This is a genomic window from Bacillus sp. YC2 (genome assembly GCF_019891195.1).
Taxonomy (GTDB): Bacteria; Bacillota; Bacilli; order Bacillales; family Bacillaceae; genus Bacillus.
In genome coordinates this window covers 1-114,815 of sequence record NZ_JAHXDO010000005.1, presented here as the reverse complement: position 1 = coordinate 114,815, position 114,815 = coordinate 1, and the positions used below count along the sequence as shown (strand labels likewise).

The 114,815-nt window shown below is 45.2% G+C and carries 121 protein-coding genes, 6 tRNA genes, 3 pseudogenes, 1 riboswitch and 2 other annotated features (1 of these 133 running past the window's edge); of the genes and pseudogenes, 44 read left to right on the top strand and 86 right to left on the bottom strand.

The features are described 5' to 3' along the window. Positions 1–704, bottom strand: the 5' end (the start) of a protein-coding gene (gene ezrA / locus KY305_RS10410; protein WP_223062453.1) for a septation ring formation regulator EzrA. It extends 988 nt beyond the left edge of the window; 704 of the gene's 1,692 nt are visible here — the first part of the coding sequence; its start codon is at positions 702–704; its stop codon lies beyond the left edge, outside the window. A gap of 196 nt (positions 705–900) precedes the next feature. On the opposite strand from ezrA, the gene hisJ reads away from it, so the two are divergent. Then, complete coding sequence (hisJ, locus tag KY305_RS10405; protein WP_223062452.1) at positions 901–1,713, top strand: histidinol-phosphatase HisJ; 813 nt, start codon at positions 901–903, stop codon at positions 1,711–1,713. On the opposite strand, the gene refZ is transcribed toward hisJ, so the two are convergent. Continuing rightward, on the bottom strand, positions 1,703–2,326 hold the full coding sequence (refZ, locus tag KY305_RS10400; RefSeq protein ID WP_223062451.1) for a forespore capture DNA-binding protein RefZ: 624 nt from the start codon (positions 2,324–2,326) through the stop codon (positions 1,703–1,705). The genes hisJ and refZ overlap by 11 nt on opposite strands. A 126-nt stretch (positions 2,327–2,452) precedes the next feature. On the opposite strand from refZ, the gene KY305_RS10395 reads away from it, so the two are divergent. After that, positions 2,453–2,935, top strand: a complete 483-nt coding sequence (locus KY305_RS10395) for a GAF domain-containing protein (protein ID WP_223062450.1) — start codon at positions 2,453–2,455, stop codon at positions 2,933–2,935. Positions 2,936–2,973: 38 nt separating this feature from the next. Here the strand turns inward: KY305_RS10395 and KY305_RS10390 are convergent, their stop codons facing one another. Continuing rightward, positions 2,974–4,716: a sensor domain-containing diguanylate cyclase gene (locus tag KY305_RS10390; protein ID WP_223062449.1), complete on the bottom strand. Its 1,743-nt coding sequence runs from the start codon at positions 4,714–4,716 to the stop codon at positions 2,974–2,976. Between the two features lie 291 nt (positions 4,717–5,007). Between KY305_RS10390 and rpsD the strand changes: the two genes are divergently transcribed. Beyond that, entirely contained in the window at positions 5,008–5,610 is a 603-nt protein-coding gene (rpsD, locus tag KY305_RS10385; RefSeq protein WP_214803979.1) for a 30S ribosomal protein S4, read from the top strand. A gap of 375 nt (positions 5,611–5,985) precedes the next feature. On the opposite strand, the gene KY305_RS10380 is transcribed toward rpsD, so the two are convergent. Then, complete coding sequence (locus KY305_RS10380; RefSeq protein ID WP_223062448.1) at positions 5,986–6,708, bottom strand: NPP1 family protein; 723 nt, start codon at positions 6,706–6,708, stop codon at positions 5,986–5,988. A 206-nt stretch (positions 6,709–6,914) separates the two neighbouring features. Between KY305_RS10380 and KY305_RS20475 the strand changes: the two genes are divergently transcribed. The 3 genes and pseudogenes from KY305_RS20475 to KY305_RS20465 all read left to right on the top strand — a co-directional run. Continuing rightward, positions 6,915–7,193: a hypothetical protein gene (locus KY305_RS20475; protein ID WP_262417693.1), complete on the top strand. Its 279-nt coding sequence runs from the start codon at positions 6,915–6,917 to the stop codon at positions 7,191–7,193. Beyond that, positions 7,138–7,257, top strand: a complete 120-nt coding sequence (locus KY305_RS20470) for a hypothetical protein (RefSeq protein WP_483862204.1) — start codon at positions 7,138–7,140, stop codon at positions 7,255–7,257. Before KY305_RS20475 ends, KY305_RS20470 begins: the two co-directional genes overlap by 56 nt. 1 nt (position 7,258) lies before the next feature. Continuing rightward, positions 7,259–7,443, top strand: a pseudogene (locus tag KY305_RS20465) (IS3 family transposase); the annotation flags it as partial. 89 nt (positions 7,444–7,532) lie between these two features. On the opposite strand, the gene hmpA reads toward KY305_RS20465, so the two are convergent. The 3 genes from hmpA to KY305_RS10360 all read right to left on the bottom strand — a co-directional run bounded on the left by hmpA (position 7,533) and on the right by KY305_RS10360 (position 10,030). Beyond that, the gene (hmpA, locus tag KY305_RS10370) at positions 7,533–8,723 is read right to left on the bottom strand and encodes an NO-inducible flavohemoprotein (protein ID WP_223062446.1); all 1,191 of its coding nucleotides are present in this window, start codon (positions 8,721–8,723) and stop codon (positions 7,533–7,535) included. A 612-nt stretch (positions 8,724–9,335) separates the two neighbouring features. Then, a complete protein-coding gene (locus KY305_RS10365; RefSeq protein WP_223062610.1) occupies positions 9,336–9,707 on the bottom strand; it encodes a YrdB family protein in 372 nt (123 codons plus the stop codon). Between the two features lie 44 nt (positions 9,708–9,751). Further along, positions 9,752–10,030 (bottom strand): putative quinol monooxygenase, encoded by a 279-nt coding sequence (locus KY305_RS10360; RefSeq protein ID WP_223062445.1) that lies wholly within the window; start codon positions 10,028–10,030, stop codon positions 9,752–9,754. A gap of 411 nt (positions 10,031–10,441) precedes the next feature. Between KY305_RS10360 and KY305_RS10355 the strand changes: the two genes are divergently transcribed. Further along, positions 10,442–10,717, top strand: coding sequence for a hypothetical protein (locus KY305_RS10355; RefSeq protein ID WP_223062444.1), 276 nt, complete (start codon positions 10,442–10,444; stop codon positions 10,715–10,717). 420 nt (positions 10,718–11,137) lie between these two features. Continuing rightward, positions 11,138–11,266, top strand: coding sequence for a hypothetical protein (locus KY305_RS19985; protein ID WP_262417720.1), 129 nt, complete (start codon positions 11,138–11,140; stop codon positions 11,264–11,266). A 61-nt stretch (positions 11,267–11,327) separates the two neighbouring features. Here the strand turns inward: KY305_RS19985 and KY305_RS10350 are convergent, their stop codons facing one another. Beyond that, positions 11,328–12,131 (bottom strand): SGNH/GDSL hydrolase family protein, encoded by an 804-nt coding sequence (locus KY305_RS10350; RefSeq protein ID WP_223062443.1) that lies wholly within the window; start codon positions 12,129–12,131, stop codon positions 11,328–11,330. A gap of 253 nt (positions 12,132–12,384) precedes the next feature. On the opposite strand from KY305_RS10350, the gene KY305_RS10345 reads away from it, so the two are divergent. Further along, positions 12,385–12,573 (top strand): hypothetical protein, encoded by a 189-nt coding sequence (locus KY305_RS10345; RefSeq protein ID WP_223062442.1) that lies wholly within the window; start codon positions 12,385–12,387, stop codon positions 12,571–12,573. A gap of 36 nt (positions 12,574–12,609) precedes the next feature. On the opposite strand, the pseudogene KY305_RS20345 reads toward KY305_RS10345, so the two are convergent. The 4 genes and pseudogenes from KY305_RS20345 to KY305_RS10330 all read right to left on the bottom strand — a co-directional run. Next, positions 12,610–12,684: pseudogene (locus KY305_RS20345) on the bottom strand (hypothetical protein); the annotation flags it as partial. 276 nt (positions 12,685–12,960) lie between these two features. Then, complete coding sequence (locus tag KY305_RS10340) at positions 12,961–13,509, bottom strand: GNAT family N-acetyltransferase (protein ID WP_316252443.1); 549 nt, start codon at positions 13,507–13,509, stop codon at positions 12,961–12,963. Positions 13,510–13,773: 264 nt separating this feature from the next. Then, positions 13,774–14,100: a hypothetical protein gene (locus KY305_RS10335; RefSeq protein WP_214803974.1), complete on the bottom strand. Its 327-nt coding sequence runs from the start codon at positions 14,098–14,100 to the stop codon at positions 13,774–13,776. Between the two features lie 111 nt (positions 14,101–14,211). Then, positions 14,212–15,084: a cation diffusion facilitator family transporter gene (locus KY305_RS10330; protein WP_223062441.1), complete on the bottom strand. Its 873-nt coding sequence runs from the start codon at positions 15,082–15,084 to the stop codon at positions 14,212–14,214. A gap of 228 nt (positions 15,085–15,312) precedes the next feature. Between KY305_RS10330 and KY305_RS10325 the strand changes: the two genes are divergently transcribed. From KY305_RS10325 to KY305_RS10315, 3 genes are all read left to right on the top strand, one after another. Further along, a complete protein-coding gene (locus KY305_RS10325; RefSeq protein ID WP_223062440.1) occupies positions 15,313–16,119 on the top strand; it encodes a TrmB family transcriptional regulator in 807 nt (268 codons plus the stop codon). 72 nt (positions 16,120–16,191) lie between these two features. Continuing rightward, complete coding sequence (locus tag KY305_RS10320) at positions 16,192–16,923, top strand: AzlC family ABC transporter permease (RefSeq protein WP_223062439.1); 732 nt, start codon at positions 16,192–16,194, stop codon at positions 16,921–16,923. After that, on the top strand, positions 16,920–17,243 hold the full coding sequence (locus KY305_RS10315) for an AzlD domain-containing protein (RefSeq protein ID WP_223062438.1): 324 nt from the start codon (positions 16,920–16,922) through the stop codon (positions 17,241–17,243). Before KY305_RS10320 ends, KY305_RS10315 begins: the two co-directional genes overlap by 4 nt. A 67-nt stretch (positions 17,244–17,310) precedes the next feature. On the opposite strand, the gene sr7p is transcribed toward KY305_RS10315, so the two are convergent. From sr7p to acsA, 3 genes are all read right to left on the bottom strand, one after another. Beyond that, entirely contained in the window at positions 17,311–17,436 is a 126-nt protein-coding gene (gene sr7p / locus KY305_RS19980) for a small protein SR7P (protein WP_262417719.1), read from the bottom strand. A 124-nt stretch (positions 17,437–17,560) separates the two neighbouring features. Next, the gene (tyrS, locus tag KY305_RS10310; protein ID WP_223062437.1) at positions 17,561–18,826 is read right to left on the bottom strand and encodes a tyrosine--tRNA ligase; all 1,266 of its coding nucleotides are present in this window, start codon (positions 18,824–18,826) and stop codon (positions 17,561–17,563) included. A gap of 47 nt (positions 18,827–18,873) precedes the next feature. Then, positions 18,874–19,106, bottom strand: a binding site (T-box leader). A 51-nt stretch (positions 19,107–19,157) separates the two neighbouring features. Beyond that, positions 19,158–20,876: an acetate--CoA ligase gene (gene acsA / locus KY305_RS10305; RefSeq protein WP_223062436.1), complete on the bottom strand. Its 1,719-nt coding sequence runs from the start codon at positions 20,874–20,876 to the stop codon at positions 19,158–19,160. 159 nt (positions 20,877–21,035) lie between these two features. On the opposite strand from acsA, the gene KY305_RS10300 reads away from it, so the two are divergent. The 3 genes from KY305_RS10300 to KY305_RS10290 are packed head-to-tail and all read left to right on the top strand — an operon-like array spanning position 21,036 to position 23,502. Beyond that, positions 21,036–21,668, top strand: coding sequence for a GNAT family N-acetyltransferase (locus tag KY305_RS10300; protein ID WP_214803967.1), 633 nt, complete (start codon positions 21,036–21,038; stop codon positions 21,666–21,668). Positions 21,669–21,694: 26 nt separating this feature from the next. Next, positions 21,695–22,339: an acetoin utilization AcuB family protein gene (locus KY305_RS10295; protein WP_223062435.1), complete on the top strand. Its 645-nt coding sequence runs from the start codon at positions 21,695–21,697 to the stop codon at positions 22,337–22,339. Beyond that, a complete protein-coding gene (locus KY305_RS10290; RefSeq protein ID WP_223062608.1) occupies positions 22,336–23,502 on the top strand; it encodes an acetoin utilization protein AcuC in 1,167 nt (388 codons plus the stop codon). The genes KY305_RS10295 and KY305_RS10290 overlap by 4 nt, the downstream gene beginning before the upstream one ends. A gap of 12 nt (positions 23,503–23,514) precedes the next feature. On the opposite strand, the gene motS is transcribed toward KY305_RS10290, so the two are convergent. From motS to KY305_RS10230, 12 genes are all read right to left on the bottom strand, one after another. Next, the gene (motS, locus tag KY305_RS10285) at positions 23,515–24,207 is read right to left on the bottom strand and encodes a flagellar motor protein MotS (protein ID WP_223062434.1); all 693 of its coding nucleotides are present in this window, start codon (positions 24,205–24,207) and stop codon (positions 23,515–23,517) included. Continuing rightward, entirely contained in the window at positions 24,197–25,012 is an 816-nt protein-coding gene (gene motP, locus KY305_RS10280; protein WP_223062433.1) for a flagellar motor protein MotP, read from the bottom strand. Before motP ends, motS begins: the two co-directional genes overlap by 11 nt. Before the next feature lie 70 nt (positions 25,013–25,082). Beyond that, positions 25,083–26,087 carry a catabolite control protein A gene (ccpA, locus tag KY305_RS10275; protein ID WP_223062432.1) on the bottom strand — a complete coding sequence of 335 codons (1,005 nt, stop codon included), beginning with the start codon at positions 26,085–26,087 and terminating at the stop codon, positions 25,083–25,085. A gap of 277 nt (positions 26,088–26,364) precedes the next feature. After that, positions 26,365–27,441, bottom strand: a complete 1,077-nt coding sequence (locus KY305_RS10270) for a bifunctional 3-deoxy-7-phosphoheptulonate synthase/chorismate mutase (RefSeq protein ID WP_061523130.1) — start codon at positions 27,439–27,441, stop codon at positions 26,365–26,367. A 235-nt stretch (positions 27,442–27,676) separates the two neighbouring features. Next, positions 27,677–28,003, bottom strand: a complete 327-nt coding sequence (gene ytxJ, locus KY305_RS10265) for a bacillithiol system redox-active protein YtxJ (RefSeq protein ID WP_223062431.1) — start codon at positions 28,001–28,003, stop codon at positions 27,677–27,679. 24 nt (positions 28,004–28,027) lie between these two features. Further along, entirely contained in the window at positions 28,028–28,441 is a 414-nt protein-coding gene (locus KY305_RS10260) for a YtxH domain-containing protein (RefSeq protein ID WP_223062430.1), read from the bottom strand. A 32-nt stretch (positions 28,442–28,473) separates the two neighbouring features. After that, a complete protein-coding gene (locus KY305_RS10255; protein WP_061523133.1) occupies positions 28,474–28,896 on the bottom strand; it encodes a DUF948 domain-containing protein in 423 nt (140 codons plus the stop codon). A 155-nt stretch (positions 28,897–29,051) separates the two neighbouring features. Further along, positions 29,052–30,350, bottom strand: a complete 1,299-nt coding sequence (gene murC / locus KY305_RS10250) for a UDP-N-acetylmuramate--L-alanine ligase (RefSeq protein WP_223062429.1) — start codon at positions 30,348–30,350, stop codon at positions 29,052–29,054. Positions 30,351–30,592: 242 nt separating this feature from the next. Next, positions 30,593–33,202, bottom strand: coding sequence for a DNA translocase FtsK (locus KY305_RS10245; protein WP_223062428.1), 2,610 nt, complete (start codon positions 33,200–33,202; stop codon positions 30,593–30,595). Between the two features lie 168 nt (positions 33,203–33,370). Further along, the gene (ytpR, locus tag KY305_RS10240; RefSeq protein WP_223062427.1) at positions 33,371–33,976 is read right to left on the bottom strand and encodes a YtpR family tRNA-binding protein; all 606 of its coding nucleotides are present in this window, start codon (positions 33,974–33,976) and stop codon (positions 33,371–33,373) included. A 14-nt stretch (positions 33,977–33,990) separates the two neighbouring features. Next, positions 33,991–34,800: a DUF1444 domain-containing protein gene (locus KY305_RS10235; RefSeq protein WP_223062426.1), complete on the bottom strand. Its 810-nt coding sequence runs from the start codon at positions 34,798–34,800 to the stop codon at positions 33,991–33,993. Between the two features lie 15 nt (positions 34,801–34,815). Then, complete coding sequence (locus KY305_RS10230; RefSeq protein ID WP_061523137.1) at positions 34,816–35,139, bottom strand: thioredoxin family protein; 324 nt, start codon at positions 35,137–35,139, stop codon at positions 34,816–34,818. A 201-nt stretch (positions 35,140–35,340) separates the two neighbouring features. On the opposite strand from KY305_RS10230, the gene KY305_RS10225 reads away from it, so the two are divergent. After that, positions 35,341–35,787 carry a YtoQ family protein gene (locus KY305_RS10225; protein WP_223062425.1) on the top strand — a complete coding sequence of 149 codons (447 nt, stop codon included), beginning with the start codon at positions 35,341–35,343 and terminating at the stop codon, positions 35,785–35,787. 35 nt (positions 35,788–35,822) lie between these two features. On the opposite strand, the gene KY305_RS10220 is transcribed toward KY305_RS10225, so the two are convergent. Then, complete coding sequence (locus KY305_RS10220) at positions 35,823–36,896, bottom strand: M42 family metallopeptidase (protein WP_223062424.1); 1,074 nt, start codon at positions 36,894–36,896, stop codon at positions 35,823–35,825. A gap of 158 nt (positions 36,897–37,054) precedes the next feature. Here KY305_RS10220 and KY305_RS10215 point away from each other — a divergent pair, with 158 nt between their 5' ends. Continuing rightward, positions 37,055–37,372 carry a PepSY domain-containing protein gene (locus KY305_RS10215; protein ID WP_214804036.1) on the top strand — a complete coding sequence of 106 codons (318 nt, stop codon included), beginning with the start codon at positions 37,055–37,057 and terminating at the stop codon, positions 37,370–37,372. A 54-nt stretch (positions 37,373–37,426) separates the two neighbouring features. On the opposite strand, the gene KY305_RS10210 is transcribed toward KY305_RS10215, so the two are convergent. From KY305_RS10210 to trmB, 3 genes are all read right to left on the bottom strand, one after another. Then, complete coding sequence (locus KY305_RS10210; RefSeq protein ID WP_223062423.1) at positions 37,427–39,124, bottom strand: NAD-dependent malic enzyme; 1,698 nt, start codon at positions 39,122–39,124, stop codon at positions 37,427–37,429. Positions 39,125–39,202: 78 nt separating this feature from the next. Next, on the bottom strand, positions 39,203–40,048 hold the full coding sequence (locus tag KY305_RS10205) for a YtnP family quorum-quenching lactonase (protein WP_223062607.1): 846 nt from the start codon (positions 40,046–40,048) through the stop codon (positions 39,203–39,205). Between the two features lie 58 nt (positions 40,049–40,106). After that, complete coding sequence (trmB, locus tag KY305_RS10200) at positions 40,107–40,760, bottom strand: tRNA (guanosine(46)-N7)-methyltransferase TrmB (RefSeq protein WP_214803950.1); 654 nt, start codon at positions 40,758–40,760, stop codon at positions 40,107–40,109. A 183-nt stretch (positions 40,761–40,943) separates the two neighbouring features. On the opposite strand from trmB, the gene KY305_RS10195 reads away from it, so the two are divergent. After that, positions 40,944–41,222, top strand: a complete 279-nt coding sequence (locus tag KY305_RS10195; protein WP_223062422.1) for a YtzH-like family protein — start codon at positions 40,944–40,946, stop codon at positions 41,220–41,222. On the opposite strand, the gene KY305_RS10190 is transcribed toward KY305_RS10195, so the two are convergent. From KY305_RS10190 to thpR, 4 genes are all read right to left on the bottom strand, one after another. Next, positions 41,223–42,020 (bottom strand): phosphotransferase family protein, encoded by a 798-nt coding sequence (locus KY305_RS10190; protein ID WP_223062421.1) that lies wholly within the window; start codon positions 42,018–42,020, stop codon positions 41,223–41,225. Between the two features lie 242 nt (positions 42,021–42,262). Continuing rightward, a complete protein-coding gene (locus tag KY305_RS10185) occupies positions 42,263–43,192 on the bottom strand; it encodes a YegS/Rv2252/BmrU family lipid kinase (RefSeq protein ID WP_223062420.1) in 930 nt (309 codons plus the stop codon). Between the two features lie 52 nt (positions 43,193–43,244). Next, positions 43,245–44,177: a hypothetical protein gene (locus KY305_RS10180; RefSeq protein ID WP_223062419.1), complete on the bottom strand. Its 933-nt coding sequence runs from the start codon at positions 44,175–44,177 to the stop codon at positions 43,245–43,247. A 26-nt stretch (positions 44,178–44,203) separates the two neighbouring features. Then, positions 44,204–44,755 (bottom strand): RNA 2',3'-cyclic phosphodiesterase, encoded by a 552-nt coding sequence (gene thpR / locus KY305_RS10175; protein WP_223062418.1) that lies wholly within the window; start codon positions 44,753–44,755, stop codon positions 44,204–44,206. 96 nt (positions 44,756–44,851) lie between these two features. Here thpR and cysK point away from each other — a divergent pair, with 96 nt between their 5' ends. Then, positions 44,852–45,817: a cysteine synthase A gene (gene cysK, locus KY305_RS10170; RefSeq protein ID WP_223062417.1), complete on the top strand. Its 966-nt coding sequence runs from the start codon at positions 44,852–44,854 to the stop codon at positions 45,815–45,817. A gap of 37 nt (positions 45,818–45,854) precedes the next feature. Here cysK and pepV read toward each other — a convergent pair whose 3' ends face one another. Then, complete coding sequence (gene pepV / locus KY305_RS10165; protein ID WP_223062416.1) at positions 45,855–47,246, bottom strand: dipeptidase PepV; 1,392 nt, start codon at positions 47,244–47,246, stop codon at positions 45,855–45,857. A 95-nt stretch (positions 47,247–47,341) separates the two neighbouring features. On the opposite strand from pepV, the gene KY305_RS10160 reads away from it, so the two are divergent. Further along, a complete protein-coding gene (locus KY305_RS10160) occupies positions 47,342–48,646 on the top strand; it encodes an NCS2 family permease (RefSeq protein WP_223062415.1) in 1,305 nt (434 codons plus the stop codon). A gap of 34 nt (positions 48,647–48,680) precedes the next feature. Here the strand turns inward: KY305_RS10160 and KY305_RS10155 are convergent, their stop codons facing one another. Then, positions 48,681–49,838: an ABC transporter permease gene (locus tag KY305_RS10155; protein ID WP_223062414.1), complete on the bottom strand. Its 1,158-nt coding sequence runs from the start codon at positions 49,836–49,838 to the stop codon at positions 48,681–48,683. Beyond that, positions 49,835–50,539 carry an ABC transporter ATP-binding protein gene (locus tag KY305_RS10150; RefSeq protein WP_223062413.1) on the bottom strand — a complete coding sequence of 235 codons (705 nt, stop codon included), beginning with the start codon at positions 50,537–50,539 and terminating at the stop codon, positions 49,835–49,837. The genes KY305_RS10155 and KY305_RS10150 overlap by 4 nt, the downstream gene beginning before the upstream one ends. A 280-nt stretch (positions 50,540–50,819) precedes the next feature. On the opposite strand from KY305_RS10150, the gene KY305_RS10145 reads away from it, so the two are divergent. Beyond that, on the top strand, positions 50,820–51,041 hold the full coding sequence (locus KY305_RS10145; RefSeq protein WP_003152337.1) for a DeoR family transcriptional regulator: 222 nt from the start codon (positions 50,820–50,822) through the stop codon (positions 51,039–51,041). Between the two features lie 132 nt (positions 51,042–51,173). Here KY305_RS10145 and KY305_RS10140 read toward each other — a convergent pair whose 3' ends face one another. Continuing rightward, positions 51,174–51,893, bottom strand: a complete 720-nt coding sequence (locus KY305_RS10140) for a pseudouridine synthase (RefSeq protein WP_223062412.1) — start codon at positions 51,891–51,893, stop codon at positions 51,174–51,176. Positions 51,894–51,950: 57 nt separating this feature from the next. Next, positions 51,951–53,588: a putative polysaccharide biosynthesis protein gene (locus KY305_RS10135; RefSeq protein WP_214804233.1), complete on the bottom strand. Its 1,638-nt coding sequence runs from the start codon at positions 53,586–53,588 to the stop codon at positions 51,951–51,953. 204 nt (positions 53,589–53,792) lie between these two features. On the opposite strand from KY305_RS10135, the gene KY305_RS10130 reads away from it, so the two are divergent. Next, the gene (locus KY305_RS10130) at positions 53,793–55,058 is read left to right on the top strand and encodes a BaiN/RdsA family NAD(P)/FAD-dependent oxidoreductase (RefSeq protein ID WP_223062606.1); all 1,266 of its coding nucleotides are present in this window, start codon (positions 53,793–53,795) and stop codon (positions 55,056–55,058) included. Positions 55,059–55,235: 177 nt separating this feature from the next. Continuing rightward, a complete protein-coding gene (gene opuD / locus KY305_RS10125; protein ID WP_223062411.1) occupies positions 55,236–56,774 on the top strand; it encodes a glycine betaine transporter OpuD in 1,539 nt (512 codons plus the stop codon). A 33-nt stretch (positions 56,775–56,807) separates the two neighbouring features. Here opuD and KY305_RS10120 read toward each other — a convergent pair whose 3' ends face one another. Beyond that, entirely contained in the window at positions 56,808–56,990 is a 183-nt protein-coding gene (locus tag KY305_RS10120) for a sporulation protein Cse60 (RefSeq protein WP_214804231.1), read from the bottom strand. A gap of 245 nt (positions 56,991–57,235) precedes the next feature. Between KY305_RS10120 and KY305_RS10115 the strand changes: the two genes are divergently transcribed. The 5 genes from KY305_RS10115 to melA are packed head-to-tail and all read left to right on the top strand — an operon-like array spanning position 57,236 to position 62,645. Next, positions 57,236–58,264 carry a LacI family DNA-binding transcriptional regulator gene (locus tag KY305_RS10115; protein WP_223062410.1) on the top strand — a complete coding sequence of 343 codons (1,029 nt, stop codon included), beginning with the start codon at positions 57,236–57,238 and terminating at the stop codon, positions 58,262–58,264. Between the two features lie 41 nt (positions 58,265–58,305). Then, positions 58,306–59,583, top strand: a complete 1,278-nt coding sequence (locus KY305_RS10110; protein ID WP_223062409.1) for an ABC transporter substrate-binding protein — start codon at positions 58,306–58,308, stop codon at positions 59,581–59,583. Next, positions 59,580–60,488 (top strand): carbohydrate ABC transporter permease, encoded by a 909-nt coding sequence (locus tag KY305_RS10105; protein WP_223062408.1) that lies wholly within the window; start codon positions 59,580–59,582, stop codon positions 60,486–60,488. Before KY305_RS10110 ends, KY305_RS10105 begins: the two co-directional genes overlap by 4 nt. Beyond that, complete coding sequence (locus tag KY305_RS10100; protein WP_223062407.1) at positions 60,485–61,324, top strand: carbohydrate ABC transporter permease; 840 nt, start codon at positions 60,485–60,487, stop codon at positions 61,322–61,324. The genes KY305_RS10105 and KY305_RS10100 overlap by 4 nt, the downstream gene beginning before the upstream one ends. A 22-nt stretch (positions 61,325–61,346) precedes the next feature. After that, complete coding sequence (melA, locus tag KY305_RS10095; RefSeq protein WP_223062406.1) at positions 61,347–62,645, top strand: alpha-galactosidase MelA; 1,299 nt, start codon at positions 61,347–61,349, stop codon at positions 62,643–62,645. A gap of 40 nt (positions 62,646–62,685) precedes the next feature. Here melA and KY305_RS10090 read toward each other — a convergent pair whose 3' ends face one another. The 4 genes from KY305_RS10090 to KY305_RS10075 all read right to left on the bottom strand — a co-directional run bounded on the left by KY305_RS10090 (position 62,686) and on the right by KY305_RS10075 (position 66,886). Beyond that, positions 62,686–63,174 (bottom strand): GNAT family N-acetyltransferase, encoded by a 489-nt coding sequence (locus KY305_RS10090; RefSeq protein ID WP_223062405.1) that lies wholly within the window; start codon positions 63,172–63,174, stop codon positions 62,686–62,688. Between the two features lie 109 nt (positions 63,175–63,283). Next, positions 63,284–63,595, bottom strand: coding sequence for a rhodanese-like domain-containing protein (locus KY305_RS10085; RefSeq protein WP_223062404.1), 312 nt, complete (start codon positions 63,593–63,595; stop codon positions 63,284–63,286). 112 nt (positions 63,596–63,707) lie between these two features. Beyond that, entirely contained in the window at positions 63,708–66,122 is a 2,415-nt protein-coding gene (leuS, locus tag KY305_RS10080) for a leucine--tRNA ligase (protein ID WP_223062403.1), read from the bottom strand. Positions 66,123–66,231: 109 nt separating this feature from the next. Beyond that, positions 66,232–66,447, bottom strand: a binding site (T-box leader). Between the two features lie 103 nt (positions 66,448–66,550). After that, on the bottom strand, positions 66,551–66,886 hold the full coding sequence (locus KY305_RS10075; protein ID WP_223062605.1) for a DUF4257 domain-containing protein: 336 nt from the start codon (positions 66,884–66,886) through the stop codon (positions 66,551–66,553). 383 nt (positions 66,887–67,269) lie between these two features. Here KY305_RS10075 and ytvA point away from each other — a divergent pair, with 383 nt between their 5' ends. Then, on the top strand, positions 67,270–68,055 hold the full coding sequence (gene ytvA, locus KY305_RS10070; RefSeq protein WP_223062402.1) for a YtvA family blue-light photoreceptor: 786 nt from the start codon (positions 67,270–67,272) through the stop codon (positions 68,053–68,055). Positions 68,056–68,098: 43 nt separating this feature from the next. Here the strand turns inward: ytvA and KY305_RS10065 are convergent, their stop codons facing one another. The 15 genes from KY305_RS10065 to KY305_RS10000 all read right to left on the bottom strand — a co-directional run bounded on the left by KY305_RS10065 (position 68,099) and on the right by KY305_RS10000 (position 81,766). Continuing rightward, positions 68,099–69,283: an MDR family MFS transporter gene (locus KY305_RS10065; RefSeq protein ID WP_223062401.1), complete on the bottom strand. Its 1,185-nt coding sequence runs from the start codon at positions 69,281–69,283 to the stop codon at positions 68,099–68,101. A 195-nt stretch (positions 69,284–69,478) separates the two neighbouring features. Continuing rightward, entirely contained in the window at positions 69,479–70,192 is a 714-nt protein-coding gene (locus KY305_RS10060; RefSeq protein ID WP_223062400.1) for a YwaF family protein, read from the bottom strand. 118 nt (positions 70,193–70,310) lie between these two features. Continuing rightward, positions 70,311–72,251 carry an ABC transporter permease gene (locus KY305_RS10055; protein WP_223062399.1) on the bottom strand — a complete coding sequence of 647 codons (1,941 nt, stop codon included), beginning with the start codon at positions 72,249–72,251 and terminating at the stop codon, positions 70,311–70,313. Then, complete coding sequence (locus KY305_RS10050; protein WP_223062398.1) at positions 72,241–73,002, bottom strand: ABC transporter ATP-binding protein; 762 nt, start codon at positions 73,000–73,002, stop codon at positions 72,241–72,243. The genes KY305_RS10055 and KY305_RS10050 overlap by 11 nt, the downstream gene beginning before the upstream one ends. Positions 73,003–73,103: 101 nt before the next feature. Further along, positions 73,104–74,108, bottom strand: coding sequence for a sensor histidine kinase (locus KY305_RS10045; RefSeq protein ID WP_223062397.1), 1,005 nt, complete (start codon positions 74,106–74,108; stop codon positions 73,104–73,106). Further along, the gene (locus KY305_RS10040) at positions 74,101–74,796 is read right to left on the bottom strand and encodes a response regulator transcription factor (RefSeq protein ID WP_223062396.1); all 696 of its coding nucleotides are present in this window, start codon (positions 74,794–74,796) and stop codon (positions 74,101–74,103) included. The genes KY305_RS10045 and KY305_RS10040 overlap by 8 nt, the downstream gene beginning before the upstream one ends. Before the next feature lie 64 nt (positions 74,797–74,860). Next, positions 74,861–76,174, bottom strand: a complete 1,314-nt coding sequence (locus tag KY305_RS10035) for an ABC transporter permease (RefSeq protein ID WP_223062395.1) — start codon at positions 76,172–76,174, stop codon at positions 74,861–74,863. Continuing rightward, positions 76,164–76,859 (bottom strand): ABC transporter ATP-binding protein, encoded by a 696-nt coding sequence (locus KY305_RS10030; protein ID WP_223062394.1) that lies wholly within the window; start codon positions 76,857–76,859, stop codon positions 76,164–76,166. Before KY305_RS10030 ends, KY305_RS10035 begins: the two co-directional genes overlap by 11 nt. Before the next feature lie 14 nt (positions 76,860–76,873). Next, positions 76,874–77,857: an ABC transporter permease gene (locus KY305_RS10025; RefSeq protein ID WP_223062393.1), complete on the bottom strand. Its 984-nt coding sequence runs from the start codon at positions 77,855–77,857 to the stop codon at positions 76,874–76,876. Between the two features lie 55 nt (positions 77,858–77,912). Beyond that, complete coding sequence (locus KY305_RS10020; RefSeq protein ID WP_223062392.1) at positions 77,913–78,881, bottom strand: ABC transporter permease; 969 nt, start codon at positions 78,879–78,881, stop codon at positions 77,913–77,915. A 21-nt stretch (positions 78,882–78,902) separates the two neighbouring features. Beyond that, positions 78,903–79,889: an ABC transporter permease gene (locus KY305_RS10015; RefSeq protein ID WP_223062391.1), complete on the bottom strand. Its 987-nt coding sequence runs from the start codon at positions 79,887–79,889 to the stop codon at positions 78,903–78,905. Next, positions 79,883–80,761, bottom strand: a complete 879-nt coding sequence (locus KY305_RS10010) for an ABC transporter ATP-binding protein (RefSeq protein ID WP_223062390.1) — start codon at positions 80,759–80,761, stop codon at positions 79,883–79,885. The genes KY305_RS10015 and KY305_RS10010 overlap by 7 nt, the downstream gene beginning before the upstream one ends. After that, entirely contained in the window at positions 80,754–81,146 is a 393-nt protein-coding gene (ytrA, locus tag KY305_RS10005; RefSeq protein WP_223062389.1) for a GntR family transcriptional regulator YtrA, read from the bottom strand. Before ytrA ends, KY305_RS10010 begins: the two co-directional genes overlap by 8 nt. Before the next feature lie 39 nt (positions 81,147–81,185). After that, the gene (locus KY305_RS19975; RefSeq protein ID WP_251034689.1) at positions 81,186–81,302 is read right to left on the bottom strand and encodes a hypothetical protein; all 117 of its coding nucleotides are present in this window, start codon (positions 81,300–81,302) and stop codon (positions 81,186–81,188) included. Positions 81,303–81,493: 191 nt separating this feature from the next. Beyond that, on the bottom strand, positions 81,494–81,766 hold the full coding sequence (locus KY305_RS10000; protein ID WP_061520077.1) for a YtzC family protein: 273 nt from the start codon (positions 81,764–81,766) through the stop codon (positions 81,494–81,496). Positions 81,767–82,034: 268 nt separating this feature from the next. Here KY305_RS10000 and mnmL point away from each other — a divergent pair, with 268 nt between their 5' ends. The 3 genes from mnmL to KY305_RS09985 all read left to right on the top strand — a co-directional run bounded on the left by mnmL (position 82,035) and on the right by KY305_RS09985 (position 84,154). Then, positions 82,035–83,003: a tRNA modification radical SAM protein MnmL/YtqA gene (gene mnmL / locus KY305_RS09995; RefSeq protein WP_214803757.1), complete on the top strand. Its 969-nt coding sequence runs from the start codon at positions 82,035–82,037 to the stop codon at positions 83,001–83,003. Continuing rightward, complete coding sequence (mnmM, locus tag KY305_RS09990) at positions 83,000–83,581, top strand: tRNA 5-(aminomethyl)-2-thiouridylate-methyltransferase MnmM (protein WP_223062388.1); 582 nt, start codon at positions 83,000–83,002, stop codon at positions 83,579–83,581. Before mnmL ends, mnmM begins: the two co-directional genes overlap by 4 nt. Before the next feature lie 378 nt (positions 83,582–83,959). Beyond that, positions 83,960–84,154: a hypothetical protein gene (locus KY305_RS09985; protein ID WP_223062387.1), complete on the top strand. Its 195-nt coding sequence runs from the start codon at positions 83,960–83,962 to the stop codon at positions 84,152–84,154. Positions 84,155–84,281: 127 nt separating this feature from the next. Here the strand turns inward: KY305_RS09985 and KY305_RS09980 are convergent, their stop codons facing one another. Both KY305_RS09980 and KY305_RS09975 read right to left on the bottom strand, forming a co-directional pair. Continuing rightward, complete coding sequence (locus KY305_RS09980) at positions 84,282–85,361, bottom strand: tetraprenyl-beta-curcumene synthase family protein (RefSeq protein ID WP_223062386.1); 1,080 nt, start codon at positions 85,359–85,361, stop codon at positions 84,282–84,284. Positions 85,362–85,381: 20 nt separating this feature from the next. Then, the gene (locus KY305_RS09975; RefSeq protein WP_223062385.1) at positions 85,382–86,161 is read right to left on the bottom strand and encodes an alpha/beta hydrolase; all 780 of its coding nucleotides are present in this window, start codon (positions 86,159–86,161) and stop codon (positions 85,382–85,384) included. A gap of 47 nt (positions 86,162–86,208) precedes the next feature. Between KY305_RS09975 and KY305_RS09970 the strand changes: the two genes are divergently transcribed. Further along, positions 86,209–86,724, top strand: a complete 516-nt coding sequence (locus KY305_RS09970) for a gamma carbonic anhydrase (protein ID WP_214803821.1) — start codon at positions 86,209–86,211, stop codon at positions 86,722–86,724. Positions 86,725–86,899: 175 nt separating this feature from the next. On the opposite strand, the gene alaP is transcribed toward KY305_RS09970, so the two are convergent. The 3 genes from alaP to metK form a co-directional block, all read right to left on the bottom strand. Next, positions 86,900–88,303 (bottom strand): alanine permease AlaP, encoded by a 1,404-nt coding sequence (gene alaP, locus KY305_RS09965; protein ID WP_223062384.1) that lies wholly within the window; start codon positions 88,301–88,303, stop codon positions 86,900–86,902. Between the two features lie 201 nt (positions 88,304–88,504). Further along, positions 88,505–90,403, bottom strand: coding sequence for an asparagine synthase (glutamine-hydrolyzing) (gene asnB, locus KY305_RS09960; RefSeq protein ID WP_061520069.1), 1,899 nt, complete (start codon positions 90,401–90,403; stop codon positions 88,505–88,507). Positions 90,404–90,547: 144 nt separating this feature from the next. Further along, entirely contained in the window at positions 90,548–91,750 is a 1,203-nt protein-coding gene (metK, locus tag KY305_RS09955) for a methionine adenosyltransferase (RefSeq protein WP_061520068.1), read from the bottom strand. 169 nt (positions 91,751–91,919) lie between these two features. After that, a riboswitch (SAM riboswitch) is annotated at positions 91,920–92,059 on the bottom strand. Positions 92,060–92,256: 197 nt separating this feature from the next. On the opposite strand from metK, the gene pckA reads away from it, so the two are divergent. Beyond that, a complete protein-coding gene (gene pckA / locus KY305_RS09950; protein WP_223062383.1) occupies positions 92,257–93,840 on the top strand; it encodes a phosphoenolpyruvate carboxykinase (ATP) in 1,584 nt (527 codons plus the stop codon). Between the two features lie 41 nt (positions 93,841–93,881). Here the strand turns inward: pckA and KY305_RS09945 are convergent, their stop codons facing one another. Further along, on the bottom strand, positions 93,882–94,124 hold the full coding sequence (locus KY305_RS09945) for a DUF2584 domain-containing protein (RefSeq protein ID WP_061520066.1): 243 nt from the start codon (positions 94,122–94,124) through the stop codon (positions 93,882–93,884). A 54-nt stretch (positions 94,125–94,178) separates the two neighbouring features. Next, positions 94,179–94,952 (bottom strand): alpha/beta hydrolase family protein, encoded by a 774-nt coding sequence (locus KY305_RS09940; protein ID WP_223062382.1) that lies wholly within the window; start codon positions 94,950–94,952, stop codon positions 94,179–94,181. A gap of 141 nt (positions 94,953–95,093) precedes the next feature. Here KY305_RS09940 and KY305_RS09935 point away from each other — a divergent pair, with 141 nt between their 5' ends. The 3 genes from KY305_RS09935 to KY305_RS09925 are packed head-to-tail and all read left to right on the top strand — an operon-like array spanning position 95,094 to position 97,678. Then, a complete protein-coding gene (locus tag KY305_RS09935) occupies positions 95,094–96,098 on the top strand; it encodes an ABC transporter substrate-binding protein (RefSeq protein ID WP_223062381.1) in 1,005 nt (334 codons plus the stop codon). A 10-nt stretch (positions 96,099–96,108) separates the two neighbouring features. Continuing rightward, positions 96,109–96,891: an ABC transporter ATP-binding protein gene (locus KY305_RS09930; protein ID WP_223062380.1), complete on the top strand. Its 783-nt coding sequence runs from the start codon at positions 96,109–96,111 to the stop codon at positions 96,889–96,891. Then, positions 96,866–97,678 carry an ABC transporter permease gene (locus KY305_RS09925; RefSeq protein ID WP_223062379.1) on the top strand — a complete coding sequence of 271 codons (813 nt, stop codon included), beginning with the start codon at positions 96,866–96,868 and terminating at the stop codon, positions 97,676–97,678. The genes KY305_RS09930 and KY305_RS09925 overlap by 26 nt, the downstream gene beginning before the upstream one ends. Positions 97,679–97,716: 38 nt before the next feature. Here the strand turns inward: KY305_RS09925 and ytkD are convergent, their stop codons facing one another. The 3 genes from ytkD to KY305_RS09910 all read right to left on the bottom strand — a co-directional run bounded on the left by ytkD (position 97,717) and on the right by KY305_RS09910 (position 99,317). Then, positions 97,717–98,193, bottom strand: a complete 477-nt coding sequence (gene ytkD, locus KY305_RS09920) for an RNA deprotection pyrophosphohydrolase (protein ID WP_214803780.1) — start codon at positions 98,191–98,193, stop codon at positions 97,717–97,719. 130 nt (positions 98,194–98,323) lie between these two features. Continuing rightward, positions 98,324–98,728 (bottom strand): phage holin family protein, encoded by a 405-nt coding sequence (locus KY305_RS09915; RefSeq protein ID WP_223062378.1) that lies wholly within the window; start codon positions 98,726–98,728, stop codon positions 98,324–98,326. A 151-nt stretch (positions 98,729–98,879) separates the two neighbouring features. Then, positions 98,880–99,317 (bottom strand): Dps family protein, encoded by a 438-nt coding sequence (locus KY305_RS09910; protein WP_223062377.1) that lies wholly within the window; start codon positions 99,315–99,317, stop codon positions 98,880–98,882. A gap of 126 nt (positions 99,318–99,443) precedes the next feature. On the opposite strand from KY305_RS09910, the gene ytzI reads away from it, so the two are divergent. Continuing rightward, positions 99,444–99,593: a YtzI protein gene (gene ytzI / locus KY305_RS09905; protein ID WP_214803786.1), complete on the top strand. Its 150-nt coding sequence runs from the start codon at positions 99,444–99,446 to the stop codon at positions 99,591–99,593. Here ytzI and KY305_RS09900 read toward each other — a convergent pair. Both KY305_RS09900 and KY305_RS09895 read right to left on the bottom strand, forming a co-directional pair. Further along, positions 99,590–100,033 carry a FixH family protein gene (locus KY305_RS09900; RefSeq protein ID WP_223062376.1) on the bottom strand — a complete coding sequence of 148 codons (444 nt, stop codon included), beginning with the start codon at positions 100,031–100,033 and terminating at the stop codon, positions 99,590–99,592. The two genes, ytzI and KY305_RS09900, sit on opposite strands and share 4 nt — an antisense overlap. Positions 100,034–100,147: 114 nt before the next feature. Beyond that, positions 100,148–100,621 carry an S-ribosylhomocysteine lyase gene (locus tag KY305_RS09895; protein WP_223062375.1) on the bottom strand — a complete coding sequence of 158 codons (474 nt, stop codon included), beginning with the start codon at positions 100,619–100,621 and terminating at the stop codon, positions 100,148–100,150. Between the two features lie 122 nt (positions 100,622–100,743). Here KY305_RS09895 and yidD point away from each other — a divergent pair, with 122 nt between their 5' ends. Next, positions 100,744–100,971, top strand: coding sequence for a membrane protein insertion efficiency factor YidD (gene yidD / locus KY305_RS09890; RefSeq protein ID WP_214803792.1), 228 nt, complete (start codon positions 100,744–100,746; stop codon positions 100,969–100,971). Here yidD and KY305_RS09885 read toward each other — a convergent pair. Both KY305_RS09885 and KY305_RS09880 read right to left on the bottom strand, forming a co-directional pair. After that, on the bottom strand, positions 100,968–101,537 hold the full coding sequence (locus tag KY305_RS09885; protein ID WP_223062374.1) for a beta-class carbonic anhydrase: 570 nt from the start codon (positions 101,535–101,537) through the stop codon (positions 100,968–100,970). The genes yidD and KY305_RS09885 overlap by 4 nt on opposite strands. A 125-nt stretch (positions 101,538–101,662) precedes the next feature. Next, the gene (locus KY305_RS09880) at positions 101,663–101,911 is read right to left on the bottom strand and encodes a type B 50S ribosomal protein L31 (protein ID WP_061520053.1); all 249 of its coding nucleotides are present in this window, start codon (positions 101,909–101,911) and stop codon (positions 101,663–101,665) included. Between the two features lie 199 nt (positions 101,912–102,110). On the opposite strand from KY305_RS09880, the gene KY305_RS09875 reads away from it, so the two are divergent. The 3 genes from KY305_RS09875 to KY305_RS09865 are packed head-to-tail and all read left to right on the top strand — an operon-like array spanning position 102,111 to position 104,723. After that, positions 102,111–103,442, top strand: a complete 1,332-nt coding sequence (locus tag KY305_RS09875) for a cytochrome ubiquinol oxidase subunit I (protein WP_223062373.1) — start codon at positions 102,111–102,113, stop codon at positions 103,440–103,442. A gap of 22 nt (positions 103,443–103,464) precedes the next feature. Further along, positions 103,465–104,505 (top strand): cytochrome d ubiquinol oxidase subunit II, encoded by a 1,041-nt coding sequence (locus KY305_RS09870; RefSeq protein ID WP_223062372.1) that lies wholly within the window; start codon positions 103,465–103,467, stop codon positions 104,503–104,505. A 59-nt stretch (positions 104,506–104,564) separates the two neighbouring features. Beyond that, positions 104,565–104,723: a DUF1540 domain-containing protein gene (locus KY305_RS09865; RefSeq protein WP_214803802.1), complete on the top strand. Its 159-nt coding sequence runs from the start codon at positions 104,565–104,567 to the stop codon at positions 104,721–104,723. 270 nt (positions 104,724–104,993) lie between these two features. Here KY305_RS09865 and menC read toward each other — a convergent pair whose 3' ends face one another. The 6 genes from menC to KY305_RS09835 all read right to left on the bottom strand — a co-directional run bounded on the left by menC (position 104,994) and on the right by KY305_RS09835 (position 112,493). Further along, positions 104,994–106,109: an o-succinylbenzoate synthase gene (menC, locus tag KY305_RS09860; protein ID WP_223062371.1), complete on the bottom strand. Its 1,116-nt coding sequence runs from the start codon at positions 106,107–106,109 to the stop codon at positions 104,994–104,996. Continuing rightward, complete coding sequence (locus KY305_RS09855; RefSeq protein ID WP_223062370.1) at positions 106,106–107,569, bottom strand: o-succinylbenzoate--CoA ligase; 1,464 nt, start codon at positions 107,567–107,569, stop codon at positions 106,106–106,108. Before KY305_RS09855 ends, menC begins: the two co-directional genes overlap by 4 nt. A gap of 87 nt (positions 107,570–107,656) precedes the next feature. After that, on the bottom strand, positions 107,657–108,475 hold the full coding sequence (gene menB / locus KY305_RS09850) for a 1,4-dihydroxy-2-naphthoyl-CoA synthase (RefSeq protein ID WP_214803808.1): 819 nt from the start codon (positions 108,473–108,475) through the stop codon (positions 107,657–107,659). 51 nt (positions 108,476–108,526) lie between these two features. Further along, a complete protein-coding gene (menH, locus tag KY305_RS09845) occupies positions 108,527–109,357 on the bottom strand; it encodes a 2-succinyl-6-hydroxy-2,4-cyclohexadiene-1-carboxylate synthase (protein WP_223062369.1) in 831 nt (276 codons plus the stop codon). After that, on the bottom strand, positions 109,345–111,081 hold the full coding sequence (menD, locus tag KY305_RS09840; RefSeq protein ID WP_223062368.1) for a 2-succinyl-5-enolpyruvyl-6-hydroxy-3-cyclohexene-1-carboxylic-acid synthase: 1,737 nt from the start codon (positions 111,079–111,081) through the stop codon (positions 109,345–109,347). Before menD ends, menH begins: the two co-directional genes overlap by 13 nt. Further along, a complete protein-coding gene (locus KY305_RS09835; protein WP_223062367.1) occupies positions 111,078–112,493 on the bottom strand; it encodes an isochorismate synthase in 1,416 nt (471 codons plus the stop codon). Before KY305_RS09835 ends, menD begins: the two co-directional genes overlap by 4 nt. Before the next feature lie 282 nt (positions 112,494–112,775). On the opposite strand from KY305_RS09835, the gene KY305_RS09830 reads away from it, so the two are divergent. Both KY305_RS09830 and KY305_RS20340 read left to right on the top strand, forming a co-directional pair. Further along, positions 112,776–113,495, top strand: a complete 720-nt coding sequence (locus KY305_RS09830; RefSeq protein ID WP_223062366.1) for a TraR/DksA C4-type zinc finger protein — start codon at positions 112,776–112,778, stop codon at positions 113,493–113,495. 296 nt (positions 113,496–113,791) lie between these two features. Beyond that, positions 113,792–114,170 (top strand): annotated as a pseudogene (locus KY305_RS20340) (TspO/MBR family protein). 62 nt (positions 114,171–114,232) lie between these two features. Here the strand turns inward: KY305_RS20340 and KY305_RS09820 are convergent. The 6 genes from KY305_RS09820 to KY305_RS09795 form a co-directional block, all read right to left on the bottom strand. Then, positions 114,233–114,304, bottom strand: a tRNA-Glu gene (locus KY305_RS09820). 3 nt (positions 114,305–114,307) lie between these two features. Continuing rightward, positions 114,308–114,398, bottom strand: a tRNA-Ser gene (locus KY305_RS09815). A gap of 3 nt (positions 114,399–114,401) precedes the next feature. Further along, positions 114,402–114,476, bottom strand: a tRNA-Asn gene (locus tag KY305_RS09810). Between the two features lie 10 nt (positions 114,477–114,486). Then, positions 114,487–114,563, bottom strand: a tRNA-Ile gene (locus tag KY305_RS09805). A 15-nt stretch (positions 114,564–114,578) separates the two neighbouring features. Then, positions 114,579–114,652, bottom strand: a tRNA-Gly gene (locus KY305_RS09800). 9 nt (positions 114,653–114,661) lie between these two features. Beyond that, a tRNA-His gene (locus KY305_RS09795) sits at positions 114,662–114,737 on the bottom strand. Positions 114,738–114,815: the final 78 nt, after the last annotated feature.

The following is a 114,815-nucleotide window of genomic DNA, read 5'->3' as shown; positions in this document are numbered from 1 at the left end:
TCTTTCAGCTTGGCAATTTGGTTCGGCACGGTCTGCTTACAGTCCGCGAGCAATTTCGGAACGTCATTTATGTATGTTTGAAGCTGATCGAGCCTGCGGTCCTGTTCAAGCAGCACTTTTCTCGCCGCAATATAATTTCCGCCTTCCGTCTCTTCTTCGAACTGTTTTATTCCGCTCCAAATCTCGTCCAAATCTGTCTCAAGGCTGTTATAAAGCTCTCCGTAGAGATGGCTGTATGCCAAAAGGTTTTTCCGCGCTTTTGAATACTGCTCGCGCACCTGTTCGATCTCTCCGCGGCTTTTTTCCTCGCTTGTCACAAGGTCGCTGATCTCGCGAAGAATGCCTTCTATATTCGTTTCGGCCGCGGTCAGGAGATCATCAATATGGACAAGGACCTGGTTCGCTTTTTTAAAACGGTATTTGTCCGCGTTCTCCTCGGCATCGTAAAGGAGCTCTTCAACTTTCGGCAAATGGGCTGTGACAATTTCATCCCACTCATCGCGCCATCTTTCAAAGAACTCTTCCGTCTGCCCGGTCATTTTTAGATGTTTAATCTTGGACATTTCTTCCACAATCGAACGGTTTAAAATTTCAATTTTCCATGACTCCAGCCGGTCAATTTCCGTATAGATTTTTTTCCTGAAAAAGTAGCCCGCCGCAAACAGAACGAGCAGTATAATCAATAACCCAATGACTAACTCCATAATGAGCCCCCTTGTTGTTCAACCTAATCTGTCAGGGTGTTTTATGTATTCAGAAAGATTTCAATATATGTATTGAGAAAATCTGTCGTTTTCATTGTTATTATGATACCATGTAACCAACATTTTTTGACCAGAAATCAAAAACTTTTTGCATAATTTCGGCAGGATTCTGCAATTTTTAAACGGAGTGACATAAATGGAAAAACGAGACGCGCATATTCACACGCCATTTTGCCCTCACGGCTCGAAGGACGAGCTGGCACAATATGTTGAAAAAGCGATCGAAAAGGGCTTTGACTCCATCACATTTACAGAGCACGCCCCGCTCCCTCCGTCTTTTCAAGATCCTGTGCCGCTTCAGGACAGCGCGATGGATTCAAGGCAGCTTGAAGCCTATTTAGATCGGCTTTCGCAATTAAAAAAGGAGTATAAAGGGCAAATCAGCATTCTTACCGGGCTTGAAACAGACTACATCACGGGTTATGAAGAGGAAACCGCGGCATTTCTTGACACATACGGCCCCTCTCTTGATGACAGCATTTTATCCGTCCATTTCCTGAAGGCGGGCCCGGCCTATTTATGCCTCGATTATGATAAGCATACATTTAAAGAACTGATTACGCGCTTTGGAAGCACAGAAGCCGTGTATGAACAATACTATCAAGCCGTTTATTCCTCAATTGTAACACCGCTTGGCCCCTATAAGCCAAAACGGGTCGGCCATATTACGCTTGTTAAAAAATTTGTGCGCCTTTTCCCTTACCGCATGACACCGCATATAAAGAATCTCGTGTCCCGCTGCCTTGACGCTGTGAAAGAACACGGAATGGAGCTTGATTTTAATACATCAGGTCTCAGAAAAAAATTTGCCGGGGAAGCGTACATGGAAGATTGGATGGCGGATCAGGCGAAGCAAAAAAAAATCCCGCTCATATTCGGGTCGGACGCCCATCAAGCGGAAGATGTCGGCTATTCATATGAGACTTACAGAAGCACGGTTAATTCATAAGCGCCGCATCGTTTTGATGGAACACGCTTTTGATCCAAATTGTCACTTCTTCAAAATACCTTTTATAAAAATACGGCTCGTGCGGCTGCATATAGAGCACCTCCGTAATATATTGCGGCTGAAGATACGGCATCATCAGAAGAGATTTTAACTGCAGGATGAAATGCGGCACGGGCAGCGTCAGCCGTTCATGGCGTTTTTGCCCTTCCTCGATCATCAGCTGCAAAATATATTTTTCTTTCATTAGATAAGTAGACATAATTTCCCTGATGAGCGTGGAATCAATCGTCACTTCCCGGTAAACAAACCGCGTTAATTGACGGTTGTCGTGCTGATAGGATAAAATATCGAAAATCACCCGCAGGATGCGCTCCTGTGTGTTTTCGCCGATCATACTGTCTGCGGCTTTTTCAAGCGTCTTGCTGTAGCCTTCGTAAAACTCGGAAACTAAATATTCCATTAAGCCGCCTTTCCCTTTAAAATAGTAGGAGATGTGCGCTACATTTACATCAGCTGACTTTGCGATTTCACGGACGGACGTGCCAGAAAAGCCTTTTTGGTTAAAAAGCAGGACAGCAGCATTAATAATTTTGTCTTTGGTGCTTACTTTCATACGGCTCACCCCTTTATTACTTAACAATTCAAGCAGAAGGGCCCCGTTCCTGTAAGAACTTCTCGACAAATGCCGGCAGAACGGCCGGAACTTTGTTTTATATTATAGAAAAAGTGAGGGTTTTCCATGTTTCATGTCGAAAAACAATCCGGAGATAAAGAAAAAAGTTATCAGCTTCTGCTTAAACAGCTCGAAGCCATGACAGAAGACGAAACTGATGCGATCGCAAATTATGCAAACGCATCTGCGCTTATATACCATTCGTTATCAGAAGTTAATTGGGCTGGATTTTATTTCGCCAAAGAAGGCGAGCTTGTGTTAGGACCGTTTCAGGGCCTTCCCGCTTGCGTGCGTATCCCGTTCGGAAAAGGCGTATGCGGGACTGCCTTCTCAGAAGGCGCCGTACAGCGGATTGCCGATGTGCACGCATTCCCGGGCCATATCGCCTGTGATGCTGCATCCCAGTCTGAAATCGTGCTCCCGATCCGCGTAGACGGTGAAGTTATCGGCGTACTGGACATTGACAGCCCCGTCAAAAACCGCTTTGATGAGACGGATGAAGCCTATTTAGCACAGTTTGTCGAAACGCTTGAAAAAAGATTAGGATAAAAAAAGGAGTTCGGCCATCAGGCCGACTCCTTTTTTTGTCAGGGTGCTGTTTTATGGACGATCAGGCGGTTTTTGCCGGTCCGCTTGGCGGTGTAGAGCGCTTCATCCGCATGCTTGACCAGCATTTTTAACGGCATCGGCTCGGTCTTTGTCCAGCAGGAAACGCCGCATGAAATCGTCACCCGGGGCTCCGTATTTTCCCGCACGGCGCGGACGAGCCGCTTAGCGATGCGTTCTCCGGATGCCACATTGACATTCGGCAAATAGATGGCCAGCTCCTCGCCTCCCCAGCGCGCGGCGACATCATGTTCCCTGATATGGTATTTCATGACGGAGGCTACTTGAATTAATATAGAATCCCCCGTCTGATGCCCGTATGTATCATTAATGCTTTTGAAATTATCAATATCAACGAGAATCAAAACACCCCGTTTATTAATTTTCATGCTGTATTGGATTTTCTCATCCAAGTATATTCTTGAATACAGCTCCGTCAGCTGGTCCGTCTGCACAAGATGCTCAAGCCGGTCACGCAGCATTGAATTCGTCACAGCCAATGTGGCGTGATGCATAAGCGCTTGAAACAGCTTGTACATTTCAAACGTAAAAGCATACAATTCCTTTTTCAGCAAAATGGCGAATCCGAACACGGCATCGTTTTCTATCATCGGCACTGCCATCAGCGATCCATAGCCGTCTTCGCCGAACAAAGCTCTGCCATTGCCGATAAACACACCTTTTTCTCCTTCAAAGAGCTTGTCTTTTACTGCATTGATGTACTTGTCTGCACAATCCGTCTCAAAAAAAGCCGTATGTCCCGGCAGGCGGTTTTGCGCTTCAAAATGATCAATATGAAAAAAAGCCACTTCTTCTGCGTGAAACGTTTGAGTCATAATGGCGGCGAGCTCCCGCATCGTATCCGTCAGCCTGAGCCGCTGATTAAGCTGGCGCGATGTTTCATTAATCAGTTCCAGGTTCGCAATGCTTTTTTTCGACTGCTCGTAAAGCTGCGCATTCTCAAATGCTTTTCCCGCGGCGCTTGCAAGCAGCAGCATTTCACTCAGGTGGCTGCATGATAGCACGGCCTCCTGCATTCCTTCAGCCTTCAGAACCCCGTATGTCCCCTGCTGGCCTTTGATCGGCAAATATGCGGATGTTTTCCCCTTCCTCTGCATTCTGCCGGACAAATAAACCTTCAGGGCATACGGATCCGCATCCTTTCCTTCCATATGCAGTTCTTTTGCGAGAAGCTGTCTGTCCGTATCCTGATCCTGTGAGATGAACAGTAAAAAACGGAAGGACTGAAAAGCCGCGCTCAAGCTCGCCTGCAGTTTTTCAAGCACTTCATTTTGATCCAGCAGAGAATGGAACATTTCTGTCATCCTGTGAATTTTCCGCTGATGCTTTGTCTTCTCAAACAGGCTGCTCTGCCTCACAGATTGATTGATAAACTGGGTAATAAGCTCAGGCATGCACTCAGGAATCGCCAGTCCGCTTTCCGAACAAAGAAAAAAACATCTGCCGGACGTTTGATTTTTTATGATAAATGATGTGTCACTCTCTTTTAGCGGAGCATAATTCGGTTCATCTTCTGATTTTATGGTGAAATGGGATGATTCAGCCGGTGAAAGGGTCAATGAAAGAGATGCAAAGCAGGATTCAAGAGCTGAGGCCAGCCATAACAGCGAGTCGGACAGTGAGACGGATTCAGATTTCGTTAAGAAGAACGTCAGCATCTTCTGTTGAAAGGCCGTCACTTGATCGGTTGTTTGTTTTTTCATTTTTTATCACCTAAACATGTACTGCTCATTTTTGTTCATTATATCATAAACCTTTACTCTTCATGGAGAAATGGTTGACGGCAGGAAAGAAAAATCATATAATGTTCTTTGTGTGAAATATTGCAGCCTTTTTGTTCAGCTTCTGTGTTTTCATTTTGTTCCTTAGCGGTAAGGTGTATCGTGTAACTCTCTGCTGCTGGAGCGAGGATACATGAAAACAAAATGAGCACGGTCGAATAGAGCAGACGGTTTTTATTTTCCACAAAAATAAAACCAAAGGAGGAGTCAATTATGGCTCGCTATACAGGTCCATCTTGGAAACTGTCACGCCGTTTAGGAATCTCTCTAAGCGGAACAGGTAAAGAATTAGAAAAACGCCCTTACGCACCAGGTCCACACGGTCCGGGACAACGTAAAAAACTATCAGAATACGGTTTGCAATTGCAAGAAAAGCAAAAACTTCGTCACATGTACGGTGTAAACGAACGTCAATTCCGCACATTGTTTGACAAAGCTGCAAAAATGACTGGTAAACACGGCGAAAACTTCATGATTCTTTTAGATTCACGCCTTGATAACGTTGTGTACAAGCTAGGTCTTGCGCGCACTCGCCGTCAAGCACGCCAATTGGTAAACCACGGTCACATTCTTGTTGACGGAAGCCGCGTTGACATCCCGTCTTACCAAGTAAAACCTGGTCAAACAATCGGTGTTCGCGAAAAATCAAGTAACCTTTCTATCATTAAAGAATCTGTAGAAGTAAACAACTTCGTTCCTGAGTACCTTACTTTCGACGCTGAAAAGCTTGAAGGTACATTCACTCGTCTTCCAGAGCGTTCTGAACTTGCTCCGGAAATTAACGAAGCGCTTATCGTTGAGTTCTACTCTCGTTAATTAAAATGCTCTTTAAAGAGCATTGAATTAAACCCTCGAAACGTTGTTATATCAACATTTCGAGGGTTTTTCTTTTGTGTTCTGATATGTATTTTCCCCTATATAATTGGGGGAGATTTAAAAATGATGGACAGACGCTCCCTCCCTTTGCAATAATATCTCTTATTGACTCACCAACAAAAAGGTGACGTATATCTCTTTTTATAGAAACACGTATAGAAAAAAGACTAGAAATTGAATTGAGTCCTCTATTAAGAGGTCTTTAGTTTCGCCTTAGCATGAGGCCGTAAATGCAGTCTAGAGTTAAGCAGAAAAAAGAGCCCTTTTTTGAGTAAGGACTCTTCTCTCAATACCCAGATAAAAAAAGTTGATTTTTTATTTAAACCAAGCTTTCTTTAAATTGTTGGTAAAGTTACTATCATTAAACGGAACATTTGCTTTGCCGAAATCTGTTGTATTTAATGCATTCCTTGCGGCAGGAGTTAAATCATCCCAGCCGATTAACGGTTGAGTTCCACCTACAACACGATCGCTCATCATCAATTCGTGGTTAAGCGGCCACGTGCTGTCATAGGCAATCAAAGGATGAGCGCCATCTTTCATGTTGCTTCCGCTTGGTGCTACATTTGTGAATTTTCCGTGTCCAGAATATGCAATTGATAAAACTTTTGGATTTTGATTTGCCGGATTATCAACCCATACAACGATTCCTTCCCAGTCATGTCTGTGACCTAAACTTGGAGAGGCTTCATCTTTAGGAAAATACCAAGAATACATAATTGCCCAAACCCCATTGTACCATGCAGACCGCGAATATACTTGTCCAGTATTTTTACTGCAATGTCCTTCAGACGCTCCAGTAGGGTGTAAACCTCCGCTCGTATTGCCTTGAGCATCTACTGCGGGAAAAGGCACACAGCCGCTATAAACCTTTAAATATGGTTGAAAACGTTTCGCCGCTTTTTGAGAAACAGTGGCAGGTGCCACCTCTTTAAAACCGACAACCTTGTCATGATCGATTACTGCTGCATTTGCTGTTGAAACAATGCTGATAGAAGTGAATACAGATAAAAACAGAGCCAAGAAAAATTTATTCATTACTTCAACCCTTTCAAAATTTAGATAATTATTAATTACCACAAATTTTAAATATCATCAATATAAAAATTACATATTTAACATATTTTGTTACAAAAGTATTATTTCATTTTTTCTCATGTCTCAATTTTAGTAAATAATACTCACTTCAAAAACGTTTATAAACACAAAAAAAGCCCTATCCATTAAGGGACTGACCCCATTAAATGAAATGGTATAAAGCAAGCGAAATCCACCGTTTTGAACAGCCGGCGGGCAAGTATTATTCCTTCGGAGAAGGGCCTGAATGTAAAAGTGAAACAGAGAAACTGAAGGCGGAAAACAGGTATTTGAAACAGCAGATTGAAGAAGTACGAAGAATGGAGAGGAATGATCTCGGAAAAAGCCGTAAAACTCATCCGTCAGGACGACATATGCCGGCATCTTGGTATTTCGAGATCCGTCTATTATCGCTGGAGGAGGAAGAGCCGGGAAGAAACAGCTAAGCAGGAAATCGGAACGTTGTGCCAAGATCATAAGTTCCGATACTGCCGGAAGGGTGCATCCTGACAGTGACCAGGGGTCTGTTTACACATCTTAAGCGTGTCAGCAGGCGTCAAAGAAAAAGGCATTATCATGAGCATGTCCCGTAAAGGAACACCCGCTGATAATGCCTCCATCGAATCGTTTCATTCCTCGCAAAAATCTGAAACGTTCTATCTCGACGAGTTGGAGAGCACTGCGACGGCCATCGCAGTGCCACTGTCGAAACCTATATTCACTACCGGTCATATATGCTTAAAGGGGTTTTGACCGCCCGGAAATCGAGTGCTGAATGTAAACAATCATGCCATGCTCAACTGAGGTTCAAATAATTCGTAATGAATTGAGTCAGGTACGGCATTTAATTCAGAAATCAGTTTCTGCATTTGTTTAATAAAAGACGGTGACCCGCACAGATAATAATCAGCATCTTGATTTGCGATCACTTCTTTTAAAAACTGTTTGTTAATCTGCCCTTCACGGAAACGAACATTACTTGAACGGTCTTTCTCGGATGGCTCACTATAAATAAAGACAGATTCAATTGATGAATGTTCTGCAGCTTCCTCTACTTCATGCCGCAAAGCATGATATTCACTATTCTTAGCAGCATGGATAAAAAGAATGTTTCGTTGCGGCTGTTTCTTAACAGCTGTTTTTAATAAGCTTATCATTGGCGTAATACCGACCCCGGCACTAATAAGAACTAAATCTTTTTCAGAAGACGAATCCAAAATAAAATCTCCGGCTGGCGCACTAATTTCTATTGAATCTTTCTCATTTAATTGATCATGCAAATATGAGGAAACGATCCCCTCTTTTTTAACTGAAATACGGTAATATTCCTTACCGGAAATATCTGATAAGCTATACTGACGAATATGGGTATAACCTGATTCCGGGATAAAAATTTTCACGCTGATATATTGCCCTGCTTCAAACTCGGGCAGAGGTTGTCCATCTTTCGGCTTTAAATAAAAAGATGTAATTTCTTTACTTTCCTGAACCTTTTTCTCAATGTTGAACGCCTTATATCCTTTCCATCCTCCTTTTTGTTTTTCTGCTTGTTCATACATTTCCTTTTCAATTCCGATAAAAGCATTTGCGATGACGCCGTATGCCTCTTCCCATGCCTGCATAATGTCAGGAGTTGCAGCATCCTTTAAAACATCCTTAATGGCAATTAATAAATATTTCCCCACAATTGGATAATGTTCAGGTTTAATTCCAATACTTCTGTGTTTATGACTAATTTGTTTCACAACAGGAATAATATTTTCCAGACGGTCAATATTAGCAGCGGCTGCAATCACAGCATTTGCTAAAGCAGTACGCTGCGTTTTTTTCTTTTGATTTGTTTGATTAAATATGTTCAAAAGCTCAGGGTGATTTTGAAACAACAGGTCATAAAAACGTCCTGTAATTTCTTCCCCGTGTTTTTCTAATACCGGTACGGTGCTTTTAATAATTTCAATTGTTTTTTCTTTCAGCATCCTGTTTACCCCCTAAAGATGTATCTTATATACATCTTTAAATTAACTCTTTTTCCGAACAAAAGATATATTTAAAATGAATCTTTAAAAGAATTGACACAACTTTGTTAATTAAATGGTATTTTCAACTCTTTTTTATAAAATCCCCTCGATAACAAGAGGCTAATCGACCCAATTTAAGCCTTCAAAAAGAGAAATTTACAGATGATATCAGGATAAAAGCAACAAATAAACAAATAATAAAATTCGTTTAGTGATCCCTTTAGACCGCCCGATTTCACAGTTGTGACACTCTAAACAGATCATTTCACGCTTATCTTGATCAAATGCTCCCACAACGTAATGGTGAACCGTGTCCCTCGGCTCCGGCATTCACAACGCAAATAGCCGTCCCTGAACAGAACGGCTTTTCTTACTCGCTTCCAGCGTGCAGTATTATAGATTTTGTTTCATTCGTCTCGTTGTCTTGCCTATCTTATTCCTGATTCTGTTTAACCGAATAGACCGCACATGATATAAAGCGTAATAAACCATGACGCTGCCGCCGTACCGGATGCAGTTTGAAAGCACATAAAAAAGCACCCTGATAAAGAGTGCTGAATTTGTAATGCTTTATTGGTGTAAAAGCCATTTTATCCGCTCATGTGAAGCAATGTAGTGCAGCATGATAAGACAAAAAAAGATGAAGCTGGCTGTTTTTAAATGACTAAAATACAGCGCAGCAACAGCCGCTGCGAAAATCAATAACTCAATAATCAATCTAGTCATCCCGTTTACAGCTATTACAGTTTGACCGCTTCGGCTTGGATCATCGGGAACTGCAAACACGGACCAGATAACCATTACCGCAATTGGCAGAACTAAAGTTAAAACAAATCTAATATAACCATTGAAGTGAGTCCAAGCAAATAACCCTAAAACGATCAGTGCCGCGACTTCAAGTGAGAATCTTAAAAGCAAATTAATTTGATTCAATGTTTTCAGCTCCTGCTGTATAAAAAGAAACCCGCAGCATGATTTAGTTTTTTTTAATTCACATTACTTTTAACTAACCATTCTACTTCCGTTAATTTTTGTTTTTGAACATTTTTTGTGTGAGGTTTGGTGAAATGGGCTTTAACAGCTTCTTCGTTCTCCCAAATCTCCCAAAGCATTATTTTTCTTTCTGATGGTTCAAGAGGATAAGCATGGAATGTAATACATCCTTCTTCTTTGTTAGTTGCTTCTTCAAGCTTTTTGAATTCCCCCATTATTTCATTAAGGCCCTTATCACTAATAATTTTCAAGCATGCAGTTATGTAATGCATCGAATCCCCCCTCTTTCAAATCAGTTCTATCTTTTCATTATAACGTTTCTTTGAACCACTTCAGTCATTTGCAGAATTTGTCGAACGAAAGCAGTCCTTCATAAGGGTGACGGACTTCATACAAAAAACCCCCCTTTGGTGACCTGTGTTACTTAACCCGCTCTCTAATATTATCGGTTACAAAACTTTATAAAGCTTGTAAACCTTTTGACTTTCTTTGAGAGATTATCCCCAGTTTTTCTCCGTTATCAATCCACGGCTGTAAAAATCGATATATTACAAGTTTTCCTTTAATCTCAATTGACTGCCTTCTTTTCGTGTTCACAAAACATCAACATAAATTTACATGGACAAATTTAACAACATATGTAATAATACAACTGTATTAAAAAAGAAAAAGGAGTGTTTAAAATGAACTTCAAAAAAGTGTTAACTGGTTCCGCCCTGTCTCTGGCATTACTTGTTTCTGCTGCTCCTGCTTTTGCTGCCGGTCCTGCTAATTCATCCATCACATCAACACAAGGAGAAGCTTCTGCACAATTGATTAAAGATTCTTTCACTCAAGATTTTGTTTACAGATCAAATATCCCAAACGTAACGATTAAAAACGGATATAAGTATTATCTTAAATCTGTAGAAGTTGTAGAAGGGTTTTATCGAGCGACTTATGAAGGTTGGATCGACTAAAGAAGGGGCTTCCCCCTTCTTTATTTGCAGACAAGACATCAGTATCCGCTTGCTGAGCATTGAATTAACCCCAGATCCCTTATGAGAGCAGGAGAGCTGGGGTTTCTTTTTTATCGGCTATGTTTCTTGCTGAAGCAGATTTATAATAAAAAAAGACTCATAGAGCAGGCTCTTATTCACTTCAGCGAAATATAAACTCCTGTTTGATTACGATCAAATGAACTTGGCATGAATCTTGATCTGAAGTGACCTCCACCTATGCGGCTGCTATAAGAATGATTTATCCGGCCAGTCACTTCCCCCCGGATAAAAAGTAAACAAAACACGATCGCTTAGACCTATTCTCCCCTTCATACAACATAAGTAAAATATATAAAGAGCTTGCGCTTTGGCTTTCCATTACATGAAGGGGGTCTGCTTGTGTGGATCATTATTTTGCTGCTAATTATTTTAATCGGTTTTACCGGAAATATTGTATCGCTTTTGAGAGCGCAAAGACATACCAATCAAAGAATCATTGAGCTTTTAGAAGAGAAGAAAAATAAGTGACCTCCGGCAATGGGGGCTTTTTTTATTCCGGTTTTTGTCAATAAATTATTCATTCATCCTCTCACCCGTAATAGTAAAAATAGTTTCTGCAGATTTCCTGAAAAATGATTTGGTGCCCTATTTCGTTCGGGTGAAGGCCTTCTGACATGCACATTTTGCGGAATGCCGGATTATAAGGGTCAATTAAATCTGTATAAAACAGGTCAGCATACGGCACGGAAAGCAGCGTACAGGCTTCTTTTTGGGCATCCACATAGTCGGCCAGCGTCAGCCCTAATTTATTTTTATCGGTATCGCGCCGGACAATCTTTCCCTCTGAGATTTTCGCCTGCCTCGTAGCGGTCACGACAATGATGCTGCACCCTTTGTTTCTGCTGCGCAGCTGCTGAATGACTTGGCAGAACCCTCCGTAAAATGTGGTAATATCCTTTTCGTCTTTACCAATGCCGATATGGTTGCACCAATCGTCATCCGTTCCCTGCACAATAATGACTTCATTGCCGGACGTCTTAAGCGCCTGCTGATAGATGTTATTTTTTCCGTTGTTGCTCATATTGACGCCGCTGACAGAAAGATTCGTAATCTCGGCCTTTGTCCGGTCTTTCAGAATATCAGCGAAGCCGTATTGTGCGCGCAGGCCCCGGGCGACGCTATCACCCAGAATAGCGATTTTCTTAGCGTTTCGGAGCCCGCTTTTTTGGATAAAGTCAATGCTTATATGCCCGCTGTCTGTAATATGTAAAAGCTGGCTGCTGATATTTTGTGCATGGGCTGTTTCTGCGGAGAAGTGATTAATGGCTTCCTCTGTTTTTTCAAAGTTCGTGTTGAGCGGTTCTTCTGGTACATTTTTATTCAGATGAAACATAACATCATCCTTTCGTTTCTATGATCCGGCATAACCGGTCATTTATTTGGCCCTGAAATCAAAAACGGACACCAAACAAACAGCGCAATGTTGTAAGTTCAGTGTCCGCAGGCTTTCCTGCTTGGAGTTTCTTGGAAGTTCTTTCTTTATTCAATTATAGCAGATACCGTTCCTTATTCGCATCCGTTAAACATAGGAGATTCCATGTTTAGCATTTAAAACAGCGTTTGCGTGAAGAACGTTTTGTACGTTTATGGCTGCGAGAGCGGCGTGTGCGTCTCGTACGTCTGAAACTGCGAGAGCGGCGTGTGCGTCTCGAGCGTCTGAAGCTGCGGGAGCGGCGTGTGCGCCTCGTACGTCTGAAGCTGCGAGAACGGCGTGTGCGTCTCGTACGTCTGAAGCTGCGAGAACGGCAAGAACGATGGTGCTTGCGCTTTTTTGAACGGCCCGAACTTTTTCGGGAAACCGGTTCTTGGTGTAAATAATCTCCTAAACCTTCTCTATGAGCAACAGCAACTCCCTGTTGAATATCGTTATGAGAAATACAGTTCATTACTTTCACCTCCTAGAGAAAAAGGAATTGTTTCCCTTTTCTCCTAACATAACGTATGAATCCACCCCCTCAGATGTATAAGCTACTTGCTGATTTCAAAAAAAATAAGTCATCTATATTAAGAGTCACAAGGATATCCACCCTAAGTTTTACTATATTTCAAAGAAATGTTGGTTCAAACCCGTTTGAAGATGTTGACTTGTGTTACCATAAGGAGCGTTAAATTTCGCCGCAAAAAAAGAGACCCTCTTTGATGGGCCTCTTTTTAGGAATGTATTAAAATATCAAATACCAATACAGCGCAGCTTCATTTGCATGTTTTTTTATCCCTTTATACAGGCAAAAGTCAAAACCGCCAATCTTAAAACCGCAGCTCTCATAAAATTGACAAGCCTTTACGTTTACATTTTGTGTTTCCAGCATGATGCCCGGCATCTTATGTTCCTTTGCCCATTGTATGACCTGTTCTACTAATGTCCTGCCGATTCCTTGGCGCCTGTGCTTGATATCGACTTTCATATCTTCAATATACGCATATTCATTCCAGTTGCGTTTTACCGTAACATACCCCGCAAGCTGATCGTCTATATACGCTGCATAAACCGCCTGATCCGGGTGATCAATATATGCCGAGAAGTCGGACGATTCTTCAAGCTGTTCGTCGTCCTTATAGCTTTTTATATAGCCGGGTATATTTTCAACCGTATAGTGAATTTTATTTTTATCCATAGAGAGGACGAGAATCGAATCTGCTGTAAACCTGTCATCAATTTCAATCAGCTGATCCTGATCCTCCTTTGTCATCTTCCTTATGGTCAGCTCCACGTATACTCTCCTCCTTGGAATATGGCTTGATTTTCAATTTGTGCTTGAAAATTTTTATGATTGAAAACTCCTTCTAACTTATGTTCCTCCGCATGCCTGAAACTCCTCGATATGAATAGTCCGGATTTTCTTAAGAGAGGCCGAACGTAATTTCATAACGGGGTTGATAACTTCTGTTTTCCTCTTATCTATCGTTCACCTCAAATAAAGTCAGCCTGACATCATGTCAACCGCGAATAAAAAACACCTCTGAGGGTGCTTTTATCAGTAAATCTTAATGATTTCTTTCAATTTATTTATTAAATAGTTGTTGTACTGGCTTTTTTTATAATAATTATGCAGCTCTTGATTGTATTTCTTTTCAAGCTCGTTTGCTTCTTCGGCCAAATCATCGTAATAAAAATGGGCCTTAAAGCCGTCTCTTTCCTCTGCTGCATACTCATTTGCTATCAGTTCCAGCATTTCTTTACGTGAATTTTTTTGTAAAAATTCCTTTTGAACCGCCTCGAATTTTTTTCGCAATCGTTCATTGCTTTCTTCAATTTCAGCAATCCATTTTTTAAACGTTTCGATTGATTCTGCAGCTTTCACTGCCTTTCACCCCCTGCCTTTATTATGAGTGAAAGGAAGTTGGCCAGGGAACGGTTTGCACATTTTGTCGAACGATTAAACACCGGAAACGGCGGTCCGGCGACACCGCTTTTATTTTTTCCTTTCGCTTTCTGGCTCAGGATGAATCAGCACTTGAGCATTTTTAAATTCATTTGTGATTTCCTTTTCGATACGGTCGCATAAGCCGTGCACCTCTTCTATAGTAAAATGAGATGATACGACTAAGTGGAAATCGATATACTCCTGCGGCCCTGAGCGCCTTGTACGAAAATCGTGTATTTCAATATATTCGCGCTTGAAGGAGGTAATAATCTTTAAAATTGTCTCCTCCTCCTCGCCGGATAAACGAGTGTCCATCAGCGGAGGGAATGCTTCTTTCATTAATTTAAAGGCTTCAAGCATGATGTAAGCCGCAAGCACCAGGCCTATGACCGGGTCAAGTATGTACCACTCCGTTAAAGCAACAAACAGAAGGCTTACTGCAACGCCTAACGATGTGTACACGTCCGTCAGTAAATGCAGGGCATTTGATTTCATGGCCACGGAGTTGACCTTTCGGGCTTCTTTTCCCACCATTTTCGATACGACAAAATTAATGACCGCCCCTGCAAGCATCACAATGATCCCCAATACAGGCAGGTGAACAGGCTCCGGGTTCACCAATTTCTGCACGCATTCATAAATCATCCAAATACCCGCCGCAAAAATTAAAATCGTCTCAATGGTCCCGGATATATTTTCCACTTTTCCATGCCCGTACGGATGCCCGGAATCAGCAGGCTTTTTAGAAATCCTCACAGAAATAAAGGCGATAAAGGCAGCTATTAAATCTAAAAAAGAATGGATGGCCTCAGAAAGAATCGCCACCGAACCGGTTAATATTCCGACGGCTATTTTAAGCAATACGACCAAAGAATTGCTTACCACTGATAAAAAGGCAATTTTAGAGGTGTTTTCCACCATGATCCTCCTCTTCTGTTTCCATGAACATATCGTATCAAACCTTATTTGTGTGGGTCTACAGCAACGTTTTTCACAACAGCCATACATGTAACTCGCCCTAAAATATGTTGGAAAGCAACAAAAAATAGGCTTCCATCCATTCTGAAAGACCCTATAACACGGTCCCATTGACAAAAATAACCGCTTACATTATAGTGGTTTAATGAATAACCACTACGGAGGTTTTTTATGGAGGATGTACTGAAAGAATTACAGAAATTCGGTTTTTCTCAATATGAATGCAAGGCATATATCGGTTTATTAAAACATTCACCTATTACAGGTTATGAGATAAGTAAACGGTCCGGCGTCCCTCGCTCAATGATTTATGAGGTATTAGGAAAGCTGGTTGATAAAGGCGCTGTCCATATCGTGCCTTCTGATCCGGTTACATACGCTCCGTTAGCGGGAAGGGAATTAATTGACCGGCTGCGGCACGATTTCGAGAGCTCCTTCGGCTATCTTGAGGAAAAACTATTGGCGCTTGAAAGCGAACAGGAAATGAACGTCATCCGCCGCATCAGCACCAATGACCATGTAATCAATGAAATGAAAGATATGATTGAAAAGGCAGAAGAAGAGCTGTGGCTGTCCGTTTGGGAGCAGCAGGTTCCTTTTATTCAAGAAGCCATTAACAAACGCGTCGCAGAAGAATTGCCCGTCTTTTCGATTGTATTCGGCCCTCCGGAGATGAAGATCGGGCTTACGACACATCATAATATGTCTCCTGAAGTGGCTGAAAAACGCATGGGCGGGCGGTTAACAATTGCCGCCCGCGATAATAAAGAAGTATTGATCGCTAATTTTTCTCCTCAGACAAATGCGTGGGCCATCAAATCAGAAGATCCCGCCCTCGTTCTCGTCGCCATGGAATACATGAGGCACGATCTCATGTTTGCGGAGCTTGTGAAAGAGGTTGGCGCTGAAAAGGTAGAAGGGCTGATGAAACAAAATCATTCCTTATTTCATGTAGTAACTGGAAATCGGTTCATTTAATGTGAACCGTATTTTCTTTGATTTTTTCATTAGTAGTTATCATTATAATCTCTAAAAAAAGGAGCTTACACAATGATTAACACGGAAGTTCAAAAAACGGTTTCACAGGAAATCAATGATGATACTTTTTTACAAGGGGTGAAGGATTGTGTTCCTACATTGCTCGGCTATATGAGCATCGGCTTTGCTTTCGGCATTGTAGGAGTTTCCTCTCACCTTAGTATTTTGGAAATCTCTTTATTATCCTTGTGTGTATATGCCGGGGCTGCTCAATTTATTATTTGCTCGCTCCTTGTGTCCGGGAGCCCGATTTCAGCCATTATTTTAACGACGTTTATCGTCAATTTGCGTCATCTTTTACTGAGTCTGACCCTCGCGCCGTATTTTACGAAGTACTCTTTAACGAAAAACATCGGGTTCGGCATTTTACTCACAGACGAATCATTCGGGGTGGCGATTAACAGGCTGGCTAAAAACGGCAAGCTTTATGACAAGTGGATGAACGGCCTTAATCTTACAGCTTATCTGTGCTGGGTGATCTCTTGCGTGCTGGGGGGGCTGCTCGGGCAGTGGATCTCCAATCCTGAAGCGCTCGGTTTAGACTTCGCATTGCCTGCCATGTTTGCGGCGCTGTTGGTGCTGCAAATACAGACGGCCGCATCAGAAAAGCTGAAGCACAATCTTTCTTTGATTGTCTGCATGGTGATTTTTATGATCTTATTATCCTATGTTGTTCCGTCACATGTCGCTGTTATCGTCTCAACCGTGATCGTCGCAACTATCGGGGTGGTGACGGATAAATGAGCATCAGTATGCAAATGATCTGGATTATACTTGGCTGCATGATTGTTACGATCGTGCCTCGCATTCTGCCGTTTATATTTGTGCGGAACATCCAAATGCCGGAGCTGGCATTAAAATGGCTTTCTTTTATTCCGCTTTGCATCCTTACCGCCTTGGTAACCGAAGGCATGATCGTGAAAACAAATCACGCTTTGGCCTTTGATTGGAAATCAATCATTGTTCTTATCCCGACATTGCTATGTGCGATGTGGACGAAAAGCTTATCGGTCACTGTGATAACAGGGGTTGTGCTTATGGCCGCCGTCAGACTGATATGGTGATGGAATATATTCAATAAGCCCCCATTTCGTTAAATGGGGGCTTATTCTTTAAACGCTTACATACAGGTTATGACGTCGTCTCTTCCTCTTTTTGCTCCGATTCATCTGCAGGGGTGTCGGCCGTATTGTTTTGCTGCTTTTCCCAATAATCCCTTTGCAATCTTTCTTTAGCGATGGTGCACATGAAATTCACGGCGCAGCGCTCCTTCCCGATATTTGTTTATGTTTATACCGTGTAATGTACTCATTTCCCGAAACGGTATTCACAAAACATAAAAAACAGCCTGCCGCGGAAAACGGCAAGGCTGCTGTTCGTTTTAGTAAGTGATCAGGAAGTATTTTTTCTTTCCGCGGCGCAGAACGGTAAATTGATCTTCGATGCGGTCCTCTGCAGAAAGAATATGGCCGATATCTGTTTGGCGCTCGCCATTAATGTAAACGGCTCCGTTTTGAATGTCTTCGCGGGCTTGCCGTTTAGAAGGCGACAATTTCGATTCTACGAGCACGTCTACTAAAGCAGATTCTTCATTGCGGTCTTTTTCAAGCGAAGGCACGTCTTTGAAACCTACCTTGACGTCTTGAGCGGACAGCTCTTTAATATTGCCGCTGAACAGCGCTTGAGAGATATGAACGGCCTGCTCCAATGCTTCACGTCCGTGAACAAGAGCCGTTACTTCTTCCGCAAGGCGTTTTTGCGCTTCCCTTTTCTCAGGAGCCGTCTCGGTTTTTTCAGCGTATTCTTCAATTTCCTCTTTTGATAAGAACGTGAAGTATTTTAAGTATTTAACGACATCGCGGTCATCTGTATTGATCCAGAATTGGTAGAACTCGTACGGCGACGTTTTTTCTTTATCAAGCCAGATCGCGCCGCCTTCCGTTTTACCGAATTTTGTACCGTCTGCTTTAGTGACGAGCGGAATGGTGAGGCCGAATGCTTTCGCCCCTTCTTCTTCCGATTTTCTGATCAGCTCGAGGCCGGCCGTGATGTTGCCCCACTGGTCACTGCCTCCGATCTGCAGCTTGCAGTTCTTTTCTCTGTACAGATTTAAGAAATCGTAAGACTGCAAAATCATGTAGCTGAATTCCGTGTAAGAAATACCGGATTCAATTCTTGAGCTGACGGTATCTTTCGCAAGCATGTAGTTGATTCCGAAGTTCTTTCCGACATCGCGAAGGAAATCAATGATGCTCATTTTTCCGATCCAATCAAAGTTGTTTGCCATTACGGCGGGGTTTTCCCCTGAATCAAAATCTAAAAATCGTGAAAGCTGATTTTTAATTTTTTGCGACCATTCTACAACGATATCCTGAGTATTTAACGTGCGTTCCGCTTTTTTTCCGCTCGGATCGCCGATCAGTCCTGTCGCGCCCCCAACAAGCGCAATCGGATGATGGCCTGCGAGCTGGAAGCGGCGCAGCGTCAAAATCGGCAAAAGATGGCCGATATGGAGGCTGTCAGCCGTCGGATCAAACCCTGAGTATAAACGCATTTTTTCTTCGTTCAGCTGTTTGTTCAGCCCTTCCTCATCTGTCATTTGCTGTATTAAGCCGCGGAAAGATAAATCTTCTAATAAGTTAGTCATTTTGTCTGCTCCTTTTTTATGAAATAAAAAACGCCCCTTCGTTTACACGAAGGGACGATATAATCGCGGTACCACCCTACTAATAAAAGCCTTTAGAGGCTCCTATCACTCTTCTTGATAACGGACGGCGTCCGTTCTTTCACTACTGAAAGCCTTTAGGCGGCTTTGTTTGCAAAAGCGGTTCATGAGTGTATTCGGCATATCTTATGTGCTGATTTTCACCGGCCATCAGCTCTCTGGAACATTCGGATACCCTACTTGTCTCAATCTCAACCTTTTCCTATTTAGCTTACTCATTTTTAACATAAATAAAATATGATGTCAACTGCCTTTAATCTTCCATCGTGGACAAGTCGCCTGCGGGTAAATTCAGCTCCCACGCCTTCAGCACCCGCCGCATGATTTTCCCGCTCCGTGTTTTCGGCAGCTTATCTTTAAATTCAATTTCCCGCGGCGCGGCATGGGCAGCGAGCCCCTGCTTCACAAAGAGCCGGATTTCTTCCTTAAGCTTATCGGACGGCTCGTGCCCTTCTCTGAGCGCGATGAAGGCTTTAATGATTTCTCCGCGGACAGGATCGGGCTTACCGATGACACCCGCTTCGGCGATTGCCGGATGTTCCACAAGTTTGCTTTCGACTTCAAACGGACCGACCCGCTCACCCGATGTCATGATGACATCATCAACTCTGCCTTGGAACCAAAAATAGCCGTCTTCATCCATGTACGCTGAATCTCCGGAAACGTACCAGCCGCCGGGCATGAAATAAGAATCATATTTTTCCTTATTATTCCAAATGGAAGCCATCATGGACGGCCAGCCCTTTTTAATGGCGAGATTCCCCATGCGGTACGGCGGGAGCTCGTTTCCTTGGTTGTCGACGATTGCCGCTTCAACACCCGGGATCGGTTTTCCCATTGAGCCCGGTTTTATTTCCATACAAGGATAATTACAGATCAGCTGTCCGCCTGTTTCCGTCATCCACCACGTATCATGGATGCGCTTGCCGAATACTTTATGCCCCCACTTAATAACCTCCGGATTCAGCGGCTCACCGACACTCAGTACGTGACGAAGGGAAGTAAGGTCGTATTTGGCCGCCATTTCATCCCCCGCTCCCATGAGCATCCTGAAGGCCGTCGGGGCGCTGTACCATACGTTGACACCAAGCTTTTCAATCGTGCCGTACCAGTTTTCCGGGCTGAATCTTCCGCCGACGATCACATTCGCCGCTCCGTTCAGCCACGGAGCAAAAATACCGTACACAGTTCCGGTCACCCAGCCGGGATCTGCGGTGCACCAATAGATGTCGTCTTCTTTAAGATCAAGCACCCATTTGCCTGTCTGATATTGCTGGATTATGGCTTCATGAACGTGAAGCACTCCCTTAGGCGTTCCGGTAGATCCGGACGTATAGTGGAGCAAATAGCCGTCCCTTCTGTCCATCCACTCAATTTCTAGCTTTGTGCTTTCCTTTTTTGCCGCTTCGTCATAATGAATGACCTTATCGCCGGCTGTCCCGGAACCGCCTACGATGAAGATATGCTGCAAGTCAGGCAGGCTGTCGGCCGGAATCCGTTCCGCCAGCTCAGGCGTTGTCACGACCACTTTTGCCTGGCTGTTTAACAGGCGGTCTTTTACGGCCCCCTCCATAAACGCTTCAAATAAAGGGCCGGCAATGGCGCCGATTTTAATCGCGCCGAGCATGATAAAATAGAGCTCCGGCGAGCGCGGCATGAAAATAAAAACGCGATCCCCTTTTTCCACGTTTCCATACCGTTTCAGTACATTTCCGGCTCTGTTGGATTCCTCCATCATTTCTTTAAAAGTGTATTTTTCTTCCCGCTTTGGATCCTGGTAATAAAGCGCCACTTTGTTTTTGCGAAATGATTCGGCATGGCGGTCAATCGCTTCGTAAGCGGCATTCAGCTTCCCTGTTTTATGCCAGGAAAAGTCCGCTTCGACTTCTTTCCAATTGAATTGACGGTATGTTTCTTCATAATTTTTTAAGTGATAATTCCCCTTCTCCGCTGGCAACGCTTTCAAATTCATGCAACATCCCCCTTTGCGTAACTATAGACCTTATTATAGTAGAAGTTCACAGTTTTCTCAATTTTTAAAATATAAATTGTTCCGCTATTGAAAACGCTTTATATTTTGTTATGCTTAAGGGAGACATGTTTTTATTAAGAATCGACAGGCGGTGAATCAGTGAAACATCATAAAACATACCATTCTTCAGACATTCAGACAGCAGCCGGCTCTCTTTTGATAGAAGGGCCTGTTCCTCCAGAGGACTTAGCAAAATATGAGTTTCATGAAGGTCTGACAGCCTTTCGCCTTCCTCACGAGCAGCACAAAGCGTTAATTGAGATAGCCGGGCTTCCCGAAGGACGGATTATTATCGCCAGAGACGGGCAGACCATAATCGGCTATGTGACATATTTATACCCTGATCCGCTTGAAAGATGGTCTGAAGGGAATATGGAAGACCTGCTTGAGCTCGGCGCAATCGAGGTCGCACCGGGATTCAGGGGCTGTTCCGTCGGAAAAAACCTGCTGACAGTCAGCATGATGGATGAACAGATGGAACGGTATATCATCATGACCACGGAATATTACTGGCACTGGGACTTAAAAGGGATGAATAAAGATGTATGGGCCTACCGAAAAATGATGGAAAAGATGATGAATGCCGGGGGCCTCGTCTGGTTTGCAACGGATGAACCTGAAATCAGTTCCCACCCGGCGAATTGTCTGATGGCCCGCATCGGAAAGCACGTCAGCCAGGATTCAATTGAACAGTTCGACAGGCTTCGTTTTTATCAGCGTTTTATGTATTAACTGACATAGACAAAGGGGATAAAAAGATGATTGCAGAACAAATCATGAAACGGGACGTCATCACCGTCACAAAAGCGGATTCCATTGAAACGGCCATTCACAAAATGAAAACGCATCATATCCGCCATCTCCCGGTCACAGACGAAGAACGGCATGTAATCGGTATAGTGACCGACAGGGATATCAAACGGGCAAGCCCGGGCATCTTTGAACAGAAGCATCGGAGCACTTTTCTCACAAACAGGGTAGAAACCATTATGGAAGAGGATGTCATCTGCGCTCATCCGCTTGACTTCGTTGAAGAAATATCGGCATCTTTTTATGAGCACGGAATCGGCTGTCTGCCAATCGTTATGAATCAGAAGCTTTCAGGCATTCTGACCAAAACGGATGTACTGCGCACGTTTGTCCGGCTGACAGGCGCGGGACAGCCGGGGTCACAAGTTGAAATCAAGGTGACTGATATCACAAAGAGCCTTGCTGACATCAGCTGTATGTGCCGTGATCTTCAGCTTCATATCCTGAGCGTGCTCGTCTATCCTCATGATGCTCCAGCATCAAATATACTCGTCTTTCGCATTAAGACAATGAACCCGCTTCCTTTTGTCCGCGCCGTTCATGAAGCGGGATATCACGTCTTGTGGCCGAAGAACTTGAGGGATCAGCTATGAGAGACAGTGTCTTTATTTACTCGCCTTCTTATCAAACTTATCAGTTTCATCAGGAGCACCCGTTTAATCAGCAGCGAGTGCTTTTGACATATGACCTGCTTCAATCGCTGCATGCATTTGAAAACGGAGATATCGTTCCTCCCCGTATGGCATCAAAAGAAGAGCTTTCTCTCGTTCATACGGAAGATTACATACAGGCCGTGGAACTGGCCGGGGCAGGACAGCTCCCGGTTGCAGAAGGAGAAAGCTACGGGCTGGGCACAGAGGATACACCCGTTTTTGCCGGTATGCATGAAGCGGCATCACTTCTGGTCGGCGGAACCTTAACCGCGGCTGATTATGTCATGACGGGACAAGCCAGACATGCCTGCAATTTAGGAGGCGGCCTTCATCACGGCTTCCGCGGAAAAGCGTCGGGCTTTTGCATCTATAATGACAGTGCCGTGGCTATTCAATACATCCAAAAAAACTATGGAGCAAAAGTGCTTTATATTGATACGGACGCCCACCACGGTGACGGTGTTCAATTTACGTTTTACGACAGCTCCGATGTCTGCACCGTTTCTTTTCACGAAACCGGACGTTATTTATTTCCCGGAACAGGGCAGGTGCAGGAAAAGGGAAGCGGCCAAGGCTACGGCTATTCCTTTAACATTCCGCTGGACGCTTTTACTGAGGATGATTCTTTTCTTCACGCTTACCGAACAGCCGCCTCCGAAATTGCGGCCTTCTTTAAGCCGGATGTCATCCTCACCCAAAACGGAGCGGATGCTCACTACTATGATCCGTTAACGCACCTGTCCAATACCATCTCCATTTATCGTGAAATCCCCCGGCTTGCCCATTCGTTAGCCCACCATTACTGCAGCGGAAGATGGATAGCAGTCGGCGGAGGGGGCTACGATATGTGGAGAGTCGTCCCGAGGGCGTGGAGCCGCATCTGGCTTGAGATGAAAGGAATTGACCCGGGAGACTGCATACCGCAGGAGTGGATCAATAAATGGCAGAAACATTCTCCCGTCACTCTGCCCGCTTTTTGGAATGATCCGGACCATTTATACCCGCCGATCCCCCGCAAAGAAGAAATCACCGAGAAAAACGCACGAACCGTAGAAAAGGCGCTCTTTGCCATTCGGTCTGAGCGCCGGCATAAAACAAATTAAAAAACGACCTCTTCATAAGGTCGTTTTTTTAATGACAATTTCCACGCGGCGGTTTTCCATCATATGCCCGGCTGTTTTGTTATCTTTCACCGGCTTTGTATCCGCATATCCGACGGAAATAAACCGTTTAGCGGGAAAATCCTCTTTTACGGTAAAGTACTGAATGACGCTCGCGGCTCTCGCAGATGAGAGCTCCCAGTTCGACGGGTACTTAAAGGTGGAAATACGCCGGCTGTCCGTATGGCCTTCTACCTGTATCGCATTCGGAATCGTTTTGAGCAGCACTGTAATCTGGTGCAAAAGAGGCTCCGCATTTTTCAGCACCTCTGCTTCGCCTGATTGAAACAGGACGGCTTCCTGTAACACGAGAACCACCCCGCGCTCATCACGTTTGGCCGTCATTTTCGAGTGCAGATGATGAGTTTTTATGTATGTTTTTACGTTTTGCAACAGCTTATCTTGTTCGTCTTTGCCGGTTGCAGCGTGTGATGATGCCGATTCAGCATCCTGTCTGCTCCCGCTGCTGTGAATGGACTTAACGGCTGAATTGAATTTTTTTGAGTCAATTTGCGACATGGAAAAAAGTAATATAAAGAACACCAGAATCAGCGTGATTAAATCAGCAAACGTCACCATCCATTTTGGTGATGCATTGCTTTTTTCCGTTTTGCTTCTTCGTTCAAACCGTTCTTTTCTAAGCTTCATGGACAGCGCCCTTTTTCTTGTTCACAGGCTGTCCTTTGCGCCAATCTTCCCTGGAACTGAAAACGACGAGCTGGCTTTCAAGGTTGCGGGGATTTTTTCCGGATTGTATACCGACAATTCCCTCAATCATCACCTGTTTGATGAAAATCTCGCTTTCCGTCTTTTCTTCAAGCTTTGCTGCAATCGGAATAAAAACCATATTGGCAAGCAGCGCACCGTACAGCGTCGTCAATAGCGCAACCGCCATATTCGGTCCAAGCGTGCCCGGATCATTTAAGTTTCTAAGCATCAGCACAAGCCCGACGAGCGTTCCGATCATTCCCCATGCAGGCGCAAAATCCCCGGCTTTTTCGAAGACACGCCTTCCTTTTCGATGCCTTTCTTCCATTGCAGCGATTTCAGAATCCATCACAAGGCGGATCGTTTCCTCATCCCAGCCGTCTATCGCAAGCAAAAGCCCCTTTTTTAAGAAAGGGTCCTGTATGTCACGCGCCTCTTCATCAAGAGATAATAACCCCTGTCTGCGCGCTTTTTCAGAAAGCCCGACGAAGACTTTGACAAGTTCTTTGACATTGTCGTCCTGGCGGGAAAACACCTGTTTTAATACCGAAGGCGTTTTCTTTAAATCGCGCGGGGGAAAACTGATAAAGACAGCCGCACAAAGCCCGCCTGTTACGATTAAAAAAGAAGTCAGATCCAGGAAAGAGCGAATGCCCGTGATTCCCGAGCCTAAAAGAATGCCGATTGCGACAATGACGCTTCCTAATACAAATCCAACGGGTGTCAGGTAATCAAAACGTTTCATATCTTCTCCTCACTCAAGTAAAAAAGCAAGGATTCACCCCTTAGAGTGAAGCTTGCTTTTTCCGTTTTTCTTATGACTTGGTTGATTGTCTTAATTCAATGCGGTGAGGCAATTCGACAATATGCTCCTCAACAGGCTCTTTGTTCATCAGCTTTGTCAAAAGTCTCATGGCCACGGCACCGATATCGTACGTAGGCTGCACGACTGTTGAAAGCTGAGGGCGGACCATCAGGCTTAATCTCGTATTATCAAAACCGATAATATCAAGGTCGTCAGGTATTGACAGGCCTTGGTCTTGAGCCGCATGAATAATGCCAAGCGCCATTTCGTCCGTCGCAGAAAGAATCGCCGTCGGTTTTTTATCAAGGCTCATTAAGCTTTGAAGTGCTTCCATACCGGAATCATAGGTGTAATCGCCTTCGGCTGTGAATTGTTCGTTAAACGGAATACCCGCTTCTTCAAGCGCCCGTTTATAGCCCTGAAGTTTTTTCGAGCGGTTAATCGGCTCTGCCATCGGCCCGGAAACAAACGCGATGTCACGATGCCCTTTTTCAATGAAAAGCTTTACCGCATCATAAATCGCCTGCTCATAATCAATGGCAACAGAAGGCGTTTTTCCCTGCTCTTCCACTGAAGCCGCAAGCACGATCGGCACAGGAGAACGTTTAAATTCCTCTACATGCTCGTCCGTAATATTGCCGCCCATAAACACGATGCCGTCCACTTGCTTGCCGAGCATCGTATTTAACAGGTGCAGCTCCTTCTCAAGGTTTTGGTCTGAGTTGCTTAAAATAATGTTGTATTTGTACATCGTTGCAATGTCTTCAATCCCGCGCGCAAGTTCTGAATAGAAAATACTTGAGATATCCGGGATGATAACGCCGACCGTAGTCGTTTTTTTGCTTGCCAAACCTCTCGCCACTGCATTCGGCCGGTAGCCGAGACGGTCAATGGCTTCCAATACTTTTTTTCTGGTTGTCGGTTTTACATTCGGGTTGCCGTTTACGACGCGGGAAACAGTCGCCATACTGACATTTGCTTCTCTGGCCACATCGTATATCGTAATGTTGCTCATACTGAAACCACTCCTTTTACTGGATACACTTATCCTTATCTATAGCATAAACACTTTATGTAAAGAAATGTCGTACGATTTCGCATTCTGTCGTTTATGATTGTAAGCGTAAGTCAGTAGTGTACATTATTTTTCATTATTCATCAAATTTAAATACTTCTCATGAAATTATACACGTTTTTGCCAGCAATGAAAACGTTCACTTCATTTTATAATTAAATAAAATGAAGAAATAAAAAAGGCCGCACAAGGCGGCCATTAAAGAACGAACACTGTATTATGCTTTTACTTTCACCATCGGCTTTAATTCATTCAGCCATTTTTCGAATTCAGGAATATCCATTTGCTGCGCAGAGTCGGAAAGCGCAACGGAAGGATCAGGGTGAACCTCAGCCATAACGCCGTCAGCGCCGATTGCAAGCGCAGCTTTCGCTGTCGGCAGCAAGAGGTCGCGGCGGCCCGTTGAATGCGTAACGTCAACGAAGACCGGTAAGTGAGTTTCCTGTTTCAAAATCGGCACTGCAGAAATGTCTAATGTGTTTCTCGTTGCTGTTTCGTACGTTCTGATTCCGCGTTCACAAAGGATAATCTGGTCGTTTCCTTGTGACATGATGTATTCAGCCGCATTGATGAATTCTTGAATCGTTGCAGCAAGGCCCCGTTTTAACAGAACCGGCTTTTTGACGGAACCTGCAGCTTTCAGCAATTCAAAGTTTTGCATGTTCCGTGCACCGATCTGAATGACGTCAATGTAGTCAATGGCTTGCTCTATATGAGCCGGCGTAACGATTTCACTGATAACAGCGAGATCATATTCATCAGCGACGCGTTTTAGAATTTGAAGACCTTCAACGCCGAGGCCTTGGAAATCGTAAGGGCTGGTACGCGGTTTGAACGCGCCTCCGCGTAAAATTTTAATGCCTTGTTTTTTCGCGGCCGCGGCTACCTCCGCCACCTGCTCATAGCTTTCTACGGCACAAGGTCCGACGATAAATCTTTGATCGCCGTCACCGACTTTTTCGCCTTTAATGTCCACAATGGTATCTTCTGCTTTTTTCTTCCGGGAGACGAGCAACGCTTTGCTGTGATCCTCTTCTTGAAGCTCCAGTCCGGCTTTGAAAATTTCTTTGAAAATGTGCTGAATTGTTGAGTTTTCAAACGGGCCGTCGTTATTTTCGATAATGTTATTAAGCATTGTGCGCTCTCTGACAGGATCAAATCGGTTGACACCCTGCGCTTCTTTCGCTTTACCGATTTCTTTTACAACGGCTCCGCGTTCATTGATTAATTTCAGAATTTGTAGATTTAGTGAGTCTGCCTGCTGTCTTAGGGTCTCTAACTCCGTGTTGCTCATCTTTTTCATCCCTTCTGTGCAATTGTTTTATTTTAATGGTTAACATGCATCTTACTACAGTTATGCGAAAATAGGAATATGAAATAATAAATTTTTTCACATTTTACTTTACTGCAAAAACGCTTTTAAGCTTTTATGCGTTGAAGTAATGTATAATGCTATCCTACATGATATGCCTGAAATGTTCAATAGTTTTTCAAAAAAAAAACCGCCAGTTTTATCCGGCGGCTTACAATTAAGAAAGATGCTGCTCAATTGCGTTTTTTGTAATTTGTGAATGGGAGGCGTGCCATTTCACTTCTCCGTTTTGTATGACGAATACTTGCGGGCTTTCGTGTTTCACGCCGTATGTTTCAGCGATGTAGTCAGAAAGCGGCCGGCTTTCCTGTACCTGAAGGTAGCAGGAAGGGACCTCTGTATGCTCCGACGCAAAGGCGTCAAATTCGTGAAACGCGGCTTGACTGATCGGGCATGTTACGCTGTGTTTAAAAAACACAAGGGTGTTTTCTTTTTCAGCAGCGTTTTTGAATTCTTCCTCTGATGATATCAGCTGTTTTGTCATGTTAGTAACACTCCTTATTGAAGATCAGCGATTGATTTGGCCGGCCTTTTCTTGAGCGTCTTCCGCTTCGTCTTTTATGCCGTCTGCCGCACTCTGCATTTCGCTTCTCGTCTCTTCGGTTTTCTCATTTAGTGTGCTCTTTGAACGGTCTTTTAAGTCCTTCACTTTATTCATAATCTGGCCGGACTGGTCTGCAACAATCTGCGTGATATTTGATGTCTTATCTTTTGCGATGCTGACGTACTGAGAGCCTCTTTCTTTCGCATCGGCTGTCATTCTGTCCGTTTTATCTTTTAACGCTGAGGCCTGGCTGCCGAGATCGTCGCGCAGCTCCTTCCCTGATTTAGGCGCCAAAAACAGAGCTGTTGTCGCGCCGACAATTCCCCCGATCAGAGTCCCGATTAAAAAATCCTTACTATTGATTCCATCTTTACTCATTATGATTCCTCCTTAGTGGATTTTTCTTATGGTTAAAGCGATGTTTTTTTCTTCTGCTTCCACTTATCCCAAATCTCCATGGCGGCTTGGCTCCAAGTGACAACCTGATTAATCTTATCCTGATTCTCTCTTACCGAAGCCGAAACGGAACCGGCTGCCTGTTTTATGGATGTATTGAACTGCTGAACGGAAGTTCCCACTCCCTGTACAGCATGGACAACCGTATTTAATTTCTCTGATTTTTCCTGAATGTCCTCCGCAAGGCGATTTGTTTTATGTAACAGCTCTGCGGTTTCTGCGGTGATCCCTTTCATCTGCCCCTCAAGGCCGTCCAAAGTAGATGCTACGTTGGTTAAGGTCACCTGCAAGGACTTTAATGTTTTCGACAGATAAATGACAAGAATAAGAAATGCCACTGCGATGAGTGCGACGCTTAAGTAAAGAATGATGATCATCTAATACCTCCTTATTGCAGGATATAATGGTATATACCCAATTGTTAAAATCATAAACATATATAAAGGGCTTGTACATATAATTATTCTCCGTTTGTCACTGAATCCCTTTGCAAACAGCACAAAAAAGCAGTGAGAGACCCACTGCTTTTTCGTTACGCTATGACGTTTTCATAGGCCCTCATATATTTTTGAATGTCTCCGGCGCCCATAAAGATCAGTACAGCGTCCTTATGTGCTTTTAAAACGGTTGTATCATTTTCTTCAATCAGCTTTGCGTTATCTATTTTTTCCTGCAGATCCGTGATGGTCAGCTTGCCGACATTTTCACGGGCAGAACCGAAAATATCGCACAGATACACACGATCTGCGGCGCTTAAGCTTTCTGCAAACTCATCAAGGAAAGACTGCGTCCGTGTAAAAGTGTGCGGCTGGAATACGGCGATAATTTCACGCTCGGGATATTTTTGCCGCGCCGCCTCAATGGTGACTTTAATTTCTGTCGGATGGTGGGCGTAATCGTCTATCAGCACCTGGCTGCCGATCAATTTTTCATTGAATCTGCGTTTGACGCCGCCGAATGATTCAAGGCCGAGCTTAATCATGTTCACGTCAATCTCTTCATAATGGCAAAGCGCAATGACCGCTAAAGAATTGAGGACATTGTGGTGGCCGTATGCCGGTATATAAAAAGTGTCGTAAAACGTATTGCGGACAAAGACGTCAAATGTCGTCCCTTCCGTATTTTTCACGATGTTTCTCGCCTGAAAATCGTTTTCTTCGCCCGTTCCGTAATACACGACAGGCACATTCGCATGAATTTTCGGCAAATACTCATCGTCACCGCAAGCAATGATGCCTTTGTTGACTTGAAGAGCCATGTTTTGGAAAGCATCAAACACATCGTCAATGTTGGCGAAATAATCAGGGTGGTCAAAATCAATATTGGTCATGATCGCATAGTCAGGCTGATAGCTTAAGAAATGGCGGCGGTATTCGCACGCTTCAAACACAAAGTACTCGCTGTTTTCATTTCCTTTGCCCGAGCCGTCGCCGATTAAAAATGAAGTCGGCTTCGCATTTTGCATCACATGAGCCAAAAGACCCGTCGTTGACGTTTTTCCGTGCGCGCCCGTTACAGCGACACTTGTATATTTTTTCATATAATCGCCTAAAAATTTATGATATCTGATTACAGGAATTCCTTCAGAAAGCGCCTTTGCAATTTCCGGATGAGAATCCGGGAACGCGTTTCCGGCAATTACCGTCAAGCCGGGCTTGATGTTGTCGGCGCTGAACGGATAGATTGGGATATTTCTTTTTTCAAGGGCAGCTTGAGTAAAAATCTGCTTTTCTATATCAGACCCCTGCACCTGATATCCTGTATCGTGAAGGATTTGAGCGAGCGGGCTCATACCTGTCCCTTTTATTCCAACAAAATGATAAACAGTCATAATCGTACCTCCAACAAACGTCTATCTGTTCCCCAGTATATGACGTTCATTTCAATTTGCGACCGCTGCGGGGCAAAAAGCCCGCCCAGCGGTATCTTCCATTTATTTTTACATTATCGTCAGTATCTGTAACTTTCTTTTTGATTAAACCTGCTGCATGATATTTCACCGCATAACAGCGCTGCAGTTTGAATGATCCATCCATTATCATACCATGTTTGTGAGAAAAATGAACGATATTATTATTCCTGCGAAATGTCAGCGGCCGTAATCAGCACTTCACGAGGCTTGCTGCCTTTCGCTTCTGATATCATGCCTTCCGCTTCCATCATGTCAATCAGCCTTGCAGCGCGGTTATATCCGATTCTGAACCTTCTCTGCAGGCTTGAAGTGCTCGCGCTGTTTTGTTCCACGACGAATTCGCAGGCTTCCGGAAACAGCTCGTCTTCTTCCTTTAAGGCAGTCCCTTGTCTGATCAGCTCTTCCTGTTCGAATAAATAAGAAGGCGGCAGCTGCTGTCTGACATGGGAAACGACGCGGTCGATTTCTCTGTCGGACACAAAGTTGCCCTGCAGGCGGACCGGTTTTCCCGTGCCGTTTTCCCAAAAGAGCATGTCCCCTTTTCCGAGCAGCTTTTCCGCACCGGCCATGTCGATAATAGTTCTGGAATCAACCTGGCTTGATACGGAGAACGCGATCCGCGTCGGTATATTCGCCTTAATCATACCTGTAATGACGTCCACCGACGGGCGCTGTGTGGCGACCAAAAGATGAATTCCGCAGGCTCGCGCTTTTTGCGCGATTCTGGCGATGCTTTCTTCTACATCGTTTGGCGCCACCATCATTAAATCTGCAAGCTCGTCAATGACGACTACGAGATAAGGCAGCTTTTCACCTGTCTTATGGTCGGCTGATAACTCGTTAAAGCGGCCGATATCCCTTACACCTGAATGTGCAAACAGTTCATAACGCCGCTCCATTTCTTCCACAACCCATTTTAAAGCGGCTGTAGCGGCTTTTGCGTCAGTGATGACCGGACTGATCAAATGCGGAATTTGATTGTAAGGCGCAAGCTCCACCATTTTCGGATCGATGAGAAGCACTTTAACATCGCTCGGATCCGCCTTATAAAGCAGGCTCACCAAAATGGTGTTGATGCAGACGCTTTTTCCCGACCCCGTCGCACCTGCTATCAGTCCGTGCGGCATTTTTTTCAAATCGATGACGACCGGATTGCCGGAAATATCAACGCCGAGCGCGGCTGTAAGAGGCGATGGATTCGTCCTGAAAGCGGCGCTTCTGATCATCTGCCGTAAATCAACCACCTTGCTCACCCGATTCGGGACTTCGATCCCGATGGTATTTTTCCCTGGAATCGGCGCTTCGATCCGAATATCCTTGGCAGAAAGACTCAGTTTTATATCATCTGCTAAATTTGTAATTTTGTTTACTTTTACGCCGGGCTCCGGATGCACTTCAAACCTTGTGACGGAAGGCCCTTGTGTGACATGGACGACATGGGCGCGCACATTAAAATTTTTCAGCGTTACATTTAAAAGCTCGCGCTGCTCTTCAATCCACGATTGGTCGTCCTGTTTTTGCGCGGGCGGCACGTCAAGCAGTGAAACGTTCGGAAATATATAGCTTGTGCCGCCTTCAGGAAGCTTGCTCTGTTTATGCTTATCGCTTTTCAGCATCATGACGTTAAACGGAACGCTCCGCTCTTTCGGCCGTTCTTGTTTTTCCGGCGTTTTCGGCAGTGCTCTTTTCATTTGCATGTGCGGTGATTCAGACGGCTCTGTATTTCCCGCATTATCATCAGGCTGAGCCGTCGGGAGTTCTTCACTTTCTTCCGCAAGCTGAGCTGTTTCGCTGTATGCGGGCTGCGCTTCTGAGTCTTTTCTGTTTTCAACAGCGAGTATTTCTTCATTTTCGTGCCGGTCTGTTTGCGGCTGTTTTCGCTCATATGGCTGAGCTTCCTTAGTGTATGCAGGCTGCGGTTCTGGCTCCTCATGCAGTGAATCTTCCGCGATTCCGGCAGGGAAGGCTGCTTCAGGCTCTTGCTGAATATATTCTTCCTGCTGTTCCCCTTCCGCAGGCTCAGCTTCGCAACTGTATGACTCCTCACGCACTGGTTTTTCTGCATTTTCAGCAGGCAGGCTTGTTTCGGGCCCGTGCTGAATATATTCTTCCTGCTGTTCTTCAAGCTGAGCTTCTTTACTGTATGCCGGCTGCGGTTCTGACTCCTCATAGACCTGCTCTTTTTGAACAGCCGGGATCTGTTCAGCCTCTTGTTTCATGGATCGTTCAGCATGTTCTGTTATGCCGGGCTGAGCAAAGACCGGCTCTTTTTCCGGTTCAGGCCGGGCCTTTGGCGGAACAGCCTGTTCTTTTTTGATTTCCTCTGACAGCAATGTTAGGCTTTCATCATTTTGTATCGCGGGCTTGGCGGCCTTTTTTATGCTGTGCTGCGACTGGAAGCCGTAGACCGGTGAAGGGATGGAAGTCGGTTTAAAAGGCTTTTTCACCGTCTCAGGCTCTTTGTATGTATGCTCTTTCCGTTCTGTTTGCTCCTTCTGTGCGGTATAACCGCCGGACGGAGCACGGCGGCGTTCCTGCCTCTCCGTCTGTCTTTGTTCCGTGCGTTTGTATCCGTCAGGAACGACAGGAAAGCGAAAATTCCCTTTCGGATATTCATAATATATTTTAGGATCTTCCATGCGCGTTAATGCGCCTTCAGGCTGATCCGGTGTCTGCTGTTTCTGGACTTGAACATGCGCGTTTGCTTCACGTTCATGTTCTTCTTCTTTTTCACCTAAAAATAAGTCAAAAAATTTATTCAGCCAACTCATGTTTAATCACTCTCTAACTCCCTTTATATTATTCTGGGACGATATTTAGTATACCATTGCTCGGCGGCTCAGAAAAGATTAAGCTCGCAACAGAAGAAAGCCGTTAAGCAAGTGGGCTTAACGGCTTTCTTTCACATCATTCGATGCTTTGCGCTTATTTATGGGAGTCTAGAATTGAAATGCTTCTCCGGCCTCGCGGCTGTCTTCCAGCACAAGGATGCCTTTTTCCTGAGGTGCATCCGGCAAAGCGAGTTCTTTAGCGGAGCAGATCATGCCGCTTGACGGAACGCCTCGCAATTCAGCATCTTTTATGACAAGGCCGCTCGGCATAACCGCACCGACTTTAGCGACGACGACCTTTTGTCCTTTATCCACATTCGGCGCACCGCAAACGATTTGAAGGGTTTCTTCCCCTACGTTCACTTGGCAGATGTTCAGTTTATCGGCATTCGGATGTTTTTCTTTTGATTCCACATAGCCGACAACAAACTTCGGAGAAAGGTCAACAGTTAATGTTTCTGAGACGCCGTTTCTGTTCAGCATTTCATTCACGTCTTGAATAAAAGTCTCAGACAAAGCGACGGGTCCGTTATCATCAATTTGCAAGTATGAAGACACGTTGAAAATATTGAAACCCGTCGTTTCTTTTGTGTCCTTGTTAAAGATTTTCACGACATCGCCTGCTTTTTCAAAGCCGATTTCTTCGCGCGCTGCGTCTTTAAGGGAGATCAGAAGCGTATCTCCCACACCTTCTTTATTGTAAAAAGCGTTCATAAGAAAAATCCTTTCTAATCCTTTTTCGGCCGGCTTTTCGCCATGATAAACACAGGTTCCAGTCTGCCTTCATTGTATAAAAATGAAAGGGCCGTAATCGGCACCGTGCCGCTTGCAAAAAAGCTCATGGACATTTGCCCTAAAATATCATAACCTGATTCATTTCGAATGTCAGCAAGTATTAATACGTCCTGATGCGGAACTGATATGGCTAATTCGCCTTCTGCATCCTGTTTATATTCATTAAGAATCGTTTCATTGAGAATCCGGCTGGCATCGTAGCCGTCATTCGCTCTGAAAAAGTAAAAACAGTTGCCCGCCACTGTATCTTGCTTTACGACGGTCGGAAGTGAGCGCAGATTAAATAAAGCCGTTTCTCTGATCCGCTCTTTTGTCCAGTTTTCCTTCTCAAGCATCCGGCTGTCAATCAACCGGTACGTTTTGCCAAGGTCGAGGGCATAATAGATTCTTGTTTCTGCTGTGTGGTCATCGAACACAAGCGGAATGTCATCGCTTGTCTTGTCAGGAAATGACGTGGAGCGGATAACCGGATAAATTCCCGCTTCCTTCCCGGTCATTTCCTGCCCGCTTCCTTCCATCGCCGCCATCGCTTCTGAAACATAATAGACGATTTCGTCTATAGCTTCTTCTTTTTTCGTCTCCCATTTGGCGATAATCGGCGGGAGCTCCAGTGTAATTCCTTTTTTAGTCATTTGATCCTCAACACGGAGGGTGTCTTTTTCTCTGTCAAAAAAGAAGGATCGGTTCTCGTGCTGCAGGCGCTGTTTTAATATATCCGACAGCTTCCTTGACGTCATTTTCAAATCCCGCGGCCTCCTTTATGCTTTAGCAAGGGAATCGGTTAAAAATTGCTCAATTTCTTCTTTCGTTTTGCGGTCTTTGCTCACAAAACGGTTTACTTCTTTTCCGCTGTTATAAACAACAAAGCTCGGAATTCCGTAAATTTCCCATTCCGCACATGTATCTATGAACTGATCGCGGTCAACGTAGTAGTATGTGAATTCCGGGTAATTCGCTTCGAGCTCAGGCAAAAACGGCTCCACAAAGCGGCAGTCCGGGCACCAGTCCGCTGAAAACATAAATACTGCCCAATCGTCCTGTACCGCTTTTTGCAATTCTTCCGTGCTTTCAATTTTTTTCATTGTGATTCCTCCATCTGATTATGATGATTTTTGTTTTTATGCTGATGTTTGTCCACTTGGATCATACCAAACTGTTTACAGCAAGACCAACTATATGCAATATCATTATCATATTTCATTTGCATTATCAAGCAAGTTTCGTTTACCATTTTGCTATAAAGGCAGACGAAGGTCAAAACGTTTACATAAGGAGGAACAGATATGCAGTATGTCGTATATTTGGCGGGCGAAATCCACAGTGATTGGCGGGGCGAAGTAAAGAAAAAAGCGAAAGCATTAAACTTGCCGATCACGTTTGTCGGCCCGATGGAAAACCATGAGCGCTCTGATAATATCGGAGAAGAAATCATGGGAGTGCAGCCTAATGCCGTTCTGAAAGACGCCAGAGCTTCTGATATCAATAATTTCCGGACTGAAGTTTTAATGGAGAAGGCTGACTTTGTCATCGCCCTGTTCGGAGAGAAATATAAACAGTGGAATACAGCGATGGATGCTTCGTATGCGATCGCAAAAGGAAAACCACTCATTCTCATCCGCCCGGAAGCGCTGCATCATCCATTAAAAGAGCTTTCAGGCAAAGCGAATATTACCGTCGAAACCGTGAATCAAGCGATGAAAGCACTCTCTTATTTGTTTGAGACAGAATAAGCAGGCCGCCTATGGCGGTCCTGCTTTTTTACATATTAAACATTTTCTCTGATGGTTTCCACTGTCTGTTTGTCGCTTGCCATCACCAGCTTGATCAGCATTTCTTTTGCGGCGGCATAGTCATCAACGTGTATGATGGCGGCGTTTGTATGAATGTATCTTGAACAAATGCCGATAACTGCAGACGGAACGCCGCTGTTTGAGATGTGGACTCTTCCGGCATCGGTTCCTCCTCCTGAAGCAAAATATTGATAAGGGATGTTGTGTGTTTCCGCCATATCAAGAACGAATTCCCGCATACCGCGGTGCATGACCGTTGTTCTGTCGAGTATGCGAAGCAGCACCCCTTCACCGAGCCGGCCAAACTGGTGCTTATCGCCGCTCATATCATTTGCCGGACTTGCATCAAGGGCAAAGAACAAATCCGGTTTAATCATGTTGGCGGCTGTCTGCGCCCCTCTTAAGCCGACTTCCTCCTGAACGGTGGCGCCGGCGTAAAGGTTGTTCGGCAGCTCTTTGCCGTGCAATTCTTTTAACAGTTCAATGCTTAATCCGCAGCCGTAGCGGTTATCCCACGCTTTAGACAATATTTTTTTCTCATTCGCCATCGGGGTAAACGGGCAGACCGGCACGATTTGCTGTCCGGGTTTAATGCCCAGCCGGATTGCGTCTTCTCTGTCATCGGCTCCGATGTCAATCATCATATTTTTAATATCCATCGGTTTAGTGCGCTGCGCATCTGTTAAAATGTGCGGCGGAATGCTGGCAATGACGCCGATGACAGGTCCGTTATCCGTCTGCACCTCGACTCTCTGGGCAAGAAGCACCTGGCTCCACCAGCCGCCAAGCGTCTGGAATCTCAGCATGCCGTTATCTGTAATCTGCGTCACCATAAATCCAACTTCATCCATATGCCCCGCCACCATAACGGTCGGCGCGTCCTCGGCGCCGCGCCTGAGTCCGAAAACACTTCCCAGCCTGTCCTGCACGATATCATCCGCGTATTTCGCAAGCTCTTGTTTCATAAAAGAGCGAACTTGGTGTTCATTCCCCGGTGCACCGGGAAGCTGCGTCAGTGTCCGGAAAAGCGCTTTCGTTTCCTGATTCATGTTTTCCCCTCATTTCTATGTAGTCCTTTTATTTTATTAGAAAAACAGTTGTTTTCCAAGCACCCTGAATGAATGGGCTGTAAAACCGCCGCTTTACTTAACACGGTTTGGCATCTTCTGTATAATGAAAAGTACGATATATTTGGAGGTGCTTCATGTTGAAATTACGTCATTTTCTCTTAGGTGCAGGACTAGGATTATGCGCTGCCGTGGCAGTGAAAAAGTATGTGATGAAACCTTATATTTCATCAGAAAAAGCGCTCCGCATCGTGAAAGCGGCTTTTAAGCAGCGCGGACCGATTGACGGGTCGTGGATTTACACTGAGCCGGAGCCTTACCATGTAAACGGAGAAACCATTCACGTATACAAAACCGGCGTGACGCGCTCGGCATTCGGCGAACTGGAGCAATATGAAGTCATGGTCAATGCAAGAACAGGACAGATTGTCGATGTGATTGATTCTGTCGCCTCTTAATCGGACAAGCAAAAATAAAGCCCAAAACCTTCAGCGTTTTGGGCTTTATTGCTCTTACATCGGCCGGATCTGCTTATATACAGGATGCCACATCGCGTCCTGCACCGTTTGAATCAAATCCTCAGGCTCTGATTCTGCCACACCGTCTTTTATCGCGGCTTTCGCTACGGCTACGGCAACAGTAGCCGACACAGTCCTGAGATCCTCAACTTTCGGCAGCATCGGCGCGCCCGGCTTCCCGACATCCACCATACCGGCTATGGCATTGGCGCAGGCAACGAACATACTGTCTGTAATCAGCCTCGCCTTTGTCACAATCGTTCCGAGCCCAAGTCCGGGGAAAACGAGCGCATTGTTCGCCTGCCCGATATGATAGGTCACACCATTATATTCGACAGGCGGAAACGGGCTTCCTGTCGTGATAAGCGCACGGCCTTCTGTCCATTTAATTAAATCTTCAGGTTTTGCTTCTGATAAAGTGGTCGGGTTTGACATCGGCAAAATAGCGGGCCGCTTGACATGAGAAGCCATTTCTTTGACGATTTCTTCCGTAAAAGCGCCTGACACAGTGGATGTTCCGATCAGAATCGTCGGCTTTGCCTGTCGCACCGTCTCCGCCAGATCAATAGATCCGCCTTCACCGCCGCGGCTGTACTCTTTTACTTCTTCAGCAGGTCGGGCGTATGGAACTTGGAAATCACGCAAGTCCTTCATATCATCGGTTAACAGCCCGTTTTTGTCGATACACCAAAAACGGCTGTACGATTCTTCTTCACTTACCCCGTCGTGCACCATGGCCTCGCGAAGCTGCTCCGCGATTCCGATCCCTGCCGTTCCTGCTCCGAAGATGACGACTTTATGTTCTTTTAAAGGCATTTTCGATGCTTTTGCGCAAGCTAACACAGCCGCAAGCGAGACCGCGCCCGTTCCTTGAATGTCATCGTTAAACGTACAAACTTTATCTTTATATCGTTTTAAAATGCCGCGGGCATTAGCTGTGCCGAAATCCTCCCAATGAAGCAATGCATTCGGGAACGTTTCCCTTGCAAGCGCGACATACTCATCAATAAATTGATCATACTTTTCCCCGCGGACCCTTGAATGCTGGTTTCCGACATAAAGCGGGTCATTTAAGAGGCTTTCCTGGTTTGTGCCCGCGTCTAATACAACCGCGAGCACTCTTGACGGATCAATTCCCGCAGCTGCCGTATACACCGCAAGCTTTCCGACAGAAATGGCGATGCCGCCGACACCCCAGTCGCCGATTCCTAAAATGCCTTCCGCATCCGTCGCAACGATTAAATCAATGTTTTCATTTTTTCCGAACTGCTTAAACGCGGCACGCATTCCCTCAGGGTCATCAATGGATAAATACAGCCCGCGCGGCTTTCGGTACTCGTGGCTGTACCGCTGGATGGCCGTACCGACTGTCGGAGTGTATACGATCGGCAGCATTTCGCCTAAATGGTCATTTAAAAGCTTGTAAAATAGTGTTTCATTCCGATCATGAAGAGCGGTCAAGTACACGTTTTTGCTTAATTCATCAGGCTGAGAACTGAACTGCTCGTATGCCCGCTTCGCCTGCTCTTCAATGGTTAATATCTTCGGCGGCAGAAAACCTTCCAGTCCAAGTTCTTTTCTCTCCTCCTGTGTAAAGGCCACCCCTTTATTTAAAAAAGGCGTAGAAAGCACTTCCAGTCCGCGTAAAGATGTTTTGATTTCTCCATCTGATGTCACTTGAAATTGATTCACCTGTCTCTTCCTTTCAAAGCAATTTGTCTTTAGGTTTGCTTTTATTCCCGAAATTCATACAGGTAAATCAAATTCAGCCTATTGTCTCTCCCGTTTGACGGATGCCGTGATTTCGCCGTCTTCTCCCCATTTTACGGCTCTGTATATCGCGTCATGATAAAAGATCAGCCACGCGTCTTTTTCTTCGGCGAAGGCCTGCCATTTTTGCTTTTGCGGAATGGAGGTCATCGGATAATCGTCATACGCCAAAACCCATAACGGATTTTTGTGGGCATTTGTCGGCATCAGATCGGCAAAATGCACAGCGGTTTCTCCCCCGTCTTCTAAGACGATGACGCTGTGGCCGTCACTGTGGCCGCCGGTATGATGCATGGTGATGCCCTCTGTCAGCTGATGCGCATGATCAAAGGTTTTAACCTGGTCTTTTACCGCTTCCCAATTTTCTTTCCAGTATGTACTTTTTGATCTGATATTGGGATGCCGCATTTCATTCCATTCTGTCGCGGATGCGATGATGCTGGCATTCGGAAAAACAGAGACGAACTCACCCGCGCGGTATTCCGTCAAACCGCACGCATGGTCAAAATGAAGATGGGTCATCGCTACAATATGAATGTCCTCGCAAGACAGGCCAAGCTCGGCAAGGGATTGTTTCAGATTGGATTCCTGTGTCACTCCGTAGTTTCTTTTCTGTTTTTCTGAAAACTTTCCTGATCCGATTCCCGCGTCAACTAAAATATTCAGGCCGTTCTTTTGAATCAGAATAGGGTCTGTTCTCAATTCAATTTGGTTCTTGTCATTTACGGGGTATTTTCTTGACCATAAGGGCTTCGGAACAACGCCGAACATCGCCCCTCCGTCCATATGCGTTACGCCGCCGTCAAGCCATGTTAATGAAATATTGCCAATATTCATTTTCTCCATCATGATCCCTCCTGATGTAATGGTAGCAAATGGCGCCATAAAAAAACAGACTCCCGTATCAGAGTCTGTCTTTTGTTCTCCATTCAGCTTCTGCGCGGTAAATCGGCTGGCCGAGCGCGGAGAATTTCTCTTCGTATTCTGTCATGATATTGCCTTCGGGATTGCTGTTGTGCAGATCGAGACTGACTTCCGTCAGAAGAAGGCCGTACTCGGAAAAACTTTTCAGGGAGTATTCAAACAACCCGCGGTTATCCGTTTTGAAATGAATCGCGCCATTCTCGCCCATCACTTCTTCGTATTTTTTCAAGAAGCTTTTAAACGTTAAGCGGCGTTTTTCGTGACGGTTTTTCGGCCAAGGGTCAGAAAAGTTTAAATATACGCGCTTGACTTCTCCCCGGTCAAATACATCACTCAGTGTTTCAGCGTCTATATTTAACAAACGGACATTGTCTGTCCCGCTGTCTTTTACTTTTTGGACTGCCGTTACGATGACGCTTTTAAACAGTTCAATTCCAATATAGTTAATATCCGGGTTTTGTTTGGCCATTCCGGAAATGAATTGCCCTTTTCCCGTTCCTACTTCGATATGAATCGGATTGGCGTTGCCAAAGACTGTGTCCCATTTCCCTTTATACTGAGCCGGATCACTGATGGCAATGTGAGCATTCTCTGCCAAAAAGTCATTTGCCCAAGGTTTATGGCGCATTCTCATATGATTGACACCTCTATCTATAATTTCGAGTAACAACATACCATGAAACAAAAAGAGCCGCAAGCGCGTTTTCAGGCCCGCCAGCATAAAAAAAGAGGTTCCCCGGTCCGGAACACTCATGTGATGCATAAAACCGCACCGCTTTGCACAATGTATGACACAGAAGGGATGTGTATATGAATCATGGGCTTAACAAGCGAACATCAGGTTCGGTTATTAAAGGACATATTAGCCGACCATCAATTGGATTGCTGCGGAACGGTTGCCGAATACGAACAGCTTGAACGCGTCATCAAATCATTAATGGCCAATACCGGGCTTGATTCAAATATAAAAAATGTGCTTGAGGATGTGTACCGTTACAGCCAATCCGGCATCACGGCCGATTCCATCGACACGCATATTCAGGAGCATCGAAATCACTTGTCCCAATGGATGGAGCAAATGGATTCGTACTCCTGACTACTTGACAATCCGCTTCATCAAGGCATGAAGCTCTTCCATGGCGTCATGACACCCTTTATCGTTTCCTTTTGATTTGTGCCAGGCGATGAAGGTGATGGTTTCTGATAAAATGTACCAAGCCATGCGCAGACGCAAACCGTCCGTGAGCTTCATGCCGTACATTCCAAGCCAGCTGTCCCACGCTGGCTCTTCAACGTAATGATACAGCAAAGGGCCGAGATCCATGGCCGGGTCGGCTATCATCGCGCCGTCCCAATCTATTAAATACAGCTGGTTGTCTTCAGACAAAAGCCAGTTATTATGATTCACATCACAATGGCAAACGACTTTCTCACCGAATTGCACCTCATCTACATGCGCTTCTAAATATGCGAGGCCCTCTTGAATAAGCGGCGAAAATTGCTGCACGGCAAATACGGCCTGCTTCAGCTGAGACAAAAGAGCGCCCGGATTGAGCGGTTCTTTTCCAAGTCTTCTCAGCATGTCCAACAAGGCTTTAGATGTGTGGATTTTGCGAAGCAGCTCAGCCACCGGGCGTCCGCTCATATCCTTCGGCTTCAGCTCTCTGCCCGCCATCCAATGCTGAGCCGTAATGACATCGCCGTTTTCCATCCGTTTCGTCCAAACCAGCTTCGGAACAATGCCTTCGGCGGATAACACGGCTAAAAAGGGCGAGCTATTACGTTTTAAAAAAAGCTGTTGGCCGTTATGTTTCGCATAATATGCATCTCCTGTAGCTCCTCCGGCGGGGAAGATCTCCCAATCGCTACCTAGTAATTGTCCCAACCAGTTCATATCAATGTTCAACCCATCATTTCTTAAAATATTTTAGAATAGACCTCCGCCTTTTCCAGCAGCAGATCGGCCTGTCATAAACAACCTCATGAGAAATAAAAAAGACAGCTATTGAGAGTCTCATATGCTAATCAATAGCCGTCTTATAAATTTTAGCGCTAGAGCACAAACTTCGTCAAGCAAAACTCGTAAGAACGCCGTGTGAATTCTAAGATTTATATGATGACGGGTTTATTTGTTTCCTATGTTTTTATCCTTAAAGGCGCTGAACCCGGCGTTAAACGGAACGGTGTGGTTCCGATCAGCTCGCCGTCTGCATGAAACGGAATTTTCCCCGACGTCTCAAAAGTGATTTCTTTTTCCTTTAAAACCGTGACGCCGTCCATGTTGATATGCCTGCCAAAGCTCATCGCGAATAAAAAACGATACAGCGAGACAAAAGACAAATGCTCCGCAATGACAATATCAAAGTTGGTTTCACGGGGATTTGCAGAAGGCGCCGCTTTCATACCGCCGCCGTAATAAGGATGATTTGCCGCGATGACAAACCAAACGTTACGGAATTCGCGCCTTTCTCCGCCTGCCGTGCAGACAAACGTGAACGGCTGAAATGTGGCCGCCGTATATAAATGCGCAAGCGGATAAATCAGAAATCGGAGACGCAGAAATCGAAGGGCGCGTGAAAACGGAAAGTTCACGGCTGCCTTCAATACGCAGGCGTCAAATCCGACTGAAAGATGGTTTAAAAAGTAAAGATATTGTGCTTTATCATGGAAAAAGTTGACGTTTCCCGTATAAAATTTCCGTGTTAACGGACGGTGCTGCCGTTTGATTTCTTGCAGAAGAGCCGCCTTTTTGACGGCGAACCCTTTGGAGAAATCATTATACGAACCGGCAGGCACAAAGGTCAGCTCAATTTGGCCGATTCCTTTCAGCCCGTTAATGACCTCATGCATCGTACCGTCGCCGCCGATCACAAACAGCCGCTTCAGCTTGTGATCCTGCATCGTTGAAATCTGTCTCGCCAGCACCTCCGCATGTCCCGGATGTTCGGTCAAAAAAGAACGGTGTTCCACTCCCCGTTTGGACAGCTCTTTTTGAACGGACTTCCAGACACGCCGGCCCCGGCCGCGCCCGGCGGCCGGATTAATAATAAAAAACCATTGACTCATCGTTTGTTTTCACCTGCTTCATATATGAGAAAACTGCCGGGAAGCGTCCTGCTTAATCAAGCCACTCCTGCCTCCGCCTTGAATTGGACAGGCCGTAAGAAAGCAGGGCATTTGCCGCCTTCAGCTGATGATGCTTGATCGGCGCCGTATTTTTCTGCTGCTTTTGCAGCCACTCCCCGGCAGTCCGTTTGTCCGCTATGTCCAGCCCGTACGGCGGTTCGGGATAATCAATATACGACGTTTTGCTGAGGAGGAGCTTTTTGACGGGAATGTCAGCCCCCTTCTCTTTGACGATTTGCGAGACGACAGAGCCTGTCCGGTTCAGGCTGAGAGCCGGATTCAACACCGGACGCGCGCCGCCGGAGGTTTTCTTTTCCCAAAAACGATTTTTCGATCCGATATACACGCTGTCTTCCTCAGCTTCCAAAAAAGCAACGCAAAAAATCTCCAGCGGGGAGATAATGATGGTGCTTAATTCGACAGATGCCTGCTGAATTTGAAAAACGGGATGATACATCACGAAATAAGAATCAGGAAGCTTTTGGGTCAGCATTCTTAAAATCCCGTCCCGCTTGACCTGATAAGAAAGCTCAGACATCTCGGAAAGCGTGGAGCTCGCCCACTTTAATTGAAATTCATACAATTGATTTTTAAAGAAAGGCGCGAGCTCTTCCCTATGAGACGGAAGATTCAGCATCAGCGCCTCCTCCCCGTCCGGCTCCTCAAACCATTGATGCCTCTTTTCATTTATATCGGACGAAATCTCCTCTTTTCTCTTCTTTAAGAAAAATTTTTTTCTGCTTGGCTCGGGAGCCGTTTCGCCCGATGCAGCCATTTTTGTTTCCTGTTCCTCCGCTTTTCGGTCAAAGGCTTCCAAGAGAGCTTGCCAGCGTTCTTTTTTCAAACGGATAAACTGATTCATATAGTGATAAGGGTCTAGCTCATATCTTGATATACAGTCGTGAATTTTGATGATCTGTGCCATGTCATTTCCCCACTCCGAATATTTGTTTATGTCAGTTGAAATTGTGCAATTTCTTCGTACTTAGGCGACCGGTCAAGATGGGTTTGAAACAAGGAAAACCGGGTGACGGCGCTTGAAACCCTGCCGCTTTCAAACGGAACATGAGGCGGGAACGGTTTATCTCCGCTCCATTTCCGCGCCATCGTCATGTGAGGATGATACGGACGCTTTTCCACTTGAAATCCGGCTTTTTGTACAGCCTGCTTTGTTTTTTCCCGTAAATCGAACAGATAATCATTCGGTTCCGGCTCTAAATGCAGCACTCTCGGCTGCTTGCGGGCGCCGAAAATCTCAAGGTTGTGAAATTGAACGGTAAACGGCTTTGTAAGAGCTGCGATTTCCGCAAGCATGGGCTTTAAGCTTGTAAGCCGCGCTTCATCCGCTGCGCCGAGAAAGATTAAGGTGATATGATAATCAAGCGGATGCACCCACTTTTTAAATGTTAATACAGGTTCCTTTCTGGCTGCTTCCCAAATCGGTTCAGCAATATCAGCCGGAATCGGAATGCCGAGAAAATAATGCGGCAATGAAGCTTTCATACGAGGGACTCCCTCCTTAGGTTATGGTGTTATTATAAAACGGATAAGCGGGAAGGAGAACCCTGTCCGCTTATATGATAGGATATTATGTACCAAATGTTTTATACAGAGAGGAATGAGACGGGCTTGAAAATCGTTAACAACACAGCGGATTTGATCGGCGATACCCCGATTGTAAAGCTGAACCGCCTGCAGCCTGCGGACGCAGCGCAAGTCTATTTAAAATTAGAATCTTTTAATCCGAGCGGCAGTGTCAAAGACAGAGCGGCTTACAATATGATTATGGAAGCCGAGAAAAACGGACGTTTAAAACCCGGCTCTGTGATCATCGAGCCGACCAGCGGCAATACCGGCATCGGTCTGGCCATGAACGCAGCGGCACGCGGATATAAAGCCATCCTTGTCATGCCTGACACGATGACGAAAGAACGCATCAATCTGCTTAAAGCATACGGCGCGGAGGTTGTGCTGACACCGGGAGCGGAAAGAATGCCCGGCAGTATCAAAAAGGCGAAAGAACTTGCCGAACAGATCCCGGGAAGCTTTATACCGATGCAATTTGAAAACAGCGCAAACCCTGATGCACACCGGAAAACGACCGCCGCAGAAATTTATGAGGCGGTTCAGCAGCTCGGCAGACCGCTCGGCGCTTTTGTCGCCACGGCGGGAACGGGCGGCACGATTACGGGAACCGGAGAAGCGCTGAAAGAGCTTTTCCCGGATATGACCGTTCATGTCGCGGAGCCTGCGGGTTCACCCGTTTTATCCGGCGGAAAACCCGGCGCCCATAAGCTTGTCGGGACAAGCCCCGGTTTTATTCCCGATATATTGAATCAGAATGTTTACGATGAAATCATAAAAATATCTGATGAGGATGCATATACGACAACACGGCGTCTTGCCGCTGAGGAAGGTATTCTTGTCGGTCCTTCGTCAGGCGCAGCATGCTTTGCGGCTGTTGAAACAGCAAAACGCCTGCCTTCTGACCAGGTTGTCATCTGCATGATGGCAGATACGGGAGAACGTTATTTATCTTCGGATTTATGGTCATTTGAATCATAAAAAGGGATGCCGCAAGCGGCCTCCCTTTTTTGTTTTATCATTTTGCAAGCTCATAGATAGCCTGAGCGTATAAAGCCGTTGACCGCAGGAGATCATCAATTTCAATGTACTCGTCCTTTTGATGAGCGCTGTCAGGACGGCCCGGGAACAGCGGCCCGAACGCGACGCCTGCTGAAAGGGATCTTGCGTACGTTCCTCCGCCGATTGAAATCAAGTCTGCTTTTTTGCCCGTTTGGCCTTCGTATACCTTTTGGAGTGTCTTTACTAACGGATGATCGGCTGATACGTGGTGCGGTTTGCTGTCTTTGAATTCCCCAAGCTGAAAATCGTCTGCCGCCATAAAAGCATCACGAATCACTTTGCTGTCTGATGTGACGGGATAGCGGATATTGATGCCGAGCTCTCCCCCCAGACCCTTTTCATATGTAAAGGTGCCGACGTTCAACGTAAGCTCACCGCTGATGTCATCTTTACAGTCAATGTTAAGCTTTTTCCCTCGTGTATCATGTAAAAAATAATCGGCAACGGTTTTTATAAAGTGATTTCCGGCTTCATCAAGCTCCGCCCCCTGCAGACATTCAGTGAGCTTTAACCCGGCATTCACACCGTTATCCGGCTCCATCGCGTGGCTTGATTTTCCGTAAACCCTCAATGTCAGCCTGCCGTTTTCCGCCTTCGCCTCACCCTGTGTATTTGTTTCTTCCAGCCATTTGCTGAAATAGGTGCTTACAGCGTCAACATCAGTTCCCTCAATGACGGCTTCCGCCGCATCCGGAACCATATTTAACCGCAGTCCTGAACGAAACGAAACAAGCCCGTTTTTGGCTTCACGGCCGGCGGCTTTTGATACAATGCGCAATGACGCGTCAATGATTCCCTTTTCCGCATTGATAATCGGAAAATCAGCGTCAGGAGCAAAGCCGATATCAGGCATTTTTTCATGCTTGAAGTAGTGCTCCACACATCTCCAATCACTTTCCTCATCAGTCCCGATAATGACCCTCACGCGTTTGGATAAAGGCAGCTGCATATCTTTGACGATTTTCAGCGCGTAAAGCGCCGCCATCGTCGGCCCCTTATCGTCAATTGCCCCTCTTGCGTATATCCGCCCCTCACGAATGTCGGCGGAGAAAGGATCACTCGTCCAGCCGTCTCCGGGCGGCACGACATCCACGTGGCAAAGCACGCCGACGATCTCATCCCCCGTTCCCCACTCAATATGGCCTGCATAGCCGTCAATATTTTTTACGGTAAAGCCTTCCTTCTCACCGAAATCAAGCAAAGATGTGAGACACTCATTGATGCCTGAACCAAACGGCCGGCCTGGACGGGCTGTTGATTCATCCATCACACTGTTAATTTGCAAAAACTTCTGTGTATCACGGATCAGGTCTTCTTTTTTTCTGATTACTTCAACTTCCCAGTTCATCACAATCCCCTTTCTTTATAAACGACTTGCAAAATGTTGATAAAACGAATAATATAGATGATGTTTTGAAAAAACGTTCGTCATTGGAGGTACTTATGTTTCATCTCGACAAGCATCAAACGACAATAAAAAGAGAAATTACCGCAGGACTGACTACCTTTTTTACAATGGTTTATATCATTGTGGTCAACCCGGTGATCCTCTCGAACGCGGGGGTTCCGTTTGATCAGGTATTTACCGCGACGATTATCGCATCGATTGTCGGAACGTTGTGGATGGCTCTGGCTGCGAATTATCCGATTGCCATTGCTCCCGGCATGGGTTTAAATGCATATCTTGCGTTTCATGTCGTCGGCGCCGGCACCGGCATTACGTACCAGACAGCTTTCAGCGCTGTGTTTATCGCAGGAGTCATCTTTATTATTTTATCTTTAACTCCATTAAGAAAACAACTTATAGAAGCGATTCCGGACAATTTAAAATACGGGATTACGACCGGCATCGGTTTATTTATAGCGTTTATCGGCTTGCGCCAGGCGGGAATCATCACAGCTGACAAGTCTAATTTAGTCGCCCTCGGCGATCTTCATTCGCCCGTTGTCATCTTAACGCTGATCGGGCTTATCATCAGTATTGTACTGATGGTGCTGAATGTAAACGGAGCATTATTTATCGGCATGGCGCTGACTGCCATAATCGCCTTTATCACCGGGCAGATTCATTTCACGAAAGGATTTATCTCTTTCCCGCATTTGCCGGAAGGGCTCTTGATTTCAAATCCGTTCGCCGCCTTCGGTGATGTCGTTCACCACGGCCTGTACGCCGTTGTCTTCTCCTTTCTTCTCGTCACCATTTTTGACACGACAGGCACGATGATCGGCGTTGCCGAACAGGCGGGATTGATGAAAAACAATCAGCTTCCGAATGCCAGAAGAGCGCTATTGGCTGATTCGACCGCTACGACGGTCGGCAGCATCTTCGGCACAAGCCCGACGACCGCGTTCGTGGAATCTTCAGCAGGGGTTGCAGCCGGCGGAAGAACGGGGCTGACGGCACTGACAATCGCAGTCATGTTTGCCGTTTCCATGTTTTTCAGCCCGCTTGTCAGCGTCTTATCCGAGGTTTCTGCAATTACATCACCAGCGTTGATTATTGTCGGCAGCCTGATGATGGGAGCAGTCTCTAATATCCGCTGGAATGAGCTTGATGAAGCTTTCCCGGCGTTTCTGGTCATTTTGGCCATGCCTTTGACATCCAGCATTTCAACGGGAATTGCACTCGGATTTATTTCATATCCGCTTGTTAAAGCCGCAAAAAGAAAGTGGCGCGATATTCATCCTTTGGTCATCATTTTTGCCATTCTGTTTTTTATTCAGCTCTTTATACTGAACGGACATTAAGAAAAATCCCTCTCCGGAAAAGGAGAGGGATTTTTTACATATAAACAGCAGAAAGGACCGCTGCAAGAAGGCACCAGCCGACGCAAATGAATTGAATGGTATTCAAAGCGCCTTTTTTCGCCCGGAAATAATCGTCACTTTCTTTATCAATGCCGCTTACTATCGGTTTGTCCATGATCCGGTCAAAGAGAAGCGACAGCACATATCTGTTGACTCCGGTAAACAACATTAAGACAATCAGCTTCAGCCAAATCGGCAGAACGACAATGAGAGCGGTGAACGCCGCCATGAAAAGATAAAGCTGGCGGACATACTCACTGTTTCTGATCAACACTTTGAAAAACAATTCCTTCCACGCCGTAAGTGCCGACCGTTTTTTAAAAATACGCTTTGACTGAGGGTAAAGCAGCGGCTTGCTCCGTCTTTTATCTTTTACATTCGGCAAATGCACATCCTGGCTCAGCATCATGACAGAGGCGGCAAATGAAAGCTTGCGTTTTTTCTCCTCAAGCACCTCTTCATCAAACGCTGACAAAGACGCTGTTTCTTTCAAACACGACACGACTGAGCAGACGAAAGATATACACCCTAACAGCCAAAGCCAATACCATTGGGCAAAGCCGATAAAAACGAGTGAAACGACAATCAGGGCGGCCCCTGACAGCCAGCCGGCCATTTGATTAACAAGTGTCTGCCGCTTTCTTTTCCATTTATCGTTTACCGCGATCACCGCGATATGGAAGCCGAAAAGGCAGATAAATATTCCCGCATATGCCGACGGAGAACTTTCACCGTATTGACGCCATAACGGATATAACAGCACAGCGAGCAAACTCCACTTTATACATGATATGAAGACCGAATACAGAAGAGCATATCGTTTCAGCTGTACCAGCAGGTGTTTTGTATGCATAAAAAAAACTTGATCCGCCTCAAGCAAAAAGGTATGGATAAAGCCTGTGCATAATAGCAGCGCACTGAACACATAGAGCCAGTTCCAGCCCAGAATCCCCGCCCCTTCAAATAAAAGCCCTTTCCCCTTCAGCCATTCCGAATACTGATACACCAAAAAGCCAGCTGCCGGAAGAACAATATACAAAGCGACCGTCCAATCAATAACCGTGCGGGACACCCTCCATTGATACCGCCAATACTCATAAAGCCTTTGAAAAAATAAAGCACGGCCGGTCATTGATGACTGCCCCGAACCGCCAAATAAAAGCAATCTAACAGTGAGCGGCTTCCCGTTTCGTCCTGAAGCTCCTTCAGGGTGCCTTTGAGGAGCAGAGAGCCTTTATCCATTAAATAAAACCGGTCGCAGATTTTTTCCGCGGTATCAAGAACATGGGTGCACATGAGAATGCCCGCCCCTCTTTCTTTTTCGGAGATCAGCATGTCGGTAAACAGCTTGGTCGAGATAGGGTCAAGCCCGATAAACGGCTCATCAATCACATAGATATCAGGCTTTGCCAGAAACGCCTGCACCAGCATCAGCTTCTGCTGCATTCCTTTCGAAAAAGTCGAAGGCAGGTCATGTTTTACAGACGTCAAAGAAAATTCATCAAGCAGGAGCTCGGCCCGCTTTTGGTATTCTTCTTCTCGGATGCCCCGCAGTGAGCTGATCAGCTCGATATGCTCCCAAAGCGTCAGTTCATCATAAAAGCTCGGCCGTTCCGGTATGTAAGCATAGACGGAGTTGTTCCACTCGATGTGACCCTCCATATCCCGGGACAGCCCGAGAATCGCCTTTATCGCCGTGCTTTTCCCTGCGCCGTTCGCTCCGATTAAGCCGACAATCTCCCCGGCTCCTACAGACAAAGAAACATTTGAAAGCACCTTCGGCCTGTCAGCGTAGCCCGCGCAGATAATATTCGCATTCAATAATTCTCCCATGCCTCTCCCTCCCTCATTTATATACGGGGACGTATAAAAAAAGTTTCAGTTTCCATAATATTAGGAGCGGGTCAAACATAGTAATGCACAAAGCCTGCCGACAATTGGCAAAAATTCTCTGCGCTTATTCCTAGATTCATGTCCTCTATATCGTGTATAATGGAGGCAGCAAAAAAGAAATAAACAAAATGTCTGCCTTTGTTACTTATTCGTACGAAGTTTTAGAGTCGTGAGTTGTGGTATATCAAGTCCATCCGATCTTATGATAGGGAGTGGTTTTTTGAAGCCTTCAACAAACCGTATGCTAACTCGGATCAAATCAGTTTACATGTTCATTCAAGAAAAAGGTCTTGTGACAACACAGGAACTGGTTGACGAATTCGGTATTACACCAAGAACCATTCAGCGAGACTTAAATGTGTTAGCATACAATGATCTTGTTCACAGTCCTAGCCGAGGCAAGTGGGAGACAACACGAAAGAAAGTTAAAATTACATCATAAGCGAACAATTACATAGGACCGTACGTCTGGTCTAATATGCTGCAAGGCAAAGCAGCCTCTTTGCCTTGCTTTTTGTTCCTCCATAGATAAAAAGCCCAAAACAGATCTGTTTTGGGCTTTTCTGATGCCGTTTTACGTTTCCGTTTCTGTCAGCGCTGCCAGCTCTTCTTCAGTCAGCTCCCGGAACTCACCCGGGGCAAGCGCCGGGTCTAAAGAAACCGCGCCCATTGAAAGCCGCTTTAAATAGGTCACTTCGTTCCCGACGGCTTTTGCCATCAGCTTCACCTGATGATATTTGCCTTCTGTAATGGTCAGATGAATCACCATATCATCCGGGCTTTGTGTGATGGTTTCAACGGCTGCCGGTTTTGTCTTGTAGCCGCCTTCAATGATGACGCCTCTCTCGAGATTGGCGATTTCTTCCCCCGACAGCGGCAGTTTTAAATGGACCTCATACGTTTTCGGAACATGCTTTTTCGGCGAGAGCAGACGATGAGCGAGCTGACCGTCGTTTGTGAGAAGCAGAAAGCCTTCCGTGTCTTTATCCAGACGCCCTGCCGGAAACGGTTCAAACCGCTGCTCTTCCGGCGTCAGCAAATCAACAACCGTTTTTTGCCGGCTGTCTTCGGTGGCGGACAGCACCCCTTGCGGCTTATTCATCATAATATAAATAAATTCGCGATAGTCTGCCGGCTCGCCGTACACAGTAATATCCTGCACATTCGGGTCCACATGCGTTTTAACATCCTTCGCCGGCACCCCGTCAATCATTACCGCTCCTGCCTTGACGATTTTTTTCACATCTTTTCTTGAGCCGAATCCGCTGTTGGCAAGCAGCTTATCAAGTCTCATTCTATCCTCTCCTTTAATAAGAAAAGCCCGCAAAAAGCGGACTTTCTGTCACATATTTTAATGGGCGGAGTGTCTGCCTTTTCTAAAAACGCGCGGCAGACGGTTTCCGAACATTTTCTGTAAAAATCCGATTCGGTAAGCCGCATACATATACACCGCACCGCCGACAACCGCACAGATAAAGACGACGATCGCCGCATGCAGCTGGCCGCTTTGATAAGTAACGAAGAAGCCGAGCAGCCATTGTGTCAATTTGACCGCTACCGCCATCACGACGGATAAAAGCGCCATTAAAATAACCCGTTTCAGCAGCACCGAGTATGAATAACCTGCATGGCGCTTGATCATGATAAATCCGTACAGAAGTGAAGCGATATAACCGAGCGCCGTTGCTAATATGGCACCGTCTCCCTGAAACAGCTTAATCAGCGGAACGTTCAGCAGCACTTTTATGATAACACCGATAAAAAGGCTGACTACCGCAAACTTTTGTTTATTAATGCCTTGTAAAATCGCGGCATTAACGGTAAACAGAGAAAATAAAATCGCTACAGGCGCATACCAGAACAATATGTCTTGTCCGATATCAGGACGAAGGCTTTCAGAGCCATAAAAGAACGTATAGGCGGGTCCTGATAAAACGGACATGCCGACGACGGCCGGAATGACCAAAAACAGAATGATTTGCATCGTTTGGTTAATCTGCTGGTTTAACAGTTTGTAATTTTTGCTCGTAAATGATTCGGTAATGGTCGGGATTAACGTCAGACCGAAGGCGGTCGCCAGTGATACCGGAATCATGACAAGCTTCGGCACATACAGCGTGACTATCGCCAGCATGTCCTGGCTGATGTCTTTATGGCCGGCCGCAATCATTGCTTTATTAAATGTATTCGTGTCGATGTACGAATACAAAGGGATAGCCAGTCCGACAAACACATACGGAGCGGCATAGCTGAAAAGCTCAATGAACATTTTCTTATAGCTTAAGTCAGCCGACGGAACGAGATTGGGCTTCATCGCCAGCAAATCGCCCTTCCGTTTATTCCAGTAAATATAGAGGACGACAAGTCCGCCGAATGAACCGATCAAAGCTGCAAAAGTCGCATAACCGACGGCTATGACAAGGCCTCCGTTTATCACTTTTAAAATGAGGTAGGTTGCTCCTAATAAAAAGATGATCCGCGCAAGCTGTTCGACAACCTGAGACACGGCTGTCGGCCCCATCATCTGATGACCTTGGAAAAACCCGCGCACAAGACTCATGATCGGCACAACCAAAAGGGCCAAGCTGACCATGCGGATGACATAAACGACGTGATCAATTGTCAGTCCGTTGTTACTCGTACCCCCAAGCGACGTTTCCGCAAAAAACGGCGCCGAAAGATAAAGAATCGTAAAAGCGATCATCCCTGTAACGAGCATGACCGACATCCCCGCTCTCAGCATCCGCCTGCTCGTCTCATAATCGCCTTTGGAATTATATTTCGAGACAAACTTTGATACCGCCGCGGGAAAACCCATCGTGGCAATGTTTAAAAATAATGTATATTGATTATATCCGTATTGAAACAAAGCTCCGCCCGTCGCTCCGACCATTGCGCCGAAGGGGATCAGATAAATCATACCTAAAATCCGCGATATATAGGTGCCGAGCGTTAACACGAACGTGCCCCTTAACAATTTGCTTGACATGTTTCCTCATCACCATTTTCTACGAAGATTCAACTTTTCTATTTTAACACAATTGGGCATTTAGACGGTAATAATTACAGCGGGAAACTTTTAGAAAGCTCTTAAAAAACAAAATACGTTTAAGGGAAACCCTTCTTTCGCTATAATAGCAAGAAGCGGACATTTCCGCCGATTACTATGTGAAAAAGAAAGTTGTTGATGAAATTGAAACATTATGACGTGATTGTGATTGGCGGCGGCCCTTCCGGCTTAATGGCTGCGATCGCCGCGGGCGAACAAGGGGCAGACGTCTTGTTAATTGATAAAGGAAACAAATTGGGGCGGAAGCTGGCGATTTCCGGAGGCGGGCGCTGCAATGTGACCAACCGCCTCCCCGTTGAAGAAATCATCAAACATATCCCCGGAAACGGACGTTTTTTATACAGCGCGTTTTCTGAATTTAATAACGAAGATATCATTGTCTTTTTTGAAAAGCTCGGCATTCAATTAAAAGAAGAGGATCACGGACGCATGTTCCCGGTGACGGACAAAGCGCAAAGCGTGGTCGATGCACTCTTGAATCGCCTGAACGAGCTCAGCGTCACCATCCGCACGAACGAAAAAATTAAAGAGGTTCGCTACGAGGACGGCAGGACGGCAGGTATTACGACAAACAACGGCGAACTGATTAACGCAAACGCCGTTATTATAGCGGTCGGCGGGAAATCCGTTCCTCATACCGGAAGTACAGGAGACGGCTATGCATGGGCTGAAGCAGCAGGTCATACCATTACGGAGCTGTTTCCGACAGAGGTTCCGGTCACATCGGCCGAACCGTTCATTAAGAAAAAAACGCTTCAAGGCCTGTCATTAAGAGGCGCGGCAGTCAGCGTGTTAAACAAAAAGGGAAAACCCATCGTTACACATGTGATGGACATGCTGTTTACCCATTTCGGCTTATCCGGTCCGGCCATTCTCCGGTGCAGCCAATTCGTTGTCAAAGAGCTGAAAAAGCAGCCGGAGGTGAAGCTTCGCATCGACCTGTTTCCTGACATCAACGAAGAAGAATTGTTTCAGCGGATGTACAAGGAGCTGAAAGAAACCCCGAAAAAAGCGCTGAAAAACGCACTGAAACCATGGATGCAAGAACGGTACCTGCTCTTTTTGCTGGAGCGGAACGACCTTGACCCGCAAATGTGTTTTACAGATTTGCCGAAGGATCCATTCAGAGCCTTTGTCAAAGATTGCAAGCAATTTACGGTTTCTGCAAACGGCACTCTTTCTCTGGACAAAGCTTTTGTCACCGGCGGCGGTGTTTCCGTAAAAGAAATTGAACCGAAAAAAATGGCTTCTAAAAAAATGGAAGGGTTATATTTTTGCGGGGAAATTTTAGACATTCACGGATATACCGGAGGATACAATATCACCTCAGCCCTTGTCACGGGGCGGCTGGCCGGTTTGAATGCGGGGCTCTTCTCACGTTCGCTTTAAGGATGGTTAAAGCGCTTTTTATCAGTAGCCCGGTTGATAACTGTCCAAAAACATGATAGAGTTTTTTACGTTTTGTTTCACCTGATTGAGGGAACAGGAAGAAAGGAATGATCTGTAATCGTACGACCATACTAAACAAAAAAGGCGTACTGAAAAAAAGTCAGAGGGTGAGAACGTTTGAAGAAGAATAACATTTCCAGTGTTTTTTGGATTGTGATTGTTATCACAGCCGCGGCTGTTCTCTGGGGAGTATTGTCTCCGAAGAGCCTCCAGCGGGTTACTGATACAGTGCAAAATTTTATCACAAATTCTTTCGGCTGGTATTATTTACTGGTTGTTTCTATATTTGTGGGATTCTGTCTCTTTCTCATTGTGAGTCCGATCGGCAAAATAAAACTCGGAAAACCCGAGGAAAAACCTGAATTCGGTTTATTATCATGGTTTGCCATGCTGTTTAGCGCCGGTATGGGAATCGGTTTGGTCTTTTACGGCGCTGCGGAACCGATCAGCCATTACGCTATCAGCTCTCCCTCAGGTGAAACAGAAACGCCTCAGGCATTCAGAGATGCACTCCGGTTTACCTTTTTCCACTGGGGGCTTCACGCTTGGGCTATATATGCGGTCGTCGCTTTATGTATTGCATATTTTCAATTCCGAAAAGATGCTCCCGGCCTGATCAGCAGCACACTGACACCGCTTTTAGGCGATAAAGTAAACGGACCGCTCGGTAAAGCAATCGACTGTATCGCTGTGTTTGCGACCGTTGTCGGTGTAGCGACAAGCTTAGGGCTCGGCGCCACTCAAATCAACGGCGGCTTGCATTACTTATTCGGAATCCCTAAAACTTTTTCCGTTCAGCTGGTTCTGATTGCCGTCGTGACCGTGCTTTTCTTAATTTCTGCATGGAGCGGCATAGGCAAAGGAATTAAATACTTAAGCAATACCAACATGGCGCTTGCCGGTATTTTGATGATCTTTATGCTGATTGTCGGCCCGACCGTGCTGATCATGAACTCATTTACCGATTCCATCGGTCAATATATCCAAAATATCGTGCAAATGAGCTTCCGCCTGTCGCCGAATGATCCGCAAAAACGGGAATGGATTAACAGCTGGACCATTTTCTACTGGGCCTGGTGGATTTCCTGGTCTCCGTTTGTCGGGATATTTATCGCCCGCGTGTCAAGGGGCCGGACCATTCGTGAATTTTTAATCGGTGTGTTAGTGACACCTTGTATTCTGGCCTTTTTATGGTTTGCGATATTTGGGGTATCGGCAATGGATCTTCAGCAAAAAGGCGTGTTCAATGTTGCTGGCCTGTCGACGGATACGATGCTTTTCGGCACACTCAGCCATTATCCGCTTACAATGGTGACATCCGTATTAACGCTTATCCTGATCGCTGTTTTCTTTATTACATCAGCCGATTCAGCGACATTTGTACTGGGAATGCAGACGTCTTACGGCTCGTTGGACCCGTCCAATCGCGTAAAAGTCACATGGGGAATCATCCAGTCGGCCATGGCTGCGGTTCTTTTATATTCCGGAGGCCTTGCCGCACTGCAAAACATGGCCATTCTCGCGGCGGTTCCGTTTTCTATCGTGATTCTCCTCATGATTGTATCCCTGTATAAATCATTGGCGAGTGAAAGAAAAGGACTCAGACAAATGGAGAAATATCAAAAGCCCAGAAGTCCGCGTGTCAAAAAAGCATAATACGAAAAAAGCCCGCCATCGGTGCGGGCTTCTTTATTTTCGGTATACAATTAAAGCGGAAAAGCAATAAAGCTGTTCACCTTCAGGATCACAGGCCGCCGCTACAGTATATTTAATATCAACGAGCTGTTCCTCTGAAATTCCTTTTAGAAATGAATTGACTTCAGTCTGCAAATCTTTTTCATGCTCCTCATCAAAAACCGCTACCTTCAGCATGTACTCCCCGCTCCTTTCTCTATCAATTTATTCCGGTTCAGACGAATTATGATAGAGAAAGCTGAATTCTTCCTGGTGTTTCTATATTACTTTGATGAAATCTTCCGCTGTATCATTTTACTGAATTTTACTAAAAACAGCCAAAATTAATTATTGAAAACGCTTACTAAACCATGATATCATCTTTTTAACAGAAACAAGTAAATGTCATTTTAGTAAATTTTTATCTGAAAAGGAGCTGCAAAATGGTCCGTCTCAAAGATATCGCTTTACAGGCTCATGTATCCAGCGCGACAGTATCAAGAATTTTAAACCGGGATGACTCTCTTTCCGTGACGGAAGCAACAAGAGAAAGAGTTCTTCGGATCGCGGAGGATCTCGGCTATCAGCCGTCAGCAAAACGGAGAAAAACCCGCGGATACGGCCGGGATTCCGCGCCCCTTATCGGAGTGGTCAGCTGTCTGTCCCCGGAAGAAGAGCGACAGGACCCTTATTTTTCCACCATCCGAAAGGGTGTTGAAGATGAATGCTTTAAACAGGAAATTTTCATTACGTCATCCATCCACCTCGGTTCCTTTCAAGAGAATATGTTTCACGAGCTGGACGGCGTCATTGTGATCGGCAGCCTGCATGATGAGGCGCTTACGAGCATCAGCGGCACATTCAAGCACGCGGTGTACATTAACAGCACACCCGATCCGGCACGCTATGATTCTGTCAGCGCAGATTTTTATGCCGCAGTACAGCAGGCCATCGAACACCTTACTTCTCTCGGCTATGAGCGGCTTGGCTATATTGGCGGGCAGGAAAAAGAACATACCGTAAAAAACGGTGTAAACAGCAAGAGAACGATTGAAGATAAGCGGCTGACTGCTTTTTTGAAGACTGCCCGTCCTCAGCCGGAGCATGTCTTGATCGGCGAATACAGCATGCATGAAGGCTATCGCCTGATGAAAGAAGCTATTGCGGGCGGCACCCTGCCTGACGCCTTTTTTATCGCGAGTGATTCGATGGCAATCGGCGCGTTAAAAGCGCTGCAGGAAGCAGGGCTTCAAGTCCCCAGGGATACAGCCATTGTAAGTTTTAACGGCATTGAAGAGGCCGAATTCGCCAGCACGCCCTTAACCACGGTAAAAGTGTATACAGAAGAGATGGGCCGGACGGGCGTCAAGCTTCTCCTTGACCGCGTGAACGGCAGAACCATTCCGCTTACCGTTACGCTTCCCGTTTCGCTTATTGTCAGACAAAGCTGCGGATCATCAGAAAGGAGGTGACGTTTCCCGCGGCGTTTCTATCATATTTTAAGGAGGAAAAGATGAAACGTTTACTGGTTTTGTTTCTTTCTTTTACTTGTATGATACTTCCCGGCTGCTCTGCCGAACAAAGCACGGCTGATCATAAGCAGAAAACATTGACGATCTACTCAACCATATCCTCAGACAGCGAACGAAATACATTCAGAAAACTGGCCGCTTCTTTTGAAAACGAACATCCCGACATTCAAGTGAAAGTTCATTTCCCAGGCAATGATTACGAAAATATGATGCGGGTCAGAATGGCGGCCGATGACATGCCGGACCTTTTCGACACCCATGGCTGGGCAAAAATCCGTTACGGGGAGTATACAGCCGATCTCAGAGGCATGGAATGGACAAAGCAGCTTGACCCGAATGTAAACAGCATGCTGAAGGATGCCAAAGGCAAGATATACGCTTACCCGCTGAATCAGGCAAAGGACGGTCTTGCCTACAACCGCACCATGCTGGACCGATACGGCATTAAACCGCCGGAAACGATGGATGATTTTATTCAGGCGCTGAGACAGATTAAAGAAAAGAGCGGCGGCACTGTCACCCCCTTCTGGTTTGCCGGATATGATAAAAGCTCGTTTGCCCAATATTTCGATCAGTTCGCCGCACCGCTTCTCATCACAGATCCCGCTCGGAACTACAAAAAACAGCTGCTTAACGGAACCTTCCGCTGGACGCACTTCACCTATTTATCTGACAAACTGAAAGACATGCAAAAGGAACACCTGGTCAATATTGATGCCGTGACGGCAAAACGATCCCAGCTCATTGAGCTGATGGCACAAAATAAAATCGCGTTTACAATGCAGGGCGGCACTCTCGGCCAAGACGTCGCCCAGATTAATCCGAAAGTAAAAGTCGGCATTATACCGACACCCGCCATTCATCAGGGCGATTCTCCGGTCTGGATCGGCGGCGAACGTTACACTTTGGCGGCATGGAAGGATTCTCCCCATCTGAAGGAGGCGAAACAATTTATCGCATTTATGGCCCGGCCCGCACACGCAAAAACATTAGCCGAAGCGACATCGCTTCCAGCCGGATTATTGAATGTTCAAGCGGAAATCTTTTACGCCGATGATTATAAGCAATATCAGCATATAAAGGTTCAGCCCTATTTCGACCGCCTTTATTTGCCGAATGGAATGTGGGATGTCATGGGAACCGCCGGGCAGGAGCTTATGGCTGATATTTTAACCCCCGCTGAAATCTCTGCAAAACTCGGCACAGAATATAAGCGGCTTCGTCTGCAATCTGATGAACAGGGAGCTGAAGGTGAATGAGTGATCTTGTAAAAGAAACCGCCTTATGTAAAAAACCTCCAAAGCACGCGTCACTGTGGTGGATGTATATCCCGGCCCTTGTCACTGTTTTCGTTTTCATGATTTATCCGTTTATCAAAGGGTTCTTTATCACCTTTACAAACTGGAATGGCTTTTCACAGACCTATCAGTGGGTGGGATTGACTCAATATAAAAGGCTCTTCACTGACCCTGATTCGTGGCTCATTGTGAAAAACACCTTGCTGTACGGCATCGGCAGCACTTTTTTTCAAAATATACTTGGGCTTCTGTATGCGCTTCTTCTGAATCAAAGCTTAAAAATGAAGGCGATTACAAGAACGATTGTCTATTTGCCGGTGATTATCAGCCCGCTGATCATGGGATACATTTGGTACTTTTTCTTTTCCTATGACGGCGGCGCGCTGAATGACGTGCTGGGCGTATTGGGAATCAGTCCTGTTAATGCCTTAGCAAGCCCGCAGGCTAACCCGTGGATTATCGTCATGATTAACACCTACCAGTACGCAGGCATCGCGATGATTGTTTATTTGGCGGGACTGCAAAGTATACCGAAAGACTATTATGAAGCTGCGAAAATGGATGGCGCAGGGGGGCTTCAGCCGTTTTTCACCATTACGCTGCCTTTATTAATGCCGGCAGTCACCATCAACATGGTCATCAACATTATCGGCGGACTGAAGCTGTTTGACGTGATTTTTGCACTTACCGCAGGCGGTCCGGGCAACTCCTCTCAATCCATGTCGACGTTTATGTATGATTTATATTTCAAGCGCCAAGATGCGGGATATGCCGCCACCCAAGGTGTTTTTATGTCCTTCATTATCCTCGTCATCAGCTTTTGCGCACTCGTGTATTTTAAACGGAAGGAGACGGAAATGTCATGAAAACAGCCGGCTCATCGCGGATACGGATATTAACGCTTTTAGCCGCCGTGATCTCGTGCGCTCATTTTATCCCCTTTTATATCTTGCTGACCACTTCATTAAAAGAAAAAGGAGACTACAGTTCTAAATGGTCGCTTCCCTCCGCTCCCTCCGCTTTCTCATTGCAAAATTTTCGGGAGGCATGGGAGCGGGCCTCACTCGGGCATTCCTTTCTAAACACGATCATCATTACAGCCGTTTCCGCTGTATTGTTAATTCTGTTTGGTTCGCTTGCCGCATACCCGCTCGCGAGAAGGAATACAAAGCTGAATAAGGCGGTCTTTGCCCTTTTGATTTCCATTATGATTATCCCGCCTTTGACCTCTATGGTTCCTTTATACAAGATGGTCGCCGATGCGGGGCTGATCAATACACATGCTGCCGCCATTCTCATTAATACTGCGGCCTATATGCCATTGACCGTTTTCTTATATTCAGGTTTTATCCGCTCCTCCATTCCGAAAGAGCTTGAAGAAGCAGCGAGGATGGACGGAGCAGGATTGCTGAAAATTTTCTTTACCATCGTCTTCCCTCTGTTGAAACCGATTACGGCAACGGTCTGTATCATTTCCTGTGTGTTCATATGGAACGATTACCAATTCGCCATTTTCTTTTTACAGGATCAAAAGGTACAGACATTAACCGTCGCCATGGCCGGCTTTTTCGGCGAAAACGCGAACAACCTGCACTTAGTTGCCGCAGCGGCGATTATGGCGATGCTGCCGATGATCATTTTGTTTTTGGCGCTTCAAAAATATTTTATCTCAGGCCTGTCTTCAGGCGCAGTCAAAGGCTGAGAAGAACAAGGAGGATTTTCTGATGAAAAAGATTACGTTTATCGGCGCAGGAAGCACGATTTTCGCAAAAAATGTATTGGGTGACTGTTTGCTGACTGAGGCTTTAAACGGCTTTGAATTCGCGCTTTATGACATTGACGCCAAACGGCTGAAAGAGTCTCAGCTCATGCTCGAAAACATGAGAGACCGCTGCAATAAGAGCGTGGCGATCATCCCTTACCATGACCGGAAACAAGCGCTGAAAAACGCCGGATATGTCATAAACGCCATTCAGGTCGGCGGCTATCAACCGGCGACGGCCATTGATTTCGAAATCCCGAAGAGGTACGGCCTTCGGCAGACAATTGCCGATACCGTCGGAATAGGCGGCATATTCAGAGCGCTTCGAACCATTCCCGTTTTATTTGACATCGCAAAGGACATGGAAGAGGTCTGCCCCGACGCGTGGCTGTTAAACTATACAAATCCGATGGCATCCCTGACAGGTGCGCTTCTCAGGCATACGAATGTAAAAACCGTCGGCCTGTGCCACAGCGTGCAGGTGTGTACAAAAGAGCTGTTTGAAGCACTTGACATGGATCATGAGGGAACCGAGGCACGCATCGCAGGCATCAACCATATGGCTTGGCTTCTGGAGATCAAAAAAGACGGCATTGATTTATACCCTGAAATTAAAAGGCGCGCCCGCGAAAAGCAGAAGACGAAACATAAAGACATGGTGCGGTTTGAACTGATGGATAAGTTCGGCTGTTACGTAACGGAATCGTCAGAGCATAATGCCGAATATCATCCTTATTTTATTAAAAGACAGTACCCGCAGCTGATTGATGAATTCCAAATTCCGCTTGATGAATATCCGAGGAGATGTGTGAAACAAATAAAAGATTGGGAGACGATGCGAGACGGTATCATCAACAATCAAAATCTTACACATGAACGGTCGAAGGAATATGGCTCAAGAATCATAGAAGCGATGGAAACCGATCAGCCGTTTACATTCGGAGGCAATGTGCTGAATACAGGGCTCATACCGAATCTTCCGGCAAAGGCTGTTGTCGAAGTGCCATGTGTCGCCGGCAGAAAACGGATTACGCCCTGCTTTTCAGGGGAACTGCCGGAACAGCTCGCCGCTCTTAACAGAACCAATATTAATACGCAGCTTCTGACCATCGAAGCGGCCGTCACATTAAAAAAGGAAACCGTCTATCAGGCTGCCATGCTTGATCCGCATACAAGCGCCGAGCTTTCCCTGCAAGACATCGTGTCTTTGTGCGATGATTTATTCGAAGCCCATAAAGACTGGCTCCCGGCTTATCAATAAACAATTCTTCTGATCCAAACCGCCCATGGTTTGGATCGTTTTATATGCGGAGCACCATTTTGACCGTCTGTAAGAGATGCCCTTCAAAATCCTCTTCAAATGCAGACACCCATTCAAACCCTTTCGCTTTGTAAAAAGACATTCCGGCCTGATTTTCTTTTTCCACATGAACATAAAGCTCTTTTATCCCGCCGGACTTTTGTACGCCCTCTTTAAGCAGCGCCGTTCCTATTCCGTTTCCCTGGTAATCGGGATCAATATAAATAGCGGCAAGCTCAGCTTTTCCGCCTTCTTGAACGGGGCTGAAATTGGCAAAACCTGCGATTGTCCCGTCTGCTGCTTCTGCAGCCAGCAGCAGAGATTGTTCAATTCGCCGTTCCATCATCTCATCATGATAAGCGGATTGGAGAAATTGATCCTGAATATGTTCAGGAATGATTCCTTCATACGTATGATGCCAGCTTTGTTTTGCGACTTGCCGGACTTGCTTTATATCGCCCGATTCTGCAGCACGGATAACCCATTCCATTCATATCCGCCTCCTCACTTTTCCCGTATTATACCGGTATACGGAAATTGTTTCAAAATAAAAAAGAAGAAAAAAGCTTAAGCTCTTTTTCTTCTTTTCTTTTTGATATTTACTGTTTCGGCTTTGTTTCGCCTTCCCATTCCAGCATGCCGCCTTCTACATTAACCGTTTGAAAGCCCTGCTCCTGTAAATACATACAAACGTTCATGCTTCTTTTTCCGGAACGGCAGATGAACACATATTCCTTGTCCTTATCTAATGTATCCATCTTCTCGGGGATATCTCCCATGCGGATATGCACAGCCTCCGGAATCATGCCTTCGGCTACCTCTTCGTCTTCTCTGACATCGATCAGATACAGCTCTTCCCCCGCTTTCAGTTTATCTTGCAGAGCGGCTGTGCTGATTTCATTTATCTTCAATTTGTGACACTCCTATTCGTCGTGATGCCTTTAAGTATACCAAAGGCGGCACGACAATTTCTATTGTTGAGGCTGAGAAAAACCCCTCTCTGTAAGAGAGGGGTCCATTCGGTCAGTTTGCTACGATATTGACCAGCTTGCCTGGTACAGCGATGATTTTTCGGATTGTTTTTCCTTCAAGCTGTTCTTTCACTTTTTCATCAGCCTGCGCGAGCTGCTCTAATTGTTTCTTATCAGCATCAGCCGGAACGGTTAATTTCGCTTTCACTTTTCCGTTCAGCTGGACAACGATTTCCACTTCATCGTCGATCAGTTTTGATTCGTCATACACAGGCCAAGCCTCGTAAGAAATAGAACCGTTGTGGCCGAGTTTTTCCCACAGCTCTTCCGCTAAGTGAGGCGCAACCGGAGAAAGCAGCTTCACAAAACCTTCCATATATTCTTTCGGCAGTTCATTCGCTTTGTAGGCTTCATTAATAAAAACCATCAGCTGAGAAATGCCCGTGTTAAAACGAAGGCCTTCGTAGTTTTCCGTCACTTTCATCACTGTTTCATGATAGACGCGCTCAAGTGTTTCACCCGCGCCTTCTGTCACTTTGCCCGTCAGCTCGCCGTTTTCCTCAACGAACAGACGCCATACGCGGTCAAGGAAGCGGCGCGCTCCGTCAAGGCCGGATTCAGACCAGGCAATGGAAGCGTCAAGCGGTCCCATGAACATTTCGTACAGCCGCAAAGTATCCGCTCCGTGAGACGCAACAATTTCATCCGGGTTGACGACGTTGCCCCGTGATTTACTCATTTTCTCATTGTTTTCCCCGAGAATCATTCCTTGGTTGTACAGCTTTTGGAATGGCTCTTTCGTCGGGACAACACCGATGTCATAGAGGAACTTATGCCAGAAACGAGCGTACAGAAGGTGCAGCACGGCATGCTCCGCTCCCCCGATATAAATATCAACAGGCAGCCATTTCTCTAATTTCTCAGGTGAAGCAAGCTGATCCGGGTTTTTAGGGTCGATAAATCGAAGGAAATACCAGCAGCTTCCCGCCCATTGCGGCATTGTGTTTGTTTCTCTTCTGCCTTTTTTGCCCGTTTCAGGATCAGTGACTTCCACCCATTCTTTAATGTTGGCAAGCGGTGATTCGCCCGTTCCGCTCGGCTTGATCTCATCGGTTTTCGGCAAAATGAGCGGCAGCTCCTCTTCCGGTACGGCCGTTGATGTTCCGTCCTCCCAATGAATGACCGGAATCGGTTCGCCCCAGTAGCGCTGACGGCTGAAGAGCCAATCGCGAAGACGGTATGTCACCTTTTTCTCGCCGTTTTTCGTTTCTTCAAGCCAGGCGATTATTTTTTCAATGGCGTCCGCTTTGTTCAGGCCGTTCAGAAAATCTGAATTAACGTGCTCACCGTCACCCGTGAACGCTTCCTCTTCAATGTTTCCGCCTTTTACAACCTCTTTGACAGGCAGGCCGAACACTTTGGCGAATTCAAAATCACGTTCATCATGTGCAGGCACAGCCATGACGGCTCCCGTTCCGTAAGTGGCAAGCACGTAATCAGCGATCCAGATCGGCATCTTTTCACCGTTTACCGGATTTACCGCATAAGCGCCCGTGAAAACGCCTGTTTTTGTTTTCGCAAGATCCGTCCGCTCGAGGTCACTTTTCGCCTGAACTTCTTTTATGTAAGCGTCAACCGCTTCCTTCTGTTCAGCCGCCGTAATGGTGCTGACGAGCTCGTGCTCAGGAGCCAAAACAGCGTATGCCGCGCCAAACAGCGTGTCAGGGCGTGTCGTAAACACAGTGAACGTCTCATCGCTGCCGTCAATGGCAAAATGCACGTTCGCCCCTTCAGAGCGGCCGATCCAATTGCGCTGCATGTCTTTAATGCTTTCCGGCCAGTCTAGCTCCTCTAAATCTTCAAGAAGCCTGTCCGCATAAGCGGTGATTTTCAGCATCCATTGCTTCATCGGGCGGCGTTCAACAGGATGTCCGCCCCGTTCGCTTTTGCCGTCAATGACTTCCTCATTCGCAAGCACTGTGCCGAGAGCCGGGCACCAGTTGACAGGCACTTCATCAACGTAAGCAAGGCCTTTTTCGTAAAGCTTGGTGAAAATCCACTGCGTCCATTTATAATAGTCCGGATCAGTCGTATTGATTTCCCGGTCCCAATCATAAGAGAATCCGAGGGCCTGGATCTGACGGCGGAAATTATCGATGTTATGCTTTGTGAACACTGCCGGATCGTTCCCCGTATCAAGCGCGTACTGCTCGGCAGGAAGGCCGAACGCGTCCCAGCCCATCGGATGAAGCACGTTGTACCCTTGCATGCGTCTCATACGCGACAGAATATCCGTCGCCGTATAGCCTTCGGGATGCCCGACATGAAGGCCGGCTCCTGACGGATAAGGGAACATGTCAAGCGCGTAAAACTTCGGCTTGTCCTCCTGTTCACTGACAGCAAAGGTTTTATGCTCCAACCAGTAATTTTGCCATTTCTTTTCTATTTTTTCGTGCTGAAAACTCAACGCAAAAACCTCCTTCTGATTGAATACGGCGTCTTTAGTCCAAGTATTGACGGGATAAGGAAATTTATATTCAGATTATTCTAAAACTAAAAAAAACTCCCTCATCCCTAAAAGGGACGAGAGATTTTTTGTTTCCCGCGGTACCACCCTCGTTAGTGCAGTTTTCGGCCGCACTCACTTGATACTTTTAACGCAGTTATGCGTCAGCGGTTTTCGCCGCTGCAACTCTGAGGTGAGTTCGGAAACAGACTTGATTGACTTTCACCGGCCGTCAATTCTCTGTATGCGAAATCTGCTTCTTACTGCTCCTCTTCACTGTTCTTATCGCTACCGTAATCTTACCTGTATTTTATAGAATTCTGTTCATAAGTGCAAGCAGGTTTGTATACAATGGGAATGTACCCTGAACGGGGTAAAGAGTGGGGATATTATTTAGATGGAGGATCTTTTTGCTGGTGTGGTTTTGCCTGGGCAGAGTCACTGTTTTGTTCTCTGACAAAATCAAAGCTTCTAAGAACAGCTTCACCGCCGTAGCCTGCGATTATGGATAAGATGACGAGTTGAATTCCTGAATCGGGGTCAGCGGATAAAACAAGTAAGATGGAAGCAGCCATTCCGATAAAGCACTCTTCCAAAAAACCGAGATAGATGAACCGCTTTGTCATTCTGGGTTTCTCCAGCCTGCCTCTCTTTTTCACATGACCGAGAATCCCCATGATTCCTCCAATTACACAAGCAATTAATACCTGATGCAGCATCTTCATCATCACCTTCCTAAAGCCCTTATTTAGTAAAGCGACTTCAGGCCATCCAGCCCCCTTACGAATACGATGATTTTCGATATCTACATACTGGCAATTCTGCAAGAAAGGAAAAAGCTTGTTTCTTCCATTATATGTGAACACATGATCGGTAAGCTTGATGCATTAGATTCATTTTTTATCCAGTGACAATGACCTAGTCAGTTACTTAGCGCTGAATATGCAATCCCCTCTATATTCAGTGTATATGAGGACAAGCCCGAATGACAAATTGAAAGCCGCGGCTGCTTGAATCAGAACATATGTTATGCTACGGTTACTGTAGGTTCATTTAAAAAGGGGAGTAACAATGGCTGAAAAGCTTTACGGCCAAAAGGGGGTTTTACATGGCTGACTCAAACTTATTCGAAAAACTGGAGCAGCTAGAGCTGATCAAAAAGGCGCTTGATCACGCACGTATAGGCGTGGTGATTACAGACCCCTCTCTTGAGGACAATCCCATTGTGTATACAAATCAGGGATTTATGGATATAACCGGCTATTCATCCGAAGAGATATTAGGTAAGAACTGCAGATTTCTGCAGGGGAAACAAACAGACAAAAAACAAGTCGCTAAAATAAGAAACGGCCTGAAAAACAAAGAACCGATTACGGTGCGGCTGAAAAACGTAAAAAAAGACGGCACACCGTTTTGGAACGAGCTGAACATTGACCCTTTGTATATTGAAGACAAATTATACTTTGTCGGCTTTCAAAAAGACATAACAGAGCAAAAAGAATATGAGAAGCTTCTGGAAAATTCCCTCGCAGAAATTACAACCCTGTCAACCCCGATTGTTCCGATTCGAAACGGCATCTCGGCTATGCCTTTGATCGGCAACTTGACAGAGGAACGATTCGATTCAATTGTTTCAACATTGACCGACATTCTGACCGCATCTAAAGATGATTACTTAATTATAGACTTATCGGGTTTGGCTGAGGTAAATGAACATACTGCAGATCAAATCTTTAAATTGCATCATTTGCTGAAATTAATCGGCACAGAATTAATTATCACCGGCATCAAGCCTTCCCTTGCGATGAAAATGAATCAGCTGGATGCCAGCTTTGCTTCATTAAAAACTTATTTAAATGTAAAGGACGCCGTCACCGTGCTTCCAGTCATATAGACAGCAAAAATCCCGCCGGGCAGCGGGATTTTTTTATAGAACGTTATCGCACTTGGACGTTTCCCTTATTTACGGTTTTTAACCGTTTGTCGTACAGCACTGTCGCGGCGATACTGACGACAAGGAGCGCCATCAGGATCAAAAGCAGCACAGACATGCCGTACTGATCAACAAGCACGCCGCCAAGCAGCGGTCCGATCATTCTCCCGCCCGTCGCAGCGCTGTTGACGAACCCTTGATAAAAACCTTCTTTTCCTTTAGGTGCAAGCTGATTGGCGATAGTCGGAACGGCAGGCCAAACGAGCATTTCTCCGATCGTTAAAATCACCATTGCGGCGAGATACATCGGAAATTGCTTTGCAGCAAGCAATACCCCAAAAGAGACGATAAAAATGCAAAAACCGATGACCATTTGTGTTTTTAAAGCGCCGGCCCACTTTTTCACAACAGCCCCGGCAAGCGGCTGTCCGGCGACGATTAAGATTCCGTTTACCGTCCACAGCACACTGTATAATGAAAGAGGCATTCCGATGCTTTGGGTATGAGAGGCAACGGTTGTTGACCATTGTGAATAAGCAATCCAGCCGAGAACATACCCGCTGCTTAAAATAAGAAGCGCCGTAAATTTTGTTTTATTGCTGACAGGTTCATAATCAAGAACGGACGCTTGGCCGGCATCTCCGGTTTTGATGTTTCGGAACCCGAAAAATACGATCAGGAAAAACAGCGCATACAGGAGCGCATTGGCTAAAAACACGTACGTAAAGGAATAAGCTGCGACCATTCCTCCAAGCGCTGAGCCGACGGCAACGCCTGCGTTTTGAGCGACATAAATCGCATTAAAAGCTTTTCGGCCGCCTTCCTTCCAAACCGCTCCCGCCATGGCGTAGCTTGCCGGAAATACAATACCGGAACCGAACCCGACAAGAATGAGCAGCCAAATATAAACGGGCCATTGATGAAACGAAACGAGTGCAAGAAGGCTCGCCAGCGTAATGATAATTCCCAGCATAATCGATTTGAACCCGCCGATTTTATCAAACAAAAATCCGCCGCATAAATTCCCCGCCACACTCGCGCCGGAGTTCAGCATCAGGACAATCCCCGCCACCGTCAGCGACTTCCCTAGATGATTATGAATATAGATCGTATTGAGCGGCCACAAAAATGATGCTCCCGTGACATTGATAAACATTCCGATGATTAATATTTTCAAAGCGCGCGGCATACCGATCCCCCTTTCTTTATAAAAAAACCCATGAAAAAACGGAAACCGCAAGCGGCGGCTCCGTATCGATCAAGTTATCATAGCACATTCATTCTATATCCGCCGCCTCTTTTTTTCAACATAGGAAACCGAAAAAAATAATGCCGGAATGTTGAAAAAATTACAAATGAATGGATTCACAAGAATGATCCGTGATCACGCCCTTTTCTTCTGAACCCAGAACGGAATATAAAGAATGAAAAAGCTCACGATCACTGCCGCTTCCATTGACAGAAGGTACCACGGCCAAGGACCGAGAACGTCCAAAAGGGAGGATGTCTTCGGCTTTTTCATCAAGTAGAGGTAATTTGCATTCAGGAGGTGATCAATGAAAAAGACGCAGGCGCCGTATATATTTACGATCAGCACGGAAGCCCAAAGAGCGCGGACTGTCGGCTTGTATCTTCGGGCGGCAGCCATAAACAGACAAGTAAGAAAAACACCTCCATGAGAGACGAAAAACACGATATACCGAAAATGCGGAAAGGAGTAGGCCCCCAAATCGGGAGTTGCCACCGCCTGGATCGCGCTGCCCAAACCGGCAAAATAGAGAAAGGCAAACAGCTTTCTGCTTTTCGTGATTAACAAAAGCATGGCCAGATACACTGAAATATCACTCAGCTGCAAAGGCAGGGACGTTCTCAGCGACCAGTCATGAAAATAAAGCAGCCAAATATGGTAGCTGATCTGTGACGCAGCGAGAAGAAACAAGAGCACGTACCGAATAAAACGATCCCGCTGATCAAGTTTACGCCGAAAGATGATCACACACGCCCCTAGCAGGCCTATGATCAGCAGTGTACAGATGTGTTCTTTAGAAAAAAGCTGAAATGGTTCGGTTTTAGGATTCATTTGAAAATATGTTTGCATATGCTCCCCCGCGTACAAAGAATGACATATGCTTATCGTGCTAAAAAATCCCCTCCTCTATTCAGAACCGCCGGCAAACAGAAAAAAAAGCCCCGTTTTACCGGAGCTTTTCTTTTCATCATGACAGTGCAGAATGAATGACTTTTTTATAATAAAGCACGGACAGCATTCCGAAGATGGAATACAGCACCGTATACAGCGCCATGACAATGATCATAGGCGTCCACACTTCCGTTCCGAATAAAAACCAGCCCGATTGAACGGCAAAATAGCTGTGGAAAAGCCCGAGAATCAGCGGAATGCCGAAATTATATACCTGTTTCCTGCGGATGCCTTTAAGAAGATCGCCTTGTGTAAATCCGAGCTTTCGCAATATCGTGTAATCAGATTTCTCATCTTCACACTCACCCATTTGTTTAAAATACAGGATACAGCCTGATGTGATGAGAAAGGTTAACCCTAAAAACCCGACAATAAACATGATCAGCCCCATATTTTTCTTTTGGGTGTCGGCTAAGTCAAAACGCGAGAGCTGATCGTCTGAATAGTGCTGCGCCTGAAACAGATCATTTGCTGTTTTTAATTCATCCTCATTCTTCAGTGTGATGCTGAAAAACAGCTTGGTTTTTTTCTGAATGGCCGGATCGATATCCTTTTCCAAACGGTCAAATACATGCTGGCTCACAATGGCAATGGGCAGTCCGCTTGTAAATATATAAGGCAATATGAAGTCACGTCTCAAGCCCGAATAAGACAATGATATGCTTTCCTTTTTGCCATTTATTTCGATGCGTCCCGACTCTTTCAAGCTCAGAAATTTTTGCATCATATCATTATAGCCTGTGAACACGGTTTCGCCGTCAGAAAGAGATACCCCTTCTGCGTCCTTTTCACTTACGATCGGCAAGGCCATGTGTGAGGGATCTTGTTTAAAATTACCCATATCGCCGTTTATAATGTGCTTCACATTGGCATCGGCTTGAATCGTCTTTATTTTTTTCATGTGATATTGAATCCCGTTCTCACGCAATAAAGCAGTAAATGAATCCGCCTCCTTTTGATTGTTCATCGCAAAATCCGCCGCTACATTTTGCTCGGCTGATTTTTCCGCAGAATAATACGAGATGTAGCTTAATGACAATAAACCGATCGAAAGCGCCGAGAGGGTTGTAATAATCGTCAGCAAAACGGCGTTTGACTTCATCCGGAACATAATGGAAGACAGCGAAAGCACTTCACTTACATTCAAATAACCGCCTTTTGATTTCCGGATAAGGTTTGCCAGAAAGCTGACTGAGCCTTTATAAAAAAGGTAGGTTCCGATAATAACTGATCCAAGAATAAATACCATCGCTAAAAACAGTTCATTCATTGACGTAAAACTGCCGCCGAATAATTTAGAGGACACGGCATACCCTGCGATAATGCACGCAATCCCAATAATGCCGATCACCATCTGGAACCAAGAGAGCGATGTCATCTTTTGTTCAGAGGATGATGCCGCCTTAAATAACGACAGAATGCTTTGCCGTTTGATAAACAGGTAATTCATGATCATAATCAGAACATAAATCACACCGAAAACGGCAAGGGTCTGAACCAGCGCCTTGCTTGAAAAAAACAGTGAGACAGAGGCTTTTACACCGACTGTGTGAAACAAAATCATCATGCATAATTTAGAAAAGGAAAAACCGACAAAAATCCCGATCCATATGGAAGTAAAATACAAAATGAAATTCTCCGCGCTGAGAATGCGGAAAATCCTCATTTTCGTCATTCCGATCAATTGAAATAAACCGATTTCCTTGCTGCGCCGTTTAATAAAAATCGTGTTGGCGTATAAAAGAAAAACAGACACGATCGCCACAAGCAGGATCGACGCCGCCCGAATCGCTGCCGCTCCTTTGATAGAGCTTTTCATTTCATCAAGAGCCGGGTCGTACTGCATCGTGACAAACGCAAAATAAAGGGCCGCGCTAAAAACTAAAGCAAAGACATAAAGATAATAGTTTTTGATGTTCTTTTTCAAATTCTGGAAGATCAAATGATTAATGTTCATGCTGAACCCCGCCTAACACACCTTGCGTTTTCATAATATCCTCGAAAAAGTCCCGCCTGTCCTGTCCGCCTTTATTAAGCTGCGTATAAATGCGGCCGTCCTTAATGAAAATCACCCGTCCGGAATAGCTGGCAGCAACCGGATCGTGCGTCACCATAACGATCGTGGCATTCCGTTTTTGATTAAGACGGCTGAGCTTATTTAACAAATCAGATGCTGCCTTGGAATCAAGCGCTCCGGTCGGTTCATCGGCGAAAATAATGCTCGGCTCGTGGATAAAGGCTCTCGCGGCTGATGTCCGCTGCTTTTGTCCGCCTGAAATCTCACTTGGATACTTATCTTTCAATTCATAAATGCCAAGCTCCTCTGCCGCCTCTGCAAATTTTTGATCGGCATCTTTTTTAGACATTTTCGTAATGGATATCGGAAGCAGAATGTTTTCTTTCACTGTCAGCGTATCTAATAGATTGTAATCCTGAAATATAAACCCGAGGTGCCGTTTTCTGAATTCAGCGAGCTGTTTTTCTTTCATTGCGGTGATCTCTGTCTGATTCAGTTTAATCGATCCCGCACTCACTTTATCAATGGAGGAGAGCACATTAAGCAGGGTTGTTTTACCCGATCCTGACGGCCCCATAATGCTGACAAATTCCCCTTTTTGAATCTGAAGATCAATTCCTTTTAACACCTCTTGTTTATTCAGCTTACTTCCGTAGCTTTTTTGAATGTTACCGGCTTCTAAAATCATCACGTTACGATTCTCCTTTATATTAGATACTTTTATTATAAAAACAGGACACGTTTTTTTCGTTTGATTGAGCGAACAAAAAAGAAAAGCATGTGACACTTTTGTCACATGCTGATCATTTTGACGGCATCGTTCCGCTTCGGAAAAGCCAAAGTGAAAACCGTGCCGCTTTCTGGCTCTGAGCGAACGCTGATACGGATCAAGAGCGGAGCCGCAGCTTTTTCAGCCAAATACAGCCCCATGCCTGTTGACGCATGATCGTGCCGCTTTCCCGTCGACGTAAACCCTTTTTCAAAAATACGGGTGATATCCTGCGGAGCGATCCCGATGCCGCGGTCTTTGATCTCCATGTACACCTGTCCGTTTTTTTCATAACTTTTCACAGTTATGTCATCTGCTTCACTGTATTTGACCGCATTGCTTAAAAGCTGTCTGATGATAAAAGAAAGCCATTTTGCATCACTGAGAACCACTTCCGCCTCAAGCTGAATGTCAAAGCCGATGCCTTTTTGAATGCACCAGGATTGTAAGGCTTTAATCTCCTTAAAAAGCAGCGGTTGAAGCTGAATGCTTTGAAACGATAAATCATTTTCTATAAAGGAAATACGTTTCTGATGCAGCTGCTGGTCAAGGAGAAGGTGAATCCGCAGCCATTCATACATTAAAGGGGCTTTTAACGGCTGTTCATCAAGGCGCTCGATCATAAGGTGCATCGCCGTTAATGGTGTTTTGACTTCATGAATCCAAGACATCAGCTCGTCCTTTTCGCGTTCCAGCTCTGACCGCAGTGCAAGCGAGCTTTCTCTTAATTGCCGCGTCTGGCCTTCAATGCTTTCCTCAATGACCGACTCAAACGGGCTGTCCGGCTCTTTAAGATAAGACACGTCAAGATTGGTCTCCCACTCTTTTAAGCTTTTATAAAACGCGGTTTCTTTGCGGAAGCGAAACACGAGAAAAACGAGAAATGCGAGAAGTGACAAATAGATAAAATACAAAACCGAAAAAAACGGAATTGACGGATCAATATATGCAACAAACAGAATGACGAGCTGCTGAATGAAAAACATCATAATCCAGCTTTTTCTCTCCAAAAGAAATGTCTTAATCATAGCGCCCGTTATCTTCCTTTGCGATGTAGCCTTGGCCGACTTTTGTTTCAATCATTTTCCCGATGCCTAATTGATCAAGCTTTTTCCGCAGGCGGTTGACGTTGACCGTTAACGTATTGTCGCTGACGAAGCGTTCATCATTCCATAAGCTTCTGATCAGATCTTCACGGCTGACGATTTTATTTTTTTGTTCCGCTAACAGTTTTAAAATCAGCATTTCATTTTTAGTCAGTTCAATTGAACCGTTTTCATGGCTGACGATATTTGTTTCAGCATCAATTGCAGCCCCGCACCACCTTTTGATGAGCGCCGGTTCTGCATTGTATTGATACACCCGCCGAAACACGGCTTGTATTTTAGCAATCAAGACGTCAAAATGAAAAGGCTTCTGAATAAAATCATCCGCTCCGAGCTGCATTGACATCACCATATCTGCGGGATGATCACGCGAAGATAAAAAAAGAATCGGCACGTTTGATTGAGAGCGGATCATTCTGCACCAATGAAAGCCGTCAAATTTCGGCAGCTGCACATCAATAATGACAAGATCAGGTTTGATCTCCGAAAACTCCCAGATGACCCGGCTGAAATCCTTTATACCGTGAACGGCAAATGACCATCCCGTTAAACGCTCTTTTATTTCGTGAAACAAAGTTTTATCATCTTCTATTAACAAAATGTGAAACATTGTAACCGCCCTTTTCTGATAGATAGAGGAAAAAGCCGGCTGATGTCCAGCCGGCTTTTTTCCTTTACAGCTCTCTTCTTAACGCGGTTAAGACATTTGTTTTTGTCGCTTTGCGGGCCGGATTCATACCGGAGAGAACCGCAACTCCCGCACAAATGACAACTGCGATCACAACGAGGCTGAGCGGGATATAGGAGAAGGTATAATGAAGATCTTCAGCTCCGGTCTTTCCCCCTACCGCTTTCAAAATAACCGGCACAGCCAGGTTGACGGCAAAGCTCACTCCGTAAGAAATAATAATGCCGATCACAGATCCTAAAATCCCGATATACGCGCTTTCCATCAAAAACATTCTGCGGATAATCGTCGGGCTTGCGCCGATTGCTTTCATAATCCCGATTTCCTGCGTTCTTTCTGTAACGGCCATTGTCATCGTGTTGAAAATCCCGATCGCAGAAATAATCACGGCAATGCACCCGACAAAGATCAAGCCGATTTTAAAGACGAGGAAAAATGTGTTGACGCCTTGCAGCTGGGTTGTGACGGACATGACTTGATAACCGTCATCACTCAGGTCAGTCGTTAATTGGTCAACATTATCAAATTTGTCAGCATAGACTTTTGTGCTTTTTTGAACATTTCCGTCTTTAAAATCTAAGAATTTCGAAAAATCCTTTTTGAATTGATCACTGATAAAAATATTTGTGTCTTCCATCCAATCTTGAGACGGTTTTTTTGTAATCCCGACAATTTTAAAGTCGTACGTTTTTGTTCCTTCCGTTTTTCCGGTATCCTTGTTCGTTTTAGAGATGCTCAGCTGTATGGTTTTATTCAGCAAATCCTTCGTATAGCCTTTTGGCTTTTTCACATCTGACGCGTCGTCTTGATGATCCATTAATTCTTTGTTATAGGCATCCGCCTCTTTTTTCGTCCATAAGTTCTTCGCGAAATTATAGCCGACCACAATTTCATTTTCTGATTTGGCTACTCTTCCCTGATCAAGCTCCATGTTGGCCTTTACTTCGTCTTTCATATTCGTTAACACGATCGTTGAATCTTCGTTTGTTCTGTTATCCAAGGTCGCTTTATTCGGTTCATTCACTTGGGTTCTTTCAACGACAGACTTGACATGCTGATATTTTTCTAAGTCAGATTTTTTTATCGGTTTGCCGTTCTCTTTGCCGAGCACGCTGATTTCGGTTACGATCTGCTGGCTCATGGTGATATCTGTAATCGTTTTTTGTATTCCGAATCCCACCGAGGACAGCACAACCAAAAATGCGCACGCCATCGTCGTGGCAAGCACCGTCATGAAAACACGCAGACGGTTTTTCTTCATATTTCTTCTGATAAAGTGAACCTGATCCTTAAATCTCAACAGTAACGCCCCCTTTTAATACACCGTCATGCAGCTGGAATTTTGAATGCGCGATCGAAGCGACTTCATCGTCATGCGTGATGATGACAAATGTAATCCCGCGCTCCCGGTTCAGCTGCTGAATTAACGCAAGCACCTCGAGCTCCGTTTCTGAATCTAAGCTTCCCGTCGGTTCGTCAGCTAAAATAATCGACGGATTTAAAATCAGCGCCCTCGCGATACTGACACGCTGCTGCTGGCCGCCTGACAGCTCATTCGGATAATGATTCGCATGATTCTCAAGCCCGACCCGTTTCAGCATATCCGCGACTTTCTGTTTGCGCTCGGACGGCTTAACGCCCTTCAGCGCAAGCGGCATTTCAATATTTTCATAGGTTGTTAAACTCGGAATGAGCTGAAAGCTTTGAAAAATAAAACCGAAATGGCCGAGGCGGAACTGCGCCCACTCTTTTTCACTGAATCCTGTCACATCAGTGCCGTCAATGACGATACGGCCCTTTGTCGGCGCTATGTAGCCGGAAATTAAATTCAAAAGCGTTGACTTTCCGGACCCGCTCCGCCCGACAATGCAGGCGATTTCTCCCTTCTCAACGGTCAAAGAAACATCCTTTAACACCGGAACCTCATTTTCTCTGCCTTTTCTGCCGATTTTAAATGAATGATCGATATGCTGTACATCTATCATTTACACCACTCTCCTTATATAAGCTTTGTTTTTTTATAGATTAAGAAATAACTGATCAAAAAGCCGGCCGCTGCTCCGATGAGCATGCCGAATGCATAACCGAAGTAACTATCTGCAGAATAATAACCAAAAGCGCCAAATCCCATTATACCAATAGAAATTACAATAATTTGAATCGGTCTCTCAAGCTTTTTCCACAAAAAGAAATGGCCTCTGCGCTCATTCGGAAGATGGATGAAGCAGAATAAACCTATGAGATAGAAAATAATACTCATAGCAGCGGGGATAAGCAAAATGTATTTGCTGTAACCCAGCCATGCAGAATGTATATAAACAATCGGTATAAAATAAATCAGAATGCCCGACCATGGAAAATCCAGTTCAGGAATTGCTGAATCGCCAAAGATGATTCCTGCATTAACCGCTAATAAAAGAATGATCAGATAAGGCAATACAGCAGCTGATAAAGCAGTTAAAAGCTGAGCGATTACATTTCCGGTTAAAGAGCCTGCAGCAAGCAGCAGAGAGTAAGCCAGCAGGCTAATGATCATCATTCCCGCAATATAGTGATGAAAATGATTGACCTTACCCGAATGTGTCAAAAAAATCATGAGCTCTGATAACAAGTAAGCAAAAAATTGTGAACCGATGATAATTGAAGCGCCAATGATGAATTTTGCATGAAACACCTGACTTCTTGAATAAGGCAAACTTAAAGTATACTCAAGTACTCCTCTACTCCGATCAATGCCTAATTGGATGACAGCTAAAATAACAGCAGGCGCTAAATGAAGCAAAGTCAAATCCATACCGGAAAAGTCTAAAGTATATTTACACTCGTCATCAGGGTATTGATTTTGCATATTCAGACAGCTTTCGTAATTGAAATAAGTATTAATGATTGATAACGGATTAAGAAAAACGATGAAAGCTGAAATCAAAACGAAAGTGACATGATTCTGCTTCCACTCTTTATAAAACAAACCGCAGTCTGACAATTTTACTTCCTCCCTGCGAAAACACTTCTTATGCTGTGTGGTAAGCCAGTCAAACTTACACATGCTTTGTTTTTTTATAAATGGTGAAGTAGCTTATGATAAAACCGCAGACTCCTCCAAAAATCATACCGAAAAGGTAACCGATAATACTTTGTTCTGTGGAATACCCAAAATAACCAAATCCAAGAATGCCTATTATAATAACTAGAATCTGAATAGGACGGTCAAGTTTTTTCCACAAAAAGAAATGACCGTTCCGTTCAACTGGGGATTTGACAAAACTAATGTAACCGAGCAAGAAAAATAAGATACTTATTACAGCAGGAATAACCAATAAGATCTCAGATTTGCTTACCCACTCGGGATATATATATATAATTGGCATAGAAAATTGAATCCAATCAGGTGTCCTATAATATAAAAATGATCTGATTCCGAAGATAATTTCTATATTAGCTGTAGGCACGTAAATAAATATAAAAAATGAAACTGACACAGTAAATGCCACTAAAAGCTGTGCAAAAATATTTCCGGTAAGAGAACCTGAAGCCATGACCAATGCATAAGCTAAGATCGTGATGATGATCATACCAATGGTGAAATGGTGAAAATGGTCTGCGTGAGCAGGTTTTAACAGCAAAACACTCCAATACGATAAGATATAACCAATGGTTTGAGGCAGAACCAAAGTCAAACTTCCCAACATAAGTTTCGTGCAGTACACCTGTCCTCTTGAATAAGGCAAGCCGATCGTAAATTCCAACGAGCCTTTATTTCTCTCAACTCCCAATTGGAAAACAGCAATCATTATAGCAGGAATCCAATTAAATGATGCAAAAGTAATACTCAGGTAATCGATATTGAAAATACAACCATTTCTAAGCGGGTTATTAAGACAGCCCTTATATGTTAAATACATACTCAAAATGTATAACACATTACTGAATGCTAAATAACAAGCAATAAGTATCAAGACGATCTGGTTCTGTCTCCATTCCTTGTATAATAAACCTCGGTCAATCATGCGCCTCCCCCCAAATTCTCTTTACATACGCTTTACTTTTTTATAAATCAATAAGTAACTAATGCAAAAGCCGATTAATGCCCCGAAAACCAACCCAAAGATATAACCAATGATGCTGTTACTTGCGGAATACCCAAACAATCCAAAACCGAGAACAGCTATGATTATTACCACAATTTGAATCGGGCGGTTTAATTTTTCTGATAAGAAGAAGTGGCCATTTCTCTCCACTGAGCCATTTATAAAGCTGAAATAACCTATGATATAGAATAAAATGCTCATAGCAGCAGGAATGAGTAATAATAATTTTCTTTCTTTTACCCAATCAGGAAAAACATACGTAATCGGTGTAAAATATATAAAATACCGCGAGGCGTAATACTCTTCAAAGAATGAAAATGCGTCTCCTATCTTGATATTAAAAATAACTTCTAAATGTCCGACAGGTAAACCAATTATCAAAAAAGGCAAAATCGCCACAGTAAACGCAGTCAAAAGCTGAGCAAATATATTCCCAGTCATAGTTCCAGCCGCCATCACCAAGGCATAAGCCATAAAACTGATAATAATGGCTCCAATAATAAAATGATTGAAATAGTATATTTTATCGGGTTTATACAAATGAAGCATCAAGGTCGCCAGCCCAAAACCCGCTGTCTGAGGAACAACAACAAACGCTCCGCCTAACCAAAACTTCGTATTGTATACTTGGCTTCTTGTATACGGCATACTCATTAGATGATCCATCATTCCTTTTGTACGCTCAAGGCCCAGTAAACATACTGCAAGCACTACACCCGAACCCCAGCTGTAAGAAAAAAGGCTTCCTTGTGAGTAATCAACAATAAATTCGCAATCCCTCGGGTCTGAGTGCAGTAAACAACTGTGATAATTTGAATGGATATTATAAATGGCGAAGGGGATTATCAATACTAAACATAAACTAACCAGGCAAAACACCACCCGGTGCTGCATCCATTCTCTGTAAAGCAACCCCCGGTTTACCATCTCCGGTTCCCCCCAAACTTCGCGATGAAGACCTCCTCTAAATTCACAGGCAGCTCGTTCCACACTTTCGGATTCAGCTCTTTCAGAAATTTCTTTTTGTCCTCATCATTTTTCGGGATCAGCACTGTATAAAACACACCCGCCGAATCAAGAATCGGTATATTTTGTTCTCTGATCTTCAAGTTGACATCCGTTTCAAACGCCATTTGAATCTTGATATATTCTTCTTTCATATCATCCAAATCCATCACATTTGTCAGCTGATTTCCTTCCAAAAATCCGATTCGGTTGCACATTCGTTCAATATCTTCTAAACGGTGTGAGGTAATCAGAATGCTTGTATCCCGCTCTGCCACCTCGTCCACCATGAGCTGCAGCACATCATGGCGCGTGACGGCGTCAATCCCATCCGTCGGTTCGTCCAGCAGAATCAATGCGGGGCGGGAAGCGAAGGCAAGGACAAGCGCCAGCTGTTTTTTCAGTCCTGTTGACAGTTCGCGGTATTTCTTCGTTTCCGGAATGTCATACCTGTTCATCAGCTCATTGGCATAAGTCACATCAAAGCTTGGATAGATTCTGCTTAAAATGGCGACAAGCTGCTTATACGTATACTTGTCATAAAAAGGGTTTTCAACAGGCATGTAAATGATATTCTGTTTTACCTTCGGATGACGTTTTATTTCTACATTATCAAATAAGACCGTACCTTTATCCGGCAGCAATATTTGCTGAATGAGCCGGAGCATCGTTGTTTTTCCTGATCCGTTTCTGCCGAGCAGCCCGAAGATTTCTCCCTTTCCAATGGTGAGTGAGATATCTTTGAGCACTTCTTTTCCGTCAATCGTTTTTGAGAGATTTCGCAATTCAATCATGATCTTTCCCTCCTTTCACATCAGCGCTGATTTCCTTTATCCATTCTTGCAGCTTCTCTAGCTCAACTCCCGCGTAATGGGCATCGATGATGAGCTTTTTCAGTTGCTCTTTTATCATCGTCATCTTCCCTTCAACCAATGTCGTTTTTGCGTTCTCCGATATATACGTTCCTCTTCCTCTCAGCGTTTCAATCATTCCTTCGCGTTCAAGCTCCTTGTACGCTTTGCTGACAGTATTGGGATTAGCGATAATAATCGTGGCCAATTCCCTGACAGAAGGAAGTTTATCTCCAGGCTTCATGATCCCTTTTAAACAAAGCTCTTTCATCTGCTGTATGATTTGTTCGTAAATCGGAGTTGAGCTTCTCGGATCGATTTGAATCATTTACTTCCCTTCTTTCTATACGAGCTGCTCTTTATAGGTTTAAATGTTTTGCCACTGGAACCCGATCATGACAAGAATGATAAACAGACTGCTGGCCAGAACCGAAGCTGCAATAATGAGAGGCATATCTTGCTTTACAGGTCTTTTGGTCTTCATGAAAGCTCTCCTTTCTTATGTTCGGGATTCATATGTAAATTCAGTATATATAGTGTTTGTTGTGTATTACATCAAGTAGTACACCTAATACAATATAGACACACCGGTACATTGTCAATTCTTTTTTTAAAAAAACCGCAAAAAAAGCCTGCCGGGATTCCGGCAAGCTTCAGTCCCTAAAGGGCTGCTTGTTAATAATCGAAATTACGCTGCAATATCATATTGTTTTGCAAGGTTTGCAGCTGTAATCTCATACGATAAAGCTGTTCTCTTTGCTGATCATTCGCAGATAATGACAGCTTGTTTAATTCATTCACTGCGTTTTCAAGCATCATCTGCGCTTCGCTGTACTCATTATCATTGTAATGCTCTTGCCTTGAAGCAATAGAAAATTGCTCATTCGCAAATTCATATGCCTGTTCGCTTCTTTGGAGATGTTCATCTACTGATTGTCTTGTTGCCAAAGAAACCCCTCCTAAGTGAATGGAAAATCAAGCTTAGTTTGAGCGTACAGCAAATGATTAAGTCATGAATGTTACAGGAAAAGAAACCAATTTTTCCGATGACCATGACCTGAGAATTAAGGTCAGGAATCATACTCATCCTATTCAGCAATAATAAAAATGAAAAACCTCGCATCATAACAATCGCGTATCGCTTTCCGCATTGTGAAGCCCCATCTTTCATGCTACAATTTTAGGATGCATCTGATGTGAGGAGGCTTTTTGAACATTGAACGAGAACAACCCTTTTCCTTATTCAAATACGGAAAAACGGTATCATACATTAAATTATCATTTGCGGGAGCATTTCGGCCATAAAGTGTTTAAAGTAGCGCTTGACGGCGGTTTTGACTGCCCGAACCGGGACGGCACGGTCGCCCATGGCGGCTGTACATTTTGCAGCGCGGCGGGTTCAGGCGATTTTGCCGGCAACCGGGCCGATGACTTATTAACGCAATTTCACGATATTAAAAACCGAATGCACGAAAAATGGAAGGACGGCAAATATATCGCTTATTTCCAAGCCTTCACCAATACGCATGCCCCTGTCGAGGAGCTCCGCGAAAAGTTTGAATCCGTGCTGAAACTTGACGGCGTTGTCGGAATGTCGATCGCAACCCGTCCCGACTGCCTGCCGGATGATGTCGTGGAATATTTAGCCGAACTGAATGAACGCACATATTTGTGGGTTGAGCTCGGACTGCAGACTGTTCATGAGCGGACGGCCCTTTTAATCAACCGCGCCCATGATTTTGACTGTTACGTTGAGGGTGTCAATAAATTAAGAAAACACGGCATCCGTGTCTGCTCCCATATCATTAACGGGCTTCCGCTCGAAAACAGGGATATGATGATGGAAACGGCGAAAGCGGTAGCCGATTTAGATGTCCAAGGCATTAAAATCCACCTTCTTCACTTATTAAAAGGTACGCCGATGGTGAAGCAATATGAAAAAGGCAAGCTTGAATTTCTCTCTCAGGATGAGTATGTCCAGCTAGTCTGCGATCAGCTTGAAATCATTCCCCCGGAAATGATCGTCCACCGCATTACAGGAGACGGGCCGATTGAATTAATGGTAGGTCCGATGTGGAGCGTCAATAAGTGGGAAGTATTAGGTGCTATTCAAAAAGAGCTTGAAAAGCGGGAAAGCTATCAAGGCAAGCTCTTCCGAAGAATCGGGGAGGAATCCGCTCTATGACGTTAATGCACATCCTTCCTTTCAGTAAAGAATTGCTGAAGTCTGCCGCACAAAAAGGAGATATCGCAGTTGACGCGACGATGGGCAACGGGCATGATACGTATTTTTTAGCAGACCTTGTCGGTGAGACGGGACATGTTCACGCGTTTGACATTCAAGCAGACGCTCTTGCTAAAACGAAGGAACGGCTCGGAGAAACATTCGGGAAGCGTGTCACATTGCATCATAAAAGCCATGATCAAATCAAGGAATCTCTGCCGGAGGAAGCACGCGGCCGGGTGGCGGCAGCTGTGTTTAATCTCGGCTATCTGCCCGGCGGTGATAAAAGCATTACAACAAAGGGACATTCCACAATTACGGCAATTGAACAGCTCCTTGAACTGCTGAAAGAAAACGGGCTGATTGTACTCGTTGTATACCACGGACACCCTGAAGGCAAGGCAGAAAAAAATGCCCTTATGGAATACTGCGAAAATCTTGATCAGCAGAAAGCCCGCGTGTTAAGCTACGGCTTTCTCAATCAGCGGAACGATCCTCCGTTTATTATTGCTATTGAAAAAAAAGCTCAAAACAAATAAGCTGATTTTTGAGGATTGGACTCTGTTATATACAGGTCTGATCCTTTTTTATACATTTTAAGAAGTGTTTCACTATTATCTATCATCTTTTTTGGTTAATCATGTTTACTTTTCAAAAAAATATATTAACATGAATTTATATCAAAAAAAAGAAGCAGCTTCAGTTGATTAAGAAAATGATTTTCCGCCGTATTCTTACTATCAGGCAGTTTCATTTTCCACTTATGAACTATCTTCCTCTGTACTCTTATAAAGCGGAGTTCATTAGAATGGCACCGGAATTGATTCATGAATGATACCTATTTATTTAATAGTGATCTTTGCTATACTTCATCAAAAAAAGATAAACCAATTTTTTCATCTGGGAGGAGCAGCAGTTTGAATATTCTTCGCATCGTCTTTTCAATTGTTCCATATATGATGTTTGTGATCATTTTATTAAGACATTTAGGATTTGAATTTGCAAAAACATATTATTGGTGGTTCGCTTCATTGTTCATCATTGGGATTATAGGCAAATTTGTATTGTTCTTTATGGCAAAAAAGAAGCCATTAAAAAAAGAGACAGCGTAATTCCTGCGCGTCTCTTTTTTATTTTATCTTTTTTGTGTAAGCAGGATACCCTTGAGCCTGACCAAAAAAATAAAAAACTGCACCATTCATTTGCCGTTTGACAGAAGTGAATGGCGCAGTTCAGTAATTATGAGCTTTTCGTCCAAGCCATCTTCTGAAATTTGCGGTAGGCTCTCCCGTTAATATAAAAGAAAAAAGACGTTTTTCCGCTTGCTCTGATCAGCTTTCTGGCAAGTCGGCCCATCTCTTTCTGACTCGCGACTTTATCGTCTGATAAATAGACGCCGAGCAGCCCCCTGTTAATCAGCCGGTGAAAATTTTCATGCGGAATGCCCTGTAAATGTTCATCCGCTTTTTCTATAAAATGCTTCAGCCTCTGCATCATTTCTTCATGAGACTCGTAATACGTACAGAAGTTCAGGTCTCCTTCAAGCAAATCCTCTTCCTGATCAATTAAATAATCGAGCAAAATGTGAAGCCCTTGTATGTAAGGAAAATAGCTGCTGCGGATTTTCTCAGCGGTATGTTCGTCAAAATCAGTCTGGAAAGAATATGCGACCAAACAGAAAATGCCTAACGTTGAACCGGCACAAGCGGAAAATTCATACCATTCCATTTCCGGCAGCTGTGATTGATACTGCTCAAACCACTTTTTTAGCCTCGGAACACGTTCATGCTCCACGACATGCTTATGAACCTGAAGGTCGCAGTAATAGCCGCACAGTTCAAGCAAGTAAGGTTTAATGATGTCGTAATGTTCAATGGAGCCGAGGACGCGCTGGCATGTTCTGACCAGCTCGTGCAGATACCCGCCGTCATCCTGCTCTTCTCTGTATTGATAGTACGGCTGCACTTCAGCGCCGACTGTCAGTGCATCACGCATTGAAAGATGAAGCATGCGGAAATCCTCGGGATCAAGCGAGGTGCTGCGGTCGCACAGATTGTCCAAATAGTCGCTGATTGTCTGGTACGCAATGATAAATTGCACACATTTCTGCTTTTGCTCCCCCGACAGCAGGGCCAAAATGCCGCCGCCTTCACAATGAAATGATTTATCCCGGATACTTGCGGCTGCCTGCTGCTGCAGCTCGGTATTTTTAATGGTTTCTGATTTTGCCCGCCACATGTCCAGTTCCTGATGGACGAGCGGAAAAATCTCCCGATACACTTTTGCCATTAGATTAAAAGGATGTTCCGGTACTGTCAACACATGCACCCCCAACGAATTCAAATATACTGATCTGTAAAGGCCTTTGCTGCCTTAAAAACATCGTCTCTTTCAGGTTCATTAAAAATTTCATGATAAAGCCCTTCCCACTCTCTGTAAGATTTATTATGGGAAGCCACGCCGGAAAACCATTTGCGGACCTTGATTTTATCGACAATTTTATCATCGCCGCCCTGCATGAGAAGAAGCGGCACCTTTAAAAAAGCATCGGTCGGCACCATAGCGGCATCAATGGTTTTTAAAAGCTCTCTGTACCATCTTACAGATACCTTTGTGACATATAAAGAGTCGTTTACATCCGCTTCGACCATTTCCGCATTCCGTGTCGCCATATCCGGTGATAATCCGGAATCCACTCTGAGGGAGGGCGCGAGGACATTCAGTCCTTTTGACGCGAAATCAAGCATTTTATTTACTTTGATTTGCAGCCCCAGACAAGGTGATGATAAAATAAGTGCCGTAATGCGGGGATTTCTCTGCTGTTTACACCATTCTATCGCAATCAGCCCGCCCATGCTGTGGCCCAAAAGAAAAACAGGCTCTTCAAGCGTCCTCGCTTGATCAATCCATATATCTACTTCATCAATGTATTCTTGGAAAGAGCGAATATGCCCCCTGGCGCGGGTGGATGTTCCCTGACCGGGCAAATCGCCGATCACAACGTTATAACCGGAAGATCTCCACATTTCAATTAACCATTTATACCGCCCGTGGTATTCGCTTGCCCCGTGGATAATGACAATCGTACCGACAGGACTGTCTGCTTTCCAAGTCCACATGCTGTTCACCTCTTACGATATTTATTAAAGAAAGAAGGATGAAAATGATAATCTACCCTTATAAACAATTTACGCCGGACATCCACCCTGAAGCATTTATCGCGGATAACGCCGTCATTACCGGCGACGTTGTGATCGGAGAACAATCAAGCATTTGGTTCTCGGCAGTCATTCGGGGAGATGTAGCGCCGACAAGAATCGGAAAAAGAGTCAATATCCAAGACTTAAGCTGCCTTCATCAAAGTCCGGGCCGCCCGCTTCTTATAGAAGATGACGCGACAATCGGGCATCAGGTTACACTGCACAGCTCTATCATCAGAAAGAATGCTTTAATCGGTATGGGCTCCGTCATTCTTGATGGAGCTGAAATCGGTGAAGGCGCGTTTATCGGCGCCGGGAGCCTCGTTCCTCCGGGCAAAACCATTCCGCCCGGCTGTCTTGCGTTCGGCCGGCCCGCAAAGGTCATTCGCCGGCTGACGGAAGAAGACATACAGGACATGGAAAGAATCAGAACGGAATATGTTGAAAAAGGCCGATATTATAAAACACTTCAAGAGAAATAAAAAGAAAAGCTTTGTTTTACTACTGTACCATTTTTCAAAATATTATTTAAGCGAAAACCATTTGCGTTTTGATGATTGTGCGGAAAACAGAAACAAAATGTTCAGGAATTTGTTTTATTCTTCCCCGATCACTGAGATCCTATGAAAAAAGAGCCCGTTCAAAAGGGCTCTTTCTTTATGCTTTTTCGGCGAGTGTTTGTCCGTTTTCCAGACTCACATGTTTTCTTTTATGGAATCCTTTCCCGTAGTACACCGCTAACAGGATACAAAACCAGATAGGGCCGATAATGACGGCGACTCTTGTCTCCGCATTATAAGCCATCAGCACAACCACAAAAGCGAGAAATGCCAGTGAGATGTATGAGGAAAAAGGATATAAAGGCATTTTATATTTTAGTTTTTTGCGCTCTTCCGGCTGTAAACTTTTCCGGTATTTCAATTGAGAAAGCAAAATAATCGCCCACGTCCAAATCGCTCCGAACGTCGCAATGCTTGTCACCCACGTAAATACTTTCGCCGGCACCACGTAGTTTAAAATCACTCCGACGCATAGTGCGCCTGCCGAAACCAATACCGCTTTTCCCGGCACGCCGCCTTTTGTGACCGTTCCGTAGGCTTTGGGAGCTTCATTTTGTTCCGCAAGGTTAAACAGCATGCGGCCCGTACTGAAAATCCCGCTGTTGCAAGAAGAGAGAGCCGCTGTCAAAACGACAAAATTAATAATGCCGGCTGCTGCGGGGATTCCCACTTTTTCAAACGTAAGAACAAAAGGACTTCCACCTGAACCGATTTCCTGCCAAGGGTAAATAGACATAATGACAAACAAAGCACCGACATAAAAAATGAGAATACGCCAAAAGACAGTATCGATGGCCCTCGCCAGCGATTTCTGCGGGTTTTTGACCTCACCGGCCGTTACACCTATTAATTCAATACCAAGATACGCAAACATGACCATTTGAAGCGACAGCAGCACCCCTTTTATCCCATTCGGGAAAAAGCCGCCGTGACTCCACAAATTACTGATACCCAGTGCCACGCCTCCATTACCAAGTCCGAAAACGATTATGACTAAACCGATCGCGATCATGGAGAGGATCGCAGCGACCTTGATGAGCGCAAACCAAAATTCAAGCTCACCATATGCTTTAACCGCCAAAAAGTTGACAGCCGTCATAATGACAAGCGCCGCAAGCGCCCAAATCCATGCCGGTACGTCCGGGAACCAGTAGCCCATGTAAATGCCTACCGCCGTAATTTCTGCCATACAGGTTACGACCCATAAAAACCAGTAGTTCCAGCCCGTTAAAAACCCGGCGAGAGGTCCTAAATAATCCCGCGCGTATCTGCTGAAAGATCCGGCTACAGGCTTTTGAATTGCCATTTCCCCTAATGCCCGCATAATAAAAAACATAATAAGCCCGCTGCAGGCGTAAGCGGCTAAAATCCCCGGCCCGGCAAGCTTAATGGCAGAAGCTGACCCGAGAAACAAGCCGACTCCGATCGCGGCACCTAAAGACATGAGTGAAATATGCCTCTCCTCTAATCCGCGATGCAGCGTTTTTCCTTTGTTTTGCATAACTCTCCCCCCCTGATTTTGACAGAGAACAACATAAACCGAGACGAAATAGCCAGAAAACGCTTTCCGGCAGACACCCGATTAGTCCCATTATAACTCTTTTCTGAATATTGTGTAATACTTTGTCAAAAACAAAGCGGAATAGACGGATTAGAGAACTATAGAAAAAAGGCTTTCGACAAATATCGAAAGCCTTCTTTATTAAACGAAAATAACTTCTTTCGGCTGGTGGTTCAGCTCTTCAGGGACGAGACGTTTTTCAACGTTAATGCTGTGCCAGATCATAAAGATCAGCACCGTCCAGATTTTACGGCTGTTGTCCGCTCTGTCGGCACAATGGTCTTCAAGAAGCTGAAGAACATAGTCCTTTTCAATGTAAGCGTCCGTTTCACTTTCACGAATGATATTGCGCACCCATTCGTTCATTTCATTTTTCAGCCAATGGCGGATCGGCACAGGGAAGCCGAGTTTTTTGCGGTTAAGCACATGATCAGGCACTACCCCTTCAGCGGCTTTGCGCAAGAGGTACTTCGTCGTACCGTTTTTCGTTTTCAGTTCATCAGGAATTTTAGAAGCCACATCAAACACGACTTTATCAAGGAACGGCACACGCAATTCCAATGAATTCGCCATCGTCATTTTATCGGCCTTTAACAGAATATCGCCGCGCATCCACGTATGAATGTCGACATACTGCATTTTATTAATATCACTGTATGTGCTGCTTTCCGTAAAGTACGGCTTCGTCACATCACGGTATGAAAGCTGCGGATTATAATGTTTCAGCAGCTGTTTCTTCACAGGCTCTTCAAAAATCTTTGCATTACCGATATAACGATCCTCAAGCGGTGTACAGCCGCGGACTAAGAGACTTTTTCCTCTCATTCCTTCAGGCATGACAGCTGCAACATGAAGAAGCATTTTTTTCAGGCCGGACGGGATGCGTTCAAACGGTTTAAGGGACAGCGGCTCACGGTAAATGTTATAACCGCCGAATAACTCATCCGCACCCTCACCAGATAAGGCAACCGTTACATGCTTCTTCGCTTCTTTCGCAACGAAATACAACGGAATCGCCGCAGGATCTGCAAGCGGATCATCAAAGTGCCATACGATTTTCGGAAGCTCGTTCATATACTCCTCAGGAGAAATGACTTTGCTGATGTTTTCGATACCGAGCGCAGCGGCTGTTTCCTTCGCTACATCAACTTCACTGAAGCCCTGCTGTTCAAAGCCGACAGAAAAAGTTTTCAGGTTGGGGTGAAACTCTTTCGCTACAGAGACGATAAAAGAAGAGTCGATACCGCCGGATAGAAACGAGCCGACAGGAACGTCACTTCTCATATGAACTTTCACAGAGTCAAAAATCGCGTCTCTGACTTCCTTAACAAGCTTATCTTCATCTGACTGAACAGGCTTGAAGTTCGCTTTGAAATACGTTTTAAACGCAATGTCGCCTTCCGGACGGATTGTAAACTGGCTGCCCGGCTCCACTTTTTTCACTTCAGCGTCAAGTGTGCCCGGTTCAGGAACAAATTGGAAAGACATATATTGCTGTAAAGAAGCTGTATCAAGGTCAATTCCGTTCTGAGCGGCCATTAAACTTTTTCTTTCTGAAGCAAAATACACCTTGTCTTGAATCGTTGTATAGTACAGCGGTTTGATTCCGAACGGGTCTCTCGCGCCGTACATGACTTGGTCAGCTTTGTTCCAAATCAGAAACGCAAACATTCCGCGAAGCTTTGAAGCCGCTTCTTCTTTATAATGGCGGTATGTCGCAAGCAGAACTTCGGTATCGGAATCTGTATTGAAAGTGTAGCCCTTTGCTTCAAGCTCTTCTCTCAATTCAATATAGTTATAAATTTCGCCGTTAAAAATGATCCAATATTTTTCATCTTCATATGATAAAGGCTGTCCGCCGTTTTCTACGTCAATAATACTGAGCCGTCTGAAGCCGAAGCCGACGTGCTCATCATGATAATACCCATCGCTGTCAGGACCGCGGTGAACGATCATTTGGTTCATTTGTTTGATTAGCTCTTCTTGATCTGCGGTTTGAGTTAATGGATGCTTATTAAAAACACCGACAAATCCACACATAATATAGCCTCCATAAGTGTAATTTTCTAATTGGACCCCCTTTTTATAGACGCTTTGCTCAATCATTTGTTTCACGTTATGTAAAAAAATAAACATGACAGCATCTACAAAAAGGGAAAGCCGCTTAAGTAAGCGGCTATATAATTATTCTCCTAGTGCTTCTTTGCGAAGCGTTTCCGCCTTGTCAGTGCGCTCCCAAGGAAGGTCCACATCATGACGTCCGAAGTGGCCGTAAGCAGCCGTTTGCTTATAGATCGGGCGGCGCAGGTCAAGCATTTTAATAATGCCGGCCGGTCTCAGATCGAAGTTGCTGCGTACGACTTCAATCAGCTTTTCTTCAGAAGCTTTTCCGGTATCAAATGTGTTGATTGAAATGGAAACAGGCTGCGCAACGCCGATTGCGTATGCAAGCTGCACTTCACATGAATCCGCAAGTCCGGCTGCAACAATGTTTTTCGCTACATATCTCGCTGCATATGCCGCAGAACGGTCTACTTTCGTCGCATCCTTACCGGAAAATGCGCCGCCGCCGTGGCGTGCATAGCCGCCGTATGTGTCAACGATGATTTTACGGCCTGTAAGCCCCGCGTCACCTTGAGGTCCGCCGATAACGAAGCGTCCTGTCGGGTTAATGAAGTATTTTGTTTCTTCATCAATCAGTTCCTCAGGCACGACCGGATTAATGACGTGCTCTTTCAGATTGCGCTGGATTTGCTCAAGCGTAATTTCAGGGTGGTGCTGAGTGGAAATAACGATCGCATCGATGCGGACCGGCTTGTTGTTTTCATCATATTCAACTGTTACTTGTGTTTTACCGTCCGGGCGAAGGTACGGAAGAATGTCTTCTTTGCGGACTTCGCTTAAACGGCGCGCCAATTTATGGGCCAGTGAGATCGGAAGCGGCATAAGCTCTTTCGTCTCATTACATGCATAACCGAACATCAAGCCTTGGTCTCCCGCTCCGATTGCTTCGATTTCAGCATCGCTCATTGTGCCTTCACGTGCTTCAAGCGCTTGGTCGACGCCCATCGCGATATCTGCTGACTGTTCGTCAATTGACGTTAAAACAGCGCAAGTTTCCGCATCAAATCCGTATTTTGCGCGTGTGTAGCCGATTTCTTTAATCGTTTCACGTACCGTTTTCGGAATGTCAACGTATGTTGATGTTGTAATCTCTCCGCTGACCAGCACTAAGCCTGTCGTTACAGATGTTTCGCAGGCTACGCGCGCGTTAGGGTCATTTTTTAAAATTTCATCTAAAATGCTGTCAGAGATTTGGTCACAGATTTTATCCGGATGCCCCTCTGTAACAGATTCAGATGTAAACAGACGACGGTTTTTACTCATGAATTTTTCCTCCTGAAAAAAGATCCATCCCAAGATCTTCTCATATGATACGGAACTCGCTCCCTCTTAATACAATGTCATACTATATCAGAGAATGTTAATTGGCATATTTTATGAAATAAAAAAACCTTTTCCACTCGAGGAAAGGGTTTGGTTTGTGTGCCTTTCACTCTTATCGCTCAAGGAAAATATTGAACCTTGCATCAGGTTAGCACCTTAGTTTCTCACAGTGTTTCCACATGCTTTTTAACAGAGAAACCGGTTGCTGGGCTTCATCGGGCCTGTCCCTCCGCCAGCTCGGGATAAGAGTATCCGCTCAATGAAATATCTTATCGTAAAAGTGTTTAAGGTGTCAATATGAATTAAAGCGATTGCGCGCCTTAATTTCAGAAAGCAATGGAAAAACACAAACAAAAAATAATAAATAGTATAGACTATTTTTATATATGTGTTATACTAATTTCACATTCAGCGAAACACAAATAAACCGGCAAAGGAAGGTTTTTATGAAATTAGTTGATTTAACCGCAGACTTACAGGCATTACTCGCAAGTCCGAATGTGCATCATAATTTATCCGCCCCAAGACTTACCGAAAAAGTGATCAGCCGAAATGAAGGAACATTAACATCAACGGGCGCCGTCCGCGCAACTACCGGTGCATACACCGGCCGTTCTCCAAAAGATAAATTTATCGTCCGGGAACAAAGCACAGAAGATCAGATTGATTGGGGGCCGGTAAACCAGCCCATTTCAGAAGAAGCGTTTGAACGGCTTTATTCAAAAGTCGTCAGCTATTTAAAACAGCGGGATGAACTGTTTGTATTTGAGGGATTCGCAGGTGCGGATGAAAAATACAGACTGCCGATTACGGTCGTAAATGAGTTTGCATGGCATAATCTATTCGCGCGCCAGCTGTTTATCAGACCTGAGACAGACGAAAGAGACTCCGGGGTTCAGCCCTTTACCATTCTTTCCGCCCCGCATTTTAAAGCGGACCCGGAAACTGACGGCACACATTCTGAAACGTTTATTATCGTTTCTTTCGAAAAACGCGTCATTTTAATCGGCGGAACGGAATACGCCGGAGAAATGAAAAAATCGATATTCTCCATTATGAACTTCCTGCTGCCCGCGCAGGATATCCTGCCGATGCACTGCTCAGCCAACGTCGGGGAAAAAGGCGATGTCGCCCTGTTTTTCGGACTTTCCGGCACCGGAAAAACGACGCTCTCAGCAGATGCAAACCGCAAATTGATCGGCGATGACGAGCACGGCTGGTCACACTCCGGCGTATTTAACATCGAGGGCGGCTGCTACGCTAAATGTATTAACTTGAGTGAAGAGAAGGAGCCGCAGATTTTCAACGCGATCCGCTTCGGTTCAGTGCTTGAAAATGTTGTGATTGACGATAATACGCATAAGGCGGATTACGATAATTCCTTCTACACGGAAAATACAAGAGCGGCGTATCCGATTGAGATGATCGGCAATATCGTGTCTCCAAGCCTCGCCGGGCACCCGTCAGCCATCGTCTTTTTAACGGCAGACGCGTTCGGTGTGCTGCCTCCGATCAGCAAACTGACGAAGGAACAGGCGATGTATCATTTCTTAAGCGGGTACACCAGTAAGCTTGCCGGAACCGAGCGCGGGGTGACATCTCCGCAAACGACTTTCTCAACATGCTTCGGTTCTCCGTTTCTTCCGCTTCCGGCCCACGTATATGCCGAAATGCTCGGGAAGAAAATCGATGAGCACGGCGTTCAGGTCTTCCTCGTCAACACAGGATGGACCGGCGGAGGATACGGTGAGGGAGAGCGCATGAAGCTGTCCTACACGAGAGCGATGGTAAAAGCGGCGATTGAAGGCAAACTGGATCAGACAGACATGGTGACGGACAGTATCTTCGGCCTGCACAGCCCTGTTCATGTCCCAGGCGTGCCCGACCATGTCCTTCAGCCTGAAAACACATGGAGCGATAAAAAAGCCTACAATGAAAAAGCGCTGTTCCTCGCTCATGAGTTCAAGGAAAATTTTAAAAAGTTCTCACATACCGACTCAATTGCCAAAACGGGCGGACCTCTCGTTTAACCAAAAAAGCCAAGGGCGCAAATGCCCTTGGCTATTGTTCATTAGTTTGTAGTGTAAAGCGAGGTAAGCCTGTATGTAATGCTTGTCCGTCCGTTCGCCCATTCGAGCTTTTGGACTTCTCCCGTACCCGATTTCTCGCCTGTTTTCGTTTTGCGCACGTCCATCGGAATATCAAGAGGATATACGCGGTAGCCCTCTTTTTCAAGGATGAAGATATTTTCCTCTATCCGTTTTTCGTTGCCTTTTGTCACAATCATTGTATTAAATTCAACAGGCATTCCCAAAATGAAAATCCCCTTTCGTTCTCTTTTTCTTTATCATACCATAAATCATTGGTCTTACTTTGATTTCATCCACTTGGTAAGCTGCCGGACAATGCGCCTGTTTTCGTGCGGAGGAAAATAATGCGTAAAACCGCTGTAATACCATGTTTCCACCAGCTTGCCCGCCTCTTTCAGCTTCTCTTCTATCATGCGGGCATGTTCAATTGATACATTTTGGTCCTCCTCACCATGAATGAGCAGCACGGGAGCATGGACGCGGTTTACTTTTTCAAACGGTGAGCGGCGTTTATATTCGTCCGGAACCTTTTTCGGCGTGCCGCCAATCACCCGCTTCATCATTCGCCGCAAGTCCTTTCGCTCCTCATACGTAAGCACCATATCACTGACGCCGCCCCATGAGACGAACGAAGCGGCTTGGCGCCCCATCTCAATCGCAGTTAAAAGCCCCATAATCCCGCCGCGGGAAAAGCCGAAAATATGGACTCTGCCTTTCCTTACGCTCGGATGCTCTTGCAGCAGGCGGAATGCGGAAAACGCGTCTTCTCTGTCCTCTCCCGCAAAATCCTCATTGCCCTCGCCTCCCTGATTGCCTCTGTAAAAAGGCGCAAACACGACAAAGCCTTGCGATGCAAATTGAATGATTCTTCCCGGCCGAACCATGCCGACGTTTTTAATGCCGCCTCGCAAATATAAAAAACCGTCATACTCCCCTGACACAGCCGGCTCAGCCATCAGCCCCTTCACCTTTAATCCTTTAGAGACATAACACACTGTATAGAGGCGGACATGCCGACTGGGAGACGGAAATCTTCTCTTCTCAACTAGCAAAACGAATAAGCCTCCTTGTCATTATCGGTTTTTTTATTCTTTCCCAACCTGAATATGGGCACTCACACATTTTTTATACCCATCATACGATATGTAAAGCAAAAAGGGTTATTTTAACGCTTAACACAAGGAGGTTATACCGTGAACAAATGGCTCAAAACGGGCTGCGCCTTCGTCATATGCGCTTTTCTTCTTCTTTTGCTCCCCGCCTGCAAGCAGGAAGAAAGTCTGACAAAGGTGAAAGTGGCAGAAGTCACTCATTCCATCTTTTATACACCTTTGTATGTCGCTAAAGCAAAAGGCTTCTTTAAAAAAGAAGGGCTTCTTGTCACTGTCAATACGACATGGGGCGGCGACAAAACGATGACATCACTGCTGTCAAACGGATCTGACATCGCGTTAGTCGGTTCTGAAACATCAATTTATGTAGAGGCGCAAGGAGCAAAGGACCCTGTCATTAACTTTGCTCAGCTGACACAGACAGACGGCACATTTCTCGTTGCAAGAAAGGATGTGCAGCAATTCAAATGGGACGATGTAAAAGGAAAGACATTTCTCGGCCAGCGAAAAGGCGGCATGCCCCAAATGGCCGGTGAGTACGCCCTGAAAAAACATCATATCGATCCGCAGAAAGATATTGACCTCATTCAAAACATTGATTTTGCCAATATATCAAACGCATTCGCGTCTGGAACCGGCGATTATGTGCAGCTGTTTGAACCGACGGCCTCACTGTTTGAAAAGGAAGGCATCGGCCATATCGTCGCTTCCTTCGGGGAAGCTTCCGGCCGAGTGCCATACACAACCTTTATGGCAAAAGAAAGCTATTTAAAGAACAACGAAAAAACGGCGGAAAAATTCACGCGGGCCATTCATAAGGCTCAGCAATGGGTGGAAAGCCACTCGGCCAAAGACATTGCAAAAACGATTCAAAAAGACTTTACAGATACCGACCCTGCCATTATTGAAACTTCAATAAACCGCTATAAGAAACAAAAATCATTCTCAACCAATCCCGTTCTGCAAGAAGACGAATGGGAACAGCTCCAATCGATTATGGATGAAGCCGGGGAGCTGCCTAAACATATTCCATACAGCAAACTGGTAAACACAAAAATCGCCAAAAAAGTCACCTCAGAACAATAGGAGGACCATTATGTCTTTTTTACATGTAGATCATGTAACTCATACTTATTTCTCGCTGAAAGAAAAAACAACCGCCGTGAAGGATATACATTTCCAGATTGAAAAAGGAGACTTCATCTCCTTTCTCGGGCCGAGCGGGTGCGGAAAAACAACGCTCTTATCGATTATTGCCGGCCTTATCCCTCCCGCAGAAGGCCAGGTGCTGATTGAAGGGAGTGTGCCGAATCATAAGGAACATCATATCGGCTATATGCTTCAGCAGGATTATTTATTTCCTTGGAAATCAATTGAGGAAAATGTGCTGCTCGGGTTACACATCTCCAAGACATTAACGGAGGAAAAAAGAACAGAGGTTCTCGGCCTCCTTCCTGAGCTTGGATTAATAGGCGTCGAAAAGAAATATCCGAAAGAACTTTCAGGCGGAATGCGGCAGCGGGCGGCCCTCGCCAGAACTCTTGCGCCGAATCCGAGCCTTTTACTTCTTGATGAACCCTTTTCCGCACTTGACTTCCAAACGAAGCTCTCTCTTGAGAATCTTGTGTTCCGGACGTTAAAAGATTTTCAAAAAACAGCTGTCCTTGTGACTCACGATATTGGCGAAGCCATCGCGATGAGCGATACCATCTACTTATTTTCAAATCAGCCGGGCACCATCCATCAAATATTCAACGTACCTAAAGAATTAGCTGCATTAGACCCGTTTGACGCGCGCCAGGACCCGGCCTTCCAGCCGCTGTTTCAAACCATATGGAAGGAGCTGAATTCCCTTGAAAAACAGCAGCGGGAGGATTGAACAGCTTCATCAGCAGTTTAAGAAAAAACATAAAAAAGAAAAACGCCATATCCGTGCGTATCAGGCGGCCATCTTTGTCATCTTTTTTGCCGGATGGGAGATCTCAAGCAAAGCAGACTGGATTGATCCGTTAATCTTCAGCTCGCCTTCTGCTGTTTGGAAGCTTCTGGTTCAAAAAATCGCAGACGGATCACTCGCTGCGCATATCGGCATCACCTTAGGAGAAACCGTTCTCGGCTTTTTGCTTGGAACGCTGCTCGGCACCTGCCTCGCCGCTCTTTTATGGTGGTCAAACCGGCTCGCCCGGATTTTAGATCCGTACCTCGTCATTTTAAATGCGATGCCGAAAGTCGCGCTAGGACCGATCCTGATCGTCGCACTCGGACCGAGTTTCACAAGCATTGTAGCCATGGGGGCCGTGATCAGTGTCATTATCACCACGATCGTTGTGTTTACGGCATTTCAGGAAGTGGATGAAAATTATATTAAGGTGATGAAAACATTCGGCGCAAAAAAACGTGTCATTTTTAAAGAAGTGATTTTGCCGGCGTGCTCCCCTGCGATTATTTCAACACTTAAGGTGAATGTCGGGTTATCATGGGTCGGCGTCATTGTCGGTGAGTTTCTTGTCTCCGAAAAAGGTTTGGGTTATATGATCATCTACGGATTCCAGGTCTTTAATTTCACACTCGTTTTCTTAAGCCTTTTGATTATCGCAATTTTTGCGACGCTTATGTATCAGGTGGTAGAGCTTTTAGAAAGAAAATGGACGAAAGGCAGAATATAAAAAAGGCCCGTGCGGTGACGCCGGGTCTTCGTTTTACATTATTCAAATAAACCGTCCCGTTTCAGCTTTTTCAAACTGATCGGAAGCACTGAGTCTTTCATAATAAAGCTGAATTTTTTATTTCGCGGGAGATTGTCCGGAAGTTCGCTGAATAACACCGGGCCCTTCGTCTCAAAGTAATCGGCTTGTTTTTCAAGCTTTTCGATATCAGCAAAGTATATATTTTTAACGATGATCTTTTCTTTGCCGAGCACTTTATACTGCCCGACGTACTGAAGATGTCTTACCGCCGCGCCGGTCTCTTCCTTTACTTCGCGCAGCGCCGCTTCTTCGGCACATTCCATCGGCTCCACTTTTCCGCCCGGAAATTCAAAACCCCGGTCTTCATGCTCAGTCAAGAGCCACTTATCACCGTAGCGGCAAATGACCCACACATGCTTCGGGCTGTCCGAAAAAGGCTGGTGTTCAAAGGAGAGCTGAACAGTATTTTGATAATAGTCTTTAAACTCGTACATGTTTATCCCTCTAATCCGTTCCTTCGTATCTTCCATACATCATACCACAGTTGCGTTTGATCGGAAGCCCTTTATCAAAAATTCAGAGGAAAACCATCATACCCTAGTATGGCCTCCGGCACGGCAAAAGTTACGGTTTGCGCTTGAATTTATTTTTCAAGGCGTCCAAAAGATCGACGAGCATTTGCGGAACCGGAATACCAAGCGAACTTGCCGTAATCACAATTTGCACCGATTCGTATAAGATATAAAACATAATAGCTAAATTACGGATAGAACCCTCAGTAGTGAGCAGCTGATCAAAAAAATGGCAAACTGAGATTAATGCCAAGGTCACAATTTTTTTGACCAGCCGCGCAAAAAGCTTTTTCGCGGTCAACTGATGTAAAATGGTATCCTTTAAGCTTGTACTGATATATTCAATTGCCATTAACGATAACAAAATAAGAAACGGATACTGAAAACCGCCAAAGAAAAAACCCGCTGCTGACACGACAACTGCAAAAAACGAAAAGATGCCAAAGTCTTTGCCCACTTGTTCCAACATCCTTTCACAGAAACGGACTTACCTTATTCTATGAAAAAGAAGAGGAACGGACTGGATATTTCAGAAAAATGGACAACACCTCCCGCGGGCAGACAGATAAAAAAACCGGAAGCTTTAAAGCCCCGGTCCTTTCATAATGTTATCCTAAATACGCTTTTAACATCCAGTTATGCTTTTCGATATTCTGGTGAATCGCAAGCAGCATATCCCCCGTTGTTTCGTCTCCGACCTCATCGGCAAGATCCATTCCGCTTTTCAGCTCTTCTGCAATAACGGAGAAATCATCATAAATGCTTTGCACCATTTGCTCGGCGCCCTCATTGCCTTCCGCTTCTTTTACGGACGCCGTTTTCAGCGATTCAGTCATTGTGCCGATCGGCTTGCCGTTTAATGCTAAAAGCCGTTCTGCCAAGTCATCAATATAAGTAGCCGCTTCGTTATACAGCTCTTCAAATTTCTCGTGCAGTGTGAAGAAATCCTTTCCTTTTACATACCAATGATAATTATGTAGTTTCACATACATGACCGTCCAGTTAGCGACTTGTTTATTGACTGCATTCAGTAATTTTTCTGACATTCCTATCTTCCTCCTTATGGTTTACTATTGATATACCCTTTTTATCGTCTGCCAAAACATAAAATTTTAGCACCTTGATCATCCATTTGGAAAATATGTTATCATTTGTTAAAAAGGAGGGATATTATGCTGCTTCTTTTAAGTTTCGGCATCGTTATTGTGCTTGCCGTCCTGTTGCTATCCATTTGGTCGACCGTAAAGGCCTATAACGTAAAGCATACGATTGATCCGCCGCAAAACGCGCCAAACCGCTTCTCACAGAAAAACAAACATTAATGATGATGCGTCTGTTTCTCTTGGCCGGAGGAATCACCGGCAGCATCAGCATTCCCGACACGGACTGTAAGAGTCGGCATGTTGTGCTGTTTTTTTGCCGTGACGTGGGATTGAATCGTGTATATGCCTTCTTCTTCGAATTCAGTGCGTAAATGATACGTCCCTTTTTCCTCCTTGGCCTTGCTTGTCTTACTGCTGCCTTTCTTTCCTTCTTTCCATACTTCAAACATGACTTCGTCCGCATCTGTGACGCGCTCATCCCCATAAAAAACATCTGCCTGATATTCCGCTTTTTCATGCGGCTTTACCGTTTTCGGTCCCGTAAGCTTGACCTCCAGCGCTTTAGGCTCATCAGTGGAGGCAGTTTTATCCGAAGCGCCTCCGCAAGAAGATAAAAGAAATACCATACCGCACATTCCTGCCAATACTGCCCGTTTCATTCCATCACTCCCTTTGCGTTTGCTTCCATTTTAGCAAACGCTTACACAAAAGTTGTGACATTTTTTAGAAATATGTAAAAAAGCCCTTTTGCATTAGCAAAAGGGCTTACTTTTTTATCCGAAAACTTTCAGCAATTCTTCTTTATCCTGTGAAAGCCAGAAGCGCATGAGACGTTTGGCGCCTTCTAAATCGTGAAGCTTCGCCTGTCCGCACTGTTTTTCGTTGGCTGCGGGAATTTCCGTAATATCAATCGCTTCATTCAGTGTCGCATCAAGCAAATCAACAATTTCTTCAGCTGTCGGTTCGCCGCTGACAACGAGATAATAGCCTGTTTGGCAGCCCATTGGTGATATATCAATGATGTCGAAGTGATCGTATTTCTCAGAATGCGTACGAATCGTAAACGCAAGCAAGTGCTCAAGCGTATGAATCGTATCCGGCTTCATCGCCTGTTTGTTCGGCTGACAAAAACGAATGTCAAATTTATTCACGACGCCGTCTGTTCCGACTTTATGCACTCCGCAATGTCTTACATACGGAGCCACAACCGCATTATGGTCAAGCTCAAAACTTTCTACTGAAGGCATAATGGCACTCCCTTTTTTTAGAATATGGACCCATTATAACACAGTTTTCCGATAAGAATTATGGCAGAAGCTTTTCAATCTGAATTTTTTTTTCTATACTAGCATCAGAAAGGGGCTTTACGATGAAAACCTTATTTATCGCCATAATCCGCGGATACCAAAAATTCATTTCTCCTCTGACGCCGCCGTCATGCCGCTTTTATCCGACTTGTTCACAATACGGAATTGAAGCCATAAAGACACACGGCGCGGTAAAAGGAGGATGGCTGACGCTTAAACGTATTTTGAAGTGTCACCCGCTTCATCCGGGCGGCGTTGATCCCGTACCTGAAAAAAAACGAAAGAATTAGTTCATGTGTTGATAGCCGTCGATGACGAGGTCAAGTTTTCCGGTTTTCGGATCGATCACAAGACCGTGCACCGGCACATTATCAGGGAAAAGCGGATGATTTTTAATGACGTTTACACTGTCAGTGACGCTTGCTTCTACAGAATCAAAGCTCTTCAGCCACTGGTCAAGGTCGACGCCTGAGTTTTTCAGCATGTCAATCCGCTCTTTCGGGATGCCCCGCTCAACGATTTTATCGAGCATATCCTCGCTGTTAATTTTGCTCATTCCGCAATCATGGTGGCCGATAACGCAAACTTCATCTGCGTTTAACTCGTAAACGGCGACCAACAGGCTCCGCATAATGCTCCCGAATGGGTGGGAAACGAGCGCGCCCGCACTTTTAATAATTTTCACATCACCGTTTCGCATGTTCATCGCATGCGGCAGCAATTCCACGAGACGGGTGTCCATACAAGACAAAATCGCCATCTTTTTATCAGGGAATTTAGAGGTTTGATATTTTTCATAATCTTTCTTTTCAATGAACTGCTCATTAAATTGCAGGATATCGTTTAGTAGACTCATCTTGGTGTTTCCTTTCTGCGTTTTTATACACAATATAACACAAATCCCGGCTTTTCGTCATCCCCGGCACTTGATGAAAAAGTAACAGACTGGTTAATAAAAAAGACAAACCGCCGGGGTTTGTCTCATTTTCCCATATTGTATCTTTTGTTAAACTGTTCCACTCTTCCGCCTTTTTCGTTGAATTTTTGCCGGCCCGTATAAAATGGATGCGTATCCGAGCTGACCTCTACTTTAATCACCGGGTATGTGTTTCCGTCTTCCCACTGGGCGGTTTCCTCAGATGTTCTAGTTGAACGGCTTAAAAAACGGTAGCCGCTGTTTACATCTTGAAAAATCACTTGATGGTTATCCGGATGGATGTCTTTTTTCATAGCTGATCTCCCTTTCCTAAATCGTAATAGTTACGTTTTATTCTACACCTTCTACAAGGCCCTTGTCAATCATATATGCCCCGATCCTTTGATTTCTAAACCCTGTACATTTCTGGAATAAGAAGAATAATCTAATTGACTCGGCAAATAATATGACCACATTACATAAAACGGTAATTCAGAAAGGCGGTTTATGATCGTGGATGATTTAGTATTAGCCAGAAGCCTGTTCGGGACCACTATGGGCTTTCATATTATTTTCGCGACTTTAGGGGTAGGTTTGCCTCTTATGATTTTAATGGCTGAATTGATTTATCAAAAAACAAAAGATCCGCACTATGCCATTATGGCGAAAAGGTGGACGAAAGCGCAGGCCGTTTTGCTCGGTGTGGCGATTCCGACCGGGACGATTGCAGGAACACAGCTCGCCCTGTTATGGCCGGGATTTATGGAAGTCATCGGCAGAGTCATGTCGCTTCCGTTTCAGATTGAAATCTACGCGTTTTTTATTGAGGCGCTGTTTATGTCCATTTATGTATATGCTGCTGACCGGCTGACTCCGGCCATGCGTATCATCGCCGTTGTTTTTGTTTTAATCGGCGCTGCGGCATCTGCCGTCTTAATTACAAATGTCCACGCATTTGAAGGAACGCCGGCCGGATTTAAAATTTTGAACGGCAAAATAACAGACGTTGAACCGTGGGCTGCGTTTTTCAATCCGAGTTTTTTTACCACCGCAGGCCATGTCGTTCTGACCGCTTTTATGACAGGCGCGTTTATTGTCGCGTCAGTAGCGGCTTATAAAATGCTGAGAACGAGAAAGCAGGAACAGGTTTATCGTTTTCACCGGAAAGCGCTGCTGCTTGCTTTAACAATCGGCGGCATTTTTTCGATTGCCGCTTCTTTAAACGGACACGAGTCAGCCCAGCTCCTTTACCAATACCAGCCGGAAAAGCTTGCGGGCGCTGAAGGATTATTTGAAACAAGATCACATGCCCCGCTTGCGATCGGCGGTTTTACGGATGCAAAAGAAGAAAAGGTGAAATGGGCGATAGAAGTGCCGTGGGCTTTAAGCTTTTTAGCGGCGAACAGTTTTGACACCGTCGTAAAAGGATTGAATGCATTTCCGAAAGACGAATGGCCGCCTTTATTTATCCATACGCTGTTTAACGGAATGGTCGGAATCGGCATGTTGCTGATTCTGTACTCTGTCATCGGCATCGTTTGGAGAAAAATCTTAAAAAAAGACAGCTTTCCGAGATGGCTGCTGATTTTATTTTTAACCGCCGGCCCGCTTAGTTTAATCGGGATTGAGTTCGGATGGATATTCGCTTGTACGGGCAGGCAGCCGTGGGTCATTTACCACCTGCTGAAAACATCGGATGTTGTAACGACAACGGGTTCGATCGGCGTTCTGTTTATTCTGTTTACGGTTGTTTATGCCATTTTGGCTGCGGCAGTCATTTATGTGCTGCTTTATTATTTCCGCAAGCATCCTGTCGAGGAGGATGTAAAAGCGGCAGAATCTTAACAATAGGAAGGGCTGAATAGAAATGGACATTACTATGGATGCTCTCATCGCGATTTCAATCGTATGGGGTTTCGTGTTTATCTACGCGGTCATGGCGACGATGGACTTCGGAGCCGGTTTTTGGTCCATGATTTATTTAAATAAAGAACAAACAAAAGCGACAAACATCGCCAACCGTTATTTGTCACCGACATGGGAAGTGACCAACGTCTTTATCGTCGCGATCGTTGTCGCCCTTTTCAGCTTCTTTCCGGGGGCGACTTTCGTGCTGGGAACCGTTTTATTAATTCCGGGGAGTATCATTTTGCTGCTTTTAGCCATCCGAAGCGGTTTTCTCGTCTTTTCCAACACGGCGAAAGAAAGAAAAATCATGAGATATATTTCCGGAATCTCAGGCTTTATCATACCGGCAGTGCTTATTCTTGTGCTTCCGGTGACACACGGCGGTTTTATCGAAAAAGCGGGCGGAGTGTATCACCTGAATTTGGTCAGTGTGTTCACGAGCCTGAACACTTATGCTTTTATCGGCTTTGCCATCTTAACTACTTTATTTTTATCTTCGCTGCTTTTGGCCGATTTTTCCAATGCGGCGGAAGAGGAGCACGCATACCGCATTTACAGGCGGAGCGCGTTAATAACAGGGCCTCTGTCTCTTCTTTTTGCGATTTTCATTATGCTGACTTTACGCACTGAAGCCGGCTGGCTGTATGCCGGGATGATGAAGGATGTGACGTGGCTGATTCTTTCTGTCATTACATTTATTATTGCGGGTGTTGCTTTGTTTTTGCCGAATAAACGTTTCGGACAAAACCTCGGCAAGCCGAGAATCGCCATGATAGCGATTGCGGTTCAATATTTCTTGGCAAGCTATGCATACGGGCGGGCGCATCTCCCTTATATGATCTATCCAGATATCACCATCATGTCCGGCTTTACAGAGCCTGCAACGTTCAGGGCGCTGTTCATGACTTATATCGTTGCTTTCATCGTCTTATTTCCGGGATTTTATTTCTTTTGGAAGTTATTCATGAAAGATAAACGTTATATCCGCCAAGAGGAATAGCACATGTAAGGCTGGCTATACTAAAGGCGTACCTTTTATCTTGGAGGGAGAGTTTCACAATGAAACAAAAAATTCTGTGCGAAGTTAACAACTGTTCATATTGGGATCAAGGAAACAAATGTACAGCTGATGCGATTTATGTTGTCAGCCATACGGGCGATACAGCTGAAAAAAGTGAAGAAACGGATTGCAAAACCTTTAAACCTCAAGATTTGTAAAAAAAGAGAAGAGCTGTTTTCATACAGCTCTTTTTACTTTGCGTGCCGCAAGCCTTTTAGAGGTCAGCCCCTGTGAAGGCGAAAACAGTAACGCCAGCAGAAAAAAGACATCTGCCATCAGTTTCCTTTGTGCAAAATGATCGTATGTCAAGTGTCTGCTAAATAAAAAAACCGGCTGATAGCCGGTTCAAACGAGAAGGGGATAAAATGTGAACAATTTCAATATAACAGCGGCGCGCCATGCGCTCAACTTACTAAAATTTCATTTTATCAGCTGTTTGTTGTGAAAACATCCATTTGGGTAACATATTTTCTCATAACCTCTTGATTGACTTCCACACCCAAACCGGGCCCGTTCGGAACAGAAATAAAACCCTCGTCAATACGAATATCAGGGGTTACGATATCCTCTTCCCAGTATCGGGAGGATGACGAAATATCGCCCGGTATCGTAAATTGGGGCAGCGAGGCAAGCGCCGCGCTCTGCGCCCGGGAAATGCCCGTCTCAAACATTCCCCCGCACCATACCGGCATTTGATGCTCTCTGCACAAGTCGTGAATTTTAAGCGCCTCCGTCAGGCCGCCGACCCGTGCCGGCTTAATGTTAATGATTTTACAGCTTCCAAGCTCAATAGCCCGTCTTGCGTCATCCGCCGAGCAAATGCTCTCATCAAGGCATATGGCCGTTCTCAAATGCTTTTGCAGGTGGCGGTGATCGACAATGTCATCTGCCTCAAGCGGCTGCTCTATCATCATTAAATGAAATTCATCCAATTCCTTCAGCCTGCTGATGTCTTTCAGTTCATATGCCGAATTTGCGTCCGCCATCAGCGGCACGTTCGGAAAACGGCTGCGTATAGCTTTCACTAAATCAATATCCCGACCCGGCTGAATTTTTATTTTTATTCTTTGATAACCCTCTTTTACATATTGCTCAATTTCCCGAAGCATATCTTCAATCGGAGCGAGCCCCACTACGACGCCGGCGGGAACTTTATCCCTTTTGCCGCCGAGGGCTTCAGCAAGAGAAATGCCTTTTTTCTTTGCGTATAAATCCCACACGGCAGATTCCAGCCCGGCCTTTGCCATACGGTTTCCCTTAAAACGCGCGAGGCTGTCCGGCACCTCAGACGGATGGAAAAACTCACGCCCCACTATATTGGGGATAAAGAAATCCTTAAGCATATGCGCGCATGTTTGAATCGTTTCTTCTGTATACCAGGGAGAAGAAAACGCGGATACTTCCCCCCAGCCGGCTTCACCGGATTCATCTATGGCTTCAAGAATCAAAAACTTCCGGTCTTGAAGCGTTTCGATACTTGTTTTAAACGGTTTTTTCAGCCTCATACTTACATGATAAAGGGTGATTTTTTCTATCTTAATCATGACAGCTCTCCTTTACGAAGATCATTCAGCCGGTGTCTCATTAATTTATTTGACGCGTTTCGCGGCAGCTCCTCCGCTGAGAAAAATTCAGCCGGAATTTTATATTTTGCAAGCCGTTCACGGCAAAAGGCGGCCAGCTCGTCCGAACTGACCGGAGAGGTTAACACGAGAAATGCGTGCGGGACCCTTCCCCACTTTGGATCTTCAGCTCCCGAAACACCCGCTTCAGCAACTGCGGGATGTGCAAGCAGCACTGCCTCGACTTCAGCGGGGTAAATGTTTTCTCCGCCCGAAATAATGAGATCAGAACGTCTGTCCAGAACAAACAAAAAACCGTCTTCATCTAAATAGCCAAGATCTCCAGTCTTAAACCAGCCGTTTTCAAAAGCCGCTTGATTGGCTTCATCACGGTTATAGTAACCTTTCATCACATTCGGCCCTTTGACCGTAATTTCACCGTGTTCAAACGGCGCACACTTGTTGCCGTCTTTCTCAATCGAAATCTCACATGAAAACAGCGGCTTTCCTGCCGAGCCGAGCTTTTCCATACTGAATTCGGGAGAAAGCGTGACGATCTGTGAGCAGGTTTCAGTCAGACCGTACGATTGAAACACCGGAAATTGTTTCTGGCGGCACTCTTCAAGGAGCGGAAGCGGTGCAGGGCCTCCGCCAAGCAGGATGCATCTGAGAGATTCAGGACAGTGATCCGTCTCCGACAGCAGACCGGAAAGCATCGTCTGCACCACAGATATGATCGTAACCCGGTGGCGGCTGATACTGTCCAGTACATCACTGACGGAAAATTTTTGATGAAGCACAACAGGCATGCCGTAAATGACCGATTTAAACAGCGCGGACAGCCCGCTGATATGAAACAGAGGCAGCGCAATCAGCCAGCGGTCCCGCTCTGTGACCCCCAGATTCAAAGCTGAAGATACAGCGCTTGAATAATGGTTTCCGAACGTTTGCTGAACCCCCTTCGGTCTCCCTGTCGTTCCTGACGTGTACATTAAAGTCGCCGTATCATCAAGCTTCATATAAGCCTCAACTTCAATGTCTTCCGCCTCAGCCGCTTGAAGCTCGTCCACGTCGGCCGTCGCAATCACAGAGTCGTATTCCCGGCGGCAAAAACCGGAATCCGTCAGTAACAGCACCGCCTTCGAATCTTCAAGCTGAAACAGTCTTTCTTGTTTTGACAGCTTCGTATTTAACAGCACCGCTTCAGCGCCCAGTAAAAAGCAGGCATGTACGGCAAAGACCATCTCCGCTCGGTTAGAAAGCAAAATCGCAACACGGTCGCCTTTTCTCAGCGAGCAGCATGCGGAAAGCCGCGCCGCCATTTGTTTAGAAGCTTCATATAATTCTCTGAATGTGAAACTTTGGTTTTCAAATATGAGAGCCGTTCTCTCTGGTGTGAGCTGCGTCCTTTGAATGAGCCAGTTAGGCTGTTCTGTCAGCATGTTATCATCTCCGAGGTAAAAGTACTGATTTTGAAAAGAAAACAGCTTGGACCAGAATGGCTCAAGCTGTTTCGAAGTGTCATCTGATCACGGAAAACGAGGGAATTGACCGAAATCGGGACTGCGTTTTTCTTTAAAGGAATCGCGGCCTTCTTTCGCTTCGTCTGTCGTGTAATAAAGAAGCGTTGCGTCTCCCGCAAATTGCTGAATTCCGGCAAGTCCGTCTGTATCTGCGTTAAACGCCGCTTTAAGGAAACGAAGTGCGGTCGGGCTTTTCTCAAGCATTTCCTCACACCATTTGATGGTTTCTTCCTCAAGCTGCTCTAACGGAACAACTGTATTGACAAGTCCCATGTCGAGTGCTTCCTGTGCATTGTATTGACGGCACAGGTACCAGATTTCACGTGCTTTTTTATGTCCGACGATACGCGCAAGGTAACCAGAACCGTAACCGGCATCAAAGCTTCCTACTTTCGGGCCTGTTTGTCCGAAAATCGCGTTATCCGCAGCAATCGTCAAATCACATACGATATGAAGCACATGGCCTCCGCCGATGGCATAACCAGATACCATTGCCACAACCGGCTTAGGAATGACACGGATCAAACGCTGAAGATCAAGCACATTCAGACGAGGGATCTGATCGTCACCGACATATCCGCCGTGACCGCGCACTTTTTGGTCTCCGCCTGAACAAAACGCCTTATCTCCCGCACCCGCAAGCACGATAACACCGATGTTGGAATCATCACGCGCGTAAGCAAATGCGTCAATCATTTCAGACACCGTTTTAGGAGTAAATGCGTTATGTACCTCCGGACGATTAATTGTTATTTTTGCAATGCCGTTATACGTCTCGTACAATATTTCATCGTACTGACGTTCGCTTTTCCATTCTGCAGCCATATATATGACCTCCTTTAATTTTACATGTGAGCTGCCGAAACAGCATCTCAGTTATGCTTGTTCCGACGATAAAAACTCACTTATTATCTTACCAAAAATTCGCGGCTGTTCCACATGAACCGTATGGCCAGCCTGTTTGACAACCTCTATTTTACTCGATGGAAGCCGGTTATGCACCTTTTGATTAATAACGCAAAATTTTTCATCCCATTCCCCGCATATCAGAAGAACGGGCGCTTTGATGTTATCTAATGCATCCCACCAAGAAGGCTGTGATCCAGTCCCCATTCCGAGTAAGCTGCCTGCAAGTCCGGCCGGATTATTTTTCAATCTGCCTGACCTGATGTTCTTCCGCACGCCTTCAGGAAGGGAAAGCTGTGTGGCAAACAGAGGGATGTTCTCCCAATAATCAACAAATGATTCAATGCCGTCCCGCAAAATAAAATCCGCAAGCTTCCGGTCAGACTGAATTCTGTTTTTGCGTTCTTGAAGCGTGCCCAGGCCGGGAGTCGAACTTTCTAAAACAAGAGCCGACACACGGTCAGGAAACACCTGCGCAAATGAATACGCAAGCCTGCCCCCCATAGAATAACCAATAAGTTTCACTTTGTGAAGTTTTAATTGATCAAAAATGGCGGCAAGGTCTGAAACTTGCCGGCTCGTGCTGTACCTTACCGCTTGTAACGGCGCGTCTGATTCGCCGTGCCCTAAGCAGTCTATCATCACCAAACGTTCACCCGGAAACGTATCCTGCAAAAACATCCAGGATTCTTTGCTGCCTGTGAATCCATGAAGAAATACAAGTGCTTCCGATGCATGATGTCCGCTATCAGCAGCACGATAGCACACTCCGTCCGCCATTTTGATGTTTACAGTTTCCATTCTTTTTTCACTTCCCGCACGGCGGATTGCAGCAGCTCGCGATGGAACTGAACCCTTGATGTGCGATCTGTTTTCAGCTCGATAATGTGAAGGCCGGGCTTGTCCGCCTGAGGACCATATGCAGCTCTGAAGGCTTCCCATGTATCCGGGCATGTATACGTGCCCCCGTAAAGAGCGGCTGCATGCTGAAAATCAAGGCCTGTCGGCGTGCCGAACAGCTCTTCAAAATGTGTTTTATCAGAAGCCTGCGGCAAAAATGAGAAAATCCCGCCGCCGTCATTATTAATCAAAATGACTGTAAGCGGAATGCCAAGCTTCTTAGCCGCTAACAGCCCGTTTAAATCATGATAAAACGATAAATCTCCGATTACAAGCGTTACAGGGGCTTTCGTCCCTTCACACAGCCCCATAGCCGAAGAAACAACCCCATCTATTCCGTTTGCGCCGCGGTTGGCATATATACGGAAGGAACGGTCCTGTTTTTCAAAAAACGTATCCACATCACGGATCGGCATACTGTTGCCGACAAAAAGTGAACTGTTTTCTGGAACAAGATGCTGAAGCTCCCGATATACATTTCCTTCAAACGACAGATCATCCATACTTGCGGCTTGCAAATGACTGCGGAACCGCTCATTGACAAACTGCCATTTTTCCAGCCAGTCCGAATGCCGTTTTGCGCCTTCAGCGGAACAGACAGCTTCCAGAAAGACTGACGGATGGCAATGAATCATATGTGCGCCGGCCTGTGTAGGATCCCTCCAGCCGCCATCCTCATCAATAATGAACTGCTCAATGGCAGGATCATCCCTCAGCCATAAAAAGAGCGGCTTAGAAACCGGCATCGGTCCGAAACGGATGACAGCGTCAGGACGCAAGAACTCTTTCAGCTCTTCATCTTTCAAGAAAGAATCATAGGCATCAACGATCATACTCTTATCATGTTTTCCGTTTCGGAGATTTGAAAGCGGGTCCGCCAAAATCGGATATTGAAGCGTCTCGGCAAGCGCGATAATATGCTGTTTTTCGTCGTCGCTGTGAATCTCTCCGCAGACGATCATTCCTTTTTGAACGCCGGCAAGGCGCTCTGTAACATCACGCAGAGACTCTTTATCGACAGACTGAATGCCTGTTTTCACAGATACGTGGCGTCCCGTTCTCATTCTTTCAAAAGGCTGCGCGGAGAGATCCGGCATTAACGGCTCTCTGAGCGGAACATTGATATGAACAGGCCCCATCGGACGCTTGCCCGCTTCACTGGCAGCGCGGCCGGCCAATGTCCGGATGTAGCTCAGCATCTGCGGCTGTTCCTCGGGAAGAGCCGAGTCTGTGAAAAACTTAACAAAGTTACCGAACAGAAAATGCTGGTTAATCGCTTGAGGCGCCCCTACTTCACGTAATTCATGAGGACGGTCAGCGGTCAGCACGATAAGCGGCACACGTGAATAATGCGCTTCAATAACAGCCGGATAAAAGTTCGCCGCAGCCGTCCCCGACGTACAAATCAGCATGACCGGGCGCTGCCTGGCTTTTGCCAAACCGAGGGCGAAAAAACCGGCGGATCGTTCGTCAATCTGAATATGAACATTGATATCCGGGTGAGCCGCAGCCAACACGGCCAGCGGAGTAGACCTCGATCCAGGACAAACGACCGCATCGGTTACACCTGAAAGAGCAAATTCATCAATAAAACTTCCGATATAATGGGTAATCGGGTTTGTCAAAGCCTTTCACCTCCTAAAGCAGAGATCATCGGCTTTAGTTTAATTTGTGTTTCTTCATATTCTGATTGCGGGTCGGAATCTTCAACAATGCCGCATCCTGCAAACAGTCGCGCTTCATTGCCTTCGATCAGTCCCGAACGGATCGCTACCGCAAATTCTCCGTTTTCCCTGCTGTCAATCCAGCCGATAGGAGCTGCATACCATCCGCGTGTCATCGGCTCAAGCTCAGTAATAACCTCAACGGCTTTCTGTTGAGGAGCGCCTCCCAATGCCGGTGTAGGATGAAGCTTTTCAATTAAATCAAAAAGCGAAGCTGACGTCTTGAGACGGCCGACGATCGGCGTATAAAGATGCTGAACATTTTTTGTCTTATATAATTGCGGGCCTGACGGCTTTTCTACCTCATGACAGCTCGCCAAAAAAGCATCGTGTATCATTTTGACCACAAAATCATGCTCCATGAGATTTTTTTCATCATGCAGCAATTCCCGGCCTAAACGCTCATCTTCTTGTTCATCTTTCCCTCGTTTGATCGAGCCTGCAAGGCAGGTTGACATCACGTTTTTGCCGTCTTTTTTAATAAGACGTTCCGGTGAGGCCCCGATAAAGCATTTATTTCCCTGCTCAGAGGCAAAGATATAACTTGTCGTTTGATCCGTCAAAAGCTTATTCAGCACGCTTTCAATCGGGATCGGCCCGTCATACGACAAGAGCACCTCCCGCGCCAGCACAACTTTATCATATTGATTCTCTTTCATTTCATTTGTTGCTGTTTTAATGGCTTCAAGCCAGTTCTCCACATCAAGTTCTTCCGCCTTCGTTAATTCCGGATAATCTTCATACGACAAAGAAGAAACCGTAAAAGCTTCCGAAAAGGATTTCAGGCGTCCGAGCACATCTTCTGCCTGATCCGCCTCGCCGGCCCATTGATTGACGGTTAGAAAAGCACCGTCAGCTGTTTTCGTAAGCATGAGTGAAGGAATAAAGAAAAGCCCTTCTTCAAACCCATCCCACTCATCTCCTCTTTTCTCAGAAGGATTAAACGAAAAACCGCCGAATAAGACAGGACCTATCGCAGAGTGCTGCACCTGTTCTTCCTCATGAATATGAAAAGCCGTCTTTTTAAAGCGCTCCCATTGTTCAAAAACGTCGTGATACCGTTTTTCATTTTTTTCCTCCGACTGGAACAACGCTTCTGTGCCGAGACCGACTATTGTTAATTCACTACCGGGTTCTGACCAAAAAAATCGCTTGCCTTTATATTTTTTTGCTCCGTAATTGAAAAATGATAGAGGGTCCAAAGACGCAATACGTCTTGAATAGCTCAATAAGACAGCATGGTTGACTTGTTTGGTTTTATATAATGCATGGACTGCTTCCTTTCGGAACGTATGCTGCACCGTTGTCACCATGAGACATTCCTCCATAATCCGTTAAATGCTTTTAATACAATACACCTGTGGTTACATTGTGTCAAACACACAGAATTTGCACGACAAAATGCCTGCATTTCTTATTATAAACCTTTTTGAGCAAATGAATAAAGAAACAAACTTGAAATTATTTTCCCCACTCGCGGCAATCGCTGTATGTCTTGAGTCATAGAAGGAAAAACACCTATTTTTATCCACCATTTTTCAGCGTAAAAACGTTCATACTATCAGTAAGCATCACATAGAAACGAGGCGATCATATTGCTTACAAACGAACAGCTTGAGCATCTGAAAAAAGAACTTGAAGAAGCAAAACACGATATTTTAAGCCGGTTTAAAGAAAATGACCATTTTCAATTAACAGTTGAATTTCCCTATGACTCGGTCGGAGAACTGTCTTCCTATGACAATCATCCCGGTGACGAGGCGACAGAGTTATACGAGCGTGAAAAAGATATCGCTCTTCTCGAACATGAACGCGAGCATCTTCACGACATCAACTACTCGCTGAAGAAAATCGAAAATGGCACATACGGCATATGCGAAGCCAGCGGCAAAGAAATTCCTTACGACAGACTGGAAGCTCTGCCGACCGCTACGACACTTGCTGAATATTCCTCACAAGACGCCGTCTCAAAAGATAGGCCGATCGAAGAAGAAACGCCATTCGGACAGTTTGAATTCGACGATGATGAATCGATCCGGGCAGCCTATGACAGTGAAGACGCCTATCAGGATGTCGAAGAGTATGGAAACTCGGGAACGCCGCAGGATTTAGAAGACCCGCCGCTCAGCTACGGCGATATGACGATGAACTCAGAAGAAAACATCGGATATGCCGAGGATTATGAAAACTTTATCGCGACAGATATTACCGGAAAACACGTATCCGTGTATCCCAGCAAAGCACATGAAAAATATGAGCAGGAACTGGATGAAGAAGGAATCATGACGACTTTTGGAGATCTGCACGATGATTAATGCCCCGGCTTTTTCCGGGGTCTTTTTCATACATATAGGCTTAATACAACGCTTTATGTACACGGAAGACGGGAAACATCCAGAGACTTAACGTATGGCGGAGACTGTGTCAAAGGAACCGCAGCTGTATAAGAGAAATCAATGTGAAGCCGGCCTTAATTCACACGGAAAGATTATCGGCTCCAGCCATGCTTAGCGGCGCTTATGTAAAAATAGCGAAGATGGATGAATTGAACACTCAGTAAGCGGAGGTTTCACATTTAAATAAAAAAGGAATCGCTTTATTGTATTGAATAATGAAGGGAAATAAGAAAAGAAATCGTTTTGGAGTTATAATCGTTTTTATCACCTATTTAGCGGGGTTTCGCTTCCCTATTGATCGAGAATGGTACGACGCGCTGCAAAAACCAGACTGGACACCGAGCGGATCAGCCATCGGCATCATATCGATTGTTTTATTCACGCTTATTTCACTTACAGCAGCCAGTGTATATGTATGCGAAAGCTTTCTAGGTGATTCTGCTCATCAATTGATTGCCTGTTCGTCGCGATACGACATTGATTCTTATGATCTCTGCCGGTAAAAACAGCAAAGCTGAGCCTGCCTTCTAATTCCTTATTTATTATGGAGCGATTTTGCCATCTCTTTCATTGACCATTTACGCTATGAATTAATAACATATCCCTGCTTTCTGAGCAAACAAAAAAACCTTGCATTCTATGCAAGGTTTTTAAAATGACCCGTACGGGATTCGAACCCGTGTTACCGCCGTGAAAGGGCGGTGTCTTAACCGCTTGACCAACGGGCCTTATGGCGGAGAAGGAGGGATTTGAACCCTCGCGCCGCTTACGCGACCTACACCCTTAGCAGGGGCGCCTCTTCAGCCACTTGAGTACTTCTCCATATGGCTCCACAGGCAGGATTCGAACCTGCGACCGATCGGTTAACAGCCGATAGCTCTACCACTGAGCTACTGTGGAAGAAAAGTCATGGTGGGCCTGAGTGGACTCGAACCACCGACCTCACGCTTATCAGGCGTGCGCTCTAACCAGCTGAGCTACAGGCCCATGACAATACAAAAATGGAGCGGGTGATGGGAATCGAACCCACGACATCAGCTTGGAAGGCTGAGGTTTTACCACTAAACTACACCCGCATGTTTGTTTGGGGCGATTGATGGGAATCGAACCCACGAATGCCAGAGCCACAATCTGGTGCGTTAACCACTTCGCCACAACCGCCAAAACATATATTGAATTAAAAAGGTGGCTCGGGACGGAATCGAACCGCCGACACACGGATTTTCAGTCCGTTGCTCT

Coding starts and splice junctions, on each gene's coding strand:
- hisJ (WP_223062452.1), top strand. CDS start 901: ATGGAAAAACGAGACGCGCATATTCACACGCCATTTTGCCCTCACGGC.
- refZ (WP_223062451.1), bottom strand. CDS start 2,326: ATGAAAGTAAGCACCAAAGACAAAATTATTAATGCTGCTGTCCTGCTT.
- KY305_RS10395 (WP_223062450.1), top strand. CDS start 2,453: ATGTTTCATGTCGAAAAACAATCCGGAGATAAAGAAAAAAGTTATCAG.
- KY305_RS10390 (WP_223062449.1), bottom strand. CDS start 4,716: ATGAAAAAACAAACAACCGATCAAGTGACGGCCTTTCAACAGAAGATG.
- rpsD (WP_214803979.1), top strand. CDS start 5,008: ATGGCTCGCTATACAGGTCCATCTTGGAAACTGTCACGCCGTTTAGGA.
- KY305_RS10380 (WP_223062448.1), bottom strand. CDS start 6,708: ATGAATAAATTTTTCTTGGCTCTGTTTTTATCTGTATTCACTTCTATC.
- KY305_RS20475 (WP_262417693.1), top strand. CDS start 6,915: ATGAAATGGTATAAAGCAAGCGAAATCCACCGTTTTGAACAGCCGGCG.
- hmpA (WP_223062446.1), bottom strand. CDS start 8,723: ATGCTGAAAGAAAAAACAATTGAAATTATTAAAAGCACCGTACCGGTA.
- KY305_RS10360 (WP_223062445.1), bottom strand. CDS start 10,030: ATGCATTACATAACTGCATGCTTGAAAATTATTAGTGATAAGGGCCTT.
- KY305_RS10355 (WP_223062444.1), top strand. CDS start 10,442: ATGAACTTCAAAAAAGTGTTAACTGGTTCCGCCCTGTCTCTGGCATTA.
- KY305_RS10350 (WP_223062443.1), bottom strand. CDS start 12,131: ATGTTTCATCTGAATAAAAATGTACCAGAAGAACCGCTCAACACGAAC.
- KY305_RS10345 (WP_223062442.1), top strand. CDS start 12,385: ATGGCTGCGAGAGCGGCGTGTGCGTCTCGTACGTCTGAAACTGCGAGA.
- KY305_RS10330 (WP_223062441.1), bottom strand. CDS start 15,084: ATGGTGGAAAACACCTCTAAAATTGCCTTTTTATCAGTGGTAAGCAAT.
- KY305_RS10325 (WP_223062440.1), top strand. CDS start 15,313: ATGGAGGATGTACTGAAAGAATTACAGAAATTCGGTTTTTCTCAATAT.
- KY305_RS10320 (WP_223062439.1), top strand. CDS start 16,192: ATGATTAACACGGAAGTTCAAAAAACGGTTTCACAGGAAATCAATGAT.
- KY305_RS10315 (WP_223062438.1), top strand. CDS start 16,920: ATGAGCATCAGTATGCAAATGATCTGGATTATACTTGGCTGCATGATT.
- tyrS (WP_223062437.1), bottom strand. CDS start 18,826: ATGACTAACTTATTAGAAGATTTATCTTTCCGCGGCTTAATACAGCAA.
- acsA (WP_223062436.1), bottom strand. CDS start 20,876: ATGAATTTGAAAGCGTTGCCAGCGGAGAAGGGGAATTATCACTTAAAA.
- KY305_RS10295 (WP_223062435.1), top strand. CDS start 21,695: ATGATTGCAGAACAAATCATGAAACGGGACGTCATCACCGTCACAAAA.
- KY305_RS10290 (WP_223062608.1), top strand. CDS start 22,336: ATGAGAGACAGTGTCTTTATTTACTCGCCTTCTTATCAAACTTATCAG.
- motS (WP_223062434.1), bottom strand. CDS start 24,207: ATGAAGCTTAGAAAAGAACGGTTTGAACGAAGAAGCAAAACGGAAAAA.
- motP (WP_223062433.1), bottom strand. CDS start 25,012: ATGAAACGTTTTGATTACCTGACACCCGTTGGATTTGTATTAGGAAGC.
- ccpA (WP_223062432.1), bottom strand. CDS start 26,087: ATGAGCAACATTACGATATACGATGTGGCCAGAGAAGCAAATGTCAGT.
- KY305_RS10270 (WP_061523130.1), bottom strand. CDS start 27,441: ATGAGCAACACGGAGTTAGAGACCCTAAGACAGCAGGCAGACTCACTA.
- ytxJ (WP_223062431.1), bottom strand. CDS start 28,003: ATGACAAAACAGCTGATATCATCAGAGGAAGAATTCAAAAACGCTGCT.
- KY305_RS10260 (WP_223062430.1), bottom strand. CDS start 28,441: ATGAGTAAAGATGGAATCAATAGTAAGGATTTTTTAATCGGGACTCTG.
- KY305_RS10255 (WP_061523133.1), bottom strand. CDS start 28,896: ATGATCATCATTCTTTACTTAAGCGTCGCACTCATCGCAGTGGCATTT.
- murC (WP_223062429.1), bottom strand. CDS start 30,350: ATGACTGTTTATCATTTTGTTGGAATAAAAGGGACAGGTATGAGCCCG.
- KY305_RS10245 (WP_223062428.1), bottom strand. CDS start 33,202: ATGAGTTGGCTGAATAAATTTTTTGACTTATTTTTAGGTGAAAAAGAA.
- ytpR (WP_223062427.1), bottom strand. CDS start 33,976: ATGAACGCTTTTTACAATAAAGAAGGTGTGGGAGATACGCTTCTGATC.
- KY305_RS10230 (WP_061523137.1), bottom strand. CDS start 35,139: ATGAAAAAAATTGAAAGCACGGAAGAATTGCAAAAAGCGGTACAGGAC.
- KY305_RS10225 (WP_223062425.1), top strand. CDS start 35,341: ATGCAGTATGTCGTATATTTGGCGGGCGAAATCCACAGTGATTGGCGG.
- KY305_RS10220 (WP_223062424.1), bottom strand. CDS start 36,896: ATGAATCAGGAAACGAAAGCGCTTTTCCGGACACTGACGCAGCTTCCC.
- KY305_RS10205 (WP_223062607.1), bottom strand. CDS start 40,048: ATGGAGAAAATGAATATTGGCAATATTTCATTAACATGGCTTGACGGC.
- trmB (WP_214803950.1), bottom strand. CDS start 40,760: ATGAGAATGCGCCATAAACCTTGGGCAAATGACTTTTTGGCAGAGAAT.
- KY305_RS10195 (WP_223062422.1), top strand. CDS start 40,944: ATGGGCTTAACAAGCGAACATCAGGTTCGGTTATTAAAGGACATATTA.
- KY305_RS10190 (WP_223062421.1), bottom strand. CDS start 42,020: ATGAACTGGTTGGGACAATTACTAGGTAGCGATTGGGAGATCTTCCCC.
- KY305_RS10185 (WP_223062420.1), bottom strand. CDS start 43,192: ATGAGTCAATGGTTTTTTATTATTAATCCGGCCGCCGGGCGCGGCCGG.
- KY305_RS10180 (WP_223062419.1), bottom strand. CDS start 44,177: ATGGCACAGATCATCAAAATTCACGACTGTATATCAAGATATGAGCTA.
- thpR (WP_223062418.1), bottom strand. CDS start 44,755: ATGAAAGCTTCATTGCCGCATTATTTTCTCGGCATTCCGATTCCGGCT.
- cysK (WP_223062417.1), top strand. CDS start 44,852: ATGTTTTATACAGAGAGGAATGAGACGGGCTTGAAAATCGTTAACAAC.
- pepV (WP_223062416.1), bottom strand. CDS start 47,246: ATGAACTGGGAAGTTGAAGTAATCAGAAAAAAAGAAGACCTGATCCGT.
- KY305_RS10160 (WP_223062415.1), top strand. CDS start 47,342: ATGTTTCATCTCGACAAGCATCAAACGACAATAAAAAGAGAAATTACC.
- KY305_RS10155 (WP_223062414.1), bottom strand. CDS start 49,838: ATGACCGGCCGTGCTTTATTTTTTCAAAGGCTTTATGAGTATTGGCGG.
- KY305_RS10150 (WP_223062413.1), bottom strand. CDS start 50,539: ATGGGAGAATTATTGAATGCGAATATTATCTGCGCGGGCTACGCTGAC.
- KY305_RS10140 (WP_223062412.1), bottom strand. CDS start 51,893: ATGAGACTTGATAAGCTGCTTGCCAACAGCGGATTCGGCTCAAGAAAA.
- KY305_RS10135 (WP_214804233.1), bottom strand. CDS start 53,588: ATGTCAAGCAAATTGTTAAGGGGCACGTTCGTGTTAACGCTCGGCACC.
- KY305_RS10120 (WP_214804231.1), bottom strand. CDS start 56,990: ATGCTGAAGGTAGCGGTTTTTGATGAGGAGCATGAAAAAGATTTGCAG.
- KY305_RS10115 (WP_223062410.1), top strand. CDS start 57,236: ATGGTCCGTCTCAAAGATATCGCTTTACAGGCTCATGTATCCAGCGCG.
- KY305_RS10110 (WP_223062409.1), top strand. CDS start 58,306: ATGAAACGTTTACTGGTTTTGTTTCTTTCTTTTACTTGTATGATACTT.
- KY305_RS10105 (WP_223062408.1), top strand. CDS start 59,580: ATGAGTGATCTTGTAAAAGAAACCGCCTTATGTAAAAAACCTCCAAAG.
- KY305_RS10100 (WP_223062407.1), top strand. CDS start 60,485: ATGAAAACAGCCGGCTCATCGCGGATACGGATATTAACGCTTTTAGCC.
- melA (WP_223062406.1), top strand. CDS start 61,347: ATGAAAAAGATTACGTTTATCGGCGCAGGAAGCACGATTTTCGCAAAA.
- KY305_RS10090 (WP_223062405.1), bottom strand. CDS start 63,174: ATGGAATGGGTTATCCGTGCTGCAGAATCGGGCGATATAAAGCAAGTC.
- KY305_RS10075 (WP_223062605.1), bottom strand. CDS start 66,886: ATGAAGATGCTGCATCAGGTATTAATTGCTTGTGTAATTGGAGGAATC.
- ytvA (WP_223062402.1), top strand. CDS start 67,270: ATGGCTGACTCAAACTTATTCGAAAAACTGGAGCAGCTAGAGCTGATC.
- KY305_RS10065 (WP_223062401.1), bottom strand. CDS start 69,283: ATGCCGCGCGCTTTGAAAATATTAATCATCGGAATGTTTATCAATGTC.
- KY305_RS10060 (WP_223062400.1), bottom strand. CDS start 70,192: ATGCAAACATATTTTCAAATGAATCCTAAAACCGAACCATTTCAGCTT.
- KY305_RS10055 (WP_223062399.1), bottom strand. CDS start 72,251: ATGAACATTAATCATTTGATCTTCCAGAATTTGAAAAAGAACATCAAA.
- KY305_RS10045 (WP_223062397.1), bottom strand. CDS start 74,108: ATGATTAAGACATTTCTTTTGGAGAGAAAAAGCTGGATTATGATGTTT.
- KY305_RS10040 (WP_223062396.1), bottom strand. CDS start 74,796: ATGTTTCACATTTTGTTAATAGAAGATGATAAAACTTTGTTTCACGAA.
- KY305_RS10030 (WP_223062394.1), bottom strand. CDS start 76,859: ATGATAGATGTACAGCATATCGATCATTCATTTAAAATCGGCAGAAAA.
- KY305_RS10020 (WP_223062392.1), bottom strand. CDS start 78,881: ATGATTGACCGAGGTTTATTATACAAGGAATGGAGACAGAACCAGATC.
- KY305_RS10015 (WP_223062391.1), bottom strand. CDS start 79,889: ATGGTAAACCGGGGGTTGCTTTACAGAGAATGGATGCAGCACCGGGTG.
- KY305_RS10010 (WP_223062390.1), bottom strand. CDS start 80,761: ATGATTGAATTGCGAAATCTCTCAAAAACGATTGACGGAAAAGAAGTG.
- ytrA (WP_223062389.1), bottom strand. CDS start 81,146: ATGATTCAAATCGATCCGAGAAGCTCAACTCCGATTTACGAACAAATC.
- KY305_RS19975 (WP_251034689.1), bottom strand. CDS start 81,302: ATGAAGACCAAAAGACCTGTAAAGCAAGATATGCCTCTCATTATTGCA.
- mnmM (WP_223062388.1), top strand. CDS start 83,000: ATGACGTTAATGCACATCCTTCCTTTCAGTAAAGAATTGCTGAAGTCT.
- KY305_RS09975 (WP_223062385.1), bottom strand. CDS start 86,161: ATGTGGACTTGGAAAGCAGACAGTCCTGTCGGTACGATTGTCATTATC.
- alaP (WP_223062384.1), bottom strand. CDS start 88,303: ATGCAAAACAAAGGAAAAACGCTGCATCGCGGATTAGAGGAGAGGCAT.
- asnB (WP_061520069.1), bottom strand. CDS start 90,403: ATGTGTGGATTTGTCGGTGTTTTTAATAAGCATCCATTAACTCAAACC.
- metK (WP_061520068.1), bottom strand. CDS start 91,750: ATGAGTAAAAACCGTCGTCTGTTTACATCTGAATCTGTTACAGAGGGG.
- pckA (WP_223062383.1), top strand. CDS start 92,257: ATGAAATTAGTTGATTTAACCGCAGACTTACAGGCATTACTCGCAAGT.
- KY305_RS09930 (WP_223062380.1), top strand. CDS start 96,109: ATGTCTTTTTTACATGTAGATCATGTAACTCATACTTATTTCTCGCTG.
- ytkD (WP_214803780.1), bottom strand. CDS start 98,193: ATGTACGAGTTTAAAGACTATTATCAAAATACTGTTCAGCTCTCCTTT.
- KY305_RS09910 (WP_223062377.1), bottom strand. CDS start 99,317: ATGTCAGAAAAATTACTGAATGCAGTCAATAAACAAGTCGCTAACTGG.
- ytzI (WP_214803786.1), top strand. CDS start 99,444: ATGCTGCTTCTTTTAAGTTTCGGCATCGTTATTGTGCTTGCCGTCCTG.
- KY305_RS09900 (WP_223062376.1), bottom strand. CDS start 100,033: ATGAAACGGGCAGTATTGGCAGGAATGTGCGGTATGGTATTTCTTTTA.
- KY305_RS09895 (WP_223062375.1), bottom strand. CDS start 100,621: ATGCCTTCAGTAGAAAGTTTTGAGCTTGACCATAATGCGGTTGTGGCT.
- yidD (WP_214803792.1), top strand. CDS start 100,744: ATGAAAACCTTATTTATCGCCATAATCCGCGGATACCAAAAATTCATT.
- KY305_RS09885 (WP_223062374.1), bottom strand. CDS start 101,537: ATGAGTCTACTAAACGATATCCTGCAATTTAATGAGCAGTTCATTGAA.
- KY305_RS09880 (WP_061520053.1), bottom strand. CDS start 101,911: ATGAAAAAAGACATCCATCCGGATAACCATCAAGTGATTTTTCAAGAT.
- KY305_RS09870 (WP_223062372.1), top strand. CDS start 103,465: ATGGACATTACTATGGATGCTCTCATCGCGATTTCAATCGTATGGGGT.
- KY305_RS09865 (WP_214803802.1), top strand. CDS start 104,565: ATGAAACAAAAAATTCTGTGCGAAGTTAACAACTGTTCATATTGGGAT.
- menC (WP_223062371.1), bottom strand. CDS start 106,109: ATGATTAAGATAGAAAAAATCACCCTTTATCATGTAAGTATGAGGCTG.
- KY305_RS09855 (WP_223062370.1), bottom strand. CDS start 107,569: ATGCTGACAGAACAGCCTAACTGGCTCATTCAAAGGACGCAGCTCACA.
- menB (WP_214803808.1), bottom strand. CDS start 108,475: ATGGCTGCAGAATGGAAAAGCGAACGTCAGTACGATGAAATATTGTAC.
- menH (WP_223062369.1), bottom strand. CDS start 109,357: ATGGAAACTGTAAACATCAAAATGGCGGACGGAGTGTGCTATCGTGCT.
- KY305_RS09835 (WP_223062367.1), bottom strand. CDS start 112,493: ATGGTGACAACGGTGCAGCATACGTTCCGAAAGGAAGCAGTCCATGCA.